General features: G+C 35.7%; 84 protein-coding genes, 9 tRNA genes, 2 rRNA genes, 3 pseudogenes and 3 riboswitches (2 of these 101 cut by a window edge). Of the genes and pseudogenes, 27 read left to right on the top strand and 71 right to left on the bottom strand.

All coding sequences use genetic code 11. From position 1 onward, the window contains the following. Positions 1 to 321 carry the 5' portion of a SprT family protein gene (locus ACW0JX_RS01370; RefSeq protein ID WP_016083957.1) on the bottom strand. The gene continues 138 nt to the left of window position 1, outside the view, so 321 of the gene's 459 nt are visible here — the first part of the coding sequence; its start codon is at positions 319 to 321; its stop codon lies beyond the left edge, outside the window. 195 nt (positions 322 to 516) lie between these two features. On the opposite strand from ACW0JX_RS01370, the gene cmpA reads away from it, so the two are divergent. After that, the gene (cmpA, locus tag ACW0JX_RS01365) at positions 517 to 633 is read left to right on the top strand and encodes a cortex morphogenetic protein CmpA (protein WP_001143640.1); all 117 of its coding nucleotides are present in this window, start codon (positions 517 to 519) and stop codon (positions 631 to 633) included. Between the two features lie 57 nt (positions 634 to 690). Here the strand turns inward: cmpA and ACW0JX_RS01360 are convergent, their stop codons facing one another. The 6 genes from ACW0JX_RS01360 to acpS all read right to left on the bottom strand — a co-directional run bounded on the left by ACW0JX_RS01360 (position 691) and on the right by acpS (position 6,632). Further along, positions 691 to 2,859, bottom strand: coding sequence for a Tex family protein (locus ACW0JX_RS01360; protein ID WP_459245273.1), 2,169 nt, complete (start codon positions 2,857 to 2,859; stop codon positions 691 to 693). Positions 2,860 to 2,927: 68 nt separating this feature from the next. After that, positions 2,928 to 3,278 (bottom strand): type II toxin-antitoxin system endoribonuclease NdoA, encoded by a 351-nt coding sequence (gene ndoA / locus ACW0JX_RS01355; RefSeq protein WP_000635965.1) that lies wholly within the window; start codon positions 3,276 to 3,278, stop codon positions 2,928 to 2,930. Between the two features lie 4 nt (positions 3,279 to 3,282). Then, the gene (locus ACW0JX_RS01350; RefSeq protein WP_000004570.1) at positions 3,283 to 3,570 is read right to left on the bottom strand and encodes an antitoxin EndoAI; all 288 of its coding nucleotides are present in this window, start codon (positions 3,568 to 3,570) and stop codon (positions 3,283 to 3,285) included. Between the two features lie 308 nt (positions 3,571 to 3,878). Beyond that, positions 3,879 to 5,048: an alanine racemase gene (alr, locus tag ACW0JX_RS01345; RefSeq protein WP_459245272.1), complete on the bottom strand. Its 1,170-nt coding sequence runs from the start codon at positions 5,046 to 5,048 to the stop codon at positions 3,879 to 3,881. 117 nt (positions 5,049 to 5,165) lie between these two features. Further along, complete coding sequence (locus ACW0JX_RS01340; protein ID WP_002094231.1) at positions 5,166 to 6,116, bottom strand: LolA family protein; 951 nt, start codon at positions 6,114 to 6,116, stop codon at positions 5,166 to 5,168. 156 nt (positions 6,117 to 6,272) lie between these two features. Further along, the gene (gene acpS / locus ACW0JX_RS01335; protein ID WP_000583418.1) at positions 6,273 to 6,632 is read right to left on the bottom strand and encodes a holo-ACP synthase; all 360 of its coding nucleotides are present in this window, start codon (positions 6,630 to 6,632) and stop codon (positions 6,273 to 6,275) included. Positions 6,633 to 6,725: 93 nt separating this feature from the next. Here acpS and ACW0JX_RS01330 point away from each other — a divergent pair, with 93 nt between their 5' ends. After that, positions 6,726 to 7,298: a rhomboid family intramembrane serine protease gene (locus ACW0JX_RS01330; protein ID WP_000908525.1), complete on the top strand. Its 573-nt coding sequence runs from the start codon at positions 6,726 to 6,728 to the stop codon at positions 7,296 to 7,298. Here the strand turns inward: ACW0JX_RS01330 and uvsE are convergent. The 13 genes from uvsE to ACW0JX_RS01265 all read right to left on the bottom strand — a co-directional run bounded on the left by uvsE (position 7,291) and on the right by ACW0JX_RS01265 (position 20,302). After that, positions 7,291 to 8,253: a UV DNA damage repair endonuclease UvsE gene (uvsE, locus tag ACW0JX_RS01325; RefSeq protein ID WP_459245271.1), complete on the bottom strand. Its 963-nt coding sequence runs from the start codon at positions 8,251 to 8,253 to the stop codon at positions 7,291 to 7,293. The two genes, ACW0JX_RS01330 and uvsE, sit on opposite strands and share 8 nt — an antisense overlap. Positions 8,254 to 8,346: 93 nt before the next feature. Next, entirely contained in the window at positions 8,347 to 9,936 is a 1,590-nt protein-coding gene (locus ACW0JX_RS01320; protein ID WP_000206602.1) for a DEAD/DEAH box helicase, read from the bottom strand. Positions 9,937 to 10,241: 305 nt separating this feature from the next. After that, the gene (murF, locus tag ACW0JX_RS01315) at positions 10,242 to 11,618 is read right to left on the bottom strand and encodes a UDP-N-acetylmuramoyl-tripeptide--D-alanyl-D-alanine ligase (RefSeq protein ID WP_000595969.1); all 1,377 of its coding nucleotides are present in this window, start codon (positions 11,616 to 11,618) and stop codon (positions 10,242 to 10,244) included. A 63-nt stretch (positions 11,619 to 11,681) separates the two neighbouring features. After that, positions 11,682 to 12,767, bottom strand: a complete 1,086-nt coding sequence (locus tag ACW0JX_RS01310) for a D-alanine--D-alanine ligase (RefSeq protein ID WP_071731892.1) — start codon at positions 12,765 to 12,767, stop codon at positions 11,682 to 11,684. A 243-nt stretch (positions 12,768 to 13,010) separates the two neighbouring features. Further along, a complete protein-coding gene (locus ACW0JX_RS01305; protein WP_089170294.1) occupies positions 13,011 to 14,282 on the bottom strand; it encodes an MDR family MFS transporter in 1,272 nt (423 codons plus the stop codon). A gap of 109 nt (positions 14,283 to 14,391) precedes the next feature. Then, positions 14,392 to 15,807: an amino acid permease gene (locus ACW0JX_RS01300; protein ID WP_459245270.1), complete on the bottom strand. Its 1,416-nt coding sequence runs from the start codon at positions 15,805 to 15,807 to the stop codon at positions 14,392 to 14,394. Positions 15,808 to 16,039: 232 nt separating this feature from the next. Beyond that, positions 16,040 to 17,212, bottom strand: coding sequence for a homogentisate 1,2-dioxygenase (locus ACW0JX_RS01295; protein WP_014481934.1), 1,173 nt, complete (start codon positions 17,210 to 17,212; stop codon positions 16,040 to 16,042). After that, a complete protein-coding gene (locus tag ACW0JX_RS01290) occupies positions 17,178 to 18,134 on the bottom strand; it encodes a fumarylacetoacetate hydrolase family protein (RefSeq protein ID WP_459245269.1) in 957 nt (318 codons plus the stop codon). Before ACW0JX_RS01290 ends, ACW0JX_RS01295 begins: the two co-directional genes overlap by 35 nt. Before the next feature lie 66 nt (positions 18,135 to 18,200). Next, positions 18,201 to 19,319 (bottom strand): 4-hydroxyphenylpyruvate dioxygenase, encoded by a 1,119-nt coding sequence (gene hppD / locus ACW0JX_RS01285; RefSeq protein ID WP_053565411.1) that lies wholly within the window; start codon positions 19,317 to 19,319, stop codon positions 18,201 to 18,203. A gap of 419 nt (positions 19,320 to 19,738) precedes the next feature. Continuing rightward, positions 19,739 to 19,849 carry a DUF3948 family protein gene (locus tag ACW0JX_RS01280; RefSeq protein WP_001083691.1) on the bottom strand — a complete coding sequence of 37 codons (111 nt, stop codon included), beginning with the start codon at positions 19,847 to 19,849 and terminating at the stop codon, positions 19,739 to 19,741. A 43-nt stretch (positions 19,850 to 19,892) separates the two neighbouring features. Beyond that, positions 19,893 to 20,009, bottom strand: coding sequence for a DUF3948 family protein (locus tag ACW0JX_RS01275; protein ID WP_001984868.1), 117 nt, complete (start codon positions 20,007 to 20,009; stop codon positions 19,893 to 19,895). A 34-nt stretch (positions 20,010 to 20,043) separates the two neighbouring features. Beyond that, positions 20,044 to 20,160, bottom strand: coding sequence for a DUF3948 family protein (locus tag ACW0JX_RS01270; RefSeq protein ID WP_001984868.1), 117 nt, complete (start codon positions 20,158 to 20,160; stop codon positions 20,044 to 20,046). A 34-nt stretch (positions 20,161 to 20,194) separates the two neighbouring features. Further along, positions 20,195 to 20,302, bottom strand: a complete 108-nt coding sequence (locus ACW0JX_RS01265) for a DUF3948 family protein (protein ID WP_000664237.1) — start codon at positions 20,300 to 20,302, stop codon at positions 20,195 to 20,197. Between the two features lie 441 nt (positions 20,303 to 20,743). Between ACW0JX_RS01265 and ACW0JX_RS01260 the strand changes: the two genes are divergently transcribed. Continuing rightward, the gene (locus ACW0JX_RS01260; RefSeq protein ID WP_053565412.1) at positions 20,744 to 21,616 is read left to right on the top strand and encodes a Cof-type HAD-IIB family hydrolase; all 873 of its coding nucleotides are present in this window, start codon (positions 20,744 to 20,746) and stop codon (positions 21,614 to 21,616) included. Between the two features lie 35 nt (positions 21,617 to 21,651). On the opposite strand, the gene ACW0JX_RS01255 is transcribed toward ACW0JX_RS01260, so the two are convergent. The 5 genes from ACW0JX_RS01255 to ACW0JX_RS01235 form a co-directional block, all read right to left on the bottom strand. After that, on the bottom strand, positions 21,652 to 22,617 hold the full coding sequence (locus tag ACW0JX_RS01255; RefSeq protein ID WP_001294500.1) for an ABC transporter ATP-binding protein: 966 nt from the start codon (positions 22,615 to 22,617) through the stop codon (positions 21,652 to 21,654). Beyond that, positions 22,614 to 23,594, bottom strand: coding sequence for an ABC transporter ATP-binding protein (locus ACW0JX_RS01250; protein WP_459245268.1), 981 nt, complete (start codon positions 23,592 to 23,594; stop codon positions 22,614 to 22,616). Before ACW0JX_RS01250 ends, ACW0JX_RS01255 begins: the two co-directional genes overlap by 4 nt. Before the next feature lie 10 nt (positions 23,595 to 23,604). Beyond that, a complete protein-coding gene (gene opp4C / locus ACW0JX_RS01245; RefSeq protein ID WP_000447957.1) occupies positions 23,605 to 24,528 on the bottom strand; it encodes an oligopeptide ABC transporter permease in 924 nt (307 codons plus the stop codon). A 12-nt stretch (positions 24,529 to 24,540) separates the two neighbouring features. Continuing rightward, positions 24,541 to 25,497 carry an ABC transporter permease gene (locus tag ACW0JX_RS01240; protein ID WP_000860687.1) on the bottom strand — a complete coding sequence of 319 codons (957 nt, stop codon included), beginning with the start codon at positions 25,495 to 25,497 and terminating at the stop codon, positions 24,541 to 24,543. Between the two features lie 108 nt (positions 25,498 to 25,605). Beyond that, on the bottom strand, positions 25,606 to 27,333 hold the full coding sequence (locus tag ACW0JX_RS01235) for an ABC transporter substrate-binding protein (RefSeq protein WP_459245267.1): 1,728 nt from the start codon (positions 27,331 to 27,333) through the stop codon (positions 25,606 to 25,608). Positions 27,334 to 27,701: 368 nt separating this feature from the next. Here ACW0JX_RS01235 and ACW0JX_RS01230 point away from each other — a divergent pair, with 368 nt between their 5' ends. Next, the gene (locus ACW0JX_RS01230) at positions 27,702 to 27,899 is read left to right on the top strand and encodes a hypothetical protein (protein WP_000369254.1); all 198 of its coding nucleotides are present in this window, start codon (positions 27,702 to 27,704) and stop codon (positions 27,897 to 27,899) included. Between the two features lie 341 nt (positions 27,900 to 28,240). Here the strand turns inward: ACW0JX_RS01230 and abc-f are convergent, their stop codons facing one another. Together abc-f and ACW0JX_RS01220 are read right to left on the bottom strand one after the other, a co-directional pair. After that, the gene (abc-f, locus tag ACW0JX_RS01225) at positions 28,241 to 30,172 is read right to left on the bottom strand and encodes a ribosomal protection-like ABC-F family protein (RefSeq protein ID WP_459245777.1); all 1,932 of its coding nucleotides are present in this window, start codon (positions 30,170 to 30,172) and stop codon (positions 28,241 to 28,243) included. Between the two features lie 73 nt (positions 30,173 to 30,245). After that, positions 30,246 to 30,380, bottom strand: a complete 135-nt coding sequence (locus tag ACW0JX_RS01220; protein ID WP_000830643.1) for an RAxF-45 family protein — start codon at positions 30,378 to 30,380, stop codon at positions 30,246 to 30,248. Between the two features lie 420 nt (positions 30,381 to 30,800). Here ACW0JX_RS01220 and ACW0JX_RS01215 point away from each other — a divergent pair, with 420 nt between their 5' ends. After that, positions 30,801 to 30,929 (top strand): hypothetical protein, encoded by a 129-nt coding sequence (locus ACW0JX_RS01215; protein ID WP_053565418.1) that lies wholly within the window; start codon positions 30,801 to 30,803, stop codon positions 30,927 to 30,929. Between the two features lie 136 nt (positions 30,930 to 31,065). Then, positions 31,066 to 31,827 carry a DUF4931 domain-containing protein gene (locus ACW0JX_RS01210; RefSeq protein ID WP_053565419.1) on the top strand — a complete coding sequence of 254 codons (762 nt, stop codon included), beginning with the start codon at positions 31,066 to 31,068 and terminating at the stop codon, positions 31,825 to 31,827. Positions 31,828 to 31,862: 35 nt separating this feature from the next. On the opposite strand, the gene ACW0JX_RS01205 is transcribed toward ACW0JX_RS01210, so the two are convergent. Further along, positions 31,863 to 32,396 (bottom strand): transglycosylase SLT domain-containing protein, encoded by a 534-nt coding sequence (locus tag ACW0JX_RS01205; protein ID WP_459245266.1) that lies wholly within the window; start codon positions 32,394 to 32,396, stop codon positions 31,863 to 31,865. 239 nt (positions 32,397 to 32,635) lie between these two features. Here ACW0JX_RS01205 and ACW0JX_RS01200 point away from each other — a divergent pair, with 239 nt between their 5' ends. After that, positions 32,636 to 34,285, top strand: coding sequence for a DUF2334 domain-containing protein (locus ACW0JX_RS01200; protein ID WP_459245265.1), 1,650 nt, complete (start codon positions 32,636 to 32,638; stop codon positions 34,283 to 34,285). Positions 34,286 to 34,425: 140 nt separating this feature from the next. Here ACW0JX_RS01200 and ACW0JX_RS01195 read toward each other — a convergent pair whose 3' ends face one another. From ACW0JX_RS01195 to ACW0JX_RS01175, 5 genes are all read right to left on the bottom strand, one after another. Further along, positions 34,426 to 35,190: a TatD family hydrolase gene (locus tag ACW0JX_RS01195; protein WP_459245264.1), complete on the bottom strand. Its 765-nt coding sequence runs from the start codon at positions 35,188 to 35,190 to the stop codon at positions 34,426 to 34,428. A 737-nt stretch (positions 35,191 to 35,927) separates the two neighbouring features. After that, positions 35,928 to 36,284 (bottom strand): YxeA family protein, encoded by a 357-nt coding sequence (locus tag ACW0JX_RS01190; RefSeq protein ID WP_000728426.1) that lies wholly within the window; start codon positions 36,282 to 36,284, stop codon positions 35,928 to 35,930. Between the two features lie 138 nt (positions 36,285 to 36,422). Further along, a complete protein-coding gene (locus tag ACW0JX_RS01185) occupies positions 36,423 to 37,259 on the bottom strand; it encodes a YitT family protein (protein ID WP_000248045.1) in 837 nt (278 codons plus the stop codon). Positions 37,260 to 37,377: 118 nt separating this feature from the next. Further along, complete coding sequence (locus tag ACW0JX_RS01180) at positions 37,378 to 37,707, bottom strand: PH domain-containing protein (protein WP_001004245.1); 330 nt, start codon at positions 37,705 to 37,707, stop codon at positions 37,378 to 37,380. Between the two features lie 161 nt (positions 37,708 to 37,868). Continuing rightward, entirely contained in the window at positions 37,869 to 38,846 is a 978-nt protein-coding gene (locus ACW0JX_RS01175; protein ID WP_001273903.1) for a LacI family DNA-binding transcriptional regulator, read from the bottom strand. Positions 38,847 to 39,151: 305 nt separating this feature from the next. On the opposite strand from ACW0JX_RS01175, the gene ACW0JX_RS01170 reads away from it, so the two are divergent. Further along, entirely contained in the window at positions 39,152 to 39,247 is a 96-nt protein-coding gene (locus ACW0JX_RS01170; protein WP_001060007.1) for a DUF3948 family protein, read from the top strand. A gap of 72 nt (positions 39,248 to 39,319) precedes the next feature. Here ACW0JX_RS01170 and ACW0JX_RS01165 read toward each other — a convergent pair whose 3' ends face one another. Continuing rightward, positions 39,320 to 39,925 carry a lysophospholipid acyltransferase family protein gene (locus ACW0JX_RS01165; protein ID WP_000277778.1) on the bottom strand — a complete coding sequence of 202 codons (606 nt, stop codon included), beginning with the start codon at positions 39,923 to 39,925 and terminating at the stop codon, positions 39,320 to 39,322. A 337-nt stretch (positions 39,926 to 40,262) separates the two neighbouring features. On the opposite strand from ACW0JX_RS01165, the gene ACW0JX_RS01160 reads away from it, so the two are divergent. After that, entirely contained in the window at positions 40,263 to 40,358 is a 96-nt protein-coding gene (locus ACW0JX_RS01160) for a DUF3948 family protein (protein ID WP_001060007.1), read from the top strand. Between the two features lie 60 nt (positions 40,359 to 40,418). Here the strand turns inward: ACW0JX_RS01160 and ACW0JX_RS01155 are convergent, their stop codons facing one another. Together ACW0JX_RS01155 and ACW0JX_RS01150 are read right to left on the bottom strand one after the other, a co-directional pair. Further along, positions 40,419 to 40,559 carry a YrzO family protein gene (locus ACW0JX_RS01155; RefSeq protein ID WP_000894065.1) on the bottom strand — a complete coding sequence of 47 codons (141 nt, stop codon included), beginning with the start codon at positions 40,557 to 40,559 and terminating at the stop codon, positions 40,419 to 40,421. A 21-nt stretch (positions 40,560 to 40,580) separates the two neighbouring features. Beyond that, positions 40,581 to 41,549 carry a DMT family transporter gene (locus ACW0JX_RS01150; protein ID WP_157676024.1) on the bottom strand — a complete coding sequence of 323 codons (969 nt, stop codon included), beginning with the start codon at positions 41,547 to 41,549 and terminating at the stop codon, positions 40,581 to 40,583. Positions 41,550 to 41,676: 127 nt separating this feature from the next. On the opposite strand from ACW0JX_RS01150, the gene ACW0JX_RS01145 reads away from it, so the two are divergent. Then, complete coding sequence (locus ACW0JX_RS01145; RefSeq protein ID WP_366987918.1) at positions 41,677 to 42,543, top strand: LysR family transcriptional regulator; 867 nt, start codon at positions 41,677 to 41,679, stop codon at positions 42,541 to 42,543. 254 nt (positions 42,544 to 42,797) lie between these two features. Beyond that, positions 42,798 to 42,899 carry a DUF3948 family protein gene (locus ACW0JX_RS01140; protein WP_001060018.1) on the top strand — a complete coding sequence of 34 codons (102 nt, stop codon included), beginning with the start codon at positions 42,798 to 42,800 and terminating at the stop codon, positions 42,897 to 42,899. Positions 42,900 to 42,964: 65 nt separating this feature from the next. Here the strand turns inward: ACW0JX_RS01140 and ACW0JX_RS01135 are convergent, their stop codons facing one another. After that, positions 42,965 to 43,885 carry a substrate-binding domain-containing protein gene (locus tag ACW0JX_RS01135; RefSeq protein WP_016513342.1) on the bottom strand — a complete coding sequence of 307 codons (921 nt, stop codon included), beginning with the start codon at positions 43,883 to 43,885 and terminating at the stop codon, positions 42,965 to 42,967. A 160-nt stretch (positions 43,886 to 44,045) separates the two neighbouring features. Between ACW0JX_RS01135 and modA the strand changes: the two genes are divergently transcribed. From modA to ACW0JX_RS01120, 3 genes are all read left to right on the top strand, one after another. Continuing rightward, entirely contained in the window at positions 44,046 to 44,852 is an 807-nt protein-coding gene (gene modA, locus ACW0JX_RS01130) for a molybdate ABC transporter substrate-binding protein (protein WP_459245263.1), read from the top strand. Positions 44,853 to 44,857: 5 nt separating this feature from the next. Then, positions 44,858 to 45,532: a molybdate ABC transporter permease subunit gene (gene modB / locus ACW0JX_RS01125; RefSeq protein WP_002152004.1), complete on the top strand. Its 675-nt coding sequence runs from the start codon at positions 44,858 to 44,860 to the stop codon at positions 45,530 to 45,532. 300 nt (positions 45,533 to 45,832) lie between these two features. Continuing rightward, positions 45,833 to 46,684, top strand: a complete 852-nt coding sequence (locus ACW0JX_RS01120; RefSeq protein ID WP_000353546.1) for a GRP family sugar transporter — start codon at positions 45,833 to 45,835, stop codon at positions 46,682 to 46,684. A gap of 67 nt (positions 46,685 to 46,751) precedes the next feature. Here the strand turns inward: ACW0JX_RS01120 and pnuC are convergent, their stop codons facing one another. Further along, positions 46,752 to 47,402: a nicotinamide riboside transporter PnuC gene (pnuC, locus tag ACW0JX_RS01115; RefSeq protein ID WP_069354759.1), complete on the bottom strand. Its 651-nt coding sequence runs from the start codon at positions 47,400 to 47,402 to the stop codon at positions 46,752 to 46,754. Between the two features lie 186 nt (positions 47,403 to 47,588). Between pnuC and proC the strand changes: the two genes are divergently transcribed. The 4 genes from proC (at position 47,589) to ACW0JX_RS01095 (ending at position 53,302) form a co-directional block, all read left to right on the top strand. After that, positions 47,589 to 48,392 carry a pyrroline-5-carboxylate reductase gene (proC, locus tag ACW0JX_RS01110; RefSeq protein ID WP_168411312.1) on the top strand — a complete coding sequence of 268 codons (804 nt, stop codon included), beginning with the start codon at positions 47,589 to 47,591 and terminating at the stop codon, positions 48,390 to 48,392. A gap of 1 nt (position 48,393) precedes the next feature. Further along, positions 48,394 to 49,227, top strand: coding sequence for an aldo/keto reductase (locus ACW0JX_RS01105; protein ID WP_459245262.1), 834 nt, complete (start codon positions 48,394 to 48,396; stop codon positions 49,225 to 49,227). 152 nt (positions 49,228 to 49,379) lie between these two features. Then, positions 49,380 to 49,484, top strand: a riboswitch (SAM riboswitch). 132 nt (positions 49,485 to 49,616) lie between these two features. Next, positions 49,617 to 51,257: a peptide ABC transporter substrate-binding protein gene (locus ACW0JX_RS01100; protein ID WP_459245261.1), complete on the top strand. Its 1,641-nt coding sequence runs from the start codon at positions 49,617 to 49,619 to the stop codon at positions 51,255 to 51,257. A gap of 404 nt (positions 51,258 to 51,661) precedes the next feature. Beyond that, entirely contained in the window at positions 51,662 to 53,302 is a 1,641-nt protein-coding gene (locus ACW0JX_RS01095) for a peptide ABC transporter substrate-binding protein (RefSeq protein ID WP_459245260.1), read from the top strand. Between the two features lie 41 nt (positions 53,303 to 53,343). Here the strand turns inward: ACW0JX_RS01095 and ACW0JX_RS01090 are convergent. Then, positions 53,344 to 53,548, bottom strand: a pseudogene (locus ACW0JX_RS01090) (hypothetical protein). Positions 53,549 to 53,721: 173 nt separating this feature from the next. On the opposite strand from ACW0JX_RS01090, the gene ACW0JX_RS01085 reads away from it, so the two are divergent. Then, on the top strand, positions 53,722 to 54,189 hold the full coding sequence (locus ACW0JX_RS01085) for a YusW family protein (protein ID WP_016083988.1): 468 nt from the start codon (positions 53,722 to 53,724) through the stop codon (positions 54,187 to 54,189). Between the two features lie 24 nt (positions 54,190 to 54,213). Here the strand turns inward: ACW0JX_RS01085 and ACW0JX_RS01080 are convergent, their stop codons facing one another. The 5 genes from ACW0JX_RS01080 to ACW0JX_RS01060 are packed head-to-tail and all read right to left on the bottom strand — an operon-like array spanning position 54,214 to position 59,514. Further along, complete coding sequence (locus tag ACW0JX_RS01080; RefSeq protein ID WP_459245259.1) at positions 54,214 to 55,824, bottom strand: peptide ABC transporter substrate-binding protein; 1,611 nt, start codon at positions 55,822 to 55,824, stop codon at positions 54,214 to 54,216. A gap of 13 nt (positions 55,825 to 55,837) precedes the next feature. Next, the gene (locus ACW0JX_RS01075) at positions 55,838 to 56,611 is read right to left on the bottom strand and encodes an ABC transporter ATP-binding protein (protein ID WP_000205645.1); all 774 of its coding nucleotides are present in this window, start codon (positions 56,609 to 56,611) and stop codon (positions 55,838 to 55,840) included. After that, positions 56,608 to 57,618: an ABC transporter ATP-binding protein gene (locus tag ACW0JX_RS01070; RefSeq protein WP_000057270.1), complete on the bottom strand. Its 1,011-nt coding sequence runs from the start codon at positions 57,616 to 57,618 to the stop codon at positions 56,608 to 56,610. The genes ACW0JX_RS01075 and ACW0JX_RS01070 overlap by 4 nt, the downstream gene beginning before the upstream one ends. After that, complete coding sequence (locus ACW0JX_RS01065; protein ID WP_016083992.1) at positions 57,575 to 58,579, bottom strand: ABC transporter permease; 1,005 nt, start codon at positions 58,577 to 58,579, stop codon at positions 57,575 to 57,577. Before ACW0JX_RS01065 ends, ACW0JX_RS01070 begins: the two co-directional genes overlap by 44 nt. 17 nt (positions 58,580 to 58,596) lie before the next feature. Beyond that, complete coding sequence (locus tag ACW0JX_RS01060; protein WP_000289326.1) at positions 58,597 to 59,514, bottom strand: ABC transporter permease; 918 nt, start codon at positions 59,512 to 59,514, stop codon at positions 58,597 to 58,599. 136 nt (positions 59,515 to 59,650) lie between these two features. Then, positions 59,651 to 59,756, bottom strand: a riboswitch (SAM riboswitch). A gap of 169 nt (positions 59,757 to 59,925) precedes the next feature. Between ACW0JX_RS01060 and ACW0JX_RS01055 the strand changes: the two genes are divergently transcribed. Beyond that, positions 59,926 to 60,141, top strand: a complete 216-nt coding sequence (locus ACW0JX_RS01055) for a DUF3951 domain-containing protein (protein ID WP_088025488.1) — start codon at positions 59,926 to 59,928, stop codon at positions 60,139 to 60,141. Between the two features lie 16 nt (positions 60,142 to 60,157). Here ACW0JX_RS01055 and ACW0JX_RS01050 read toward each other — a convergent pair whose 3' ends face one another. Continuing rightward, a complete protein-coding gene (locus ACW0JX_RS01050; RefSeq protein WP_459245258.1) occupies positions 60,158 to 60,661 on the bottom strand; it encodes a hypothetical protein in 504 nt (167 codons plus the stop codon). A gap of 274 nt (positions 60,662 to 60,935) precedes the next feature. On the opposite strand from ACW0JX_RS01050, the gene ACW0JX_RS01045 reads away from it, so the two are divergent. After that, entirely contained in the window at positions 60,936 to 61,382 is a 447-nt protein-coding gene (locus ACW0JX_RS01045; protein WP_000282869.1) for a hypothetical protein, read from the top strand. 33 nt (positions 61,383 to 61,415) lie between these two features. Here the strand turns inward: ACW0JX_RS01045 and ACW0JX_RS01040 are convergent, their stop codons facing one another. The 5 genes from ACW0JX_RS01040 to ACW0JX_RS01020 all read right to left on the bottom strand — a co-directional run bounded on the left by ACW0JX_RS01040 (position 61,416) and on the right by ACW0JX_RS01020 (position 67,388). Then, complete coding sequence (locus ACW0JX_RS01040) at positions 61,416 to 62,675, bottom strand: multidrug effflux MFS transporter (protein WP_223266695.1); 1,260 nt, start codon at positions 62,673 to 62,675, stop codon at positions 61,416 to 61,418. A 118-nt stretch (positions 62,676 to 62,793) separates the two neighbouring features. Further along, positions 62,794 to 64,512, bottom strand: a complete 1,719-nt coding sequence (locus tag ACW0JX_RS01035) for a DUF3981 domain-containing protein (RefSeq protein ID WP_459245776.1) — start codon at positions 64,510 to 64,512, stop codon at positions 62,794 to 62,796. A gap of 78 nt (positions 64,513 to 64,590) precedes the next feature. After that, a complete protein-coding gene (locus ACW0JX_RS01030; protein ID WP_000222367.1) occupies positions 64,591 to 65,124 on the bottom strand; it encodes an MFS transporter in 534 nt (177 codons plus the stop codon). Next, positions 65,121 to 66,557: an FAD-binding oxidoreductase gene (locus ACW0JX_RS01025; RefSeq protein ID WP_000746313.1), complete on the bottom strand. Its 1,437-nt coding sequence runs from the start codon at positions 66,555 to 66,557 to the stop codon at positions 65,121 to 65,123. Before ACW0JX_RS01025 ends, ACW0JX_RS01030 begins: the two co-directional genes overlap by 4 nt. A gap of 66 nt (positions 66,558 to 66,623) precedes the next feature. Beyond that, the gene (locus tag ACW0JX_RS01020) at positions 66,624 to 67,388 is read right to left on the bottom strand and encodes a DUF6612 family protein (RefSeq protein WP_000713524.1); all 765 of its coding nucleotides are present in this window, start codon (positions 67,386 to 67,388) and stop codon (positions 66,624 to 66,626) included. A gap of 157 nt (positions 67,389 to 67,545) precedes the next feature. On the opposite strand from ACW0JX_RS01020, the pseudogene ACW0JX_RS01015 reads away from it, so the two are divergent. The 4 genes and pseudogenes from ACW0JX_RS01015 (at position 67,546) to ACW0JX_RS01000 (ending at position 71,241) form a co-directional block, all read left to right on the top strand. Next, positions 67,546 to 68,453 (top strand): annotated as a pseudogene (locus ACW0JX_RS01015) (NAD(P)-dependent alcohol dehydrogenase). 79 nt (positions 68,454 to 68,532) lie between these two features. Further along, a riboswitch (SAM riboswitch) is annotated at positions 68,533 to 68,647 on the top strand. An 85-nt stretch (positions 68,648 to 68,732) separates the two neighbouring features. After that, complete coding sequence (locus ACW0JX_RS01010) at positions 68,733 to 69,545, top strand: MetQ/NlpA family ABC transporter substrate-binding protein (protein ID WP_095689901.1); 813 nt, start codon at positions 68,733 to 68,735, stop codon at positions 69,543 to 69,545. A gap of 12 nt (positions 69,546 to 69,557) precedes the next feature. Further along, positions 69,558 to 70,598, top strand: a complete 1,041-nt coding sequence (locus ACW0JX_RS01005; RefSeq protein ID WP_069354751.1) for a methionine ABC transporter ATP-binding protein — start codon at positions 69,558 to 69,560, stop codon at positions 70,596 to 70,598. Continuing rightward, a complete protein-coding gene (locus ACW0JX_RS01000; protein ID WP_000527151.1) occupies positions 70,573 to 71,241 on the top strand; it encodes a methionine ABC transporter permease in 669 nt (222 codons plus the stop codon). Before ACW0JX_RS01005 ends, ACW0JX_RS01000 begins: the two co-directional genes overlap by 26 nt. Before the next feature lie 38 nt (positions 71,242 to 71,279). Here ACW0JX_RS01000 and ACW0JX_RS00995 read toward each other — a convergent pair whose 3' ends face one another. Further along, entirely contained in the window at positions 71,280 to 72,056 is a 777-nt protein-coding gene (locus ACW0JX_RS00995) for an SDR family oxidoreductase (RefSeq protein ID WP_459245257.1), read from the bottom strand. Between the two features lie 439 nt (positions 72,057 to 72,495). On the opposite strand from ACW0JX_RS00995, the gene ACW0JX_RS00990 reads away from it, so the two are divergent. Together ACW0JX_RS00990 and ACW0JX_RS00985 are read left to right on the top strand one after the other, a co-directional pair. Continuing rightward, a complete protein-coding gene (locus ACW0JX_RS00990) occupies positions 72,496 to 73,797 on the top strand; it encodes a DUF5068 domain-containing protein (RefSeq protein WP_095689904.1) in 1,302 nt (433 codons plus the stop codon). A gap of 157 nt (positions 73,798 to 73,954) precedes the next feature. Continuing rightward, entirely contained in the window at positions 73,955 to 74,461 is a 507-nt protein-coding gene (locus tag ACW0JX_RS00985; protein ID WP_064531583.1) for a DoxX family membrane protein, read from the top strand. A gap of 72 nt (positions 74,462 to 74,533) precedes the next feature. Here the strand turns inward: ACW0JX_RS00985 and ACW0JX_RS00980 are convergent, their stop codons facing one another. From ACW0JX_RS00980 to ACW0JX_RS00885, 20 genes and pseudogenes are all read right to left on the bottom strand, one after another. Further along, on the bottom strand, positions 74,534 to 75,100 hold the full coding sequence (locus tag ACW0JX_RS00980; protein ID WP_095689905.1) for a DUF4256 domain-containing protein: 567 nt from the start codon (positions 75,098 to 75,100) through the stop codon (positions 74,534 to 74,536). Between the two features lie 107 nt (positions 75,101 to 75,207). Then, positions 75,208 to 77,172: a S9 family peptidase gene (locus ACW0JX_RS00975; RefSeq protein ID WP_095689906.1), complete on the bottom strand. Its 1,965-nt coding sequence runs from the start codon at positions 77,170 to 77,172 to the stop codon at positions 75,208 to 75,210. Between the two features lie 251 nt (positions 77,173 to 77,423). After that, positions 77,424 to 79,226, bottom strand: coding sequence for a glutamine--fructose-6-phosphate transaminase (isomerizing) (gene glmS, locus ACW0JX_RS00970; RefSeq protein WP_459245256.1), 1,803 nt, complete (start codon positions 79,224 to 79,226; stop codon positions 77,424 to 77,426). 12 nt (positions 79,227 to 79,238) lie between these two features. After that, positions 79,239 to 79,425: pseudogene (locus tag ACW0JX_RS00965) on the bottom strand (hypothetical protein). A gap of 288 nt (positions 79,426 to 79,713) precedes the next feature. After that, positions 79,714 to 81,060: a phosphoglucosamine mutase gene (gene glmM / locus ACW0JX_RS00960; protein ID WP_000521476.1), complete on the bottom strand. Its 1,347-nt coding sequence runs from the start codon at positions 81,058 to 81,060 to the stop codon at positions 79,714 to 79,716. After that, the gene (locus ACW0JX_RS00955) at positions 81,053 to 82,552 is read right to left on the bottom strand and encodes a CdaR family protein (protein ID WP_459245255.1); all 1,500 of its coding nucleotides are present in this window, start codon (positions 82,550 to 82,552) and stop codon (positions 81,053 to 81,055) included. The genes glmM and ACW0JX_RS00955 overlap by 8 nt, the downstream gene beginning before the upstream one ends. Beyond that, positions 82,545 to 83,366 (bottom strand): diadenylate cyclase CdaA, encoded by an 822-nt coding sequence (gene cdaA, locus ACW0JX_RS00950; protein ID WP_001115697.1) that lies wholly within the window; start codon positions 83,364 to 83,366, stop codon positions 82,545 to 82,547. The genes ACW0JX_RS00955 and cdaA overlap by 8 nt, the downstream gene beginning before the upstream one ends. Positions 83,367 to 83,614: 248 nt before the next feature. Beyond that, positions 83,615 to 84,508 carry an arginase gene (gene rocF, locus ACW0JX_RS00945; protein ID WP_000711581.1) on the bottom strand — a complete coding sequence of 298 codons (894 nt, stop codon included), beginning with the start codon at positions 84,506 to 84,508 and terminating at the stop codon, positions 83,615 to 83,617. Between the two features lie 210 nt (positions 84,509 to 84,718). Then, positions 84,719 to 85,864: a glycerate kinase gene (locus tag ACW0JX_RS00940; RefSeq protein WP_000869577.1), complete on the bottom strand. Its 1,146-nt coding sequence runs from the start codon at positions 85,862 to 85,864 to the stop codon at positions 84,719 to 84,721. A 116-nt stretch (positions 85,865 to 85,980) separates the two neighbouring features. Then, positions 85,981 to 86,053 (bottom strand) — tRNA-Ala (locus tag ACW0JX_RS00935). 10 nt (positions 86,054 to 86,063) lie between these two features. Further along, positions 86,064 to 86,135: transfer RNA gene (locus tag ACW0JX_RS00930), tRNA-Gly, on the bottom strand. A gap of 5 nt (positions 86,136 to 86,140) precedes the next feature. Further along, positions 86,141 to 86,216: transfer RNA gene (locus ACW0JX_RS00925), tRNA-Lys, on the bottom strand. Positions 86,217 to 86,221: 5 nt separating this feature from the next. Beyond that, positions 86,222 to 86,296: transfer RNA gene (locus tag ACW0JX_RS00920), tRNA-Gln, on the bottom strand. A 65-nt stretch (positions 86,297 to 86,361) separates the two neighbouring features. Further along, a tRNA-Tyr gene (locus ACW0JX_RS00915) sits at positions 86,362 to 86,445 on the bottom strand. Positions 86,446 to 86,461: 16 nt separating this feature from the next. Further along, positions 86,462 to 86,537, bottom strand: a tRNA-Val gene (locus tag ACW0JX_RS00910). Positions 86,538 to 86,542: 5 nt separating this feature from the next. Further along, positions 86,543 to 86,617 (bottom strand) — tRNA-Glu (locus ACW0JX_RS00905). Between the two features lie 21 nt (positions 86,618 to 86,638). Then, positions 86,639 to 86,711, bottom strand: a tRNA-Thr gene (locus ACW0JX_RS00900). Between the two features lie 4 nt (positions 86,712 to 86,715). After that, positions 86,716 to 86,790, bottom strand: a tRNA-Asn gene (locus tag ACW0JX_RS00895). A 9-nt stretch (positions 86,791 to 86,799) separates the two neighbouring features. Beyond that, positions 86,800 to 86,915, bottom strand: a 5S ribosomal RNA gene (gene rrf / locus ACW0JX_RS00890). A gap of 90 nt (positions 86,916 to 87,005) precedes the next feature. Beyond that, positions 87,006 to 87,500, bottom strand: a 23S ribosomal RNA gene (locus ACW0JX_RS00885) (it continues 2,427 nt past the right edge of the window).

Genomic DNA, 87,500 nt, shown 5'->3' with positions numbered 1-87,500 from the left:
TTCATTAATCATTCGTTTACAAAAACGAGGTGCATCAACTTTCTTTAACAACTCACGAAAATCTCTGTCCCTGTGCTTATACCCTCTTCCTGTAATATGCAAGTGATAATGACACAGTTCATGTTTGATAATTCCGATTAACTCCTCCTTACCATACATTTCATAATATCGATAATTCAGTTCAACATTGTGACTCTTCAACAAATAACGCCCACCAGTTGTACGCAGCCTACTATTGAACGTTGCTTTATGTAAAAACGGCATTCCGAAGTATTGTAGCGATACTTCTTCCACTAGCCGTTGAATTTCTTCCTCGTCCATTCTCATTCCTCCTAAACAAAAAAATATTTTTACACTTTTCACGCTTCTTATACATATATTAAATAGTACATATACCCATCCTCATTCAAGACGCGTGGTTTCTAAAAACACAACATGAATAGAAATCCACTCACCAACCTCTCATCAATAGCACTTTAGATTTTTGAGAGTAGGATTAAACAAGGAGGGATTCCTATGCCTACGTGGCTAAAAAAACAGATGCAACGTGCATATTTCGAAAAAAACCGGTATCAAATTAAATTGCTAAATGAATGCTGGTTTTATTATAGCAAAATACATCAAAACTCATAATCCATTACACTTTTTATTCTATAAAAAAAGAGCAGTTTCATCTGCTCTCTTCTCTTACTATTCAATCGGCAACATAGATAGTGCAACGCGTCCTTTTTTTGTATCAATATCATCTACCCATACTTTTACAATTTGTCCTACTGATACAACATCTAACGGATGCTTTACAAACTGTTTACTAAGCTTAGAAATATGCACTAAACCATCTTGCTTTACGCCTACATCAACAAAAGCACCAAAATCAACAACGTTACGCACTGTTCCTTCTAGTTCCATACCACGTTTTAAATCTTCTAATTTCAAAATTCCTTTTTTCAGAAGTGGTTTAGGCAACTCATCCCTCATATCTCGTTCTGGGCTAATGAGCGCATCTATAATATCAACTAACGTCGGCTCCCCAACCCCCGTTTCTTGAGACAACTTAGAAATCTCTACTTCTTCCAATCTCTTTTGTAATTGCGGTTGTCCTACGTCATCTATCGATAACCCTAAACTCTTCAATAACAATTCAACATTTTTATATTGTTCGGGATGAATACCTGTTCGATCTAATGGATTCGCTCCTTCTAATATACGCAAGAAACCTATACATTGTTCGTACGTCTTTGCACCTAAACGTGGGATTTTCTTTAATTCCGTGCGCTTTGTGAATTTCCCACCCTCTTCTCTCTTTGCCACAATATTTTTCGCAACAGTTTTCGATAAACCTGAAACATATTGTAACAATGCAACCGAAGCCGTATTTACATTAACCCCAACTTGGTTAACAGCTGTCTCTACTACAAATGTTAATGACTCATTCAATCTCTTTTGAGATACATCATGTTGGTATTGTCCAACCCCAACTGATTTAGGATCAATTTTCACAAGTTCAGCCAGTGGATCTTGCAGACGTCTTCCAATAGAAACGGCACTTCTCTCTTCAACTTGTAAATTTGGGAATTCTTCACGAGCTAAATCAGAAGCTGAATATACACTAGCACCCGCTTCATTTACAATAATATAAAAGACTTCCTGTTTCACACTTTGTAATACATCTACTATAAATTCCTCTGTTTCTCTAGATGCTGTCCCATTACCAATTGCAATCATTTCAACTTGATATTTATCTATAATAGAAAGAACTTTCGTTTTTGCGTCATCATATTTACGAACAGGCGGATGCGGATAAATAACATCAATATGTAGTACTTTCCCCGTATCATCTACTACAGATAATTTACAACCAGTTCTATATGCCGGGTCTACCGCTAGCACGACTTTCCCTTTCATCGGAGGTTGTAATAATAAGTTACGTAAGTTCTCAGAGAAAATATGTATCGCTTGTTCTTCAGCTGTTTCTGTTAATTCTTTACGAATTTCTCTTTCGATTGAAGATTGAATTAATCGTTTATAACCATCTTCAATCGCTAATTGTACATAATGCGCACTTTTAGAATCGTTTTCACGAATTACTTTCTTATATAAGAAATTTAATATCTCATCTACTGGTGGGACAACAGAAACTCTCAATATATCTTCTTTCTCACCGCGATTCATTGCTAATACACGATGTGGTACTACTTTTTGCAATGGTTCTTCATAACTGTAATACATTTCATATATATTCTTTTCATCTTTTTCTTCACCTTTTACAGACGAAGACATAATACCTTTTCTAAAAGTAATATTTCGAATCCAACTACGATACGTAGCTTCATCTGAAATCATTTCTGCAATAATGTCTTGTGCGCCTTGTAAAGCTTCTTCTGCAGATTGCACTTCTTTCTCTGCATTAATAAATTCCACTGCCTTTTTAGCCGGATCTTCTTTCTTATATAACAACAACCATTCAGCTAACGGTTCTAACCCTTTTTCTTTTGCAATCGTTGCTTTCGTTCTTCTTTTCTCTTTATATGGACGATACAAATCTTCTACTTCCTGCAACTTTGTAGCTTTAACAATTTGCTGCCTTAGCTCTCCTGTCAGTTTTCCCTTCTCATCAATAAGACGAATAACTTCTTCCTTCCTATCTTCAAGTTGCATCATATATTGCCATCTCTCTAAAATCGCACGAATTTGCACCTCATCTAAAGAGCCTGTCCATTCTTTTCGGTAACGAGCAATAAATGGAACTGTGTTACCTTCTTCTGTTAATTGAATAACATGACGAACTTGCTTTTCGCTAAAGCCTAATTCTTTCACTAACATTTTCATTAACGCTTGTCGATTATCTACCATTTCCATATACAACCGTAACCTCCTCTATAATAAAAAAAAGTTGCCCTTCAAAGAGAGCAACTTAAACTGCCGATTTAAAAATCTATTAGTCCTAAACTAATTTGTAACGCTTCATCTACACGACTCATCATCACTTCATCTAAATGAGTGATTTTGTCCGTTAAGCGTTGCTTATCGATTGTTCGAATCTGCTCAAGTAAAATAACAGAATCTCTCTCAAAACCATACTTTTTCGCATCAATTTCCACATGAGTGGGTAATTTCGCTTTTTGAATCTGTGCAGTAATAGCCGCTACAATCACCGTTGGACTAAAACGATTTCCGATGTCATTTTGAATGACAAGAACCGGACGAACGCCTCCTTGCTCAGAACCAACAACTGGGGAAAGGTCTGCAAAATACACGTCGCCGCGTTTTACAATCAAAATATTACCCCCCGCTAACTAAGCGTTCTACTGTATGAGCTGCTTCATACTCCGCTAAGAAAGCTTCAGATGCAATACCAAGATTAATTTTTCCCATTTCAATATACCCACGTCGCATTGATTCATGTTGGTAGCGTTTCTTCGTCTTATGTTGACGCAATAACAATTGTGTTGCCTGGCAAATTAGTTCATGGCGATTCTTATTCTCTTGTTTTCCAATTCCGTCCAATTCCGTTACCATTTGCTTTGGCAACCGAACCACGATTTCAGTAGTTACACTTGATTCGGACACAAAAATACACCTCCACCGTCAACTACACACCCAAATATATATATGACACCTATTGTAATAATACCATTGTATGGAGCCTGTTGCAAAGACTTCCTTATTCCTTGCTTATGTTTTCCAATTCGTAAACAAAACATTCATCTTCTTAAATTTTTCATCTCATAACTAACTAAAAACAATAGAACTCCTCTTCAAAACTTACGTGTAACTTATATAAAAAATGATTATAAGTAAAAAGCTTCTCATCAAAAAGAGCTTATTATCCAGCAATGAACAGTCACTCCCATGACAAGAAGCAATCATACTACCTTCTATATATTGTTCAAGTAATTAATTATCTCTACAACCTTACCATTCCGTATAAATATTCTTGGCACACGGAAACTGATCGTTGCAATAATTTCATAATTAATAGTCCCTGAATATTCCGCAACCTCTGTAGCGCTAATATACTCATCTCCCTGCCTTCCAATAAGCGTAACTTTCGTACCAAGCGGCACTTCACAAGGAAGATGAATCATGAACTGATCCATTGTTACTCGCCCTACAATCGGTACCCTTTTACCATTTATAAGCACTTCAAATCCTTGTAATCTTCTAAGCCACCCATCTGCATAACCAATCGCTACAGTCGCGATCCATTCTTCAGTTTTCGTTCGATAAGTGACGTTATAACTAATTCCATCACCTTTAATCACCTGTTTAATATGAGCTACTTTCGTATGCAGTGATAGCGCCGGTTCTAATTCAAATGGTAAAAAAGGACGTATTTCTACAGAAGGAGATAATCCATACATTGCAATCCCAATTCGCACTGCATTAAATGTAATCCCTTGAAAACGTAACGTGGCAGCACTATTAGCTGTATGGACAAACTTAGGATCTACTCCGAATTCTTTCAACCAACTTAACTGCTCTAAGAACGTGTTATATTGCTTATCAAAATACGAAGTCTCAACCTCATCTGCCGTTGCAAAATGCGTGTATACTCCTTCTAACTCTAAAAACGGTGCACCTTCTAAACTCTTTAAAAATGCTTTCAGTTCTTTTCTTTCACGTATTCCAATTCTCCCCATACCACTATCAAAGTTAATATGGAATTTCATTACAGATAAACCATCCCAAAGTTTAATTGCTTCGTCCACCCATTCTTTTTGAAAAACAGTTAGCGCTACATCATTTTCAGCAGCTACATTTACATCACGCGGCGGCGAGGGACCTAACACTAAAATCGGCACAGTAATACCAGCCCTCCGAAGCACTAAAGCTTCATCTAAAAAAGCCACAGCTAACCTTGTTGCACCCGCTTCTAATGCCGTTTTAGCCACCGGTACATAATCGTGCCCATACGCATTTGCTTTAACTACAGCAAAAATCTCTACATCACTTGGGATGAACTCTTTAATATGTGTAACGTTGTTATAAATGGCATCTAAATCCACTTCCACCCAAGTGTCACGGTAAAATGGTGCTTCTTCCATAAATACACTTCCTTATACACGATATGCGAAGCTTATTCTTTTATATGCTTCTTTTATGAAATCCACCTTCAAACTAAGAAAAGACGTGGTGCACATATATCACCACGTCTAAGAAGTCTACTTCACCTGCTTCGCTGTAACTGAACGAGCAACCATTAGTAGCTCCTTCGGCTCTAAACCTTTAGACACGAGCATATATTCTACTCCGTTATGCGACCACGTTACGGAGTCTTTCGTCAATGCACCAATCGTAAACCCAAGATCAACTGGTTCTCCACTTACACTTACCGCTGATGAAGCCTCTGCAACTTTTGCCTTTTCTTGTATTAAAGTAAAGGATTTCTTATTTCCAGTGTATGTGAGTATCGCACGCTTGCCACTGTCTGTCTTCAACTCTTTTTCATCTTGCAGAGTCATACCTTGCGGTGTATCAAGTGGATACAAAATAGCAAACGGTTTGTCTTCTTTCGCTGTTGTTTGAACATCTACCTGCGCTCTAGACATATTTTGTTTCGTATCAAATGCACCTTTATCAAATTTCGCATCGAATTTCACCTTAGAGAAATCTACTTTTACAAGAACATTTTGATCATTATCCATTAACTTCACTGAAACTGGAGTCAAATCGCTCTTCTTCAGCGTAATCTCTTGTTTCGGCAACATATTTTGATGTTGATAGTTTGTTTTTGTTTTAAAAATATAATACTTATCTGTTTTCTCGAAAGTAAGGTTTTTCTTATCCTGCAAAATATCTCTTACAAGTGATTCATATAAATAAGCCTGGCTGCTATTTTGCGGCCAATCACTTTGAAAACGGAAGCTCTTATTAAGTGCTGGCGTTAATACAAATACACCTTCTTCATTTCTTAAAATGATTTGGCTCTGATCTTTTTTTGCATTCTTTAAATTCACACGATAAAAAGACGGTTCCTTATGCCAAATCTCTACATTATACTCCTGAGGCTCATTTCCTGTTTTAATAGATAATTTCGCTTCAGCTTGATAACTTTTCATCCCTTTTACTTTCGCTTCTAAATCTCTCACGACATCATCTTGTTTCTTTTCCACACAACCCGCCAACACAAAAACGGTCAACAAACCGACAAGAACTAAAAACAGACGCCTTTTCATCACTTCAGCCCCTTTGCCCCTATAAATGAATGGAAGATGTACCTTCCTTATCGCTACCTCAAATATATGAGACAAAGATATAAAATATGCAGACTAGCGTGACGAGCTTTCTAAAACAACTTGAGCAACAGCAAATTCCTTACTATGACTAATTGATAAATGAACAACATACTCTGTACTTGTAATCAGAATCGGCTTACCTCTTTCATCATTTTTCACTTCAATATCTAAAAAGCTCACTTCTTTCCCGATACCAGTACCTACAGCTTTTGAATACGCCTCTTTCGCTGCAAACCTTCCAGCTACAAACTCTGTAAGACGACTTCCTTTCAGCTCCATAGCAACATTACGTTCATTTTCTGTTAAAATACGTTCCATAAATTTAAGCTTTCCATCTAGCATTTTTTCAATACGATTTAATTCAATAATATCGATTCCAATCCCTATAATCATTTCAAAATCCCCTTCTTCTATTTAACTTTCTTCTTTCATATTGATAAGAATAACAGAGAATCTTTCTGATGCAAAAGGGGTGGTAGTAACCGTATGCTAATAAGATCTACTCAGATTTCTTTACAACCGACTATTCTCACCTTACTTTTTATTCACTTAGTCATGATGATATTAGGCGACTTTTTCCTCTTCCCACTGGCAGCCTCTAATGAATATATCGCTAAAGGAGAATGGTGGCGTGTCATAACTTCCCTTCTGGTACACGTAGACTTACAACATTTTCTTTCTAATAGTATTTTTTTGTTTGCACTTGGTTCTTCTATCGAAAAGCAACTCGGACACTTTTCTTTTTTTATTCTATTTTTTCTTTCTGGAATTTCTGGAAATATTTCTTCTTATATTATTATGCCTCCTGAATATATTCACGCAGGTGCATCAGGTGGTATTTTCGGACTATTAGGCGCACAATTATTTTTATTGTACAATCGATACCGCTCTTCAAAACCAAAAGAAATTGCCATTTTCTCAATTATGATACTTCTATTACTGCTATTTACTTTCTTTAATCCTTCCGCCAATCCGATCAGTCATTTAACAGGTTTAATAACCGGCGGCATTTTAACTCCTTTTTTAACAAAAAAAAACGATGGTGCAAAGCTTATTTAATATAAAAGCTTGCACCATCGATAATTTCTACATCTACCTGTTCGTTTAAATCCCTCATTAATTGAAATAAAGACTCATCCTTCATCTTCGCCTCAATCATACAATCAATTTGCGGAACACTTCCCTTTATCCTTCTTAAAAAAGATAAAAATGCGTCTACATTAATATAATCTGCATGAGCTCTTGGATCTTTTCCCTCTCTAGGGCTAGAGATATGCATTTTAACCGGTAACAAAGATGTTTCCCACGTATGAACAACACGTGGCCAATCTTCATACCAATCTTCTTGCTCATTATTCATCCTATGGTGATGCAAATCAAACACGACGGGAATATCTAATTTTTCTCCTAAATATAATGTTTCCTCTAACGTAAAAGTTGTATCATCATTTTCTAATATAATCATTTCTTGAATACCCCTTGGGACATTAGACCAATTCTCTATAAAACGCTCTAATGCAAGTTCTTTATCTTTATACCCTCCTCCAACATGTAGTACACATCGTTGCTTATGTTCAATCCCCATGCCTTTTAATAATTTTTTGTGCATCTGCAATGTCTTTACAGATTGTTTAAAAACACTCTCCTCAGGTGAATTTAGTACAACAAAATGATCTGGATGGAAATCAATTCGCATATTCATATGAATTGCATATTCACCTAATTCTTTCAATTTTTCTTTTAAAGGACGAATATAGTTCCACTCTAGCAATTCCTCATGATTCGCTAAAGGAATGAGCTTAGAACTAAGCCGAAAGAAAGATATGTCATGTCCCTTATTATGCTTTAATAAACGTAAACAATTTTCCAAATTGGAATTAGCAATTCTTTCAAGTTTACGAATTGCAGCATTACGATCATCTATTTTCTGAAACTGTGCGTACGTCATCGTTTGAGATGGGGATGCATTCTTCAAATGCACACTCATCGCAACGTAACCAAGCCTTACAAGCATATAACAGCCCCTTTTCTATCATAACTACTATGTAGTATGCACAATTACAGAAATAAAAAAAGAGAATGCCAACAAAGGGCATTCTCTTTTTTATTAAGCTTGTGGACGGCTATGATGTTTTCTTTCGCCGCGTCCATTTGAAGATCCTGGGCGACCTTGACCTTCACCTCTACGACCACGACTACCACCATCACGATTACGATCACGGTTTCCATCACGATTGCGATCACGGTTTCCGTCACGATTACGTCCATCACGGTTACGACCATCGCCACCGCCACGTCCGTCACGACTACGATTACGGTTTCCATCACGGTATCCGCCTCCGTTACCGCCACGTTTTTTAGAACCGCCACCTCTTGAAACAACTGGTGGTTCTGATGTTAAAGCAATCGGAGTTGTATCCGGCTCTTTAGTCATCATTTTTAAAGCAGCAGCTACTACTGTTACAGAGTCATTCTCTTCTAACATTTCTTCTGCAATACGCTTGTAGTATGATAAGTTCTCATTTTGGATTGTGCTTTGAAGTTTTTCAGCGATTAAACGTTGTTGACCTTCTAATGCCTCATCAAGTGTCGGTGCTTCCATACGATCAACTTTACGCTTTGTTGTACGCTCGATATTTTTTAATTGTCCTGATTCACGTGGTGTTACAAATAACATTGCAATACCTTTTTTACCTGCACGGCCAGTACGACCGATACGGTGAACGTATGATTCTGGATCTTGTGGGATATCGAAGTTGTATACGTGTGTTACGCCTGAAATATCAAGACCACGTGCAGCAACGTCTGTTGCAACAAGAACTTCAATAGCACCTTCTTTAAATTTACGTAATACAGACATACGTTTCGCCTGTGTTAAGTCACCATGAATACCTTCTGCTGCATAACCACGTAAGTTTAATGCTTCTGATAATTCATCAACACGACGCTTTGTACGACCGAATACGATCGCAAGCTCTGGAGATTGAATATCTAGTAAGCGTGTTAACACGTCAAACTTTTTCTTTTCTTGCACTTCTAAATAGAACTGCTGAATGTTTGGCATTGTTACTTCTTTTGCTTTTACTTTAATGTGTTGAGGCTCAGTCATGAAACGCTCAGCAATACGACGGATTGGATCTGGCATTGTCGCTGAGAATAATAATGTTTGATGTGTTTCTGGCACATCTGTTAAAATCGCTTCAATATCTTCAATGAAGCCCATGTTTAACATTTCATCCGCTTCATCAAGAACAACAGTCTCTACGTTTTGTAAGCGAAGTGTTTTACGGTTAATATGATCTAAAATACGACCCGGCGTACCAACAATAATGTGTGGGTGTTTTTTTAGAGCACGAATTTGGCGGTTAATATCTTGACCACCATAAATTGGTAGAATACGAACACGTTTATGTTTACCAATTTTGTATAGCTCTTCTCCAACTTGAATTGCTAATTCACGCGTTGGCGCGATAACAATACCTTGAACTGCTTCTTTATTTGTATCCACTTTATCTAATAGTGGTAATCCGAATGCTGCTGTTTTCCCTGTACCTGTTTGCGCTTGCCCAATAATATCCTTACCTTGCAATGCATGTGGAATTGTTTCAGCTTGAATCGGCGTAGCCTCTTCAAAGCCCATACTTTCAACCGATTGCAGTAAAGACTCACTTAATCCTAATTCTCGAAATGTTGTCAATGTTACTTCTCCTTTTCTATCCTATACTTATCATTTAAAAAAAGGCGTTTTCCGAATTTGCGGAAAAGCCCTTTTCCTGAATGCTCACGTATATAACCGGGCGTATATTCTTCACGAAAATACTTCTAAACGTTATTACACTTTATCAATTATAAGTTTTGTATGTGTAAAAAGCAAACCCAACTGTTACCTTATTTTATATTCAGGGCCTTTTTCTTTACTTTTATTTTTTTATCATTTACTGTAAGCGCTTATTATAAGTTTCTTCTATTTTCGTGACTATCATCCCTATTTATATACACCAATTATTTCAACATCGTAATTACTTCTTCTAATTTCATACCGCGAGATGCTTTTATTAATACAACATCTTTCGCATCGACTACTGCTTGTAAATCTCTTACTAACTCTTCTTTATTATCATACGCCTTTACACGTTCATTAGGGAAATTAATTTTTGCTCCTTCAGCAATTTGAGCTCCTAATCTACCGTATGTGAATACATGTGAGATTTTTGCTGGATCGATTAATTTACCTACCTCATAATGGAACTGCACTTCTTGATTTCCAAGTTCTAACATATCACCAAGCACAACGATTTTTTTAGTAAATCCATCTAAACCATTCATTAAATGGAATGCTGCCTCCATAGCCGTCGGACTTGCATTATAAGCATCGTTGATAATTGTTAATCCACTATCCGTTTTTACAATCTCCATACGCATGCCCGTCATTTGAAGTGTTACTAAACCTTGTTTCATTTCTTCCCACGTCACACCAAAATGTGTCGCAATTGCCATTGAAGCAAGTGTATTGTACACATTATGTTTTCCTAACACCGGTAGGTAGAATGAAATATTTTCATCTCTATTCATTTTAAAATGTGTCCCAGTTGCCTGTAATGTTACAGTTGTTGGATAGTAATCGTTGGCTCTTGCATCACCAAACGTAACTGTTTCCGCTGCTAAATTCATTTCAGGAACACGATTCGTTAATAACGGCTCATCTCCATTATATACGAACACGCCACCTTCTTGTAACCCTGTAACAATTTCTAATTTCGCTTCAGCAATGGCCTCACGAGATCCTAAATCCATTAAATGTGCTTCACCAATATTCGTAATGATAGCTGCATTAGGACGAGCTAACTTAGATAAAAATTCAATCTCTCCTCGGCTTGACATACCCATTTCTAATACAGCTACTTCTGTATTTTCTTCTAAGTTTAAAATAGTGAGAGGTAACCCAATATGGTTATTGAAATTTCCTTCTGTTTTTTGAACTTTGAACTTAGTCGCGAGAATACTTGTCACAATATCTTTCGTGGATGTTTTACCGTTACTACCTGTCACACCAACAACTTTAACATCCAATTGATCGCGATAGTTTTTCGCTAACATTTGCAGTGCAGATAGCGTATCTTCTACAAAAATAACCGGAAGATTCTCGGGTGGATTTGCTACATCTTTCATCCACAATGTAGCTACAGCTCCATTTTCAACTGCTTTATCTACAAAAGCATGTCCATCGAAACGCTCCCCTTGAATCGGAACATATAAGTTTCCTTTTTCAATTTTTCTCGTATCAATAGACACGCCTTGAATAATAGTTCCCTCATATTGCTCTGCTAATCCAGTACCATTTACCATCTGTTCTACTTGCTTTAACATTCGCTTTATCATATAGAAACGCTCCTTACATAGAGGAAGCACTATTCCTACGAATAGTGCTTCCTCCTTTTTTTGTTAGATTGTATATTTAATTTTTTGTTTTTCTTCGTGACGTTCAATCGCTAAACGAATTAACTCTTCGATTAACTCTGGATACGGTAACCCAGTATGTTGCCATAATAGAGGGAACATACTAAACGGTGTAAATCCTGGCATAGTGTTTACTTCGTTAATATACACTTCTCCGTCTTTCGTTAAGAAGAAATCAGCTCGCGTTAAGCCTGCACCATCTAATGATTGGAACGCAATAATTGCATCACGCTTAATCACATCAGATTCTTCTTCTGTCATTTCAGCTGGAATAATTAACGCCGTATCACCATCGATATATTTCGACTTATAATCATAGAAGTCCTTTTTCGGAACGATTTCACCTACAACTGAACATTTCGGCTCATCATTACCTAGTACCCCAACTTCTACTTCACGACCTACAATATTTTCTTCTACAATAATTTTGCGATCAAATTGGAATGCCTCTACAAATGCATTCTCAAGTTCTTCACGATTTTTACACTTATTAATACCAACACTTGAACCAAGGTTTGCTGGTTTTACGAAACAAGGATATCCTAACTTATCTTCTACTTTAGAATAAGCTTCCTGACGATCTTTTTCCCATGCACTGCGAATGAAAGACGCATATTTTGCTTGTTTTAAACCAGCCTCTGCAAAGATGTTTTTCATAACAACTTTATCCATACCAGCAGATGATGCTAGAACACCATTTCCTACATACGGAATATTCATCAATTCTAATAATCCTTGAACCGTTCCATCTTCACCGTTTGGTCCATGTAGTAATGGGAAAATAACATCAATAGCGTTTTCCTCAGAAGCTGCAGATGGAATAATCTCTGTACTTAATGATAACGGAGAAATCGCATTTTCTGCACCACTCATTTTTAAAGCTTCAACATCTGTTACTTCACCTTCAATACGCTCACCACGTACCCATTGACCTTGTTCTGTAATATAAATTGGATGAATCTCGAATTTATCTTGATTTAACGCTTTAATAGCAGCAAGAGCCGTCTGTAACGAAACTTGATGCTCAGCTGATTTTCCACCATATAATAAACCTAATTTAATTTTTGTCACTGAAATCACCCTAACCAATTGTTTTCATTTTTCTATTTTAGCACTTTTTATAAAAATAGGTAGTTCCTATTTGAAATAAAATGTAACTTCCACAAATAATTAAATGACACCACTTATTGGTTTTCTACACTTTTTCTATTCCACTACTATACAAAGGTGAATTTTAAAATGAAATGGTAATCCTATCTAGTTATGTACCTAAAATATGTAGAAATCCCCTTTTTTGTGTATGTCACCTATTTACTAAGAAGATTTCTTGGTTAGTGTATCTTTTTGCCTTTGCTCAACAAGGCGATCTAAAGAAATATATACAATACCTGCAACTACACATCCTACAGCTAAAATTGTAAATAGCAAGTGGCCAAGTAATCGATCTAATAAAAAACCTCCCAAAAGTGGACCAAATGCGCTTCCTGTAATCCACTGCAAACTTGCAGCGCCCATATAAGTCCCTCTCAAATGCTCAGGGGCCAAGTTTGCTACAAATGTCATCTGTACAGGCGACATAATCATCTCACCTAACGTATATATAGCATAAACGAACAGTAGTGTTATTAAAATAACTGTAGCATTTGTATTAAACTCTCCAAACCACTTCGGTAACCACCCTATAAAAAACAATCCAATCCCGAACAAACATGCACCATATAACATCGTCTTCCCGACTGGTTTATCCGTAGCCCATTTTGAAATTTGAAATTGGAATAAAACAACTAATAGTCCGTTTAACGCCATTAAATATGGATATGGATTATTCGCTCCAAAAATACGCTTCATTTCGTTATCAAAATGTAGTGGCAACATGCCTTCTGTTTGAGAAAACCCCATCGAAATGATAATACCTGCTAATAAGTAAATCATTAATGCCTTATCTCGCATGACAATTTTCCAAACTGCCCCAGATTCCTTTTCTTTATGTTCTTCCTTATCTGTCCTCTTTGGCATCGTCTCTTGAATAAGAAGCAATACAAGTAACGCATAAAATAGCATTGTAGAAGAGGCAATAATAAACACAAGATTCTTTGACAACACAACTACTGATGCTCCCATTATCGGACCAATCGCAGCACCTATATTGTGACCCATTCGTAATAAACCATATGCCTCTGTTCTTTTTTCTGGTGCCGTTACATCTGCGACCATAGCTGATGCAGCTGGATGAAATAAAGAATTACTCAATCCTAAAAAAATAGATAAAATTGCATATGGAATAAATCCTTCTATAAATAGAAAACCGAGCATTAATAATGCATTACTTGCCATAGAAAATATCATAATCGGCTTTCTTCCATATATGTCAGCAATTCTCCCTCCTATAAGTGAACCAAAGCTTGCAGCAATTGGAGAAAGCGCCATAATAACCCCAACTTCCAACAACGAATCTACCTTATCTTTTAAATATAATGCAAAAAAAGGCATTAACATCATCATTGCAATTCCATTTAACGTCTCTCCAATAAATCGAATCCATACGTTACGGTCCATCTCCCTTAACTCACGCCACGTATTTTTCATCATTTCACTCCTTTAGTTAGCCAACAATTATCTTATAATAAGTTCAGAAAAATGTAAATTTTCAAATAAAAAAATCCATTCTAACAGAATTAGAATGGATTTTTTTCGCTTATAAATTCGCAACATCTTCTTCTTTTTTACTATTATTTAAAGCACTATGTTTTCGGCTATATAAGAAGTAAACCGCTATACCAATAACCATCCATATCCCAAAACTAATCCATGCTGTCACCGATAATTGAAGCATTAAGTATAAACAGAAAATCACTGTTAACGCTGGTAAAAATGGTACAAGCGGAGCCTTAAATGCCCTTGGTAAGTCTGGATGGGTTCTTCTCATTACAATTACCGCAACAGCTACGAGTGCAAATGCTGACAATGTCCCCATGTTTACAAGATGTGCTAAAACATTTAAATCTATTAATCCTGAAATCAGTGCCGCAATAATTCCCGTTGTCCATGTATTTAAAAATGGCGTTTTAAATTTCGGATGAACTTTAGCAAGACGCTTCGGTAATAAACCATCTCGGCTCATCGCATAAGAAACACGAACTTGCCCATACATCATAACTAGCATTACTGTTGTAATCCCTGTAATTGCTCCTACTGAAATTACCCCCGCTAAGCCATCTTGTCCAATAAATTGCAGTGCAAAAGCAACTGGATCTGATATATTTAGCTGGCCGTATGGAACAATTCCTGTCAAAATAAGCGAAACAACGATATAAAGAACTGTACAAATTAATAACGATGCAATAATACCAATTGGTAAATCACGTTGCGGACGTTTCACTTCTTCTGCCGCTGTTGAAACTGCATCAAATCCTATAAATGCGAAGAATACTGTGGCCGCTCCAGCCATTACACCATCTAAACCAAATGGCATAAAAGGCGTCCAGTTTTCAGGTTTCACATAATTAAAACCAGCAAAAATAAAAATAAGAACAACTGCTATTTTAATAAATACCATAATGTTATTTACTCGTGCACTTTCACGAACACCTCTAGATAAAAGAACTGTCATCACTAAAATAATTAGAACTGCAGGTAGATCAATTATTCCACCCTTTCCTGTACCAGGAGCCGAGGAGAGAATAGTCGGAATGTGGATTCCAAACCCCTTTAATAAAGATTGAAAATATGCAGACCAACCATTTGCTACAGCAGATGTAGCAAGTAAATATTCAAGCATTAAGTCCCAGCCAATTAAAAATGCGAATACTTCCCCCATCGTCGCGTATGTATACGTATACACACTGCCCGAGACAGGAACTGAAGAAGCAAATTCAGCATAACAAAATGCAGCAAAGGCACAAGCTAGCGCGGCAATCGCAAATGATAATATAATAGCTGGCCCAGAATGTTTCGCTGCCACAACACCCGTTAGAACAAAAATACCAGTTCCAACAATTGCTCCGATTCCAAGCATAGTTAAATCTAGCGCGCCCAATGTTCTTGCTAACGTTTTTTGCTTACTTTCTTGCATTAACTTTGCAATTGGCTTCTTTTGAAAAATTTGCTTCATCTTTCACTCCTCCAAGTTTTAAATTTTCTGAAAATTTTTAATTCGCTTTTTTATTTTACTCATTACGCTTTTCCTAGTCAATACTTTTGTCGAAACAAGTAGAAATTCTTCTGAATATGCACTATCCTTATCATTCTTTCTATATATCTTTCGACAACTCTTTTTGGTATTATTATACATGTCGATTCCACAAAAAGGCATGCTCCCTTATTGAGAGCATACCTTTTTTTACTTATTTCACAGTATATGAACCTTGTTCAATCCAGCTATACATATACTTTTCATCTTCTGTTTCATGTGCTTGTTTTACAATACGAAGCGGACGGAATGTGTCTATCATAACAGCTAATTCAAGTGTCTCTTTCTTCCCTATACTTGCCTCTGTTTTCCCCGGATGCGGCCCATGGGGAATCCCGCTCGGATGAAGTGTAATAGAACCTTCTTCCACACCTTTGCGACTCATAAAGTTTCCTTCTACATAGTAAAGAACTTCATCACTATTAACATTACTATGATAATATGGTGCCGGAATTGACTCTGGATGATAATCGTATAAACGTGGTACGAAAGAGCAAATAACAAAATTATGCCCTTCAAATGTTTGATGTACTGGCGGTGGCTGATGAATGCGCCCTGTAATTGGTTCAAAATCCTCTACATTAAATACCCACGGATATAAATAGCCATCCCATCCAACAACATCTAACGGGTGGTGTCCTAAAACATGTTTATGCATATAGCCTCTTGATTTTGTCATTACGACAAACTCGCCTTTTTCATCATATGTCTCTAATTTTTCTGGACCACGAAGATCTCTTTCACAAAACGGACTATGCTCTAACAATTGTCCGTATTCATTTCGATAACGACGCGGCGTTGTAATTTGGCTATTCGCCTCTACAACGAGAAACTTAGTCTCTCCTTCATCTGGAATAACACGATAAATCGTTCCAATTGGGATCGTTACATAGTCGCCTTTTCTATAGTGAATCGTTCCAAACATTGTTTCAATTTTCCCTGTTCCATAATGAACAAATAACATTTCGTCGCCATCACCATTACGATAGAAATAATCCATTTTTTCTGTTGGGCTCACTACTCCAATTAACAAATCTTCATTTCCAAGTATGAAATTTCGTCCACTTATTGCATCACCACTTTTTTTATTTTCTTTCGTTCGGAAGTGGCGATGAGAAAGGGCAACATCCTCTTCATACTGCAACTGACAAGAATGCGATAATGCAGAATGACCTACTTCTGTTGGCATATAGTGATGATACAAAATAGACTGCGTACCAGAAAATCCTTTCGTTCCCATTACCTGTTCACGATAAAGCGATCCATCTTTTTTACGAAATTGTACATGTCGTTTATGAGGTAGTTCTCCCATGTGACGATAAAACATGCCCATCACCCGCTTCTTTTTCTTTTTTGATCGTATTACGTAGTGTACCTAAACCAGTAATCGAGAGCTCTACAACATCTTCATCTTGTAGCCACTCTTCTGTACCAAGTTCTAAAATACAGCCTGTTCCTACTGTCCCAGAACCAATCACATCTCCTGGATATAACGTCACGTCCTCTGAAGCACGTTCAATCATTTCAGCAAATGTATAGTAAATATCTTGGAAGTTTCCCTTTGATAATAGTTTCCCATTTACATGAGCAGTCATTTCTAAATCATATCGATCACCATTACGATAAACATCTAATTCCTCTTTCGTAACAAGATGTGCTCCTAACGAAGTTGCAAAGTCCTTTCCTTTCGCAGGACCGAGACCTACTTTCATTTCTGTTGCTTGTAAGTCTCTCGCACTCCAGTCGTTCATAATACAATAACCAAAAATATATTCCTCTGCTTGCTCACGAGAAATATTTCGCCCTTCTTTTCCTATTACGCAAGCAATCTCCAGCTCATAATCAAGCTTTTTAGACTTTTTCGGACCAATTACAAAATCACCGGAACCAATTACAGCACGATGATTAGTAAAATAAAAAACCGGAATATCATACCATTCAGGCACAACATCTAGTCCTCTTCGTCCACGAGCTGTTTTTACATGTTGTTCAAATGCGTAAAAATCTCGAATACTACTCGGATTAGGCAGAGCAGCTGTCAATTGTACTTCTTCTAAAGCATATATACCCTTATTTGGATTCTTAATATTCCGCACTACTTCTACATACTCATCAGCTTTCTCTAAAAAAGCCATCATAGAAGAAGGGATTTTCCCTTCACTAGCAAGATTCATATCTATTACTTTGTCACCTTCAAGCCATCCAGCCCGTATTTCTTTTGAAGGAAGACGAAATGTAACAAATTTCATCCTGATTCCTCCTTATAAAAATGAAATTTCCACCAGCAAAGGGACTTTTGCTGGTGGATACAAATCTTATAAGTTTCCGCGACGTTCTTGTTCTCTTTCAATTGATTCGAATAACGCTTTAAAGTTTCCTTCACCAAATCCACGAGAACCTTTACGTTGAATGATTTCAATAAATAAAGTCGGGCGATCTACAATTGGTTTCGTAAAGATTTGTAGTAAGTAACCTTCATCATCACGATCTACTAAGATCTTTAATTCTTTTAGCTTATCAATTTCTTCATCGATTTTTCCAACTCGTGCAGTTAACTCATCATAATAAGTATCAGGTGTATCTAAAAACTCCACCCCATTTGCACGAAGCGCTTCAACCGTTTTAACAATATCACTTGTTAATAAAGCAAGATGCTGTACACCAGCTCCATTATAGAATTCTAGATACTCTTGAATTTGTGACTTTCTCTTTCCGTCTGCTGGTTCGTTAATAGGAAACTTAATACGGCTTCCATTTGTCATAACTTTCGACATTAAAGCCGAATACTCTGTACTAATATCATCATCATCAAAATGAATCATTTGTTTAAAGCCCATGACATTCTCGTAATAACTAACCCACTCTTCCATTTTTTCAACATTACCAACTACATGATCGACAGCAATTAAGCCAGACTCTTCAAATGGAATATTAAACTCTACCTTTTCGAATCCTGGCATAAATGCCCCTTTATAATTTTTACGCTCTACAAGCGTATGAATTGTATCACCATACGTACCAATAACTGCTTTTTTCAATGTACCGTCCTCATCTGTTAATTCCTCTGGTGGAGCAATTGCGACGGCACCACGTTTCACTGCTTCTGAGTATGCTTTATCAACATCATCAACAAGTAGTGCCACATCCTTGACGCCATCACCATGAGTCTTTACAAACTCTGCAATACGATTTTCACTACTTAAAGCTCCAGACACAACAAAACGCATATTTTTTTGCACAAGAACATAAGATACCTTTTCACGGTTTCCAGTTTCTAATCCAGAGTAAGCCACAATTTTGAATCCGAATGCTCTCGCAAGATAATAACTCGATTGCTTTGCATTCCCTACGTAAAATTCCAAATGATCTACATCACGTACTGGAAAAAAGTCCTCCATTTGTGCAGCTAGCGTATCCATAGATTTTTGTTTCATAATATCTTCATCCCCCTGTAAATAGATTAAATGGTCCATACTTAAAACCAACCGAAAACGCTTCCAACATAAATAAATAGAAATTAGTTAGCAAGCTAACAAATTCTGACCTTTAAAATTTTCTATCTTTTCTGTCAAATTCCTCTTTTTTTCTTACATATAAAATTCGACTTTTTTCTCTTTGAAATAAAGTGAAACTTTAATCAGCCCTCACCAATCAGGCTTTTACTCAGTGGATTTTTGATTATTCGTTGAATCAAGTTGCAACCGCAGCGTCTAATTAGCCATGGATGCTAAATAATGAGGTAACTTTAATACTTGAAGGTATATAAGAAGAAAATAAAAAAGACTCCAACATATTAACTGCTTACTAATACGTTAGAGTCTTTATTTTTTTTGAATGGTTGTATTTACATATATCATACTAATACACTTGCAAGGAATAGAATAAATGATGTTAATATTACCGCTCCACCTAAGGATCCTAATAAATCCGTTTTTGTTACTTGAAACACTTGTTCACTGTTCATATCCCTCATTCTCCTTCCATTTTTGTTTGATTTAAAACTTCTATTATACTAATACGCTTGATAGAAATACGATTAATGCTGTTAATACTACTGCTCCACTTGCTGATCCTACGAAGTCACCTTTTGTTACTTGTAATACTTGCTCTTTCATATTTTTCATTCTCCCTTCTTTTTCTTTTGTTACAAAACTTCTATTATACTAATACGCTTGATAGAAATACGATTAATGCTGTTAATACTACTGCTCCACTTGCTGATCCTACGAAGTCACCTTTTGTTACTTGTAATACTTGCTCTTTCATATTTTTCATTCTCCCTTCTTTTTCTTTTGTTACAAAACTTCTATTATACTAATACGCTTGATAGAAATACGATTAATGCTGTTAATACTACTGCTCCACTTGCTGATCCTACGAAGTCACCTTTTGTTACTTGTAATACTTGCTCTTTCATATCATTTATCCTCCCTTTTTATAAGTTATCTATATGTAATTTCTAAGAAATGTTTATTTCATAGTTTTTATGTTAACGTTACATTAAATTTGATAACGTAACTTTTGTAACATTAATGTAACATAACTATTGTTACGTTGCAATATAATAACGTGAAATTTATTACACTTTTTTTACGTTTTTTTATAACAATCCCCAAAAACCCTTATTTAATGCACTTTTCACTAAGCTCACACTTGTAACATTCGTGTAATATTAAAGTCATAAAGTGAAATATAGTCATCCTTCTCTCTATTTTTGTTACAAACAGTTTATTTAGTGACACTAAACCTATCTAATCTTTACTTACTTTTAATATGAGATAAAATACCGTCTTTCCAAGATAAGTTTATATGTTTCCTCTATATAACTATGTATAATAAAAACAAAGAGGTGGTCATTTTGAAATTAATCGCATTAGATATGGATGGTACACTACTATCATCTAATCTTGAAATCTCCAAAGAAAACCTACAAGCAATCCAAACTGCACAAGAAGCTGGTCATATTGTAATGATTTGTTCTGGTCGTGCGAAAGAGGATGCTTTAAAGCTATTGGAAGAATATAAATTATCTCTTCCAGTCGGAGCAAGCAATGGGGCTATTGTTTATGTGGATGGAAAAGTAATTAACTCTCGTTGTATACAAAACGACAAAGTGTACAAACTTGCAAAATTACTAGAATCTGAAGGTTTCCCATATAAGCTATATACGAATAAAGGAGTTTATTCTCCATATACATGGCAAGATCAAGTGATGCAAGCGTTCGAAGAAAATAAGCATGCGCTCGATGTTACATTAGAGGAACTTGAACGAATTACAGAAAAGCAAAAGAAATCGAACCTAATTACTGATTTCAAAAAAATAGAAGATGTTGTAAATAACCAAGAACTAGAAATATCTAAATTCTTCATTTCAACATTTAATGCAGCGCATCGTGCACAGCTATTAAGCGTGTTACAAGAAGACGCTGATATTATGGTTACAGCATCAGCTCCTACTAACTTAGAAATTATGGATAAGAATGGACATAAAGGAAACGGGCTACAGCAGATGGCAGCTCATTTTAATATCCCTATTGAAGATACAGTTGCTATTGGTGATAATTTTAATGATGTACCAATGCTAGAAGTAGCAGGTTTATCTGTTGCAATGGGCAACGCTGAAGAAGATATAAAAAAACTATGTGATGTTGTAACATTAACAAACAATGAACATGGTGTTTCTCATGCAATCGAGCAATTTGTATTGAAACAAACTTCATCTAGTAAATAAAAAAAGGACTCTTTCAAATTGAAAGAGTCCTTTTTTTATACATGATGACAAGAAACAAAATGATCATCACCAACATTACGAAATTCTGGTATTGTTTTTTTACAAACATCTGTTGCAAACGGGCAACGTGTATGAAAACGACAACCCGAAGGTGGATTTGCTGGACTTGGAATATCCCCTTCTAGTATAATTCTCTCTCGCTTCACTGTTGGATCTGGTATTGGAACAGCTGATAACAATGCTTTTGTATACGGATGTAGCGGATTGGTAAATAACTCATCACGCGGCGCCGTCTCCACAATTGTACCTAAATACATAATTCCGATTTTCGTACATAAATGTTCTACTACACTCAAATCATGTGAAATGAATAAATAAGATAATCCCTTTTTCTCCTGTAACTCACTAAATAAATTAATAATTTGTGCTTGGATAGATACATCTAGTGCCGCCACAGGTTCATCAGCTACAATGAATTCTGGATTTAATACCATAGCCCTTGCTATTACGATACGCTGACGTTGTCCACCAGAAAACTCATGGGGATACCGGTCAATATGATAAGGAGCTAAGCCACATAACTCCAATACTTCAATTACCTTTTCACGAACATTTTCTTTCGTCGCTAATCCGTGGGCCAACATCGGCTCTCCAAGCGCTTCACCAATTCTCATTCTCGGATTTAATGAGCTAAATGGATCTTGGAAAACGAGCTGCATATTAGGGCGATGTTTTCTCAATTCATCCTTGGATAAAGAATGAACATCTTTCCCTTTAAACTTCACTTCCCCCTCCGTTTTTTGAACGAGACGTAAAATTGTTTTTCCTATCGTTGTTTTTCCGCTCCCTGATTCGCCAACGAGACCAAACACTTCACCTTTATTAATAGTAAAACTTACTCCATCAACTGCTTTTACATGCCCGATCGTTCTACTAAATATGCCACCTTTAATTGGAAAATATGTCTTTAGGTTTTTCACCTCTAATAATGGTTCACTCATTGTTCCGCACGCTCCTCATATAACCAGCAAGCTACTTTATGATTTTCATCATTTCCATTTAGATTTGGGGCTTCTTTTTCACATATTTCCATACAATGCTCACAACGCCCACTAAAGTAGCAAAACTCACCTAAACCAACTAAATTCGGAACTTGCCCTGGAATAGAATATAGTTTATCTATTCGTTTTCCCATTACTGGTTTTGATTTCAACAATCCTTTCGTATAAGGGTGTTTTGGATTTTGGAATATCTCTAGTACTGGAGCTTCTTCAATAACTTTCCCGCCATACATAACGACAACGTAATCAGCCATTTCTGCTACGACACCTAAATCATGTGTAATTAATAAGATCGACGTTTTAAATTCTTCTTTCACTTGTCTTAGTAAATCCAATATTTGAGCTTGAATCGTAACATCAAGAGCTGTTGTTGGTTCATCTGCAATTAATAACTTAGGATTACAACTAAGCGCAACAGCAATCATAATACGTTGTAACATCCCGCCGCTCAGTTCATGCGGATAAAAATGAACAATTTCATTAGCACGGGCTATGCCAACTTTACGAATTAACTCAATTGCTTTCTTATACGCTTCATTTTTACTAAGTAATTCATGCTCCCTTAGCGTTTCTACAATTTGCTCACCTACAGTGAAGACGGGATTTAGCGATGTCATCGGTTCTTGGAAAATCATCGCAATATCATTGCCTCGTAAACTACGAAGTTCTTTCTCTTTCATTCCTAAAAGACTTTTTCCTTCATATAAAATGTCTCCACCTACTACACTGCCAGATTCAGCAATAAGCCCCATAATAGATAAAGCCGTTACACTCTTCCCGCAACCTGATTCTCCTACTACACAAACCGTTTCACCTTCTCGAACAGCAAAGCTAACATGGTTTACAGCCTTCACTGTCCCTTCCTCCGTTTGAAAGTGTGTTTGTAAGTCTTTTAGCTCTACTACCGCTCTACTCATACCTTCTCACCTACCGTCTCATCTTTGGATCTAACGCATCACGAAGTGCATCACCAAGTAAATTAATTGATACAACTGTTATAAAGATTGCAAAACCAGGCGGAATCCATAACCACGGACGCTTTTGGAAATCAATTAATGAGTTAGCTGCGCTAATCATGTTCCCCCATGATGGTGTAGGTGGGACGACGCCGAGACCTAAGTAGCTTAGCGCGGACTCACTTAAAATAGATCCAGCCACACCCAAAGTTGCTACAACAATAAGTAACGGAAAAACGTTAGGAATTAGATGATGAATGATTTTTCGAGAATCTTTTAATCCTAATACATCTGCCGCTTGCATAAAGGCTTGCTCCCGCAATGTTAAAATTTGTCCCCTCACAAGACGCGCAAGTCCTGGCCATCCTACTAAACTTAAAATAATCATTACAACATATAAACGGTACTCCGATGGTAATTTCCATTCTGATAAAATTGCTCCCATTATAATAAGTAGTGGTAATCCTGGAATGGACATTAACACATCTGCAACACGCATAATTAAATGATCTACAACTCCTCGATAAAAACCAGCAATTGCTCCTAATAGAGCTCCTAGTATAACGGATAGTAGCATCGACGCTAAACCGATTGTTAATGAAATACGCCCTGCTTGCATAAGTCTAGTTAAAATATCCCGTCCCAACTGGTCTGTCCCAAGCCAATGTGACAGGCTGGGTGGTTTATTAATTTGTGTTACTTGTACTTTCCCATCAGCATACGGTGAAAAGATTGGACCGATAAAACTAAATAAAAACATAAATATTAAAACGTATAAGCCACACAGTGCCATCTTATTTTTCTTGATTTTTTTATACGCTTGGCGCCATGGTGATGATTCATTTCTCTTTTTCCGTTCTTTCTTTTTCTCTATTATAGGTGTAATAGTCTCCATATCTTTCCCCCCTTACTTCAATCGAATTCTTGGATCAACAAACGCATAGACAATATCAGCTAAGAAATTAGCCATAATTGTTAAACAAGAAAGAAACATTGTAAAGGCCATTAATACCGTATAATCACGAAAGTTTAATGCTTCTAATTGAATACTCCCAATCCCTGGCCAATTAAAAATCTGTTCAATAATAATGGCTCCTGAAAATAAACCCGGTAATTCAAAAGCGAGTAATGTAATTGCTGGCAAAATTGCATTTTTCAATGCATGTTTATAAATAACGGTTCTTTCTTTTAAACCTTTTGCACGAGCAGTACGAATATAATCTTGCCTAATAACATCCAACATGCCCGTTCTAAAATAGCGTGTTAACGATCCTACACCAAGAAGCGTTAAAATAAATACAGGTAGAATCATATGACGTAATACTTCTAATATGTATGCTATCCCTGTTGAGTTACTCCCAATATCAATCATGCCACCAATAGGTAATAACTTTAAATCAACTGCTAATAATTTAATTAAAAATAGTCCGATAAAGAATGATGGAAATGACATTGCTGCAAAGACACCGATTGTTACCAATCTATCAAACCAAGAATGCTGCTTTGTTGCAGAAATAACCCCAATAATAAGAGCAATAATCCAAGTGAAAAATAAAGCTGCAGCAGCAACAATAAATGTATTCCAAATGAATTTATTAAGTAATGAAGTTACCGGTTCTTGGTACTGTAAAGAAAATCCAAAATCACCATGCAAAGCATTCACTAGCCAATGAAAATACCTTTCAATAATCGGTTTATTTAAACCGTACAACTCTCTTAATTCTTGAGCTCTCTCTGGTGTTAATTTTGGATTTGAATCGATATAATCACCTGGTAAGAGTGCAAATAAGAAAAAGATAATAATAGACGTACCAAACAATGTAGGAATCATTTGTAGAAACCTACGAATGATATATGTTTTCACCTTTTGTCTCCCCAATCCTATTTACTTAAAAATAGAAGAACATTTTTTCAAAACAGCTACCATTCCCTTGCTGTGTGAAAAAACGTCTTCTATTAGTTAGGTCAACCCTTATTGTTCAATAGATAACACTGGTAAGTTGGAACTGATGCTATCGTACTTTTCTGGATCAATTCCTTTTATACGTGCATTATGAGCATAAAGTAGTTTACGATAGTTTAATAAAATAACTGGTGGATCATCACTTAACTCTTTATACAGCTCTTTATAAATCGCTTTACGTTTTTCAATATCTGTCGTTCCTATACCTTTTACAATCAAATCATCTACTTTCGGATTATTATAACCCGTATCACTTTTTGGATTAGTTGATAAGTACTCACTTACAACTTCACTTGGATCACTAATTCCTGGTGTTGAAACTGCCGCTAAATCGTAGTCACCTTTTCCTACTTTTGAAAGCATCGTATTAAAGTCCATCAACTCTGGATTTAATTCAACACCAATTTCTTTGTAACTTTCTTTTGCAATTGGAATAAAGATATCATTTGTTTTACCTGTATTTGATGCGTAGTATGTTAATTTTAATTTTTGACCATCTTTTTCACGAACCCCGTCAGAACCTACTTTCCAACCAGCCTCATCCAATAATTTTTTAGCCTTTTCTACGTCGTGCGGATATTTATTAATACCTTCTTCTGTATATGCCCATGAAACTGGAGCAATTGGTACGTTAGCGACAGAGCCATAGTCTTGTAAAGCTGTATCCACATACTTCTTACGGTCTAATCCATAAGTAAGTGCTTGGCGTACCTTTTTATCTTTCAAATACGACTTCTTATTATTTACATAGATATAAGCAATATCACTTGATGATTCAAGATTAATATTTGCAAACTCCAATCCTTTTAATTGGTCTATATTTTCAGGGTTCGCTCTAAATCCACTATAGTCCAGTTCACCTGTTTGGAATAATTGGAATCCAGTATCACCTGATGTGATTTTGTAAATAAAGTTTTTAATTTTTGGTTTACCTGCATAATAATTTTCGTTAGCAACAAAGCGGACTTCTTGACCTGGAACATATTTTTCAAATTTATATGGACCCGCTGCAATTGGTTGCCCATATAATGCTTTTAAATAGTCTAAACTTGTATTTTGTTTATAATCTTTTCCATAATAAGCTTTTGATAGCACTGGGCCACCTAAATTCGTTAGCGCCTGTGAATTAACTTTTTCAGTTGTAATTTTAATTGTCTGTGGATCAACAACTTGGATTCCTTCAATAGAAGTTGCTTTTCCTTCTTTATATTCTTTCCCACCTTTAACAGCATACTGAGCAATATCCAATCCACCTTCATACGCTTTATCATGAAGTAGTGTTAATGTAAATGCTACATCATCCGCTGTTAGAGGCGACCCATCACTAAATTTTAAATTTTTACGTAAATGGAATGTATATGTTAACTGGTCAGCAGAAATATCCCATTTTTCTGCAAGATCCGGAACAGGTTTACTTTGTTTGTCTGTTGTTACTAATGAAGCAAAAATAACCGACGTTACATTTCCATCCCAACCATTATCTTGGAAATACGGAAGGAAAACTCCCCCTGGCTTAGAAATGGCTGTAATGAAAGTATCTTTTCGTTGATTTGCTTTCTCTGGACTTTTCTTTTTATCTGTAGCTGGAATTGATTCAATCTTAGAATCTTTTAAATCCTGCTTTTTTACTGGTTCTGTAGAAGCCGAGTCCTCCTGTCCCCCACAAGCAGATAACACAAGCGAACTACTAAGTAATACTGAAAATACACCAGCCCATTTTTTTGTCTTTTTCTTCATTGTCCCCACCCTAACTGTTTAATAGTTATACCCTTTGAACTTATTAGCTTATGTATGCCTCCCACAGCACATTTATAGCCAATCGGAAAAGTCGGTTTTAATCAGAAAAAAATAGATGTTTTTGAGGGGTAACAATCTTATTCCGACTTTTCCGGTAGACTTTATGGTTATTAGCTTATATCGTTCAGTATATTTTGTCAATTCTTTCTAAATAAATATTTTGAGAATTTTTCCAAAATTATCACTCTATCCTTATACTTTAAGAAAACTCAGCTATAATTCGTATTAAAAACTTAAAAATCTACTTCTATTTCTTCAGCATGAAACATAGAATACTAATAACCAATTACCAAAAAGGGGGCGAAAATATGGACAACCTATTCCAATACGTCCTGCACTACGTATTATTAACAATTATGATAGTCGGGGCGCTATTACTATTCCCGTTCTTCCCAAAGTTCGTCCTCTTTTTAGCTTTTTTTATCATGCTCGGGATCGCTATTATAATTTCAACAAGAGAAGATGCCACGCAGAAAGAGAGCAGAGTTCAGCGCGTAAAGCTGTAACTTTGCTCTCTTTTCGTTTTCAATCACTAGTTTCTGTTACACATATTTATCCCGCTATTTGCCGGGCAGTAACCCCCCCACTGATTAAAGTTTCACTTTATCTCTCGGGAAATAATTAGCCTTTGTTTTTGTGATTACTCCTATTGAAAAGCCACTAATGACATTTATTTTTCACCTTATCATTTCATACGCTTCACAAGCTATGCAAATTGGGGAACACGGATTTATCTAAGTTACTGTTTCACGTGAAACACATCGCTTCATTTAATCTTTAAAGCAAAATATCATTATGAAAAAGCCACTTCCTCCAGCAAAACTGAAAGGAAGTGGCTTTCTACTCTTTACTCCACAATATTCTCTAACTCACTATATAACTTCGCTCGTAACAACTCTTTCATCGTTTTTTCCTCATATAATTTTTCAAGTCTTTCAACATCAGCTACATGTTCCATTTCACATTCTATTGCATATATATCTTCTTCTACATGCATTAACTCATTTTCAATCTCTTCAAGATTCCTAGCTTTTTTCTCTTTTACTGGAACCATTTCAACACTCTTTCTCCCTTGGCGTTTTTGCTTTATTACTTGCTTCTCAAGCTTTTCTTCCCATTTTTGACGAGCCCATGCATAGTTTCCTGCAAACTCAAATAATTTACATTCATCAATCCAGTACGTCTTTTCAAATAACTTATTTAAAAAATAACGATCATGTGAAACAGCTAGGATTGTTCCATTATATTGCTCAAGGGCTTCCTCTAAAACTTCCCTTGATTCAATATCAAGATGGTTTGTCGGCTCATCTAGAATTAGAAAATTGATGTCTTGATACATAAGTTGCGCAAGTCTTAACCTCATTTTTTCTCCACCGCTCAGTTGCGTTACTTTCTTAAATACTGCTGGACCATAAAATAAAAACTTAGCCAATATATGTCTTGCTTCTCCTTCTGTTACAGCTACATACTCTCTAAACGCTTCCAATACATTACTCTTCACATTTCCATACGTATGCTGTGATAAATAACCAATTTTGACACTACTACCAATTCGAATTTCACCAACGTCTGGATTTATTTCTTTTAATAGTAGTTTTAATAATGTAGTCTTTCCTGTACCATTACGACCAACGATAGCCGCACGCTCTTGAAAACGAACATGTAAATTCGCTTGTTCAAATAAAGGTCGGCCAGCAAAACCTTTACTCACTTCTTTCATTACAACAACATCTTTCCCGCTTCTCTCTTGCCCTTCAAACTGAAGACCCATCTGTTTTCGTTCTAAAATTGGCCTCTTTAATTTCTCTATACGTTCTAACGCACGTTCCATATTTCTCGCTCTTTTATGCAATCCTTCATTCGGAGGGTTCGCTTGATTTGCCCATTCACGTAGACGCTTAATTGCTTCTTTCATTTTCTTTATTTTCTTTTTTTGCTCCTGATAAGCTTGAAACTCTTGAAGTAATCTTTCTTCCTTCTCCTCAACGAACTGAGAATAATTCGTATGGTACACGTGAATCTCTCCATCTTCCAAATCAAAAATTTTCGTTACAACTTCATCAAGGAAATAACGATCATGTGAAATAACCATAACTGTTCCAGTGTATTCTTTTAAAAATTGCTCTAACCATTCAACTGCAAATAAATCTAAATGATTTGTTGGTTCATCTAATAGAAGTAAATCTGGTTTCTGCAATAGCATATATGCAAGGCTTACTTTCGTCTGTTCTCCTCCACTTAATTCCGTAAATACTCTTGAAAATAAGTCTGTCACTTGTAAGCCATTTGCTACCTTCATTATATTTGCCTCGATTTCATAACCACCGAGAAACGCAAATTTTTCTTGAATGACTCCGTACCTCTCCATTAGCTTTTCCAAAGCAGATTGTTCCTGTTCCACCGCCATATTTTTTTCTAAAGCATGCATTTCTTTTTCTAATTCCTTTTCTACTTTAAAAGCAGAACTCAATACATCATATACAGTCATAGCCTCATCAAACTTCGGAATTTGTGCGACATGACCAATACGTGTACCTTTCTTCATATGAATGGCTCCTGCATCCAAACTCTCCATTCCCGTTAGAAGCCCAAAGATTGTTGTCTTCCCACTACCGTTACGACCAACTAATCCAACACGTTCACCATTCTTTATTTCAAGCGATATATTTTCAAATATAGTGTTTCCACCAAAAGATTTCGTTACATTATTTACACTACAAATAGTCATTTTCCGTACTCCTTTCAATATAAAAAAACATGAGAAAGAAACATTCCCCATGGTTTTCGGCATAGAAAAAGGAAGCCAAATAGCTCCCTTTTCACACGTTTATTGAAAATGGGTGAAGAGATTTCTATCGTTCAATAGTCACTATGCAATTGTTAAAAAAGGGCATACGTATCCCGTTAACAACTACATCATGAAAAATCGCACGACAAAAATAGATAAAATCTAAAAATTTGGCACGTGCAGCTAAAGAACGTTTCATCTCATTCACCCCTTTCGTACGGAATTTAATACTTACTTCTTTATTATACTTTCCAATTTCATGTTTGAATAGTCATTTTTCTGAAAATAATGAAGATAGACTAAACATTTCAATAAGTGACATCAAATCTTACAAAACTGTTATGTTCACGTAATGGAAAGCGATAGTACGAAAAGATGCCTCCCTATACAATAAAGATGTAAACAAGAGAGACAAACAAAAGGAGGAAACAAACATGATGAAAGAAATCGTAAAAGCAATCTTTGAGGTATTAGTGAACGGACAAGCAGTTGTAAAAGAACTAAATGAACTATAAAAAGGAGTGAAGAAATATGATAAACATGGTGAAAATGATTTTACACGCTTTAGTCGATGCAAAAGCAGTTAGCCAAGAATTAAACCAACAATAAAAAGGGGTATATGAATATGAAGAAAGCCATTATTATAATTGCAAGCACAGCAATTACTTTATACACAATAAAAAATAGAAAAAAGAGAAATAATGAAAATGTTCTATATTATCCATACACACTATTAGAGAAAAAATAAAAGACAAGGTACCCTATCGTAATGAGGATATCTTGTCTTTTATTTTTTCCATATTGCCTTTAGAGGATTTCCTTCTCCTTTTCCCGAATGTATTAAGCGGGATTTTTACACATATTTTAAAGGGGCATATATATAAATGGATACACAACAACTATATTTTTTAAACGATATCGGTAAACAAAAACCAGAAAGTATTCGGAATAGAAGCGCTGCATGTCCATTTTGCGATAAAGAACATTTAACGGATATTTTAGCAACTGATGGTTCTATTATTTGGTTAAAAAATAAATTTCCTACATTACAAGATACATTTCAAACAGTGTTAATTGAAACCGATAATTGCGAAGATCATATCGCAACATATACAGAAGAACATATGCGGAAATTAATGCAATTTTCTATTCAACATTGGTTACACTTACAGAAGAAAGAAGAGTTCGCGTCTGTGATTTTATACAAAAATCACGGTCCATTTTCAGGTGGAAGTTTGCATCATGCACACATGCAAATTATCGGAATGAAACATGTAGATTATCTTGAAAATATTGAAGAAGAAAATTTCCAAGGGGTAATTGTTCAAAAAAACGAACGCATTGAGCTTAACATTTCAGAGCGTCCCATTATTGGCTTCACTGAATTCAATATAATCATTGATAATATTTCATATATAGATGATATGGCAAATTACATTCAGCAAACTGTACGTTACATACTGACAGATTTCCATAAAGGATGCAGTAGTTATAACTTATTCTTCTATTACTTAAATGGAAAAATTATTTGTAAAGTTGTTCCTAGGTTTGTCGTTTCACCGCTGTATGTAGGATATAAAATACCTCAAGTTTCTACAAAACTAGAAGACGTAAAAATACAACTAGCGGAGTATTTCACAAAATGACACGATTATCAAAAAAATAGAGTAGGTATCAAAACCTACTCTTTTATTACACCTTTATTTCGATAGTACACATCTTCTAATCCGATGTTATACTTCATGTTATTATCCGTCCACTCCGGCCCTAAATTCCCTGGCCATCCAGATGTATTAGCTATATATTTCAGTAATGCAAAATCAGTCAAACCTTTTTGCACCCCGCGCTTATATCCTTTCATCAAATGCGGCATTGCAATTTGTGCATTTGTACGTGGATCTTTTAGCTCATCATCAGTTAAATGTTCTGGTGCAAGCCCGCCGCCGCGGTGCAGTTGAAACAATCCGAATGAAGTTCCATTATCTCCAACACTCCTTGGATTTAATCGACTTTCATGCTCAGCAATTGCAAGAGGTACCCATTCCGGAAGATTTACTTTCTTCGCTTCCTCTATAATGATTTGTTTCACCTGTTTTGCTTCTTCTGAATCAACATAGCTTGTTCCATTCACTAGCTTATCCATTCCTTCAGACTTTCCTTGGAAATATAAATATACTCCAAGAACAACTAAAAATCCTACAAAGAATTTCTTCACTACCTCTACCTCTTTCTCCGCTGAAATTTGTCCCCTTTCAGCCTTCCCTTTACAATTACCTACATTCTATTACTCTTTTATCATAGCAAATAACTATACATATTATCATCATGCTTTAGACCGATTTTGTGAAAAAACAGCTGGTAAATACGTGCAAAAATGTAACTTTCATAGACTATAACGCATTTATTGTATATAATTGTAAACTGAACTCTATATATAGAATAGGAGCATACAAAATGAAAAAATGCCTAACACTCTTGTTCAGTATTTTACTACTCATCCCTACCTACACCTCTGCACAAACATCATCAAAACCAAAAGTACTTGTTTTGTATAGTACACAAGACGATAAAGTTTCAAATAATGTCCAAATCCTTAATACTCAATTAGGACATTTTACAAATGATATAACCGTAAAAAACTTAAAAGAAGCAACTTCAATTAATAACGTATCCTCCTATACACATATTGTTTATATCGGTGAAAAAAAAGAAGCGTTTTCTGATGAAACGAAACAATTTCTAGAAAACTTCTCCGGCCCTGTATTAGTGTTAGGACAAAATGTTGAACAATTATCTAACCGTTTTTCTTTCATTACATTGAAGAGCGACGATATACGAGTTAATAAAATTGAATATCCAGACAAGAAGCTAAAAAACATCTTAGAAGAGGAACGATTAATTCAATCGTTTGATACAAATGGAACTGTGCTTGCTAACGCTTTAAGCTCAAATAACACTAATCCACTAATCGTTCAGCATGAAACATCTTATTATGTTGCAACACCTAATCTCTTTGACTGGATGTCTCATTACGTCGGTGAAATATTATTTTCTTATTTTGACCAAAAACCAACGACAAATAAAGTTGAAGCTTATTTACGTCTTGAGGATGTTCACCCAGCAGCGGATATAAATCAATTAAAAGAAATTGCTCAGTTACTAAAAGAGAAAAAGATCCCTTATATGATTACTGTTATTCCGGTATATAAAGATCCAGATACAGGAAAGATAATACATTTAGAAGATAAACCAGAACTAGTTGATCTTTTACGCTCTATGCAAGATGATGGTGCGGCAATTATTATGCATGGTTATACTCATCAATTTTATGACAGTGAAACAGGTGAGGGCTTTGAATTTTGGGATGTAAAAACAGATCAACCAATTCGCCAACCGAAACATGAAAAACCGAAGACAAAAGATGACTTTCCAAATGTAGAGGCATATAACCAATATGTAAAGAAAGGGGAAGAGTTTGAAGAAAAATATACGAAAGATCATATCGAAAAAGGCATTAAGGAACTTGTAGATGCCAAACTATACCCCGTTGCCTTTGAAGCACCTCATTACACGATGTCTCAAAAAGGATATGAAATATTATCAAGATACTTTTCAACTTATGTAGGACAACTACAGTTAAATGATACAACTTGGAAGTCCATGCACTCACCATATTATACAAGTACTCCGTCATTTTTACATGGAATGAAACTATTGCCTGAAACAGTTGGATTTATTGAAGAAGATAAGCCACAGTCTATTGCTAAAATGAAAGAACGTGCTGTATCTGTTTCTAAATTATCCGATGGAGTTATCGGTGCATTCTATCATCCTTACTTAGGTGTGAAACCATTAAAAGAAGTATTAAAGAATCTAGAAAGCATTCCAAACATAGAATGGATTGATTTACAAAAGGAAACGAACGAAGTAAAAATGAAAGATATTCATATTACTACGAATAAAGACGGCATTCACGTTGAAAAACCAACAAGTGCAAATGACGTAATCGATTACATAAAACAATATGGATTTTTCCTTGTACTTGGGTTCATTATCATCGTCTTTCTATTATTATTAAGACGTGCGAAAAAATTAGAATCCTAATACAAAACCACCAAGCAGAATGCTTGGTGGTTTTTTTATCCTATATCAAAACGTGGCATATTATTAACAACCCATTGATCATTTTCATAAATAAATTTAACTTCTACTTTTTCCGTTACATGATTAAAACTATAATTCTCCTATCCTTTCAAATAAAATCGACTTGTATTTTCATATATTGTTTCTGCAATCTTATCAATGGATATGTTTTTTATAGAACTAATTTCCTTTAATACCTCTCGAATCATTCTTGGATGCGTTATAACACCCTCTTGAAATTCCCACGGTCCATCTGTTTCTACCATCATATATTCAAGCGGATAATACGAAACGATTTTTCTAATCTTCTCCTTATGTAAAACATCCGGTGTAATCGAAATATAATAACCATTTCTCATCATCCGTTTCATTGTTTCATCGCTTCCTTTAAACCAATGGAAGTGTGCACGTGAAACTTTATATTTCTCTAGCAAATCACATACAATGTCAGCATCTTCATAAACTGCGTGTAATACAATCGGCAAATTATACTTACTAGCTAGTTCTATAAATTTTTTCAATACAGCTATGTATGGATCTGCAGCAATTCTTTCATCTTCTTTTCTCAAATAATAGGGCAAACCTACTTCACCAATCGCAACAATTTCCTCTGCGTTCTGTTCAATAAGTTGATAAATTTGTTCACACTCTTCTTTATGAATCTGTTGCTCTGGATGAAACCCTATCGCTGGATATATAAAGGGATACTTCTTCGCTAAAGATAACGTTTCCTTACAAGATTGATAATTCATAGATACCGCAATAAGCCCCTTTATTTCATTACTATTTTCCACCTCTTTCAGTAATCTGCTCTTCTCTTCATCCTTATATTGATCAACATGTATATGACTATCAATCCATTTCATCTTTATGCCCCCATAAAAAAAACAAGAAAGGACTTCCTTTCTTGTTTTAGCATCTATATTATTTAACAATTAAGTTTGTTATGATATCAAATAATCCAATACACACTACGGCAACAGTAAAGTAGCTACAGAAATCTTTAATTGGTAACTTCACTACTTCTTCTTTACGCATCCCATTTTTCTCCCTTCTTACTAGATCCCTAATTATTTTTCTATCTGTATCTATTATGCAAAAAATATGACAAATTTACTATCGAATTAACTTACGTAAACCTTACAATGTTGTAAGGTTTTAAAAAAGATCCCCATCTTTATTCAGATGAGGATTATTAAAAATTAGTTGGTTTTTCATTCTTCATTACAAACAGAAAGTAATACATTGAGACTTTCTAGTTACACTATATGAAAATTACTATCTTTTAACTATCGAATTACATTACAGAAGGCTTACATGTTTGTAAGTTATGTGTAATGTAATTCGATAGTTCCCCTTACTTATATTTCATACAATAAAGTTAGAAAGTAAGCCAAATAAGAAGAACAATCACATAACCAAATTACATTGCTAGTAGCTACTCTTCTTATACCTTTCACCCATGCTACTACAATGTACCCCCTTCCCCTTTATATAACAAAAAAGCCTTAGTCTATATGGACTAAGGCTTTTTTGTTAATCTTAAAAATACCCTTACCCAGTATTTTTATTTTCGACAAAAAATAGCTGGGGGTATATTTCGCTATCTCACCGTTAAAAGTTTACTCTTCGCATTTATAGGAATATTTGCAACCTCAATCTCTTCAATGGACTCACCGTAACGCCCTTTTGCAAAAACCTTTAATGCTTCATCTCTCTTTAACATATGCTTAACCGTTTTCTTTATTTTCTGCTCTCTACCACGTTCATCGAATGCAATAAATTCATATTCATACCACTCATCACCGATATGCTGACCAATTGTATTCACAACCGTATAGTATTCTTTCGTCTTATACAGTGGATTATATTTATCGATAACCGGTCCAAGTTTCGTAGGCAGTAACATTACTACTATCACTATCATGGCTATTATAGTAGTGATCATTTTTTTCTTCATAATAAACATTCCTCCTCTGCAGGATATATATACATCCATTTTAAAAAGGGGGAATAAAATCTACTATTGAATCTCATTACATTACACTTACATTTTTGTAAGAATTAAAAAAGGTGAACGAATTTACTCGTTCACCTTTTAGCTCGCTTTAAAGCCCCCGCCAAGCACATCACGTACATCATGTATAACAACGAAAGCATCTTCATCTACCCGGCTAATAACTTGTTTTAACTTAACAAGCTCTTGTTTATTAATAACAACATATAAAACTTCTTTATTTTTACCAGTATATCCGCCGCGCCCTTCTAATACGGTAACACCGCGTGTCATATTTTTCGTAATAGCTTCACGAATTAAGTCTGGTTGATTCGAAATAATCGTAACAGCCGTTTTTGTGTCCATTCCTTCTACAATGAAATCAATCACCTTCGCTCCAATGAACACAGCCACAAGTGTATACATTGCCTTTTCTTGCCCTATTATAAATACAGAACCAGCAATTACAACAATATCAATAATTAGTACGCCTTTCCCTACACTCCAACCTAAATATTGATTTGCTAACTGAGCTAAAATTGCTGATCCTCCCGATGTACCTCCGGCTTTGAACATACAGCCTAATCCAATACCTACAAATAAACCAGCAAATAAAGCTGCTAATAATGTATCACTATTTACATGATACTCAATATGTTCTGTAACGTATAAAAACAAAGATGTTTCTACAATCCCTAAAATTGTATAAATCATTGTTTTCTTATCAAAAAATTTATAACCAACAGCTAGTAAAATTGCATTTATAGCAAAGTTCACAATTCCTGGTGACCAATCAAATAAGTAGTACGTAACAACCGTTAAACCAATAATTCCACCTTCCGATAAACGGTTTGGAATTGCAAAGTAATTAATACCAATTGCGAATAATAATGAACCAATTGTAATTAGTGTTATTTCCTTTATACGTTGATTAACCATAGTTCATACCCTCCCCCCATTTGACATTGTATCACTATCTCCTAGAGGTTTAGAAGTGGTTTTTATTCCGCATTTCCCCTCTTAAAAATTGAAATATTATGTTTAAACAGAGGGTTGATTAATTATTCATATTTGCTCTAACTGCACGGACAAATCGCTCCACATTCCCTTTCTGAATATACTTAGCGCGAATGGTTTCATGACTACAAGTAAATTCAAAATACGGATGAAAATCTATGCTATCTATATGCAAATATGAATACTCTTTAAATGTTGAAGAATAGTACGGAAATTTCCCGTAAAAAAGGAGACGTCTAGTAGTGGCAACAAAAACCCCATGTTGATACGATAATATAAAATTATCCTTCTCAAATATCCCTACCACAAAAGCCAGAATCTTTTCATCATCATCTACATACTTTTTCATACTCGATAAAAGTTCATTCATGCATATTCCTCCAAATTCTATTCACTGCATTAACACTTGAAAAGAATCCATGGATTATTACAGACCGGTTTAACTCCTTTATAAAGTATGAAACGCGTTTCCTGTCAAAGATATTTCAAAAAAATAATCCGTTATGCGATTATACACATAACGGATTACGATTAAACTGTAGAGCGTTCCACAAGTTCGTATGGAATTTCCAGCTTTTCTTGTTCAGAACTCTCGTCATTCACTTTTCTATGCAACATTTCAAAAGCAGTTTTCCCTATCTCCTTTAAATTTTGATCAATAGTTGTCAATTGTAACACTTGCGAGATAGGTTGATTATCAAAGCCAATAATCGCTAAATCCTCAGGAACTTGAATCCCTAATTTTTCAACCTCTGTCATAACCCCAATCGCAACTTCATCACCTGCTACTATTAATGCTTCAGGAAGATCCTGCATCTCTTTTAACTTATGAGCCACTTTTACACCATCTTCTAGTGTAAAACATTCTGTAAAAATCCATTCTTCATTAACCTCTTCGTCTATAGATTGCAATTGCTGTTTATAAACATCAAAACGCTTTTGACTACTCGGCCCTAATTTTCTTCCCGTACAATAACCAATTTTTTTATAACCTTTCTCAATCAAATAATCCATTCCTAATTGAAAGGCCGCTGAATGATTCGTATATACACTTGAGATGTTTGAAATATCATTGTCTTCACACGCAATTATTGCGCCGTAAGAAGCATACGGTTCTATCGTTTCCCAATCATTTGCACGTGAACAAATAATAAGACCATCCAATTGTTTTGTTTTTAACATATGTAAACTTTTCATTTCTTCTTTTTTATTATAATTCGTTTGGCAAAGTAGCACCCTGTAATTATGCGCTAACGCAGTCTCCATCATTCCGCTCACCATCGCATCAAAACACGGATGATTAATATACGGTAAAATCACACCAACAATATTCGTTTTTCCTTTTGATAAATGAACAGCATTTGCGTTTTGCGAGTAATTCAATTTCTCAACTATCTCTATAACCGCTTTCCTTTTTTCTTCACTTACATATGGGTGATCATTCAACACTCTCGAAACAGTCGTAACTGAAACTCCCGCCATCTTTGCAATATCTTTAATATTAGCCATACACTCACCTCTACCTTTAACTTAATGAATCTCATGAACATATGTCAAATCTTCTTATCATTACACCTTCATTCGTTTCTCTTACAAAAGTGTAATTTTTCTGTAAGCTAATTCGATAGTTACTTTCCGCAACATTTCATACAATTGAGTCAGAAACAGGGTAACAACTATTCGAAAAGGAGCGGATTAATATGATGAACAAAATGAAAACGAACAATTTCTTAAATACAATGGGCATGGTATTTTCCGCTCTTATCGACGCAAAAGCTGTTGCTTCTACATTAAACAAGTAAGGAGAATATATTATGAATAACATCACTTTTAACAAATTAGATTTTTTAGGACTAGCTAGTGGCTCGCTTCTTCTTACTGCTTTTATTTACGCCGCTACGCTTGTATAACTTTGTGTCCCCTTTCCCCTTTATTATAAATAGTAATAGAAAAGACGACCGTCTATGCCCGGTCGTCTTTTCTTATTTTTGATTTGATTGCAAAGCTTCTTTTAACTCCTCAAACTTCTCATTTAATTGATCTGTCATCATTTTCATAGCGGTTTTTCGATCTATTTGTTCTCCAGCCTCAATTTGAATTGGATCTCCAAAAATCAATTGTGCCTTTTTCCCCTTTATTAATTCTTTTACACTTGATGGACCAACATAAGCTGCTGGTACTAACGGAACATTAGAACGCATCGCAATTGTCACAGCACCCGCTTTTAATGAAACATCTTCCGCTGATCTTGTTCCACTCGGAAAAATCCCTACTACCTTTCCTTCTTTTAATAAACGTGATGGAATTTTAAGTGTACTTGGTCCTGGATTCGCACGATCTACAGGGAATGCATTTACATTTTTAAAGAACCAATTTTTGAATTTCCCTTCAAATAATTCTTTTTTGGCCATGTAATGAATTTGAGTTGGATACATCCCTGTAGCTAACATTAATACATCCATAAAACTTGTATGTGTACATGCAACAACATACGGTCCACCTTCTGGTAGCTTTTCTCTTCCTTGTACTTCTACTTTCCCAGCTGTTTTAAATATATATTTCAACAAAAATGTAATTGGTTTATACATTTATTTCGTTCCTTTCTAAACATCCGAAGTATAATCATATTCTTACAATAATTATAACACTAAGTTTTAGGAGTTGGTAATAAAATTAAGGATGAATTGTTAAATTTCAATTCTTACAAAAGTGTAATTTTCTTGTAAGCTAATTCGATAGTTACTTCTTACTATATTTCATACAATTAAGTCAGAAACAGGGCAACAATTATTCGAAAAGGAGTGGATCAATATGATGAACAAAATGAAAACGAACAATTTCTTAAATACAATGGGCATGGTATTATCGGCTCTTTTCGATGCAAAAGCTGTTGCTTCTGCATTAAACAAGTAAGGAGAATGTATTATGAATAACATTACTTTTAACAAATTAGATTTTTTAGGATTAGCTAGCGGCTCTCTTCTTCTTACTGCTTTCATTTACGCTGCTACGCTTGTATAACTTTGTGTCCCCTTTCCCCTTTATATAGAAAAAGACGACCGTCTATGCCCGGTCGTCTTTTTAATTTTTTCTTTCTTTCAATTCTTTTAAAAGCTGTATCAGCTCAGCTTGTTGTTTTATCTTTTTACGACCATTTCGATTAATTGCTGCAAGCTCACAGGCAACTCCGACGGCGAAGAAAAACAATAAACTTTCTAACATGTGAAATCCTCCATTTGCCTATTAAACAGCTTGACGTAATTGTTCTTCTTGTAAAACTCTCTTATTTATATTTTCTTCTTTTCTCTGGCAAACGTTATTGCGAATAAGCGCTGCAATAACAAGTACAGTCCCTATAATATCAAACATTGTGATCTGATACCCTTGCATCATCATAATAACTAAAGTCGTAATTGGTACAAAATTAATAAATAAAATCCCATTAATGGATGATAAAATTTTCACACCATAGTTCCAAGCAAGTAGCGCTACAATACCTGGCAATGTCATCATAAATAACAAATCATACTTCACAATAGAAATCGTTCCCATACTAGGAACTGAAACATATCCAAGCGACGTTATAATTACCGTTATAATTCCTGTAACAGTCGTACCGAATACACACGTCAACGTAGAATAACGTAATGTTGACCAATCACTACACGTTTGACCACCCATCGTATAAATAACCCAGCCTACAACACCAATAAATATAAATGCTAATGGGAACATATTATCTTTCAATGTTACAAAGAAACTCATGTCACCTTTTGTAATAACAAACACAGCTCCTACAAAAGCAATAACCATACTCGTTATCATATACTTCTTCGGTTTTATATGCTTATATCCCCATAAAATACAAATAGAAATCATCGGCATAAGTGATTCCATAATGGAAGCTACCATTACACCCGACTTACCCATTAACATTTGCCCTAAAAATATGAGGACATTATATACTGTAAATGCCATCGTTCCAAAAAAGACGAGTACCTTTCCTCTTCCCTCTAAACGAAATGCCTGTTTTCCTTCTTTCATTAACAACAATACAATCAGCATTATCGCCACTGCTCCATAACGAATAAGCGAAAAATAAAATGGATCTATGTATTCTAGCGCATGATCAGCAACTGGAAACATCGCTCCCCATGACATACTCGCAATTAAACAAGCTAAAGCCCCTATTATCATTTGACCTCTTCTCACCGCAATCCCCCGTTTCTTTCTATTTGCACAAAGAGAATTGTAAAAGAAAAAATATATCACGTAAAATGATTCAAAATGATGTTAACTATCATTTATAATGATAGTTAACATCAAGGGGGATTACAAAATGGAATTAAGAGACTTACAAATCTTTAAAAGCGTTGCCGACCAGGGTAGTGTAAGTAACGCAGCAAAAGAATTAAATTATGTACAATCAAATGTAACTGCACGTATTAAACAACTAGAAAACGAATTAAAAACCGCACTCTTTTACCGCCATAAACGAGGCATGACTTTAACAGCTGAAGGAAGAAAAATGCTCGTTTATGTTAATAAAATTTTGCAAGATGTCGACGAACTAAAACAAGTATTTTTAGATAGTGAAACACCCTCCGGTATATTAAAAATCGGTACAGTAGAAACAGTAAGTACATTACCTACCATTTTATCTTCTTACTATAAAAGCTATCCGAATGTCGATTTATCATTACAAGCGGGTCTAACAGAAGAATTAATTAGAGAAGTACTTGATCATCAATTAGATGGCGCCTTTATATCAGGTCCTATTAAACATCCACTAATCGAACAATACGATGTTAGTACAGAGAAATTAATGCTTATAACACAAAATAAAGCCTTTCATATAGAAGAATTTACAACAACGCCTCTACTCGTTTTTAACCAAGGATGCGGATACCGTTCCAAACTAGAACGTTGGCTTAAAGACGAAGGTTTGCTACCAAAAAGAATTATGGAATTCAATATATTAGAGACAATATTAAACAGCGTTGCACTCGGCCTCGGAATTACACTCGTACCACAGTCTGCTGTCCATCATCTTTCTAAAGCAGGTAAGGTACATTGTCATGCAATCCCTGAAAAATACGGCAGTATTTCAACGGTTTTCATACGCCGTAAAGATAGCTATATGACGAATTCAATGCGTAGTTTTTTAAAAACAATTGAAGAACATCATCATATCAATATGCTGTGAAAGACATTCTTACATGAATGTCTTTTTTTCTTACAAAAGTGTAAGTCTTTCGTAAGCTAATTCGATAGTTGCAAGTGGACATATTTCCTATAATTAAGACATAAGCAGGGCAACAACAATTCGAAAAGGAGCGGATACGCATGATGAACAATATGAAATCAAATAAATTTTTAAATACAATGGGCATGGTGCTATCCGCACTTGTCGATGCAAAAGCTGTTGCAACTACATTAAACAAATAAGGAGAGATTATAATGAACAACATTACTTTCAACAAATCAGACTTTATCGGACTTGCAAGTGGAGCTACTCTTCTTACGGCTTTCATTTATACACTTGCTCAAGGTCTTGTTTAACACTTCGTTTCCCCAAACCCCTTTATATATAGAAAAAGCTGCTCGTCTTATAGACAAGCAGCTTTTTAGTTTGTTTCATATATAATTTGACCTGTTTTCGTAATATCATATCCGCCAATTGCATTTAATTCATTATGAAATTCTTCCGATTGCAGAATGTCTTTCACGACTTCAATCAGCTCTTCATTTTCTTTATTCTTCAAAATTACTAAATCATACTGTTCTTTCATGATTGGAATAAAGTCCACATTTACAATTTGCGAAAACTTTTCTGAACCTACTCCTACATCAGCTTTTCCATTTGCAACTTGCGTGGCAACACCCAGATGATTCGATTCTTCCCATTCATATCCACTAATATCAGCTTTATTTAATTTTTGGATTCGTAATTGTTCATCCACTAACACTCTAATACCAGAACCCTTTTCTCGATTTACAAACTTTATAGTGGATCCAGATATGTCGGCCCATGTCTTTATTTTCTTCGGATTTCCTTTTTGGACATAAAATCCTACATTTCTGGACAATAAATTAATCATAATACATGGCTGGCCTACTAAAATGCGTTTTACATAAGGAACATTATATGTACCCGTTTCACCATCAAACAAATGCAAACTAACGATACTTCCTTCTCCTTGATACATTTTCACTAAACTTGTTAAGCTACCTTGATACGCCCTTAAAACATTAGAACTTGGCAAACGATTTTCTATACGTTTAGCTAACATATCTAACGTTAGTTCTTGACCACTAATAATACACGTGTTCAAGATACTACTACCATCGTTTTTTACAGGAGTAACTTGTACCTTTCCTGTTTTCATTTGTTTTATATATTGATCTAAATCTGCTGCATCAATGCGCATCTGTCTACCAACTCTATAAGAAGGAAGTTCTCCTTTTTTAATTAAGTCGTATACAGTTAATTTTGATACTTTTAATCGCTTTGCTACTTCTTCCGTTGTGTAGGAATGATGATCCATAGACGATTCCTCACTTTCTTCTTTCATTGTAACAAAGAAAAGAATATTTCTCCTATTTTTTAAAAATAGATATATGTTCAAATTATATTCAATTATAACTAGTTATATTTAGTTATAATTAGTTATAATTAGATGTGTCAAAACGAAAGGGGATTTTTTTATGAATAAATTTACATTACGTTGGATTGGGGCACTTATACTTTCTTTTCTTCTTATATTTAGTGTTGCATGTACAAACGGAGATAAGAAAGAGAAATCAACTGTTAAAGAAGGAAAAGCAGTTGAACTTACTATCTCAGCTGCTGCAAGCTTACAAGATGCATTAAAAGAAATTGAAAAACAATATAAAGAAAAAGAACCAAATATTAAACTTTCTTTTAACTTCGGTGCTTCTGGAGCACTTCAACAACAAATTGAACAAGGTGCACCTGCTGATTTATTCTTCTCTGCTGCAGAAGATAAATTCCAAATCCTTGTAAAAAAAGGATTCATTAATGAAAAAGAAGGGAAAAATCTTCTTGGAAATGAACTAGTTCTAGTCATCCCTAAAGATAGTTCTCTTACAAAATTTCAAGATTTAAAAGATGAGAAAATCAAAAAAATCGCACTTGGTACACCTGAATCTGTACCTGCTGGCAAATATGCAAAGGCCTCTCTAACACACGAAAACCTTTGGAATGATGTTCAAAATAAAGTCGTATTTACAAAAGATGTTCGCCAAGTGTTAACATATGTAGAAACAGGGAATGTCGATGCTGGTATCGTATACAAAACAGATGCTCTCATTTCAGATAAAGTAAAGATTGGTGAGACAGCAGCAGCTACTTCTCATGAGCCAATCCACTATCCTTTAGGTGTTATAAAAGAATCTAAACATAAGAAAGAGGCGAATTCATTTTATGAGTATTTGCAGTCAAAAGATGCACAATCTACCTTTAAGAAATATGGATTTACAGTCCTGTCGTAATTACTATGAGCATTGATGCTATTATATCGCCTGTCTTTCTATCTTTAAGAGTAGCTGCGTGTGCCACTATTCTCGTTACAATTTTAGGGACGATTGTCGGACGAGCACTAGCTCGCTCCTCATGGCGATATAAAGTACTATTAGAAACCATATTTTTATTACCAATGGTACTTCCACCAACTGTTATCGGCTTCTTTCTCATTATCATCTTTGGAAACAACAGCCCGATCGGAAGGTGGGTTGAATCATTATTTCAGCAGTCTATTATGTTCACATCTACCGCTGCGATCATCGCTTCTACAGTTGTTGCATTTCCACTTATGTACCAATCAGCGAAAACGGGATTTTCTATCGCAAATGTACAAATTGAAGAAAGTGCTCGTGACCTTGGCGCAAGTGAATATCAAGTTTTTCTGCACGTTACACTTCCGCTCGCATTTCCTGCATTACTAAGCGGGATGATTTTGAGCTTTGTCCGCGCGCTCGGTGAGTTTGGTGCTACACTCATGTTTGCCGGGAATATCCCTGGTAAAACACAGACAATCCCGACTGCAATTTACATGGCCATTGACGCAAGTAATATGCAACTCGCCTGGACACTTGTGGTTATCACTATTAGTATGTCACTCCTATTTCTGCTATGTATTCAGCTTATTAACAAAAGAATTACTAACCCTTAAAGCAGCTTTTTTGGAAGCTGCTTCTTTATTTCTTAGGAAATAAAATATACCACCGGGAAATAACTGAATTTTACCTCTTATTTAAATATACATTTTATTTGAATTCACTTTCTAAAATAGGCAATTTCCTGTTATTATATGGAGGTGTTTCAAAAAATGAAGAAATGAAAACGCATTTATATCGTGAATTCTTCATCCTGTTTTAGCGATCGGTAATCTTCTACTCTATTAGTGGGGCATTACCGATCGTTAGAACGATATGTAACTATATTGGTATAGCAAACCGAAGGGAGTCTTGTAATGGACATTTTATTAGCGCTTCTTCCTGCAATTGCATGGGGAAACATCTTATTAGTAAGCGTAAAAATGGGCGGTGGTGCATATAGCCAAACGGTAGGTATGACAATCGGTGCTCTATTCTTCGCAACAATTATGTATGTATTTACTCAACCAGCTTTAACAATGACAGTCTTAATTGTTGGGTTTATTTCAGGTTTATTCTGGGCTTTAGGACAAGTAAACCAATTAAAAACAGTTGAAAAACTAGGTGTTTCAACTACCGTAACAATTTCTACTGGTATGCAACTTGTTGCAACTTCTATCTTTGGGGTTATCGCTTTCCGTGAGTGGACTACTACTACAACGATTATTCTGGGAACGATTGCAATCCTATTAATCGTAGTTGGTGTTGTATTCACATCACTAGATGATAAAGAAAATGCTCAGCCACCAGGACAATTGAAAAAAGGACTTCTTACTTTAATTGTTTCTACTTTCGGCTATCTTGTATATGTAATTATTATTCGTTGGTATAATATCGATGGTTGGTCTGCTATTTTACCACAAGCAGTTGGTATGTTTGTTGGTGCGGTTGTACTGACATCTAAACATAAACCATTTAACAAATATGCAATCCGTAATGCTTTATCTGGTTTACTATGGGGAACTGGAAACTTATTCTTACTTCTTTCATTACCACGTGTTGGAGTAGCAACAAGCTTCCCATTATCTCAAACTGGAATCGTTATCTCAACATTCGGTGCGATTGTATTCTTAGGTGAAAAGAAAACAAAACGTCAATTGATCTTTATTGCACTAGGTAGTGTTTTAATTATCGGCGGCGCTGTATTACTTGGTATGACAAAAGCATAATCTTATATTCTATTAGTAAACCCCTGAAGCATATGTACTTCAGGGGTTTTTTAATTCTAATTATTTTCTAGATATAATTATTTGTATGTTCTTGCCCCTTATAATTGCTCTTCCACTCTAGCAAACCAGCTACACATATAAAGAGGTTAATAATAGCTAATATTAGCATGACGTATAAACCAGTAGAAATATAAATTACAATGCTAACTACGTTATATAAAATCCATAAATGCCAGTTTTCTAATATTTTTCGACTTAACATAAATTGAGCCACTAGTCCCAATACGGCATTTAAAGCGTCTAAATATGGACTTGTTGACTCTAAATAACGGACTTGATAATAACCCCAACCAATCCAAGCAACTAAAATAAAACTTATATAAAAAGTCCACCCTTTCAAATCTAAACGAACTGTTGCTTTTACTTCTCCCTCCCCACTTTGTGCAATCCAATAATACCAACCATATACATTAAATATAAATTGAAAAGCGGCTAATACTGCCATTGCATATAAACCTTGTGTAATAAAAATGTATAGAAATACCGCAACAGTAATCATGCCAAATAAAAAGTTGGATACTTTTTCTCTCGCTAATAACCAAACATTAATGATCCCCATAATTGATGCGAAAATTTCAATATAACTCGATTGAATATACAATCCAACTAATACACAAATAATACTAGAAACAAGTAAAAAAAATGGACTTCTAACCATATTTATCTCTCCCCAGATGTGTAATAAATTCCCTATCACCAGTATAAGGAATAGCCCTTTCCTTTACCATGAATTTCCGCCTTCTCATTATCCATTCCATCTACGGTAAGTCTTTTCTTTTTACAAAATTCTCTTAAAGATGATATCGTTTTTATAACATATCTCTACTAGAAAGGAATAAAGGATATGCCTAACAAACATCGAATTTTATTTATTGGCGCTGGTCGTATGGCAGAAGCTATATTTTCCGGATTACTTAAAACAAGCAAAGAGTACATCGAAAAAATTATTATTTCTAACCAAAGCAACGTAGAAAAGTTAGAACAATTACAAAGGCGATATAATGTGTCTATTACAACGGATTGGAAGCAGCATATTACATCTGTCGATACGGTTGTTTTAGCAATGCCACCTTCTGCTCATGAAGAATTATTAGCTGAGCTATCTCCGTTAATATCAAATCAACTTGTCGTAACAGTAGCAGCTGGCATTGGACCATCTTATTTAGAAGCTAGACTCCCAAAAGGCACACCTGTTGCTTGGATTATGCCTAATACAGCTGCTGAAATTGGAAAGTCTATCTCCTTATATACAATAGGACAATCAGTAACCGAGATGCATCAAGAAACCCTGCAACTGCTTTTAAGAGGTATTGGTACTTCGCAACTTTGTACTGAGGAAGAAGTTCATCAGCTTACTGCAGTTACTGGAAGTGCACCAGCCTTCCTTTATTACTTTGCTGAAAGCTTAATTGAAGCAACAAAAAGTTATGGAGTCGATGAAGAAACCGCAAAACATCTTGTCATTCAAATGATTTCTGGCTCTGCTTCTATGCTCGAGCAAACGCAAAATCCAGCTAACCTCCGCGAACAAGTAACAACGCCAGGTGGTTCCACAGCTGAGGGTCTCAAAACTTTATACGAATATAATTTTTCAGAGGCAATTCAAAAAGCAGTAGAAGCAACAAACAAAAAAGCTAGGGGGAAATAATATGATTTTAACAAGTTTAAAAGATTATACAACATTACATAACGGTGTAAAAATGCCTTGGTTTGGTTTAGGTGTTTTTAAAGTAGAAGATGGTTCAGAAGTAATTGATTCTGTAAAAGCAGCAATTAAAAATAGCTACCGCAGCATCGATACTGCAGCAATCTATCAAAATGAAGAAGGCGTTGGACAAGCGATTCGTGAATCCGGTGTTTCACGTGAAGAATTATTTATTACCTCAAAAGTATGGAATAGCGATCAAGGATATGAAACAACACTTCAAGCATTTGAAACTACATTAGAGAAATTAGGTCTAGAATATTTAGATTTATATTTAGTACATTGGCCTGTAAAAGGGAAATATACTGAATCATGGAAAGCATTAGAAAAACTTTATAAAGATGGCCGTGTTCGCGCTATCGGTGTGAGTAATTTCCACATTCACCACTTACAAGACGTATTTGAAATTGCTGAAATTAAGCCAATGGTCAACCAAGTGGAATATCACCCACGTTTAGCACAAGAAGAGCTACATGCATTCTGTAAAGAACATAATATCCAGCTTGAAGCTTGGTCACCATTAATGCAAGGACAACTACTAGATAATCCAACGTTACAAGAAATTGCGACAAAATATAATAAATCAACTGCGCAAATTATTTTACGCTGGGATTTACAAAACGAAGTTGTAACAATCCCTAAATCAATTAAAGAACATCGCATTATTGAAAATGCAAACATCTTCGACTTTGAATTAAGTGCTGATGATATGAAAGCAATTCAAGCTTTAAATGAAGATCGTCGCGTTGGTCCAGATCCAGATAACTTTAACTTCTAGTAGAAAAACCACTGCCATATGCAGTGGTTTTTTTGTTTAAGAAAACTGAAAATTTAAACTATATTTCATTTGGTTGACACTTCATTATTCAAGGTGTAAGATTTTGAATTATCAAAGAAACACAAAAATTAATAAAATTTATTCGTTTACTCATTGTATCAAGAGAGGTGGAGGGACTGGCCCTTTGAAACCTCGGCAGCAGGTTCATTTTGAATACTGTGCCACTTCCTGCAAGCTTTATGCTTGAAAGATAGAATGAGGGACTTCGTTTATATACGGGTGCATAACTTGTACGTAAAAATCCCTCTTTCTCAATATGAAAAGAGGGATTTTTTATTTTTCATTTCCCTCATCATCATCCAAACTTAATTATTTAGGAGGAAAATCAAATGAAAAAGAAGTTTGTACCCGGTATTGCATCAGTTGTAGGAGTAAGTATTTTATTAACTGGTTGCGGTAGTTATAAAAACGAAGCAAGCGGAGCAAATGCAAAAGACGAGGCACCTAGTAAACAGGTTTTAAACTTATCTTCACCTACTGAAATACGAACAATGGATACGGCTCGTGCTACAGATACTGATTCTGGTCAAGTAATGAGAAACGTATTTGAAGGTTTGTATAATCTTGGTGAAGGTAACAAACCTGTTCCTGGTGTTGCAAAATCTCATGAAGTAAGTGGCGATAAAACGAAATACACATTCCATTTGCGAGATTCAAAATGGTCAAACGGCACTCCTGTTACAGCGAAAGATTTTGTGTTCGCTTGGCAACGTGCCGTAGATCCAGCAACAGCCTCTGAATATGCATTTCTATTCTTTGATATTAAAAATGCAACAAAAATTAACAACAAAGAACTTCCAGCCGACCAACTTGGTGTAAAAGCAGTTGATGACCATACTTTTGAGGTAGAATTGGAACGTCCTGTTCCGTATTTTATTAGCTTAACAGCGTTCCCAACATTTCTACCAATTAACGAGGAATTCTTTAAAGCACAAGGTGATAAGTACGCTTTAGAAGATAATACAATCTTGTACAATGGAGCTTTTACACTAAGCGATTGGAAGCACGAACAAAGCTTTAAATTTAAGAAGAACCCTACCTATTGGGATAAAGATACTGTCAAACTAGAAGAAATCAATTTTAACGTCGTAAAAGAAAAATCAACAGAAGTCAATTTATTCGAGTCAAAACAATTAGATCGTATAAAACTAACATCTGACTTCGTTGATAAATATAAAAAAGATGCCCACTTTAAAGAACGTCCAAACGTAGGCGTACAATTTTTACGTATGAATCAACAAAACAAAGTACTTCAAAACGTTTCTGCACGCCAAGCAATTGATCAAACAATTGATAGAAAATCCTTTGTAAATACGTTATTAAATGATGGCTCTACACCAACATTTGGTCTCGTTCCAAAAAACTTTGCAAAAGGACCTGAAGGAAAAGACTTCCGTACTGCAAACGGCGATTTAACAAAAGTTGATACAAAATCTGCACAAGAATTATGGAAAAAAGCTAAACAAGAGCTTGATTCTGAAAAGATAACATTAGAATTATTAACGAGTGATGCTGACCTTGATAAGAAAACTGGTGAATTCTTAAAAGGGCAACTAGAAAAGAATCTAGATGGATTAACAGTAAATATAAAACCGCAACCGCGTAAGCAACAAGTTTCGCTTTTATTAAAAGGTGACTACGAAATCGGAATTGACGGCTGGAGCCCTGACTTTGCGGATCCAATTACATTCCTTGAGCTATTTACAACGAATAACCCTTATAACTTAGATCATTACTCTAATAAGGAATTCGACGAAACAATAGCAAAAGTGAAAACAACTTTAGCTGGTGATGAAAAAGCTCGCTGGGAAGCATTACTAGAATCCGAGAAAATATTATTTAAAGACTCTGTTATCGCTCCTCTTTATCAAAAAGGCGAATCTTATTTAGAACGTTCTTATGTGAAAAGAATTGTGCAAGTAGACTTTGCGGGTCAATTAAACTTCAAGTGGGCAAAAATTGAAAAATAAAGTAAAACCGTAATAAGTGGGGGTTCTTCATCCCCACTTATTATTAGCCCACACCAATTGTTTTTTTAGCAAAATATATTAAAAGTAGGTTCTCTCACACAAGAGAATTTACTTTTTTAATATATTATTCCAAGAAATTAACATTCTATTTTTATTATTGACATATAGTTCTTTCCAGTGTTAATATTCTAAATAATCAAAGAAACAAAATATTTCACCATCAAAATATAATGTCTACTAAGTTGAAACATATAACGATAGATTATAGCTCAACATGTATATACATATAGGACACCTGATTACCTATAAACAAATATTTATAATAGGTTCTATCTCCTTCTATAGCTACTTCAAGACAGGGACATTATGACGTTACGAACAACACATTTAGGGAGGAACGAACAATGAAGAAAAAAGTTGTACCTGTTGTTGCATCTGTTTTAGGGGCAAGTCTATTACTAACTGCTTGCGGGGGAAATAAAGATAATGCAGGCGGAGCGAAAGCAAACGATAAAGTACCTGATAAACAAGCAATTAACTTATCATTCGCTTCAGAAATTCCAACAATGGATGTTGCAAAAGCAACGGATGGGGAATCCATGAATGTAATGCGCAATGTTTTTGAAGGTTTATATACAATGGGAGAAGATAATAAACCGATTCCTGGTGTTGCTGAGTCGGTTGACATTAGTCCCGATAAAACAAAATATACATTCCATCTGCGTGATTCAAAATGGTCAAACGGTACTCCTGTTACAGCAAAGGACTTCGTCTTTGCTTGGCAACGTGCCGTAAATCCTGATACAGCAGCTGAATACGCATTCTTATTCTTCGATGTACAGAATGCGAAACAAATAAACCAAAAACAATTACCAATTGATCAACTAGGGGTCAAAGCTGTTGATGACAAAACGTTAGAAGTACAACTAGACCGTCCTGTTCCTTACTTCTTAAGCTTAACGACATTCTCAACATTCTTGCCAATTAATGAAGAGTACTTAAAGTCTCAGGGCGATAAATACGGTTTAGAAACAAATCATTTAATTTACAACGGTGCTTTCACATTAGATAACTGGAAACACGAACAAAGTTTCCAATTGAAGAAAAACCCTAACTATTGGGATGCTAAAACGGTAAAATTAGAAGAAATCAACTTCAATGTCGTTAAAGATAAGTCTACAGAAGTGAACTTATATGATTCAGGACAAATTGATCGCGTTGCTTTAACTGCAGAGTTTGTTGATAAATATAAGAGCGATCCAAACTTCAAGGAACGCGCTGAAGTCGGCATTCAATTCTTACGACTAAATCAGAAAAATGAAACATTAAAAAATCAACATGCACGCCTTGCTATTAACGGCGCAATGAATAAAAAGGCTTACGTAGAAACAATTTTAAATAACGGTGCTATTCCAGCTGAAGGAATGGTTCCTGCGAAATTTGCAAAGAGTCCAGAAGGCAATGACTTCCGTAAAGAAAATGGAAATCTAGTCAAGGATGATGTGAAAACAGCGAAAGAAAACTGGAAAAAAGCAAAACAAGAACTTGGTACTGACAAAGTAACAATCGAACTATTAACAAGTGACAATGCTTTAGCTAAAAAGACTGGTGAATATTTAAAAGGTGAATTAGAAAAAAACCTAGATGGATTAACAGTGAATTTAAAACCACAACCACGTAAACAACAGTTGAAACTACTATTAAGTGGTGACTATGAAATTGGTATTGACGGCTGGGGCCCTGACTTCGCTGATCCAATTACATTCTTAGATTTATTTACAACAGATAGTGCTTATAACTTCGATAAATACTCTAACAAAGAGTACGATGAGCTAATTCATAAAGTGAAAACAGATTTAGCTGGCAATGAAAAAGCACGCTTTGAAGCAATGAAGCAAGCTGAAAAAATTCTATTACAAGACGGCGCTGTCGCTCCTTTATACCAACAAGGTCGTTCTTACTTACAACGCTCTTTCATTAAAGGACTTGTAACGACTGACTTCGGCGGTGAATTTAACTACAAGTGGACAGAAGTTGCAAAATAACAAAAGTAAAAAGGTATCCTACGAAGGATACCTTTTTACTTTTATACAACTTTAACTACAGAGCTTCTTCTTCCCTTTATCATTCCTTTTATAGCTAAAGTCTTCACTGCTACTAATTGTGTAACCAATACAATAACTAATAATGAAATAATATTTCTCTCTAAACTAACTCCTCCGAATATTATTGTATAATAGCCATTTGCTGCATATGTTACTTGAAATGGTTTGATACGTTTTAGAAAGCATTTCAGTACCTCCCTCACAACTTCAATTTACCATATACATACAAATCATTTTTGATTTAAATTGCGGATTAATCCTTGAAGCTACAAGTCAAAATTTTATTTTCAACACATACATAATTACATGATTTTAGGAAAAACTTGTATAGAACAAATTTACATAAGGAGGAATTTATAATGAGAATTTTACTATCAGTTTTATTAGCTCTTATGCTAGTACCTGCATTAACAGGATGTAAAGCTCCTGCAAAGGAAGACACGACTTCTAATAAAAAGACTACAGAAGAGGCGAAGAATGAAGCCCCTGCTGATTTAAAACTAAATTTCAATGAATTCGATTTAAAGGCAGACTACCAAGATACTAAGAAAGACTACGAAGCAGACTATAAAAATGTAGCAGCTGATAAAAAAATGGAAGCAAAAATTGAAGATCATAAAGCAGATGTAAAATTAACAGGAGATGAGGCTATCACAAAATTAAGCCCACTTCTACAAGAATTAAAATTTGATAAAGATACTCCTGACCAAGAAGTAATCGATCAAGTAGCGAACGTGTTCAAACTTGATAAAGACTACCAAAAATTCGATTTAGAAGTTGTCTTCTCTGATGGAACGAAAAAAGAATACAAAAGAGAAATAAAATAAAGAAGTAGGCGATTGCCTACTTCTTTATTTTTTAATTTTTGCGTATCTTAGTTCTGGACTAGAACCGATAATGAACTGAACACCAGATACTGATGGTTTTTGTAAATATGAAGCACTTGGGAAAATAATTGGGATTAATGGTGAATCTGTAAACATAATATCTTCCGCTTTATGCAATAAGTCAAAACGCTTATCTTCGTTTTGTTCAACTTTTGCTTCTTTTACTAAAGCGTCAAATTCTTTATTATGCCATTTTGCATAGTTATTCGGACCATCACCTGCATATAAATCTAGTTTAGTAATTGGATCTAATAAAGAGGCGCCCCATCCCATATAAGCTAATTGGAAATCACTTTGCTTGTATGTGTCGATGTAACTCTTCCATTCTTTATTTTCTAATTTAATATCTACGCCAAGATTTTTCTTAAACATTTCTTGCATTGCTTCTGCTACTTTTTTATGTTGTGTATCTGTAGTGAATTTTAATGTTACTTCAGGTAATGTAGACCACCCTTGTTCTTTCATACCTTCTTCTAGTAATTTTTTCGCTTCTGCTGGATCAAATTTAACATAATCACCTTTTTCTTTACGAAAATCACGACCACTTTGTGTTTTTGCTCCTTCTGGAACGAATGCATATGCTTCTTGCGCATTATTTTTATACAATTTTTCAACGATAAATTTACGATCAACCGCTAATGAAAATGCTTTACGTACCTTCGCATTTGTAAACGGCTCTTTTTCTACGTTAAACGAATAAATATAAGATGAGAATCCTGCAACACGCTTATATTCTTTATTTCCTTTTTCTTTTTCAATCATCTCTTGTGGTAAACCACTTAGTAAATCTAATTCTTTTGATTTAAATAATTGATACGCTGTTTTAGAGTCTGGAATAATACGAAACTCAATTTCTTTTAGAGTTACCTTTTTATCGTAGTATTCTTTATTTTTTTGTACTGTAATAGCCTGGTTATGCTTCCACTCTTTTAACGTGAATGGTCCATTCGTAATTAACTCTTTTGGATCTGTTTTTAATTTATTATTATCATCAATCGACTTTTTAGCTAATGGAATAAATAATGAGCTTGCTAATTTTTGTTTAATAGAAGCAACTGGATGTTCAAGAGTTACCTTTAATGTTTGAGGATCAACGACGTGAATACCAACTTGTCCCTCTTCACCTTTTCCAGTATTATATGCCTCTGCCCCTTTAATGAAATACATTTCTGTCGCATTCATAGAACCCGTTTTCGGATTTAATAATCGCTTCCATGCAAATTCAAAATCATTTGCCGTAATAGGAGAACCATCTGACCATTTAATATCTTTCTTCAAATGGATTGTATATTCAGTTCCATCAGCATTTACTTCTTCTTTCTCTGCTAATTCATTTTGATATTTCCCATCACTATCTTGCGTATATAAACTTGAAAACAACTGCCCAATTATATAACCTGACGTGCTATCTGTTGCAATAGCAGAATCAAGTGTATATGGATCACTACTAATATTCGTTACTAATCGATCTCCTTCTCCCTTACCGGCACTCGCCTTTTGCGTCTCTTTCTTACCGCAAGCGACTGAAGTAATCGCTAAAACAGTCATAATGACAAACAGTAAAAACTTCTTCATCCTACATTCTCCTTTAACCTGAAATTTTTGGTGTTGATGCTAATAATGTTTTTGTATAAGAATGTTGTGGATTACGGAACACTTCGTCCGTATTTCCAAATTCAACAAGTTCTCCTTTATATAAGACAGCCACTTTTTCACATAAATAGTGAACCATCGGCAAATCATGCGCGATAAATAAATATGTATAGCCTTGCTCCTTTTGAATCTTTTGCAGCAGATGTACAATTTGAATTTGCAATGAAACGTCTAATGCCGAAATTGGTTCATCAAGAATTAATACTTCTGGCTCACATAATAGCGCTCTTGCAATAGCGATACGTTGACGTTGTCCTCCGCTAAATTCGTGCGGATAGCGATCAATATATCGTCTATCTAATCCCACACGTTCTAGCGCATCACCTGCTACTTTATCCTTTAATCCTTTATCACCTAAACCGAATGAAATATAACCTTCCGTTACGCTATCGTGTACTTTCCAGCGCGGATTTAATGCTGCTGTGGAATCTTGAAAAATAAACTGTACTTTCTGTAAGAAATCACGTTTATGAGCTGCCTTCAACTTGTGAACGACTTGACCGTTATAATCAATTTCACCAGACGTTGGGCTCTCAATCCCAGCTATGAGCTTACCAAGTGTTGTTTTTCCTGAACCACTTTCACCAATAATGCCAAGTGTTGTTCCTTTCGGAATAGAAAGTGATATGTCTTTTAACGCTGTGATTTCTTTACTTTTACTTCCATACGTTTTCGTTACTTGCTTTATAGTAATTAAATCTGTCGTCATGAGGCATTCACCTTCTCTTTTGATTTCGCTTTATTATGCTCTAGAACATGTTGCCAACAATGTGAACTATGCTCCTTAGAATATGTGGTTCTCTCTGGAAAACGATGAATACATTCTTTTATCGCTACTGGACAACGATTTACAAAAGGACAACCAAAGCTATTTAATGTTTCAATGGAAGGTGTCGTTCCTTCTATAGCACGTAATACCTTTTCGGAATCATCCATATTCGGAATTGCTTGTAATAAACTTTTCGTATATGGATGTTTAGGAGAACCTATTACCTCCTGTATCGTTCCTTTTTCAACGACACGTCCCCCATACATAACAACTACTCGATCAGCTACTTCACGTACAAGTGCCAAATCATGTGTAATTAATAAAATACTCGTATTTTGTTTTTCTTTTCTTTCTTTTAATAGCCCCATAATTTGTTTCTGAATCGTTACATCTAACGCTGTTGTCGGCTCGTCTGCAATTACAAGCTTTGGATGACAAGCAAACGCAATTGCTAAACAAATACGCTGCCTCATACCTCCGCTTAATTGATGTGGGTACTGTTCAAAGCGTTTCTCTGCTTCATGTATCCCTAAATCTGTTAACAAGTTAATCGCAATTTCCTTTGCTTCTCTTTTCGATTTTTTCTCATGTTGCAAAACTACTTCTGTAATTTGTTTGCCTACCTTCATCGTTGGGTTTAAAGATGAAAGCGGATCTTGAAATATAAAGGAAATATCTTTTCCGCGAATTTGATTCCATTCTGACTCTTGTAAATTCGTTAATTCCTTTGCTTGGAAAGCTATATTTCCATCATCGATATGAATTGATTCTTGATTCAAGCCGATAATGGATTGTGCTGTGACACTTTTTCCTGAACCACTTTCTCCTACAAGTGCAACTATTTCACCTTCGTTAATAGAAAAGGAAACATGTTTCACAATCGCTTGCTTACTATTCTCTTTTTCAACGGCTAACGTTACGTTTTCTAAAGATAAGATTTGTGCCATGTTTTTTCTCCTTTCGATTCCGTTTGACGATTTTTGGATCAATCGCATCTTGCAAACCATCACCAATTGCATTAAATGCGAACATAATGAGTGCAATCATGATTGCCGGGAAAAATAGCTGCCACCATTCTCCGCTCAATAATGTCCCGAGTGCATCATTCGTCATCGTCCCCCAACTTGCCGCTGGTGATTGTACTCCAAGTCCTATAAAGCTTAAAAATGATTCTGAAAAAATAGCTGCTGGAATTGTAAATGATAAATTTACGATAATAATCCCTGTTAAATTCGGAATTAAATGCCCATATATAATTTTCATATGTGATGTACCTAATCGCTCTGCTGCAATAACAAACTCTCGTTGTTTTAAAGACAATACTTGTGCTCGAATGAGACGAGCCATTCCAATCCATCCCGTTAATGCAAGGGCGATAATAATGGTGAAAAGACCTGGTTTCATAACAATTAATAGTAAAATAACAATTAATAAATATGGGATGCCGTATAATACTTCAATTCCTCTTATAATCCACTCATCAATTAACGTTCCAAGGCGATTACGCCCTCTCACATATCCACTAAATCCACCAATCAGTACACCAAGCCCTATATCGAGGGCAGCTGCTACTAATCCAACTGTTAGTGAAATCTTCCCACCAGCCCAAGTACGTGCCCAAATATCTCTCCCTAGATCATCTGTTCCAAACCAATGTTCACTACTCGGCGGTAAATTTGTTGCCTCTTTTACTTGTTCACTCGCAGTAAATGAAGTTAAACTTTCGCCAATAAGCGAGAAAACAATAATTAGCAATAACGTCACTGTTCCTAAAACTGCGATTGGATTCGATATAAACTTACGAAACACTTCTTTCTTTCTGCTAATCGTTTGCTGATTTTTATTTATCGTTAATTCTTTTTTCTCTTCTTTCGTTAATAACTGTTCATTAATTTCATAAGCTCCCATTTAAATATCCCCCCTCCTTATGTAATAGAACGAATACGCGGATCAACAATGCGGTGAATAATATCTGTAATGAAAATACAAGCAATTAATAATGCACTATAGAAAATCGTTGTTCCCATAATCACCGGATAGTCTCGGTTAAAAATACTATCTACGAAATATTTTCCTAGGCCAGGAATTGAAAAGATTTTTTCAATAACGAAAGTCCCTGTTAAAAGTCCCGCCATTAACGGTCCCACAAATGTAAGTACTGGAACAATCGCATTTCGAAGAGCATGTCTTATAATAATCTTCTTAATTGGTATACCTTTTGCTCTTGCTAGCTTAATATAATCACTCTGCAGTACTTCGATCATATTAGAACGAACAAACCTTGTAATAACTGCAATTGGCCCTAACGCTAATGCAAAGGATGGCAATACCGTATGTTCGAATGTTCCCCAAGAGGCTACTGGTAAAAACTCAAATTGGATAGCAAATACTTGTATAAATAGTGGTGCTAAAATAAAACTTGGAATAGAAATACCTAGAATTGCGAGCAAACTCACACTATAGTCAATTACTCTCCCATGATATAGAGCAGCAAATGTCCCTGCCGCAATTCCTACCAACAATGAAATAACAAGTGCTTGTAGACCAATAATTGCTGATGGACCAAAGCCAGTTGTTATAATTTCTGATACACCTTGCCCGGTTGATTGAACAGATTCACCAAAATCAAAATGAACTACACCGTCTAAATAAGCAACATATTGATTCCATAACGGTTCATCAAGGTGATACTTCGCTCTCATGTTTTGGATCACTTCTTCAGGAAAGATTTTTGCATCTGATGAAAATGGATCTCCCGGAATAATATGCATAATTAGAAATGTCACTGTCGTAATAACCCATAGTGTAAACACCATAACCGATAATTTTTTAATTACATACACTTCAATAACCCCCTAAACGCATGAATTTACTTTGTTTTATGGATGTACTTTTTCCATTACTTCCTTTTCTCTTTTTAGAATACAAAAAGCCTTGATCTTAAAAAATAAGATCAAGGCTTAACAAACAAAGGCCCATCACTTATCTTTCAAGACTTGCTTGCTGGAATTAGCACGGTGTTCCTATTACAGAACCCGCTGCTGAGGTGTCATAGGGCCAGTCCCTCTACCTCTCTGGATAAGTAAATTGCTATATTATTATTTGGTTCAAATTGTATATTTCGAATTATAATTCTGAAAAATTGAAAAGTCAATCAAATTGGATAAATTTAGAAAAATCAGTTTTTAATTCATTTATCGAAATTACAGTTTTCGGCTTATAATAAAAAGAAATAATGTTAAAGGAGTTATAAGATGGACCCCTTACTTCTTGGTACTATAGGATTACCCTTAACAATCGTTATACTTGTCATCATCGGCTCCTATAAACTCTTTATTAAAAAGAAACGTATTACTTCTTTTTATACTCCTTTCGATAATATTACCGGGCAAACTATTTCCGAATTTCACGAAGAACAGAAAATATTAGTATCTGAGGATGAAGACGGAGATGGCAAGAAGAAAAAATAACCCTGCACAGGCAAGGTTATTTTTTCGTTTCTGCTTGAAAACGTTTATAGTATGTCGATGCTGTTGCAAAATTAATTTCTATATCACGAATCAACGATGAATCTTCTTCTTTAGCTAACTTCTGTAATTTTTTCATCGCTTGTTCTGATTCATTCAAGAAACCAATATATACCTCATGTTCTTGCTCTTTCGACTTCGGAACACGAATTTCTTTACGTATATGATCAATATCTTCTAACATGCTCGTTGTTACCTTTTGCACGTCTTCTTTATATGTAGCATTCGTTATTTCCTTACCGCCCTTTTCTTTTGCCACTTCAAATAACTGCAGTGCTTTATTAATTTCTTTATTCATTTTTATATCGTATTTTTCATGTACTGCAAGGTATTCTTTCATCTCTTCTGTTTGTTCAGTAGATTGCTCTACCTTTTCTTTCGGTTCTTTCGTATCTTTATTTCCATTACATCCTACTAGAAGGATCATACTTCCCATTACAGCAATACCCAAAACCTTCTTCATCTCTTCTTCTCCTTTTATCTACAGCTATTACTCATTATAGTTTCTTTTATCTCCACTTGTTATTATACCGAGAACGCCCTACTTTTTACACTTAAGACAACATCGTAATATATATACCAACATGTTTGTCACAGTATCGTCACTTTATACAAATAACTTTTGCAATGCTTTACTACATCACCTTACAAAACTGTAAGCACACATAAAGAACAAACCATGCTAGACTTACATATGCATAACGCAAACATATGTAAGGTTTTAAGGAGAATCATCTATGTACAACACAATGCCTTTTATGGGAGAAGATATTCGTGTCCTTATTCGCGAAAAATCACTTCATATCGAAAATACAGAGAGCCTTCGCCGCGTATTAAAGAAGAAGCATGCTCCATTTAAGTTAGCTCAATATTTAAAACAACAACATACAAATCAATTTCATACCGTGCTAAATATATCGGATAAATCATTAACAATCGAAATCATCGGTCATGTCTACATTGGAAACTTTGCAGATACCTTAAAGGAAATCCCACGTATACCGAAGATTGCTCCTATTATCGTTAAAAAAGCGTATAAAATTACTGACCATACCGATATTATCGACTGTGGGGAAAAAGAAGTCGATAGTAATCGCTGGGTGTGGGATAAACTTGCTGTTTTATATGATACGATCATGAATAATATGTATGAGGTATTTCAAAGAAATGAAAAAAAGAACTGATTCAAACATTCCCTTTGAATCAGTTCTTTTTTGTTAAGCCTCTAAATTTTGTCTTTGTTGCAGTTCAAACTGCTTCTCACTTCTTCTGGCCATAAATAGATAACATAATACTGCTCCTACTTCACAAAGCGCAATAACAACACCCATCGGTAACGCTGTATTACTCCCACCAATACCTACTAGCGGAGCGACAAGCGCTCCTGAAATGAACTGTAATAAGCCTAATAAAGCTGACGCTGTTCCTGCAGCTTGCTTCTGATTTCTCATCGCTAATGAGAACCCAGTTGTTGATACAACCCCGACACTTGATACAACAAGGAATAACGAACATAAAACACCGATTAAACCTATTCCTAGTACGATTGTCAGTAGTAAAGATAGGCCACCAACAGCTGCGATAATAATACCAGCAACAAATAATGTCTTCTCATTCACTTTCCCCGCTAAACGACCCGTTACCTGACTAGCAATAATAATACCGATGCCGTTAATCGCAAAGAATAAACTAAATTGCTGTGGTGATGCTCCGTATATGTTCTGCAACACAAATGGTGAGCCCGAAATGTATGCAAACATTGCCGCTGTTACTAATCCTTGTGACAATGCATATCCCATAAACAGACGGTCCTTTAACAATTTTCCGTACGTCGCCAAAGTCCCTGACAAACCACCCGTTTCTCTTTCTTCAGGAGGTAATGTTTCACGCAATACAAAAGTAGCTGAGATTAACATGAATACGCTAATTGCTCCAAGAACGATGAAAACACCGCGCCACGTTGTAAACTGTAATAATTGCCCCCCAATAATCGGTGCCAAAATAGGTGCTGCTCCGTTTACTAACATAAGCAGTGAGAAAAACTTCGTCATTTCAGAACCTGAGTACATATCACGTACCATTGCACGTGATATAACAATCCCGGCTGATCCTGAAGCTCCTTGTAGGAAGCGCAATAATACTAATGTCCAAATAGATGGCGCAACAGCACAAAGTAAAGAAGAAGCAACATAAATAATAAGAGCAATAATAAGTGGTTTGCGTCTTCCGTAAATATCGCTAATTGAGCCAACAAATAATTGTCCTACTGACAGCCCAAGCAAACAAGCTGTTAATGTAAGCTGCGCTAGGGATGCCCCTGTTTGCAAATCATCCGTTAACTTCGGTAATGAAGGCAAATACATATCAATAGATAATGGCCCAATCGCCGTAAGTGTTCCTAATACAAGAATCATCCATAACCTGTTTGCCTTTACAGGTTTGTATATTTCGTGATTAACTTCATTCACTTTTTCAATTCACCCTTTCCTATACACACTGAATCGTAACAATTATAGTTACATCATAAACATACGTCAAGTACAGCGCATTTTCCTCTTTCATAATGTAAAAAAAAGCGATAGAAATTCTATCGCTTTACTTTTTCACATTGCTATTCGTAAATTTAGATACCGAGGCCATCGTCTCTCCTGTATCTAAATATGTAATTTGAATTGGGTCTCCTACTTCTGTAAACATAGCATACGGGAATTTCTTCACTGGTATCATAAATACCTTCTGTTCATTCTCTAAAAGTACGTACACGATTGTATTTTCACCTGATTTCTCTTTATATACACGTTGTACAATACCTTCTTTTTGCGCTTCTTTTCCTGTTGAGGTTGGTCTAAAGGTATCACCATTACCGCTCATTACGTTTTTATAATTCTCAAGCGCTTCTTTCTGCGTCGAACCTGTCGCAAATATTTTTGCATTAGCAGCATATACAACTGTATGTGCACGTACTAGGCCTCCGTCATCAACAACCGGAATAATCCAAGCTGGTTTACCGTATACGTTATAAATGACAGGCATTGTCCCATGCCATTTCTCTCTCTTAAAGGAATTATCTACTACTTCTGTAGCTGCTGAACCATCCATAATCCCCTTCACTTCTTTTCCATTATAGTAATATAGCTTGCCTGTGCGTGCATCTACTAATGAATAGCCTAGGGCTGAATCTACTCCTTCTTTTGGAGAAGTAAAGTCTGTAAAATAATACAGTGTTCCATCTTTACCAAAGATCGGGGTCACGCCTTCTTTCGTTCCCCACTCAGTCGGAATTTTCATATCTGTTTGTGAGAATTTCGTATTCCAAAATCCGTGAATATATTTACCAAAGTACGTATTTAACGTAGATGCAGTCTCATGATTTAATACACCATCAACAAATTTAGGTGCCTTTCCTTTATCATATCTTTTCACTTCACCTGTTTGTGCATCTATTACGACAACACCTTCTACCTCAAATCCAGATCTTCCTGAAATAAATTCACCATACGTCATTGTATAATATGGTTTTCCTTTATCATCAACCTCAAATTTAGGTTTTCCTTTAAAGATTAAATTTGGTTCTGCTTGCCTTACCACACGCTCTAAATTATTACCAAAAAACATGCTTGGCACATATTTCATTTTATAACCGAGGTGCAGTTTCGCTTCCGCATCAGGATTCGTACCTGACATCGTTACATACCCTGGAATTGTCTCAGCTTTACGCGCTTTAAAAAATCCTGAAACTTCAATCGGCGCTACATATAAAGCTTCGCCGTTTACCATTTGTGGCGTTAATTCTCCTAGCTCAAAATAAGCTACTTTCGGAATATCACCAAATACTTTTTTCATCTTATTCTCCGCTGTCTTTGGCGGCACTGTAAACGGCTGGTCATTTTCAGTAAATGGCTCTGAAATATCTTTCTCTATCTTAACAACAGAATCATATTTCTTTTGCGAGATTACTATATCGTGCAAATAACCAAAGTAGCCGTAACTTGCGAGTAAAATAAACATTAGAAGTCCTTTTAATGTACCTTCTAATTTCCCTATTTGATCTTGTGAAAATAAAACAAGCCCAATTAAAATTGCTACTGCAACAGAATAATGAGTAAGAATCGAATCTACTCGATCATCAATTAGCCAAAAGTATTCATAGATTGCAATACCTATCCAAAATAAAACAGGAATAACTAAAATAGATGATTTCTTACCCTTTACAACCTTCTTATCTCCCTTCTTATCCACTGCTCGAAGCTTACTACTACTTCTTGTCCATGGAATCAAAAACAAAGTAAGAATAGCTAAAACTACAAATTTCATCAAAGGCACTGTCCCCTTTTCTTTTGTATTCCCTTTTAGTATAACAAATAAAGGGTATTAAGGTGAAAATAGGAATAGTTATATTTTTTTACTACTTAATACAATCCCGCTCACTACATATAGAATAGATGCAATATAAAAAATTGTACCGATCGTAAAGAAATCTACTAAATATCCCGTGGCAATAACCGCTACTGCTCCGCCAATGGATGTCCACACATGGTATTTTCCAATCTCATAACCAGCCTTTTCCTGCGCAACCTTTCGTGCTAATGAAGTTTTCTCAGTATTACGCTGCACAGCACCTAAAACTCCCATTACAATTTGAAGAATATACACATGCCATACTTCCGTGGCAATCGGAAAGCAAAGCATTAAGATTGCCATGGACCAAGCGTATATGATTAATAATTTTTTATCACCTACTTGATCAGATACCTTTCCTACTAGTGGATATACAAGTGCTGATGTTAAAGCAAATAAGCCATACGCCCAGCCAAATTGCGAGAAGCTATTTCCAACGTTTCGAAGTAATAATATATAAAAAGGAAATACCATACTTCCTGCCATCATGATAATACTTTGCGAAGCCACAAATCTTCTATATGTCATTTCGTATACTCCCTATAAAATAAATTAACAAATCTCTCTTCTGAATCTACTTCCTTCTTTTTCTTGAGAAATTCTTCAATACGAGGATATGCCCTTTTTAACTGCTCTTTCGTTGGATAAGAATAGTATGGCAAATAGTAACTACCGTTATGCTTTAAAGTAACATCAATCATCTTCCGAATGACATCCTCTGTTTTCTTTATCTCACTCTCTGAGCGTCCCTGGTTAATCAAAAGAACCAGCGCAAACATATCATCTTTCGCATAGGACAAAACTGCATTTTCATTCTTTTCCACGTAACGAATCGTAATGTTGAGTAAATTAAACTCTTCTTCATTTAATGCGTTACGTAAATCATCTATATACTCCGTGAAAGCATCTATAGGCACAAAGTATTCTTGTAACACTTCGGTCCTATTTGGATTTTCATATTCCATAAAAGCACTATCTGATCTCATAACATTATTACGCGTCTCATACTTTCCATCTGTACGTTCAAAATAACCTCTTTGTATATCCCAAAATGTATTCTTTCCCCAATCGCTATAACGTGATAACCCAAGTAAAAATTTAGGTGCAGCTATAATATTTTCTTCCTTTAATTCACTGTACTCTTCTCTCATATTTTGATTTTGTGCCAAAGTATAATCCGTCACATACATCTCTTTTAAAAATGAATTTGGAGCAACAGAAATACGCGCTAAGTGCATACGAACATTCTCATCTCTTTTCACTTTCTCTTTGAAATAAGATGCGTATTCTTTATAATCTATCATTCTCGTGTGCATTTCATATAATTCATCATCTGTTAACTTCAGCGTCACATCTAAAATAACTCCAAATAAACCGTAACCCCCAATGACATATGGAAATAACTCTGCATTTTCTTCTCTACTTACATTACGTACCGTGCCATCTGCCATTAACAATCTAAATGAATCTACTGTATCAATTAGTGCCTCATGACGAATATCACGCCCATGTACATTTACACTTAATGAACCACCAACAGTAAAAATATTTTGAGACTGCATGACCTGTACCGCAAGGCCATATGGATTTATTTTCTTCTGAATATCATTCCACGTGACACCACTTTGAACTGTAATACGCTTCTTCTCTGGATCGAATTCTAATATTTTATTATATCCTTTCATATCGAGCATCGTGCCATTCGGATAATATGTCTGTCCTCCTTGGCTATGTTGCATGCCTGCAATGGAAATTTTCTCTCCTGAAACTTTTGCATCTCGCACTAATTTTATTAACGAGTGCTCTTCCGTAGCACTTTCAACACGTTTTATTTTTGTCGGAAGCAATTTACCTACATCACTCATAATAGGATGATCAATTTGTTTTTTATACGTATGTACAGACGTTGCAAGCAAAACCGTATATGCGACAATGACCACTACTATCTTTCTTTTTTTCAAAGGACACTCTCCTTACTAGCAACAAAAAGAGATACCCGTTCTTTCAGGTACCTCTCTTGACAGTGATTACTTTGCTGCTGGCAATTGTATTGGATCAAATTTATCATACGATGTAAACTTCGCATCCGTAATAATGTGCGCTTTATCCTCACCATTGCTACTCATAACCATATCTATCTTTGCTGATTCATATTTAAAATCTTTTGTAATAATATATTCTCCATCTATTTCTTCTATCTTTGCATTTTGGCCTTGTAGCATTTGTTTCTGCTTTTCATCCATACTAGCTAACATACTCTCTGTCTCTTGCCCTTTTAATGCAAACTTCAGCTTATAATTATCTCCACTTTTCTCCATCTTCACTTTATTTAAAATTTCCGATGGAATCTCTAAATTATCTACCATTCCTTGAGTTGCATTCATTCCGTTAGCATTTAATTGTTCCTCTGGTACAGACATCACTTCACCCGTATTAGGATTTTTCAACTGACCAGCAATTTTGCCACCCACATCATAAACAACAACCTCTGTACCAGAAACATTCATTTCAGAACGAGAATTTTTTTGCTTCGGCTCTAATTGCATTTTGGCCTTTATTACATTCATCTCTGTTCCTTCAGCCTTTATTCCCACATCATATGTCATCGTTACATTTTCTTCGTTTTTAAAAGCTTCATTCGCTTTATTGAAAACATCCTTCGCTGTTAATTCCTTTTCTTTCTGCACAGCTTCTTTTTTCGGCTCATCAGTCTTTTTTGTTTTCTCATTACTACACCCTACTCCTAGACCGACTGCAAGTACTAAACTTGAAATTAAAATAAATTTTTTCATAACGTCCCCTCCTTCCCAAAAATAATATCATCTCTTTTCCTATGAAATCTATATAATTCGTAATATTCTTCTTTAAATTTATTTCCTATATAGCAACATGTTTGAGAAAAAGTTTAAATATGATGTAAATAATAACAACTCATTTCAGGAGGTCATTATGAAAGCTATTATTTGCACAAAGTATGGACCACCTAATGTTCTCCAGCTTCAAAATATAGAAAAGCCTAAACCTAAGAAAAATGAAGTATTAGTTAAAATTCACGCAACAAGTGTATCGACTGGAGATTGTAGAATACGTGGCTTTAATAGCCCCCTCTTATTTTGGATTCCTATGCGGATCATATTAGGTTTCAGAAAACCGAGAAAACCTATACTTGGCGTAGAGTTATCCGGTGAAATCGAAGACATTGGATCAGATGTAACACAATTTAAAAAAGGAGATCCAGTTTTTGCATTAACAGAACTAAACCTTGGTGGTTATGCGGAATACACATGCGTGCATGAAAGTGGATTAATAGCATTAAAACCTACCAATGTGACATATGAAGAAGCTGCCGTTATTCCTTTTGGCGGAACTTCAGCATTGCACTTCCTTAGAAAAGGACAGATAAAAAAGGGCAACGAGTACTTATATACGGCGCCTCTGGGTCAGTAGGGACAGCTGCCGTACAGCTTGCTAAATACTTCGGGGCGACTGTCACAGCCATTTGTAGTAGTTCGAATTTCGATTTAGTAACAGCTTTAGGGGCAGACAACGTAATTGATTATATGAAAGAAGATTTTACTAAGCGGGGCGATCACTACGATATTATATTTGACGCAGTTGGAAAATATAAAAAGTCTCTTTGTACAGATGCATTAATGCCTAATGGAAAATATGTATCTGTGAACGGAATGATGGCAAAGGTCAGTAAAGAAGATATGAACCTACTAAAACAACTAGCTGAAACAGAAAAGCTAAAACCTGTTATTGATAGAACTTACCGATTAGAAGAAGTTGTAGAAGCCCATACGTATGTAGAAATGGGCCATAAGAAAGGAAATGTTTCGATTACCTTAAAATAAAATATATTCTGAAAATATAATTGACAATTCTTTTTGTAAGATTTACTATTAGTACCATATTCAAAACTACATACACATACTCTTATCAAGAGTGGCGGAGGGACTGGCCCGATGATGCCCGGCAACCGAGCTTATGACGTATAAGCTAAGGTGCTAATTCCTGCAAAACGAGTTTTCGTTTTGGAAGATAAGAGAGGAATCTATTTCGTCTATTCGGCACCTCTCTTATTTTTGGGAGGTGCTTTTTATTTTGGAACGTATATGAAGGGGGATTTATAGATGAAAAAGGTATTATTAAGCATTGTAAGCGGAGCAGTATTATTATTAGGCGCATGTAGCGCGATTTCAGATAAAGAGGTAAAAGCATTAGACGAGAAAAAGATTACTGTCGGTGTAACAGGTGGACCACATGAACAAATTTTTGAAAAGGTAAAAGAAGTTGCAGCAAAAGATGGTCTGGAAATTGACATAAAAGTATTTAATGATTATGTAGCGCCAAACGTATCTTTAGATGAAAAAAGCCTTGATGTAAATAGCTACCAAACGAAATCGTATTTAGATGTATTTAAAGCTGAACGCAATATGAAATTAGCTGAAGTATTTTCAACAGTAACATTCCCTATGGGCGTATATTCTAAAGATATAAAAGATGTAAAAGACTTAAAAGAGGGCGATGCAATTGCTGTACCAAATGACCCAACGAATGAACTTCGAGCTTTAAAATTATTTGAAAAAGCAGGGGTTTTAAAAGTTGATCCAAAGGCTACAGAAAAAGCGACTGCAAAAGATGTAATTGAAAATCCAAAAAAATTAAAGATTGTCGAATTAGAGGCATCTCAATTACCAACGCAACTAAGTGAAGTGAAAGCAGCTGCAATTAACACAAACTTTGCATTAGGTGCAAAATTAAGTCCAGCGAAAGATTCTATTTTCCGCGAAGGAAAAGATTCACCATATGTGAACTGGGTTGTTGTTCGTACTGAAAATAAAGATGATGCCGTTGTAAATAAATTAAAGAAAGCTTATCAATCTAAAGAAGTAAAAGAGTTTATCGAGAAAAAATTTGATGGTTCAGTTTTACCATCTTGGTAGGAGCTGACGATAATGATTGAATTAAAAAACATATCCAAAGTATTTACAACAAAAAAAGGGAATGTTGAGGCTCTTAAGTCTACTTCCCTTAAAGTAGAAAAAGGCGAGGTATTTGGAATCATTGGGTATAGTGGCGCTGGTAAAAGTACATTGATTCGATGTGTAAATTTATTAGAAAAACCAACGACAGGAAATATCATTGTAAACGAACAAGACTTAACAACGTTATCGACAAAAGAACTAGCAAAAGCGAGACAAAAAATCGGAATGATCTTTCAAGGATTCAATTTACTTAAAACTGTTAGCATCTATGAAAACATTGCATTACCTTTACGCCTTGCTGGTATTCCAAAAGTGGAAATTAAAAAAAGGGTAGAAAAATATTTACGCATTGTCGATCTTTTCAATCGAAAAGATGCTTATCCAAGTGAACTTTCTGGCGGTCAAAAACAGCGCGTTGCAATTGCACGTGCACTATCACATGAGCCTGAAGTGTTATTAAGTGACGAAGCAACGAGTGCTTTAGATCCAGAAACAACTGATTCTATTCTTGATTTGTTATTAAAGATTAACGAAGAAATTGGAATTACGATTTTACTCATTACACACGAAATGAACGTTATCCAACGTATATGCGACCGCGTTGCCGTTATGGAACATGGATCTGTAGTCGAAAGCGGGACTGTGAAAGATATTTTCACAAACCCACAACATGTAACAACGAAGAAATTTGTAAATAGCGCCTTTGCAGCTAAAATTCCAGAAGAGGTACAGAAAGAACTACAGAATACTGGAGAAATTGTAACACTTTCATTTATTGGCACTACTTCAGGTGAACCTGCCTTAGCTGTTGCCACAAAACGTTTCCAAGTGTATCCGAATATTTTATCCGGTAATATTACGCAGTTAAAACATGAAGCATATGGGAAACTAGTCGTTCATATGCAAGGAGAACAAAATGAAATCCACCGTGCTTTATCATTTTTACAAGAGCAAGGAATCATTGTAGAAGGAGGTAGAACAGATTATGGGAAACAAGTCCTTTTTGGATGAATGGGGTAAAGTCATATGGGAAGCCACAATTCAAACCTTTCAAATGACATCTATTTCATTACTCATCTCAATCCTTATTGCACTGCCACTTGGCGTCACACTTGTTTTAACGAGACCTGGTGGGCAGCGTGAAAATAAAATCATCTATCCTATTCTTAATACAATTATTAATATCATTCGCTCTCTTCCATTTATCATTCTATTATTCTTCATCTTACCTTTTACAAAGTTTCTAATGGGAACATCCATTGGCGTACAAGGTGTTATCGTACCTCTTGTCGTCTTCACAGCTCCTTATATCGCACGTTTAATGGAGACAGCTTTACTAGAAGTCGATCGCGGTGTCATTGAAGCCTACCAAGCGATGGGAGTCTCTACTATAAAAATCATTTGGCACGTCATGGTTAAAGAAGCTCGTCCCTCCCTTGTACTTGGATTAACAATCGCAACAATTGGCTTAATTGGCGCAACAGCAATGGCTGGCCTTGTGGGTGCTGGCGGGCTAGGGGATTTAGCATACCGCTTCGGACATTTACGCTACGAGCCTGAAGTAATGTATGCAACTGTCTTTATTTTAATTATCCTCGTTCAAGGATTACAGTCTTTAGGAAATGGTGTTGCACGAAGACTGAAGAAAGATTAAAAAAGAAGGTATCTCACTAAGGTGAGATACCTTCTTTTTTATCTTTTAAACCCACCTTCTGAATGAATAACTTGCCCCGTAATCCACTCAGCTTCTTCACTTACTAAAAATTTAATGAGTCTAGCTGCATCCTTTGGCTCACCAATTCTGCCAAAAGGAAACATTGGCTTTAACCCTTGTTTTATCTCTTCAGTCATCCATCCTGTATCGGTTGGTCCTGGATTAATTGCATTCACTGTTATTCCTAAATGAGCTACCTCTGCTGACAACGTACTAGTAAGAGCATCAATAGCTCCCTTCGTTGTCGCATAAGCTAGTTCTCCTGCCATAGGACCTTGAAATTGCCCCGAAGTAATATTAACAATTCTACCACCAGATTTCTTATCAAATCCTCGGGCAAATTGACTACTGAGCAATGTAGTCGCACGAATATTCACCATATAATGCTTATCTAATTCTTCAGCAGTCAACGTAGAGAAATCATTATTCGTAGAATATGCTGCATTATTAATTAATATATGAGGGTACCCTAATTGTTCAGTAACTTTATTTAAAAGCTCTTTCGGTGCATCATTCCGAGTTAAATCTAACTCCATACTCAATACTCTAACACCTTTTTGTAATAGCTCTTCTTTTAATTGTATTTGTTCATTTTTATCGACGCCCCAAGGCATCTCTTTATCATAATTCGTCCAATACGTAAAAAATATATCGTATCCTGCCTCAGCTAATTCTTTACAAATCGCTGCTCCTATACCGTCTAGACGACTTACGCCTGTAACAACTGCTACTTTATTTTTTAATTGTTTCATCATATACTCCTCCAAGTTTAAAGGACGCATATTTTATATAAGAGATATAAATTTCCCCACCTAGACCTCTGTCCTTACAAAAGGGATGTACAAGCCAACTATGCAGTCCTTGCATGATTTATAAATAGCTAAATAAACCCTCACTTATGAGAGAAAAATTCATCTATCCAATTTCTAATCATTACAAGTTCATCCACATATCGAGTCCTTGTCTCCTTTCCATATATCTCTGTTTCTATCATACCAATATGATGTACTATTTCAAATGATAAAAAAATAAAAACCAATATTCCATTCCAAACTTCTATCGAATTTATTATATTATAATATAATAAATAATGGAAATAATCAGAAAAATACTGGTAAATATTGACTAACCTTCTTATAATAAAACGTGGGGCTAATGTGAGAATTTAGTTTTAAACAAATAGGGGGAAGAAATATGTCAAAAAAATTACTTTCTTTATTTTCTGCAGTAATCGTAGCAGCTTTTGTAATAACCGGCTGTGGTCAAAGCGATACGACAAATAAAGAACAAAAAGAGAATGCAACAAAAGAAAGCAAAACGGAAAAAACAGATACAACGAAAGAAAGTAAACCTACTGAAAAAAAATCCGAAGATAAAAAAACTGAAGATAAAAAGCCTGAAAATACAGCTACTGGATCAAGCGACTACTCTAAGCTGATTTCCTATATGGAAAAAGAAACAGGTGGTAAAACAAAAGTTCTTTTTGAAAATAAAGAACCACAAGTCTATAAAGCTGAAGATGTTTCAGTATCAATGAATAGTTACACATTAGTTGAATTAAATGGATTCCATACAAACTTCGATATTCCGTTTAATCGTCAAACAGAAGGCGGAGTTATTCTTGTGAACTACAGCGTAAAAAATAGTTCAGCTAAAGATATTTATTATATGCCAGCATTGGACATGTCATTTACTGGCGCGCAGAAAGCATATAGTAACTATAAAGATTTAATTCCAAAAGAAGATCAGCTCCCAACTAAACTTGCTCCAACGAATGATTACTTAGTAAAAGCAGGAGAAACTATTTCTGGTTATATCGCTTATCCATTCGGAAAAGATGATCTAGCGAAAATTTCAAGTCTCTCAACAGTCTCAGTCACAGTCCCAAATGCACAAGCTAATAAAGGAAAATTTGATGCTCCAATCGGAAATCCTGGAAGCTTTTCATTAAGTTTAAACAAACAGGGTGCTGAAAAAGTTGCAACAGATAATACTTTCTACCAAGATAAAGCTACAGCTAATAACATGGGCGATAAAAAAATGTTAAAAGAGAAATCAAGTATTAATAACAACCAAGAATTAGGCGCTGTTAATGTTACATTAGACGGATACCAATTCACTCAATTCACACCAAATTCCGTCGAAGCTCCACGCTTTGCAAATTTTAAAAACGGTCTTGTTCTGTTAACAGTAAAATTCAAGCTTGATAACAAAGATGTTCAAGACGTTTCACTATCTCCTATAAGCTCTACATTAAGAGTGAATGATGGTACACAATATACGATTAATGAAGGTATGCTATTAAATTATGACTATAATGCTGCAGTTAAAACTGGAACATCTGGAGAGTTACTACAAGTATATATTTTAGATCAAGAGCAGTATGAAAAGATTTGGAAAGACAAAAGCTTTGAGATTGAGTTAGGACCTATGAGAAATAAAGAAGCTAAAGATATTTCACAAGGTAAAAAAGCTAAATTTACATTACCTAAATAAGTTACTAAGTATATATTAGAAAAGGCATATAACATATGATTGTTATATGCCTTTTTCATTTTATAAAAACACCATTTTTGTTCACACTTTATCCATTGTGAATCTTTTCACAATGGATATATAATAAACTTGTAAATACAATATTGGAGGGATTTCAATGATTATCAATTTTTTAAGAACTGATAAACGTGCTGCTTTCATATTATTACTTTTACGGCTTTACATAGGGTATAAATGGCTCGCTGCTGGGATAGGTAAAGTTTTCGGACAATCTTTTGATGCAAGTGGTTTTCTAAAGGGCGCTATCGCTCAAGCATCAGGTGACCATCCTGCAGTACAAAGTTGGTGGGCAGATTTTCTTCAACATTTTGTTCTTCCAAACGCAGACCTATTTAGCTTTTTAGTTCAATGGGGAGAAATTTTAGTAGGTCTAGGTTTAATTTTAGGCGGATTAACAAAAACAGCTGCATTTTTCGGAATCATAATGAATCTTTCATTTTTATTAAGCGGAACTGTTAGTGTAAACCCAAATCTGCTTATTTTAACTATGTTCATTTTAGTTGCAGGGCAAAACGCTGGACGTATTGGATTAGATGGCTATGTTTTCCCTAAACTTTTCCGTAAAAATAACCACGGAACATATAAATTAAGTAAAACTGCGTAGTAACAGTTTACTTTTAAAATATAAATAAGAAAAAGAGCCTGAGTATAGGCTCTTTTTCTTATTTATCCTAATTTAAAATTTTAACGAGCCACGAAAACCTCTGGCAGCATAGTAAGAGTCTGCTCCATTGTGGTACACGAAAACATGTCCAAAGCGATAATCGCAAAATAAAGCACCACCGAGTTCTCGAATATCTGAAGGTGTTTGTACCCAACTTGATGATTTCATGTCAAAATCGCCAAGTTGTTGCAATTCCCGATACTGTTCTTCCGTTAATAATTCAATGCCCATAGCATTGGCAACATCAATAACGTTATTTTCTGGTTTATGTTTTTTTCTTGATTCTAACGCTTCAAGGTCATAACAAAGACTTCTGCGGCCTTTAGGACTCTCCTTTGAACAATCATAGAAAGTATATTCGTCCTTTTCTTCATCATAACCGACAACATCCGGCTCACCGCCAGTTACTTCCATTTCGTTAAGTGACCATAATTTTTCAGCATTAGCTTCTATCTTAGCTTCAACCTTAGCCCATTCAAGACCTTCATGGCGGTTCATATTTTTCTCAAAACGAGCTTGCAATACTTTCAATAACTCTTGACGTTTTTCTACTAGTAAGTCATTTTTATTTCCTGTCATATTAGTCCTCCCTGATGTGTGTACAGATATTAGTTTAAGTATATATTTTATAATAAATCATCTCAAGATGAAGACCGTTTCAGCCTTATGTCTTGTACAAACATCCATTATAAAGTTCTAAAACCCTCCATACTTTCTCCAAGAATATAGTGTGAAAACCACATCAAATTCTGCTTCATAATAGCTACATTCATTCCCGGCTGATTAGGACTATATGCCATTCCTTTAAATATAATTAATTCTGTATCCACTTCCATATCCATTAATCCTTGATATAGATCATATGCATTTGTAATTGGAATTCTTGCATCCTTTTCTCCATGCTGAATTAAGGTAGGCGTACAAGCTGATTTAATATACGTCATAGGTGATGTCTTCATATATATATCTGGATCATTCCATGGAGTATTTCCTAAATACATTCTAATAAAGTAAGGTATATCTGTATTTACATAATGGTTACTCCAGTTAGTGATTCCACCGCCAACTGAAATAGCTTTAAATCGACTACTAAATGTAGAACAGAAAGCTGATACATATCCACCGTTGCTCCATCCCATAACTCCTACTCTATCCTTGTCTACCATCCCTTTTTCTACTAGTTCATCCACTCCAGATATAACATCATCGTAGTCAGCAATCCCCTGTTTTCTATAGTTAGCTTTTAAAAATTCATTACCATAACCTGAACTTCCTCTGTAATTTGGTTCTAAAATGATAAAGCCTTTTTCGATAAACTGTTCAATCGGATATTTCTCATTGAAGCAGTCTGAAAATATCGGAAAAGACGCCCAAGCCGGACCGCCGTGAATTACTACTAATAAAGGATATTTTTTATTAGTATCAAACTCTACTGGCGTTGATAAAACACCTTCTATTTCAAGACCATCGCTACTTTTCCATGAGATGATTTCCCTGTTACTTCTAAGTTTCACTTTGAAAAAGCTATTTTCATCCGTTATTTTTTTATTGTCTAAATAGATTTCAAAGGTTTCATTTGTTATTGCCTTATTGTAGGATATATATTTGCCATCCTTTGTTATAGAGGCATCCATTATAAACCCATCTACTGGTTCGTTTAGCATTTCCACAGTGCCATTCTCACATAGCAATCCAATACGGTAATTCGTTTTATCCTGCCATCTAATTAAAATCCCTTTAGCCGTCCACTGTAATGGCATAACCGTACTATCAAAATTTATTAAAGGTTGAATTACCTCTCCCGTATTCATATCATATATCTCTAATGTACTATCTTGTATATGGTTTCTATAGTAATCCTTCTCTCTTATGCTTGCTGAGTAACAAATTTTGCTGCCCTCTGGAGAAAAGCAGACACTCGCTCCTAACAACTTATTTATATTCATCTTTTGTAGTGCCCCAGCTTCAACATCTAATATGTATAGATCACTATTCATATAATCGTTTAAGTTTGGTGTAACCATACATACAACCTTTTTCCCATCATTTGAAATATCAAAGTTATGTATATAAAAATCCTTACCATCCGTTAGTTGATAAGCACCTTTAATCTCGCGTTCCTCTTTATCATTTTGTATTACCTTTTCTATCTCAATGTAGTATAAACAATTATTTCGATGTTCCTTACCTACATGGTGGAAATCTCCATATAGTTCCTTACGTTTCTTTATGCCCTCACATTCTTTTGACTGTGCAATATAATAAAAACCTTTACCAGTAGGCTCCCATTTGAATGTATTAACTCCATCCTTCTCATTCGTAATTTGAACCTCACTACCACCGTCTATTGACTTAACAAAGATCTGATTTGTATTAGCCCCGTCCCCACCTGGGCTAAGGTATGCAATAGTCTTAGAATCTGGAGACCATAATGGATGTGTACTATCTATATCTCCATTTGTTAGTGGGTAACTCTGCCCTTTATCTTTCTCATATATCCATACATGATTTCTATACGCATTGTCTTCCCAGTTAGCTGTCTTCTTTACAAATGCTACGTTTTTGCCATCATCACTTATATTTGTACTCGCTAAGGTCGGTAATGAAATAATCTCTTCTATACTTAAATATGTTTTTGCTTTCACTTCCATATAATAAGCCCCCTTATAATGTCCATGAATCTATCGTCTCTTCTCTTCATAATAAAGAAAATTGTTCACGCATACTTAAAATGATAGCGGAAAATTCAGATAAATAAAAGTAAATCTGATAAAGTAAAAATTTAATCTATAGGGTTCTATTCACCTACCAATTTTAGATTTTCTTTTTCAATAAAAAATACCCCTTTAGATACAATATCTAAAGGGGTACCGATTCATATATTTATTAACCTACCAATCTCCTACTCAACAGTAACAGACTTAGCTAAGTTACGTGGCTTATCAACGTCACACTCGCGGTGAAGTGCTGCGTAGTATGAAATAAGTTGTAATGGAATAACTGCTACTAGCGATGCTAGTGCTTCGTGTACAGCTGGTAATACGAAGCTGTCTCCTTCCATTTCTAAGCCTTTCATTGAGATGATACATGGGTTAGCTCCGCGTGCTACTACTTCTTTCACGTTGCCGCGAATTCCAAGGTTTACGTGCTCTTGTGTAGCAAGTGCGATAACTGGTGTACCATTTTCGATTAAAGCGATTGTACCGTGTTTTAACTCTCCTCCAGCAAATCCTTCTGCTTGGATGTAAGAGATTTCTTTTAGTTTTAACGCACCTTCTAATCCTACGTAGAAGTCTACGCTACGTCCGATGAAGAAACAGTTACGCGTTGTCGCTAAAAATTGTTTTGCTAATGCGTCCATTTCTTCTTTTTGATCACAAAGTTCTATCATTGCATTTGCTACAAGTCCTAGTTCGTGTGTTAAATCGAAATCAAGAACTTCACCTTTTGCTTTAGCAATATCAGCTGCTAAAATTGAAAGTACTGCAAGCTGTGCTGTGTAAGCTTTCGTTGATGCAACTGCAATTTCTGGTCCAGCATATAACGGAAGTGTATAATCAGCTTCACGAGAAAGAGTAGAACCAGGCACGTTTGTAATTGTTAATGCTTTATGACCCATTTCATTTGTTTGTACAAGTACTGCACGGCTATCAGCAGTTTCACCACTTTGTGAAATGTAAATGAAGAATGGTCTTTCTGTTAATAATGGCATGTTGTAAGAGAATTCACTTGCTACATGCACTTCAACTGGCATTTTTGCAAACTTCTCGATAAATTGTTTTCCAACAAGACCTGCATGATAGCTCGTTCCACATGCAATGATGTAAATACGATCGCTATCTAAAATCGCATTGCGAATGTCTTGATTTAATTCAATCTCGCCATTTTCATCTTGATACTTTTGAATTATATTACGGATTACAAGTGGTTGCTCATCGATTTCTTTAAGCATGAAATGAGGGTATGTTCCTTTTTCAATATCACTTGCATCTAATTCCGCTGTAAACGGTGCACGTTCAATCGTTTCACCTTGTAAGTTTTTAATTGTAATACTTTCTTTCGTTACGATTACGATTTCTTTATCCATTAACTCAATAAATTGATCTGTAACTTGTAACATCGCCATAGCGTCGCTCGCCACAACATTAAAGTTGTCACCAACACCTACTAATAGCGGGCTTTTGTTTTTAGCAACATAAATCATGTTTGGATTTTCAGCATCAAGTAATCCGATTGCATAAGAGCCATGTAAAAGAGATAGCGTATTACGGAACGCTTCTTCTACACTTAATCCTGTGCTCACTTGTTGTTCCATAAGCTGTACGATAATCTCTGTATCTGTTTCACTTACGAACGTTACATCTTGTAAATATTCCTTTTTCACTAATTCATAGTTTTCAATTACACCGTTATGAACTAGTGTAAAGCGTTTTGATGTACTTTGATGCGGATGCGCGTTTACTTTACTTGGAACACCGTGTGTAGCCCAGCGTGTGTGTCCGATACCTACGCTTGCTGCTACGTTCTCATCTACGATTTCACGAAGTTTTGCGATACGGCCTTTTTCTTTGTATACAACAACACCGTTCTCTGCTTGTACTGCAATACCTGCTGAATCATATCCACGATATTCTAGCTTTTCTAAACCTTTTAATAAAATTTCCTTTGCATCTTGCTCTCCAATAAATCCTACGATTCCACACATGTTTAGTCGCCGTTACAAATGCTTACACTGCTCTGCGAACATGTAACGACATAGTCCGATACCATTTTTATTTATACTAAAAAAACGGATTACATATTGCTAGCCCTGTAAGCTTGTAACGGCTTTCACCTTCCTCTCGATTGGGTTTAAGTCCGTATATACTTATACAGCTAGTTTTCATCCGTTCCTCTTCTCTCATCACACTTTCACCTTTGTCCACTAAGTCACCTTAATGATTTAAGTAAAAGTTTGCGGTTGTGATGAACAACCGGGAGTCATCCGCCGAAATCTCGATAAACCCCACCTCGTCAACTACACTATTTGTAGTTCTGGCGCTTTTATAATTCACAATATTTCCTTTGAGAAAAAGAACAAGACCATCTTATAACAAACATGGATAAACCGTCAATGAAATTTTTTTCATCGTCTATAAAACATATGAAAAAGGAGCACTTTTTGTGCTCCTTTTTCATATAAATTCAGCTAATTACTCAGCGCCAACTTCGGCTTTCACAACTTCTACAATGCGATGTACATATGCATCACAAACTTCTTGTGTTGGTGCTTCTGCCATTACACGAATAAGTGGCTCTGTTCCAGATGGACGAACAAGAATACGGCCATCACCGTTCATTTCTTCCTCTACAACACGAATAATTTCTTTAATTTTTTCATTTTCTAATGCTAATTTTTTATCTGTTACACGAACGTTTACTAGCAATTGTGGGAATTTCGTCATTTCTCCTGCAAGCTCAGATAATGGTTTTTTCGTCATTTTCATGATGTTTACAAGTTGAAGTGCACTTAACATTCCGTCACCAGTTGTAATGTAATCAAGTAAGATAATATGGCCTGATTGTTCTCCACCTAAGTTGTAACCACCGCGTTTCATCTCTTCCATTACATAGCGGTCACCAACTGCTGTTTTATCACTTGTAATATTGTTTGCTTCAAGTGCTTTGTAGAAACCTAAGTTACTCATAACAGTTGAAACAACTGTATTATGTTTTAATTGACCAGTTTCTTTCATGTACTTCGCACAAATAAACATAATTTGATCACCGTCAACGATGTTTCCTTTTTCGTCTACAGCAATTAAACGGTCGCCATCGCCATCAAAAGCAAGTCCGATATCCGCACCTTTTTCTTTTACCAATTCAGCTAAGCCTTCTGGATGTGTAGATCCTACACCCTCGTTAATATTCATACCGTTTGGAGAAGTTCCCATTGTTGAAATATCAGCTTCTAGGTCTGCAAATAAGTATGGAGCTAGAGACGAAGTTGCACCATGTGCACAATCTAAAGCGATATGTAGGCCAGAGAAATCTTCTTCAACAGTTTGTTTAATGTACTGTAAATATTTTTGTCCACCTTCAAAGTAATCACTCACTTGTCCAAGATTAGTACCTGTCGGACGTGGTAGTTCATCAACTTCTTTGTCTAATAAAGCTTCAATCTCAGCTTCTTGCTCATCTGTTAATTTAAAGCCGTCTGAACCAAAGAATTTAATACCGTTATCTTGTACTGGATTATGAGATGCAGAAATCATAACACCTGCTTGTGCATCTAGTGCTTTTGTTAAATAAGCAACGCCCGGTGTAGAAATAACGCCAAGGCGCATTACTTCTGCTCCAGTTGATAATAGACCTGCTACTAAAGCTCCTTCTAACATATGACCAGATACACGTGTATCACGACCGATAATTACTTTTGGACGATCTGTATCTTTTGTTAATACATAACCACCAAAACGCCCAATTTTGAAAGCTAATTCAGGTGTTAACTCCTTATTTGCAACTCCACGTACTCCATCTGTACCAAAATATTTACCCATTATGATTCGCTCCTTTTTCTTGCTCTTTTTGATTATGGTTATCTACCGTTGGTTCTTGACTATTTTCTTTATCTTTATCTTTATCTTTATCTTTATCTTTATTTTGATTACTTTCCTGTTCCGTTTCTTTTTCTTGATTGGATTCAGGATTTTTTGGCTTCTCATTTTGATTTTCTTGATTGGTGTTTGAATCCGGTTGTTGACCGTTACCCTGTACTTCTTTATCTGGTTTTTCTTTCTTTACAATAGTAACTTTAGCACTTTTTTGTTTTGGCTCTATTGAAATATTACCAGGACCACTCACTTGAATAGAAATATCTTTCGTCCCTGAAGATACATTTTGCAAATTAATTACCGCTGTTATTTGGGCAGCTGTTATTTTATCTACTATACTTGCTTCTCCTGAAATATCAACACTTATCTTTCCATCTTGCGGCGAAATTAGCTGAGCCGTAACATCTTTAGAAAGTCCATTTTTTTGGATTGGGATGCCATCAATCGTTTTTGTTTTCGTTTGTTTTGTTTTTTGCACTCCCACTGAAACCTTCACTTGATTCGGTTTTGCACTGGTTACACCCTTGGGTAATAAAACAGAGGCATCGAATGTTGTAGACTCTGTCAATTGACTAAGATCTACTTCGACCCCCTCTAGCGATTGTATATTATCCAAAATATCTTTTGGACCAGCTATCGTTACCTCTCTTGGCTCGACACTGATATTTGTAACTGCCAATCCTTCTGCTAAACTCCCCTTCTTCGTATACGTTACAGGAACAGTTTTTTCAGTATTATTGGCTGTAGTTTGCGTTGCCACATTCAACGTTACACTAATTTTAGATGGACTTGTTCTTACATTTAAACGTTTTCCTTCTTTATTGTATAATGTAACTTCGGGCGTTTTTGTAACAGTTTTATTAACACCTTTTAAATCAACATACGCTTTGGCAGATGAAATGCTTTCAATTTCTTCTTTCGTCCCAACTACCTCAACAGTATCCGGTTTAATGCTTGATTTTTCGAGAGTAGCCCCCGCTGGCATTTGATCCTCATTTGATAATTTCAAATCTACATGAACATATTTTCTCGCCTTTTCATGAAGAGTAACTTTAATTGTTGATGGCTGAACTGTTCCTTTCACATCGTCTGGAAGCCCGTTCGTTTTTAAAGAAATCTCATAAGTTCCTTTTGGACTATCTCGCAAATCAATTGGTATGTCAAATTGTTTTTTTGCTTTTGCTGTAGCAACTGATGCTTTTGGGCCTTCTAACTTCACCTTAACGCCCTCTGCTGGAATACCACTTACAATATATTTCTCCTCATCATACTTAAGATTAATCTCATAATTAGTTAATGTTTCTTTCGTATCATTTGCAAAAGGTAATATACCTGATGTCGTATTTTTCTCAGTTAACGTCGCTGACATAAAAAGCATACACGCCAATAGTAATGAGATCCCTTTTAAAAACCAATGATTCTCCATTAACTTATCCATGACGCTTTCTCCTCCAATTCCATAAAGACGAAGAAGTCGTTTTTTCGTTCCCACTAAATTCAGCTAATAACATATCCTTCAGCTGTTCTGTCTTCAAATCACGATGCAACTTACCATTTTTCGTTAAAGAAATTTGACCAGTTTCTTCAGACACAACTACTGTAATACTATCAGTAACTTCACTAACTCCCATTGCAGCACGATGTCTAGTTCCTAATTCTTTAGAAATAAACGGACTTTCTGATAATGGAAGATAGCATGCTGCTGCTTTAATTGTACTTCCTTGCATAATTACCGCTCCGTCATGAAGAGGTGTATTTGGAATAAAAATATTAATAAGTAATTCCGATGATACGTTTGCATTAAGCGGAATACCCGTTTCCACATAATCACCCATACCGGTCTCTTTTGACAAAGTAATTAATGCACCAATTCTACGTTTCCCCATATATTCGGTTGCTTTTGCTATCGCTGTTGCAACCATTTCAGGTTCATCATCCTCATGCGTTCCAACACGCGAAAATAAACTCCCGCGCCCTAGCTGCTCAAGTGCTCTTCGCAATTCTGGCTGAAAGATAATAATAACGGCTAAAAATCCCCACGTTAATACTTGTTCAGTTAGCCAAGATAGCGTACGCAATTCAAGGAAAATACTGATCATCTTAACGACGATAATAACTGTAATCCCTTTTAAAAGTTGAACAGCTTTCGTCCCTCGGATTATAAGAATTAGCTTATATATAATAAACCATACAATGGCAATATCTAATGCCGTACTAAGATATTTCAAAATGGTCGTATCTTCAAAAGGCATGCTATCCCTTCCTCCTACTTACGAGCAATTCTATCCGTATATTGAAATATTGTTTTATGCTCTATCTGTATGTATTTCCAACAACTAGTTAATTATACCATACATGAAACAAACGACAATTACAAACAACCCCCTTTAGCTCAAATTGGTAAGATGTCAAACATTTTTATTGTACAGTATAATATAAATCATTATTATACGCTTATTTTCAAATAAAAAAAGCAACTTCTCAGTTGCTTTTCTTACATTTATTTTAGTTTTTCACCGAATAAAGAACCCATTAAAGCAACTGCTGTTGTTGCCGTTCTATTTCTCTCATCTAAAATCGTATTTACCTCAACAAATTCAGCAGATGTGATAATATCCGCTTCTGCCAACATTTCCATCGCCAAGTGGCTTTCACGATAAGATAGACCACCAATTACAGGCGTCCCAACACCTGGTGCATCATGAGGATCAAGACCATCTAAATCTAATGATAAGTGTACACCATCAGTATGAGATAAATATGCGATTGTTTCTTCCATAACAGCCGTCATCCCCATACGATCAATTTCATGCATTGAGAACACTTTAATACCTTCATTGCGAATGAAATCTTTTTCTCCTTCATCCAATGCACGCGCACCGATAATTACGACATTCTCTTTTTTCACCTTTGGATATGCTCCATATAAATCTACAAGTGAAGAATGTCCATAACCTAAACTTGCTGCAAGTGACATACCGTGAATATTTCCAGATGGTGAAGTTTCCTCTGTATTTAAATCACCGTGTGCATCATACCAAATAACACCTAAGTTTTTATAATGTTTTGCTACACCAGCTAATGTACCGATAGCAATACTATGGTCACCACCTAATACAAGTGGAAAACGACCTTCTTCTATAATATGATCCACCTTACTTGCTAATTCATTACATACAGTTGCAACTTGTGTAAGGTTTCTTAATTTTGTATTTTCATCTATCTCTTTTTCTCTCTCTATACGTATATCTCCCATATCTTTAACGTTATATCCAATTTCTTCAATTCTTTCAATTACCCCTGCATAACGGATTGCGCTCGGTCCCATATCAACGCCACGACGCATCTGCCCTAAATCCATTGGAACTCCAATAACTGAGATTTCTTTTTTCATAGATAGTATCCCCCTTCTGTGCCTTCACTAAATATTTTAAATCTTTTATATAGTCTGACTCAACTCGACATTTTTCTGTATGGATATACAAATTATTCACTTATATTCACGTTGAAAATCAAATTTCAAGACTATTCTATGTATAAAGTTAACTTAATGAAACAATCACAATCACTATTATTAAATAATAATAAAAAAACACCCCTACATTTAGAAGTGTTTTTCTGACGCTATTTTCCATACTGTTGCAATATTCTTCGTTGTCATTTCAATATTTTCTTCTGCTACTCTATATGCTTCTTCTAGTGTCATCGGTCTCGTTGTAATACTAAATACCGCATCTATTCCTTTCTCGTACACGGCTGAATAATCAGATGATACAGACCCTCCAATAGCAATTACAGGCACAGAAAAACGTTTCGCACGCCCCGCAACACCAACAGGAGCCTTCCCATATGCAGTTTGTTCATCTATTCTACCTTCACCAGTTATAATGAGATCTGCATCTTCTATATGTTTATCGAAATTTGTATAATCCAATACAATTTCAATGCCCCTTCGCAAGTCTCCCTTTAGCACTGAAATAACAGCCGCTCCCATTCCTCCTGCTGCCCCTGCACCAGGTATTTCAGATACATCAGAAGATACATATCTTTTAAGGATATTCGCATAATGTTTTAAATTCTCATCTAGCTCTTTCATCATCTCTACATTCGCACCCTTTTGTCTCCCAAATACGAAAGATGCTCCCTGCATTCCGACTAATGGATTATCCACATCACATGCCGCTTCTATCTTTACCCCCTTTAAGCGTGGGTCCATTTGTGAAAAATCAATAGCAACAATCGAATGTAACGTACCTCCAGATGGATCTATTACTTCACCCTTGTCATTTATAAATCTTACTCCTAAAGCTGCTAACATGCCTGCCCCACCATCGTTTGTAGCACTTCCTCCAAGTCCTAAAATTATGTACTCCGCCCCTTGATTTAGCGCATGTAATATAAGTTCTCCTGTTCCTTTTGTCGTTGTAATAAGTGGGTTTCGCTTTTCAACTGGAACGTGCTGTAATCCTGATGCTGCTGCCATTTCAATAAAAGCTGTCTTTTTATCTTTAGACACGCCATAAAAAGCTTGTACACTTTCTCTAAGCGGTCCTGTCACACTAATTGATATAATTCTCCCCCCTGTAGCATCAACAAGCGATTCAACCGTCCCTTCTCCTCCATCTCCAATTGGTATTTTCACATACTTTGCATTAGGAAAAATTGCTCTAAAACCTCTTTCAATAGCTTCACATACTTCTATAGCTTTTAGGCTTTCTTTATATGAATCAGATGCAATAACAACTTTCACAATTATCCCCCATCCCTTATTTTTACGTTTTCTTCATTTTAAACGATAAATATAAAAGTTGTCTTTTTAAACACAAAAAAGCTTACATCATATGATGTAAGCTTTTTCTATTTAGATGGAGCCTAGCGGGATCGAACCGCTGACCTCCTGCGTGCAAGGCAGGCGCTCTCCCAGCTGAGCTAAGGCCCCTTAGTAATAAAGCGGAAGACGGGATTCGAACCCGCGACCCCAACCTTGGCAAGGTTGTATTCTACCACTGAACTACTTCCGCGAAAATGGTGAGCCATGAAGGATTCGAACCTTCGACCCTCTGATTAAAAGTCAGATGCTCTACCAACTGAGCTAATGGCTCGTAAATGGCTGGGCTAGCTGGATTCGAACCAGCGCATGACGGAGTCAAAGTCCGTTGCCTTACCGCTTGGCTATAGCCCATTAATATTTACTAGTATGGTTATCTTCTCAAAAAAATAAACCCTTTCAGGTTATTTTTAAGAAAATGGTGGAGGGGGGCAGATTCGAACTGCCGAACCCGAAGGAGCGGATTTACAGTCCGCCGCGTTTAGCCACTTCGCTACCCCTCCGACATTTAAACATATATGGTGGAGGATGACGGGATCGAACCGCCGACCCCCTGCTTGTAAGGCAGGTGCTCTCCCAGCTGAGCTAATCCTCCAAAAGTGGTGACCCGTACGGGATTCGAACCCGTGTTACCGCCGTGAAAGGGCGGTGTCTTAACCACTTGACCAACGGGCCAAAAATTTAAAAACTTTTCCAAGCTTCCAACCGGGCTTGAACCGGTGACCTCTTCCTTACCATGGAAGTACTCTACCAGCTGAGCTATGGAAGCATAATGGCTCCGCAGGTAGGAATCGAACCTACGACCGATCGGTTAACAGCCGATAGCTCTACCGCTGAGCTACTGCGGAATAATACAAGCCTGGCAACGTCCTACTCTCACAGGGACAAGGTCCCAACTACCATCGGCGCTAGAGAGCTTAACTTCCGTGTTCGGTATGGGAACGGGTGTGACCTCTCTGCCATCATTACCAGACTTTTATCATTATACACATTCTTTTCAGAATGTCAAAAGGAATTTTAAATATATATTCCTTCAAAACTAGATAACATTGCTACATATTATATGGTTAAGTCCTCGATCTATTAGTATTCGTCAGCTCCACATGTCACCATGCTTCCACCTCGAACCTATCAACCTGATCATCTTTCAGGGATCTTACTAGCTTACGCTATGGGAAATCTCATCTTGAGGGGGGCTTCATGCTTAGATGCTTTCAGCACTTATCCCTTCCGCACATAGCTACCCAGCTATGCCCTTGGCAGAACAACTGGTACACCAGCGGTGCGTCCATCCCGGTCCTCTCGTACTAAGGACAGCTCCTCTCAAATTTCCTACGCCCACGACGGATAGGGACCGAACTGTCTCACGACGTTCTGAACCCAGCTCGCGTACCGCTTTAATGGGCGAACAGCCCAACCCTTGGGACCGACTACAGCCCCAGGATGCGATGAGCCGACATCGAGGTGCCAAACCTCCCCGTCGATGTGGACTCTTGGGGGAGATAAGCCTGTTATCCCCGGGGTAGCTTTTATCCGTTGAGCGATGGCCCTTCCATGC

Source organism: Bacillus sp. C-3-6, assembly GCF_054509685.1.
Note: the sequence above shows the minus strand (reverse complement) of the source record. Positions and strands in the feature narration are given on the sequence as shown.

Excerpts from the sequence above, each read along its gene's own strand:
- cmpA (WP_001143640.1), top strand. The coding sequence starts at position 517 with ATGCCTACGTGGCTAAAAAAACAGATGCAACGTGCATATTTCGAAAAA.
- ACW0JX_RS01360 (WP_459245273.1), bottom strand. The coding sequence starts at position 2,859 with ATGGAAATGGTAGATAATCGACAAGCGTTAATGAAAATGTTAGTGAAA.
- alr (WP_459245272.1), bottom strand. The coding sequence starts at position 5,048 with ATGGAAGAAGCACCATTTTACCGTGACACTTGGGTGGAAGTGGATTTA.
- acpS (WP_000583418.1), bottom strand. The coding sequence starts at position 6,632 with ATGATTATAGGGATTGGAATCGATATTATTGAATTAAATCGTATTGAA.
- ACW0JX_RS01330 (WP_000908525.1), top strand. The coding sequence starts at position 6,726 with ATGCTAATAAGATCTACTCAGATTTCTTTACAACCGACTATTCTCACC.
- uvsE (WP_459245271.1), bottom strand. The coding sequence starts at position 8,253 with ATGCTTGTAAGGCTTGGTTACGTTGCGATGAGTGTGCATTTGAAGAAT.
- murF (WP_000595969.1), bottom strand. The coding sequence starts at position 11,618 with ATGATAAAGCGAATGTTAAAGCAAGTAGAACAGATGGTAAATGGTACT.
- ACW0JX_RS01305 (WP_089170294.1), bottom strand. The coding sequence starts at position 14,282 with ATGAAAAATACGTGGCGTGAGTTAAGGGAGATGGACCGTAACGTATGG.
- ACW0JX_RS01300 (WP_459245270.1), bottom strand. The coding sequence starts at position 15,807 with ATGAAGCAAATTTTTCAAAAGAAGCCAATTGCAAAGTTAATGCAAGAA.
- ACW0JX_RS01295 (WP_014481934.1), bottom strand. The coding sequence starts at position 17,212 with ATGTTTTATCGTCACATGGGAGAACTACCTCATAAACGACATGTACAA.
- ACW0JX_RS01290 (WP_459245269.1), bottom strand. The coding sequence starts at position 18,134 with ATGAAATTTGTTACATTTCGTCTTCCTTCAAAAGAAATACGGGCTGGA.
- hppD (WP_053565411.1), bottom strand. The coding sequence starts at position 19,319 with ATGAAACAAAAATCTATGGATACGCTAGCTGCACAAATGGAGGACTTT.
- ACW0JX_RS01280 (WP_001083691.1), bottom strand. The coding sequence starts at position 19,849 with ATGAACAGTGAACAAGTGTTTCAAGTAACAAAAACGGATTTATTAGGA.
- ACW0JX_RS01275 (WP_001984868.1), bottom strand. The coding sequence starts at position 20,009 with ATGAAAAATATGAAAGAGCAAGTATTACAAGTAACAAAAGGTGACTTC.
- ACW0JX_RS01270 (WP_001984868.1), bottom strand. The coding sequence starts at position 20,160 with ATGAAAAATATGAAAGAGCAAGTATTACAAGTAACAAAAGGTGACTTC.
- ACW0JX_RS01265 (WP_000664237.1), bottom strand. The coding sequence starts at position 20,302 with ATGAAAGAGCAAGTATTACAAGTAACAAAAGGTGACTTCGTAGGATCA.
- ACW0JX_RS01255 (WP_001294500.1), bottom strand. The coding sequence starts at position 22,617 with ATGAGTGAACCATTATTAGAGGTGAAAAACCTAAAGACATATTTTCCA.
- ACW0JX_RS01250 (WP_459245268.1), bottom strand. The coding sequence starts at position 23,594 with ATGAGTAGAGCGGTAGTAGAGCTAAAAGACTTACAAACACACTTTCAA.
- opp4C (WP_000447957.1), bottom strand. The coding sequence starts at position 24,528 with ATGGAGACTATTACACCTATAATAGAGAAAAAGAAAGAACGGAAAAAG.
- ACW0JX_RS01235 (WP_459245267.1), bottom strand. The coding sequence starts at position 27,333 with ATGAAGAAAAAGACAAAAAAATGGGCTGGTGTATTTTCAGTATTACTT.
- ACW0JX_RS01230 (WP_000369254.1), top strand. The coding sequence starts at position 27,702 with ATGGACAACCTATTCCAATACGTCCTGCACTACGTATTATTAACAATT.
- abc-f (WP_459245777.1), bottom strand. The coding sequence starts at position 30,172 with ATGGGGAATGTTTCTTTCTCATGTTTTTTTATATTGAAAGGAGTACGG.
- ACW0JX_RS01220 (WP_000830643.1), bottom strand. The coding sequence starts at position 30,380 with ATGAAACGTTCTTTAGCTGCACGTGCCAAATTTTTAGATTTTATCTAT.
- ACW0JX_RS01215 (WP_053565418.1), top strand. The coding sequence starts at position 30,801 with ATGAATATGAAGAAAGCCATTATTATAATTGCAAGCACAGCAATTACT.
- ACW0JX_RS01210 (WP_053565419.1), top strand. The coding sequence starts at position 31,066 with ATGGATACACAACAACTATATTTTTTAAACGATATCGGTAAACAAAAA.
- ACW0JX_RS01200 (WP_459245265.1), top strand. The coding sequence starts at position 32,636 with ATGAAAAAATGCCTAACACTCTTGTTCAGTATTTTACTACTCATCCCT.
- ACW0JX_RS01195 (WP_459245264.1), bottom strand. The coding sequence starts at position 35,190 with ATGAAATGGATTGATAGTCATATACATGTTGATCAATATAAGGATGAA.
- ACW0JX_RS01190 (WP_000728426.1), bottom strand. The coding sequence starts at position 36,284 with ATGAAGAAAAAAATGATCACTACTATAATAGCCATGATAGTGATAGTA.
- ACW0JX_RS01185 (WP_000248045.1), bottom strand. The coding sequence starts at position 37,259 with ATGGTTAATCAACGTATAAAGGAAATAACACTAATTACAATTGGTTCA.
- ACW0JX_RS01180 (WP_001004245.1), bottom strand. The coding sequence starts at position 37,707 with ATGAATGAACTTTTATCGAGTATGAAAAAGTATGTAGATGATGATGAA.
- ACW0JX_RS01175 (WP_001273903.1), bottom strand. The coding sequence starts at position 38,846 with ATGGCTAATATTAAAGATATTGCAAAGATGGCGGGAGTTTCAGTTACG.
- ACW0JX_RS01170 (WP_001060007.1), top strand. The coding sequence starts at position 39,152 with ATGAATAACATCACTTTTAACAAATTAGATTTTTTAGGACTAGCTAGT.
- ACW0JX_RS01165 (WP_000277778.1), bottom strand. The coding sequence starts at position 39,925 with ATGTATAAACCAATTACATTTTTGTTGAAATATATATTTAAAACAGCT.
- ACW0JX_RS01160 (WP_001060007.1), top strand. The coding sequence starts at position 40,263 with ATGAATAACATTACTTTTAACAAATTAGATTTTTTAGGATTAGCTAGC.
- ACW0JX_RS01155 (WP_000894065.1), bottom strand. The coding sequence starts at position 40,559 with ATGTTAGAAAGTTTATTGTTTTTCTTCGCCGTCGGAGTTGCCTGTGAG.
- ACW0JX_RS01145 (WP_366987918.1), top strand. The coding sequence starts at position 41,677 with ATGGAATTAAGAGACTTACAAATCTTTAAAAGCGTTGCCGACCAGGGT.
- ACW0JX_RS01140 (WP_001060018.1), top strand. The coding sequence starts at position 42,798 with ATGAACAACATTACTTTCAACAAATCAGACTTTATCGGACTTGCAAGT.
- ACW0JX_RS01135 (WP_016513342.1), bottom strand. The coding sequence starts at position 43,885 with ATGGATCATCATTCCTACACAACGGAAGAAGTAGCAAAGCGATTAAAA.
- modA (WP_459245263.1), top strand. The coding sequence starts at position 44,046 with ATGAATAAATTTACATTACGTTGGATTGGGGCACTTATACTTTCTTTT.
- modB (WP_002152004.1), top strand. The coding sequence starts at position 44,858 with ATGAGCATTGATGCTATTATATCGCCTGTCTTTCTATCTTTAAGAGTA.
- ACW0JX_RS01120 (WP_000353546.1), top strand. The coding sequence starts at position 45,833 with ATGGACATTTTATTAGCGCTTCTTCCTGCAATTGCATGGGGAAACATC.
- pnuC (WP_069354759.1), bottom strand. The coding sequence starts at position 47,402 with ATGGTTAGAAGTCCATTTTTTTTACTTGTTTCTAGTATTATTTGTGTA.
- proC (WP_168411312.1), top strand. The coding sequence starts at position 47,589 with ATGCCTAACAAACATCGAATTTTATTTATTGGCGCTGGTCGTATGGCA.
- ACW0JX_RS01105 (WP_459245262.1), top strand. The coding sequence starts at position 48,394 with ATGATTTTAACAAGTTTAAAAGATTATACAACATTACATAACGGTGTA.
- ACW0JX_RS01100 (WP_459245261.1), top strand. The coding sequence starts at position 49,617 with ATGAAAAAGAAGTTTGTACCCGGTATTGCATCAGTTGTAGGAGTAAGT.
- ACW0JX_RS01095 (WP_459245260.1), top strand. The coding sequence starts at position 51,662 with ATGAAGAAAAAAGTTGTACCTGTTGTTGCATCTGTTTTAGGGGCAAGT.
- ACW0JX_RS01085 (WP_016083988.1), top strand. The coding sequence starts at position 53,722 with ATGAGAATTTTACTATCAGTTTTATTAGCTCTTATGCTAGTACCTGCA.
- ACW0JX_RS01080 (WP_459245259.1), bottom strand. The coding sequence starts at position 55,824 with ATGAAGAAGTTTTTACTGTTTGTCATTATGACTGTTTTAGCGATTACT.
- ACW0JX_RS01075 (WP_000205645.1), bottom strand. The coding sequence starts at position 56,611 with ATGACGACAGATTTAATTACTATAAAGCAAGTAACGAAAACGTATGGA.
- ACW0JX_RS01070 (WP_000057270.1), bottom strand. The coding sequence starts at position 57,618 with ATGGCACAAATCTTATCTTTAGAAAACGTAACGTTAGCCGTTGAAAAA.
- ACW0JX_RS01065 (WP_016083992.1), bottom strand. The coding sequence starts at position 58,579 with ATGGGAGCTTATGAAATTAATGAACAGTTATTAACGAAAGAAGAGAAA.
- ACW0JX_RS01055 (WP_088025488.1), top strand. The coding sequence starts at position 59,926 with ATGGACCCCTTACTTCTTGGTACTATAGGATTACCCTTAACAATCGTT.
- ACW0JX_RS01050 (WP_459245258.1), bottom strand. The coding sequence starts at position 60,661 with ATGAAGAAGGTTTTGGGTATTGCTGTAATGGGAAGTATGATCCTTCTA.
- ACW0JX_RS01045 (WP_000282869.1), top strand. The coding sequence starts at position 60,936 with ATGTACAACACAATGCCTTTTATGGGAGAAGATATTCGTGTCCTTATT.
- ACW0JX_RS01035 (WP_459245776.1), bottom strand. The coding sequence starts at position 64,512 with ATGAAATTTGTAGTTTTAGCTATTCTTACTTTGTTTTTGATTCCATGG.
- ACW0JX_RS01030 (WP_000222367.1), bottom strand. The coding sequence starts at position 65,124 with ATGACATATAGAAGATTTGTGGCTTCGCAAAGTATTATCATGATGGCA.
- ACW0JX_RS01020 (WP_000713524.1), bottom strand. The coding sequence starts at position 67,388 with ATGAAAAAATTTATTTTAATTTCAAGTTTAGTACTTGCAGTCGGTCTA.
- ACW0JX_RS01010 (WP_095689901.1), top strand. The coding sequence starts at position 68,733 with ATGAAAAAGGTATTATTAAGCATTGTAAGCGGAGCAGTATTATTATTA.
- ACW0JX_RS01005 (WP_069354751.1), top strand. The coding sequence starts at position 69,558 with ATGATTGAATTAAAAAACATATCCAAAGTATTTACAACAAAAAAAGGG.
- ACW0JX_RS01000 (WP_000527151.1), top strand. The coding sequence starts at position 70,573 with ATGGGAAACAAGTCCTTTTTGGATGAATGGGGTAAAGTCATATGGGAA.
- ACW0JX_RS00995 (WP_459245257.1), bottom strand. The coding sequence starts at position 72,056 with ATGATGAAACAATTAAAAAATAAAGTAGCAGTTGTTACAGGCGTAAGT.
- ACW0JX_RS00990 (WP_095689904.1), top strand. The coding sequence starts at position 72,496 with ATGTCAAAAAAATTACTTTCTTTATTTTCTGCAGTAATCGTAGCAGCT.
- ACW0JX_RS00985 (WP_064531583.1), top strand. The coding sequence starts at position 73,955 with ATGATTATCAATTTTTTAAGAACTGATAAACGTGCTGCTTTCATATTA.
- ACW0JX_RS00980 (WP_095689905.1), bottom strand. The coding sequence starts at position 75,100 with ATGACAGGAAATAAAAATGACTTACTAGTAGAAAAACGTCAAGAGTTA.
- ACW0JX_RS00975 (WP_095689906.1), bottom strand. The coding sequence starts at position 77,172 with ATGGAAGTGAAAGCAAAAACATATTTAAGTATAGAAGAGATTATTTCA.
- glmS (WP_459245256.1), bottom strand. The coding sequence starts at position 79,226 with ATGTGTGGAATCGTAGGATTTATTGGAGAGCAAGATGCAAAGGAAATT.
- glmM (WP_000521476.1), bottom strand. The coding sequence starts at position 81,060 with ATGGGTAAATATTTTGGTACAGATGGAGTACGTGGAGTTGCAAATAAG.
- ACW0JX_RS00955 (WP_459245255.1), bottom strand. The coding sequence starts at position 82,552 with ATGGATAAGTTAATGGAGAATCATTGGTTTTTAAAAGGGATCTCATTA.
- cdaA (WP_001115697.1), bottom strand. The coding sequence starts at position 83,366 with ATGCCTTTTGAAGATACGACCATTTTGAAATATCTTAGTACGGCATTA.
- rocF (WP_000711581.1), bottom strand. The coding sequence starts at position 84,508 with ATGAAAAAAGAAATCTCAGTTATTGGAGTTCCAATGGATTTAGGGCAG.